Below are 103,119 nucleotides of genomic sequence, written 5' to 3'. Positions count from 1 at the left end.
GTCAAGCGCGATGCGAAGCGCGGGCTGGCGTCGCTGTGCATCGGCGGCGGGATGGGCGTCGCGCTTGCGGTCGAACGCGATTGAGCCAGATCTGACGATATTGCACGCGGGCGGTGCCGGCCAGCACCGCACGCGTGCGCAGCAACCTTCGCGCGGAACAAGCAGCCAACAACAAGCGCGATGTTCCGGTGCGCCGTGCCCGCCTCGAGGGCGCCAGCGCATCGCAGCGGTGGGGCGACAGCAGGTGCCATGCCGTCGCTCCGCATCATTGACTACTTTTTTGTCGGTAATTCATAGGATGACTAAGCGAATTGCAGTTGTGACTGGTGGAATGGGCGGCCTCGGCGAAGCGATCAGCATCCGGTTGAACGATGCGGGCCACCGGGTCGTCGTCACGTATTCGCCGAACAACGCGGGCGCCGATCGCTGGCTGACGGAAATGCATGCCGCCGGCCGCGAATTCCATGCGTATCCGGTGGACGTGGCCGATCACGATTCGTGCCAGGAGTGCATCGACAAGATCGCCCGGGACGTCGGCCCGGTCGACATCCTGGTGAACAACGCGGGCATCACGCGCGACATGACGCTGCGCAAGCTCGACAAGGTCAACTGGGATGCGGTGATCCGCACCAACCTCGATTCCGTGTTCAACATGACGAAGCCGGTCTGCGACGGCATGGTCGAGCGCGGCTGGGGACGCATCGTCAACATCTCGTCGGTCAACGGCTCGAAGGGCTCGGTCGGCCAGACCAACTACGCGGCCGCGAAGGCCGGCATGCACGGCTTCACGAAATCGCTCGCGCTCGAGATCGCGCGCAAGGGCGTGACGGTGAATACGGTATCGCCGGGCTATCTCGCGACGAAGATGGTGACGGCGATCCCGCAGGACATCCTCGATACGAAGATCCTTCCGCAGATTCCGGCGGGACGGCTCGGTCGACCCGAGGAAGTCGCGGCGCTGATCGCGTTTCTGTGCTCGGAGGAGGCCGGCTTCGTGACGGGCTCCAACATCGCGATCAACGGCGGCCAGCACATGCACTGACGCGCGGCGGCCCGGGCGGCGTTCGCGCGCGCGTCCGGGCCGTGCTCCCGCTGTATCCAGCGCCGGGGCGACGCGCCAAGCGCGCGGTGACGGATCACGGACGCAGGTTCGCCGCGCATGCGGCGGGCCGAGTGCGCCTGCGCTCCGGCCACCGCGTCGCGGCACGCGCGCCGCACCGGCCTCGCATTCCGGAGGAGGCATGGGTGACACCTGGATGGGACTCGCGATCGGCGGCTCGGCACTGGCCGTCGCGCTGACGATGGCGATCGCGCTTCACTGGCTCGAGCGGCGCCGCGCGCGGCTGCTGCGCAACTTCGATCATCGCGATTGCTGGCTCGTCGCGTACGGCAAGTGCCTCGCGCGCGGGCCGGCGCGTCGCACGCGCAGCGGCGCGCGCTGACGGCGGCGGTGCGGCAACGGCGCGTTCGCGCGTCGTGCCGCATCGCGCGCATTCGTGTGCCGTGCGCGATGCGCGGGACGCCCGCGCTCAATCGCTGCTTTTCGCCGAGCCTTCGCCCGAATCGTTCTTGTGGAAGATCCGCTTCGTCGTGCGCTTGGTGGCATCCCAGCCCTCGCGCGACGCATGCGCGATGCCGTGGCCGACCGTCTTCGCGGCGCTCGCGGTCGCGTGGCCGAAGCTGCGCGCGGCCTCGCCGGTCTTGTGCGCGGCTTCCTTCGAATCGCGCTTGATGTCCTGCTTCACTTCCGACATGTCCGCGTGCGCGATCGGGCTGATCAGCGCGAGAACGAACGCGGTGCAAATGAACTGACGTGCTTTCACGACCTGGTTTCCTTGGGGATAGTCATCGAGGGTCCGCGCGGCCGGCAGGCGGCGGAACGAGTACGCCGGCCGCCGATGCATCGAGCATCACCGCGGCGCGGCCGCCGAGCAGCACGCGCTCGCCGCAGCGCAGCGTGAAGCCGTACAGCACGGAGCGGTCGTCGCCGCCGATGCGCTCGGCGTCGACGGTCAGCGGCAGCTCGAACGTGTCGAGCCGATCGACGAACGCGTCGACGTTGCGCACGCTCGCCAGATAGCCGGCGCGCGGCCGTGCGGGTTCCGTCTGCGCGTGTTGCATACCGACCAGCGCGCCATGCACGGCCATCGCCTGTGCCGCGTATTCGATTCCGCAGACCGATGCGAGCCGGCCGCGCGAGCGCAGCGGGTTGTGCGGATCGCGATGGCTCGTCGCGCTGCAGCGGATCCGCGCGGCATCCCATGCTTCGACGCGATCGAGCAAGCACATCGCGCCGTCGTGCGGAATGTGCGCGGCGATCCATGCGTGATCGAGCGTGGCCGTCGTCAGCGCAGGCATCGGCGTCGAGGCGGGCGTCGTCATGGCGCGTGCTCCGCCGTGGGATTCGCCGGCGCGATATCGACCTGCACGCGCGCATCTTCCAGATAATCGAGCACGACACTTGCCGTGCGCCGCGCGGCGAGCGCGTCGAGCAGCGGCAGTGCGCGCGCGGCCGGATTGCCGGTGCGCAGCGCGTCGAGTTCGGGGGGCGCGAGCGTCGTCGCCGGCGCGTCGGTGAGCTGCACGTCGATGCGCGCGAGCGTGCGTTCGCTCGCGTCGGGTGCGAGCACGAGCGCGACGCCGAATGCGTCGACGATCGGCCGTACCGCGCGCAGCGGCTCCGGATAGTCGGTGTCGTAGGCGATCAGCAGGCTCGGCACGCGATCGACCGCGACCTGGCACAGGCTCTCGAGCAGGCCCGCGGCAAAGCTGCCGTCGTGCGCGCACAGCACGTTCGACGTCGCCATCGCGCGGGTCGCGATGCTCCAGTAGCCGGCCGGCGCGTTGTGCACGGAGTTGTGAAAGCGCGTGGGCGACAGGTGACGATCGTCGCCGGCGAGGGTCTCGCAGATCGCGTGGCAGTTCTGGCCGTCGCCGCCGGACGCGCTGAACACGGTCGCGAGCGTGGCGGCATCGCGCCCGCTCGCGGCCGCCGCCTCGAGGCCGACCGCCAGCGCGACGCGCACGACGGGGCCGGTGCGGCGGCGTTCCGCCGGCGGCAGGCTGGCGGGCGGCGGCAGCACGGTGCGCGTGCTCGCATAGGCCGCGCGGCCCGCGAGCACGTCGGCCGCGTGCGGCCAGTCGTTCAGTCCCGGCCCGACGAGCCCGACGCTTTCGATGAAGGCGGTGAGGGTCATGTCGGCTCCCCGCGGCGGGCATGCTCGGCGCGGCCGAGGATCAGGCTGCAGTTCGTGCCGCCGAATCCGAACGAATTCGACAGGACCGCGCGCACGCGGGCCTCGCGGCTCGCGAGCACGTAGTCGGCGGCCAGCGCCGGGTCGGGTTGCGTCGTGTTGACGCCGGCCGGCACGAACTGCTCGCGCAGCGCGAGCGCGGCGACGACCGCTTCGAGCGCGCCGGCCGCACCGAGCGTATGACCGGTCGCCCCCTTCGTCGAGCTGCACGGCGTGCGCGTGAGCAGCGCGCCCACGGCGCGGCTTTCGGCGGCATCGTTGCTGGGCGTCGCGGTGCCGTGCAGGTTCACGTAGTCGATGTCGCCTGCAGCGAGGCCGGCGGAGGCGAGCGCCTGTTCGATCGCGAGCCGGGCACCGAGCCCTTCCGGATGCGGCGACGACATGTGATGCGCATCGCTCGATTCGCCGACGCCGAGCAGCAGGATCGCGTCGTCGTCGAGCGCGGCGCGTGTATCCGGCACGCGTTCGAGCAGCGCGAACGCAGCCGCTTCGCCGATCGAGATGCCGTCGCGCGCGACGTCGAACGGCCGGCACGGCCGGCGCGACAGCAGTTCGAGCGAATTGAAGCCGTACAGCGTCGTCAGGCACAGCGAATCGACGCCGCCGACGACGGCCGCGTCGATCAGCCCCGCTTCGATCATCCGTCGCGCGGAGCCGAATACCTTCGCGCCGGACGAACACGCGGACGAGATCGCCATCGCCGGCCCGCGCAGCGCGAAATACGCGCGCACGAACGCGGCCGGCGAATACGGGTTGTGCGTGTGCGCATAGCGGAAGCCGGCGGGCAGCGCGCCGCTCGCCGGATCGCGTTGCGCGTATGCGCGCTCGGTTTCGAGGATGCCGGACGTGCTCGTGCCGATGAACACGCCGACGCGCGCGGCGCCATGGCGCGCCACGGCCGCCGCGACGCGCGCGTCGAAGCCGTCCTGGACGAGGCCGAGTTGTGCGAGGCGATTGTTGCGGCAGTCGAAGTCGGCGAGATCCGTGCGCACGGGATGCGTATCGACACCGTCCACGGCGCCGATCCAGGTGTCGAGATCGGCGCGTTCGAAATCGCACGGCGTGAGCCCGCCGCGTGCGTTGCGCAGCGCGTCGAGGGTCGCGTCGAGGCCGCTGCCGATGCAACTGGTGGCGGTGAAGTGCGAGAGCAGGAGAGGTTTCACGAGGGTCGTATCCGGTGGCCGGAACGGGCGCCGCAGCGGGGCTGGCGGGCGCGCCGGGCATGGTCAGATTTTATCAAACGGGGGTGCCGGCAGGCCGGGCGGTTCGGGCGCGAGCGCGGCGCGAAGCGTGGTCCAGTGCAGCTGCGCATCGGCGGCCGCGCGCAGCAGCGCCGGCAGCACGTCGAGCACGACCGGTTCGCCGCGCGCGTCGCGTGCCGCGTGGCCGTCGTGCACGAGCAGGATGTCGCGCGGGGCCAGTCCGTCGAGCAGGCGGCGCGTGACGATGTCCGCGTCGCGCGCGCGCGTGTCGAAGCCGCGGCGCGTCCAGCTGGCGAGCTGCAGGCCGAGCTCGCACAGCACCGGCTCGAGAAACGGATTGCGCAGGCCGGCCGGCGCGCGGAAGAAGCGGGGGCGCGTGCCGGCGATCTCGGTCAGCGTCTGCTGCGCGGCCGCGATTTCGCGCCGCAGCGCGGCGGGCCCCGACAACGAGAACGTATGCCGGTGCCGCTGGCTGTGATTCTCGACCGCATGGCCGCGCGCGACGATCGCTTCGATCCACTTCGGATGGCGGCGCGCGAGATCGCCGATGCAGAAGAACGTCGCGCGCGCATCGTGACGATCGAGCAGGTCGAGCACGCGCGGCGTGACGTCGGGGTCCGGGCCGTCGTCGATCGTCAGCGCGATCCGGCGGCCGGCGCCGGCCGGCAGGCGCGTCCAGTTCGGTCCGAGCAGCGCGCTGCGCGGCCACAGGCCGGCGGCGGTCAGCGCGAGATGCGACGCGACCACGCCGCCGGCGGCCCACGGCCACGCAGCCGGTTGCGCGACGACCGCCGCGAGCGCACCCGCGTGCAACGCCGCGGTGCCCGCGATCAGCGGCGTCGGTTTCCAGCGGCGCGCATCGCCGGGCAGCCGAGGTGGAATGGACGACGGCGCGTTCATGCGCGGGCTCCTGTCAGGTCGGGACGAGCGCTGCTCGTCGCCGCGGCGCGCGGCGCGAGAATCGCGGCGAACGCGAGCGCCAGCATCGCGCCGGGGCCGACGGTCAGCCCGAAGGTTTCGAGCAGCGGCACGCGCGACAGCGCGAGCAGGCCGAAGCCGGCGACCGTCGCGAGGTTCGCGATCAGCAGCGATACGAGTGTGTACGGCGTGACCGGTTGCGCGTCGTCGCGCTTGCAGAAGAACAGCGCATAGTTCGAGCCGACCGCGACGATCAGCAGCATCCCGACGAGATGCAGGATGGTCAGCGGCACGCCGGCGAGCGCGAAGCCGGCCGTCACCACCAGCACGGCCGCGACCAGCGGCGCGAGCGCGCGCACGACGCGGCGCGGCGAGCGCAGTGCGATCAGCAGCAGCACGGCGATCGCCGCGAAGCCCGCGAGCGACAGCCGGATGTCCTCGTGCACATAGTTCACGTACAGGCGGTCGGCCTCGGCCTTCATGTCGACGAACAGCGCATCCGGCACGCCGGCGCGCGCGACGGCCGCGCGGATCGGCGCGGCATCGAGCGCCGGCGCCGACGCCGCCGAAGCTGAGCGTGCGGCATCCGGCGCGCGCAGCGGCAACATCGCGCTCCAGCGGCCCGCGCGTTCGGTCAGCAGCGCGTCGACGGCGAGCGCCATCGACGTGCCGCGCAGGTCCGCGCGCGTGATCGGCGGCGCGTGGCGTGCGGCTTCGACATCGGCGATGAACGGTGCGAACAGCTCGGGCCGCACCGAGATCGGCTGGTTCGCGACGGCCGCACGCATGCGCGCGGCGAGCACGTCCGCGTCCGGCAGGCTCGCCTGGCGCGCGCGCTGCGCGGCGTCGCTCGGCAGGTAGCGCGCGGGACTTTCGAAGCCCGCGAGCGTGCCGCGATCGACGAGCGGCTGCAATTGCGCGGCGACCTGTTCCGCGCGTTCGAGCGCGGCCTGTTCGGTCGGCGCGGAAATCACGACGAGGTAGCGCACGTCCGGCGCGCCGACATCGGCGCGCAGGCGTGCGTCGAGGGCCTGCGCGCGGGCGGGAACGGGGCTCAGCGCCGCAAGCTCGCGGCTCCACAGGCCGTCGCGATGCAGCACGAGCGTCGCGCACGCGGCGAGCACGAGCACGGCGAGCGGCCAGCGCAGCCGCGGCGCCGCGGCGGCCGCACGCGCGAGCACCGCGCCGACGCGCGACACGTCGCGAATCGCGACGTGCTCGCCGCGCAGGTGAGGCAGCACGAAGCGCGTGACGAGCGCGGCGGCCGTCAGCCCGGCGATCGAGTACAGCCCGAGCTGCACGAGGCCTGGAAAACCGGAGAACAGCATCGACGCGAAGCCGCACACGGACGTCAGCACGCCGAGCCGGATCGTCGGCCAGTACGCGGCGAGCCATGCGCGCGTCGCGTCGGCGGGCTGCGCGGTGCCGCGCGCGCCGACCTGCGCCGATTGCACGAACAGGTAGATCGAATAGTCGACGGCTTCGCCGATCAGCGTCGTGCCGAAGCCGAGCGTCAGCCCGTGGACCGTGCCGAACGCGACGCTGACCGCCGCGATGCCGGCCGCGATGCCCGTCAGCACCGGCAGCAGCCCCAGCGCGAGCGTGCGCGGCGAGCGGTACAGCGTCAGCAGCAGCGCGACGATCAGCACGACGCTCGCCGTCGACAGCCGCTCGACGTCGCGCCGGATCGTGTCGCGCGTGTCGACCGAGAACACGCCGGGGCCGGTCATCGCGAGCGTGTACGCGGCGCGGTTCGGCAGCGCCTGCGTCGCGGCGGAGAACGCGCGACGCACCGCGTCGATCGCGCGCGCCTGCGCGTCGGTGTCGGAACCGGCGGCGGCCGTCTGCACGACCAGCACCGCGCGCGTGCCGTCGCGCGACGCCCACACGCCGTCGCGCATCGCGGGCTGCGCGCTGCTGTCGAGCTGGTCGACGAGCGCGGTCACTTCGCCGGTCGGGTCGCGCGGCAACATCGCCTTCGCGACGAGACCCGCCGACGAACTCAGCAGGTCGAGGCTGTCGCCGAGCGCCTGGTGCAGGCCGTCCGCGCTGAAGCGTTGCGGCGAGACGGCCGGGCTCAACAGGTAACGATGGTCGAACACGAATTGCCGGTCGCGCGCGTCGTTGACGGCTTCGCCGTTGTTGATCGCCGAGAATTGCCGGTCGGCGCGCAGCGTGCCGGCGACGCGCCGCGACAGCGCGGCGCGCGTGGCCGCATCGCCGCCGTCGATCGCGACGAGGATCAGCCGCGACACGATGCCGTCACGCAGTTGATCGACGAGCACGCGCTGCCCGGCGCTCGGCGCGCGCGGCAGGAACGCGGACAGGTCGGCGGTGAAATTCGCGCGGGCGATCGCGATCCCGCACGCGGCGAGCGCGAGCAGCCACACGAGCACGGCCCGCTGCCGCCACGCGGACGGGCGGTGCGCGACGGGGGCGGTCGGTCGCGTGCGCTCGTCCATCACTTCGCCGGGACGGGTTGCAGGCGCATCGTCGAATGGTCGCCGTCGGCCTGCTGGATCGCGACGCTGCGCAACACGTCGCGCGAGCCTTCGAGCGTGATCGTGCTGACGACCTTCAGCATCCGCGAATCGAGCGGCGTGAGCATCAGCGTCCAGTCGTCGCCGCGACCGGCGAGCGCGACCTTGTAGACCTGCTCGAGCGCGTAGCGATTGCCGGCGAGCGTCGCGCGGATGCTGTCGATGAACGCGCCGAGCTCCGGATAGCGCGCGAGCGCGAGCGTGTATTTGCGGTTGTTGCGCTCGACGGTGAGCATGTCGCCGTCGACGACGAGATGTTCGGGCTTCGGACTGAGCGTGTGCTTCTCGAGGTGGTCGGGCGCGACGAACACGAGTTCGCCCGACGATTCGAGCGGTTGCGCGGCGATCGACAGCGACTTCGTCTCGGTGAACGTCGCGCGTCCGGACTTGTGCTGCGCGAGCGTCGACATCAGCCGGTCGAGGGTCCACGCCGAACCGGTGTCGGCCGCGTGCGCGGGCAGCGCGAGCGCGACGGCGGCCGCGATGGCGAACGTGCGCGCCGAGCGGCGCAGCGTGGGCGCGGACGGCAGCGGGAGCAGCGACAGGAAGCGGAGAACGGCGGTCATGCGTCGGAATCCCTCGTGGCGGACAGGCCGGCGCACGCGCGCGCATCGTCGCGGCGCGCGGCGGCCGTGCCGGTCTGCCAGAAATCGAAATAGTTGAACCAGTTGTACGGGGCCGCGCGGCAATACTTGTCGAGCAGCGCGACGTAGCGCGCGAGCGCCGCGTCGACGGCCGCCGCACGCGCGTCGCGGCGCACGTCGGAGAAATCGGCGAGTGTCTCGAAGTGCACGTCGTAGCGGTTGCCGTCGCGATAGAGGCCCGTCATGAACAGCACCGGGCGCCGCAGCATCGCGGCCATGTACAGCGGTCCGAGCGGAAACGCGGCCGGTGCGCCGAGCAGCGGCAGCCGCCGCAGCGAGGTTGCCGCATCGTCGAGCAGCGTGCGGTCGGCGAGCATGCCGACCATGCAGTTCGCGTCGAGACGCTCGCGCACCTTCAGCATCGAGTCGACCTGCCCGAGCGGAATCACTTCCGGTTTCGCGGCCGGGTTCACGGCGGCGAGCGTCGCGTTGATCTTGCGCGCGTTCTCTTCGAACATCGTGACGACGACGCGCAGGTCCGGACGCGTGCGGCCGATCGCGCGAACGACCTCGAAGCTGCCGAGGTGCGCGCCCATCAGGAATGCGCCGCGCCCGCCCGCGAGCGCGTCGTCAACCTGCGTTTCGCCATGCAGCCGGATGTCGAACAGGTCGAAGCGGCCGTTCATCAGGTAGATGCGGTCGTGGATCGTCGCGGCGAACGTGAACACGTGCCGATACACGTCGCGCCAGCGCGCGGGACGGCCGAGCGCGCGGCGCAGATAGTCGCGCGACGCCGAGCAGGCCGCCGGCGAGAACAGCACGAAATAGGTCGCGATGGCGTGCAGCACGACACGCGACGGCTGCCGGCCGAACCACAGCGAGATCCAGGTCATCGCGCGCAGCAACGCCGCGTTGCTGCGTTCCTGGCGCTCGGCCCACGCGGTGCGCTTCATGGCCGTGTACCGTCCTGCGCGGCGGCCGGCGCGGACAGCACGCCGGTGGCGACGTCGCGCGCGCCGGCGCGCAGCGTGAAGCGGATCGCGCCGCCGGCCGCCGCATCGAACGCGAGATCGAGCGGCTCGCCGGGCGCGACCGGGCTGAGGAATTTCGCGGAAGCCAGCCGCCACGTCTGCAGCGGGCGGTTCAGCGACGCGCCGAGCGCGGCGATCGCGTGATCGAGCAGCACGACGCCCGGTACGATCGGATGACCGGGGAAATGACCGGGCAGCGCCGGGTGATCGGCGGGAATCGTGAACGCGAGCGGCGCATCCGTCTCGGCGCGCGCGCTCGCGTCGGCCGCCGCGGCGCGCGTGTGCCGTGCGACGAGCGCGGCGAGCACGTCGCGCGGCAGCTTGCCCGTTTCGTTGCGCGGCAAGGCGTCGACGAACACGAGCGGACGCGGCATGAAGGCGGGATCGATCCGTTCGCGCAGCGCGCGCTGCAGGTCGGTCGCGGCGAGTGTCGGCGCGACCACGAGCGCGACGAGCCGCGTGACCGGTTCGCGGGTTGCATCGGCGTCGGCTGGTGCGGCGTCGTCCGGCATGAAGAACACGCCGTCGACGACGTCGGCGATCGCGTTCAGTTGGTGATTCAGATAGGCGAGCGACGTGCGCTTGCCCGCGATGTTGACGAGGTCCGCCTTGCGGCCGTGCAGCAGGAACCGGCCGTCGCCGAGCAGTTCGAGCGCGTCGCCCATCGGCACGGGGGTTTCGACGTGTCCGCCCGACGCCCACACGGTCGGGCCGCTGTCGTCGCCCGCGGCGTCGCGGCCCGGCCCGTCATGTGCCGCGCGCGCGTCGAGGCGGATGCCGGGGAACAGCTGCCACGTCGCGCCTTGCGACGTGCGGCGCGTCGCGATCTGGCCGGTCTCGGTGCTGCCGTAGATCTCGACGAGCGGCGCATCGAGCGCGGCCTCGGCTTCGCACGCGAGCTTTTCCGACAGCGGTGCGGTGGCCGACAGCACGAGCGCGGCCGGCGGCAGCGCATGGCCGGCCGACAGCAGCGCGCGCAGGTGAATCGGCGACGTGACGAGCACGCGCGGCTGCGGGATCGCGGCGAGTTCGTCGCGAATGTCGACGGGGTAGAACGGCTGGCGGTTGCTGAACGCGAGGCCGCCGATCAGCGCGAGCAGCACCGTCGACTCGAAGCCGTACATGTGTTGCGCGGGCACTGTGCCGATCAGCGTGGCCGCGCGGCCGTCGAGCAGGCCGAGGCGGTCGGCCGCCGCGCGCACGCAGCCGACCAGGAAGCCCCAGGTCTTGCGGTGCGGCACCGGCGCGCCGGTCGAGCCGGACGTGAACACGTACGCCATGATGCGCGACGCGTCGATCCGCGGCACCGCGAACGGCGCGTCGTCGAGGCGGTCGCCGGGTGCGGCGTCCGGATAGGCGAAGCGCGGCAGGTCGATCGCGCAGTCCGGCGCGTCGTGCAGACAGAACGCGTCCGGTGCGAACGACGCGAGCTGGCGCACCATCTCCGGCGTGTGCGTCGACGGCAGCAGGCTGATCCTGCCGGCGACGAGCGCCGCGCACAGGCTGACCGCGAACCGGTAGCGATCGCGGCACACGTTGAACACGTGACCGCCGGCGGGCAGTGCGGCGGCCACGCGCGCGACGTCGGCGACGAACGCGCGCACGCTGACGGGCGTGCCGTCGCGCCAGGCGATCGTCTGGTCCGGCGAGGAATGGAACACCAGCGGGTAAGTCGGCATAAATCGGCTGAAGCGGGAGACGGTGGCCGGCGCGGCCGCGATGCGGCGCCGCGCCGGCCATGAATTCATCGTGACGGCTGCGTCGACGCGCGGTATGCGCGCACCGCGTCGACCATCCGCGGCCGCGCGTCGTGCGGCAGTGCGAAGCGTCGGCACGCATGCTCGGCGGCGAACATCACGGCGACGAGCGGCAGCGACAGGTAGTTCGCGAACGTCGACCACGCGACGATCGGCGCGGTCGCGAACAGCAGCGTCGACACGGTGGCGATCGCGACGAAGAACAGCGTCCATGCGAGCGTGATGCGCCGCGTGTAGCGCGCGACGGCCGGCGTGATCGTGCCGTGGATCATCGTCGCGAAGCGCGTGCACAGCGGCACCTGGCCGGCCGCGAGCGTGCGGCCGAACAGCAGCGCCATCGCGAGGTTGAAGCTCGCGTGCTCCAGATACAGGCCCCATTCGAAATGACGCGCGAGCGGGGCGCGCGCGGCCCACAGCGCGGCGGCGGCGAGCAGCCACGCCGGCACGAGCCATGCCCGCTTCGGCGAGCGCAGCGCTGCGCCGAGCGCGAGCAGCAGCGGCGGCACGAGCGCCATCGCGAGGCCGAAGCCGTGCGCGCCGGGTGTCGCGGCCGCATAGTGCGCGCCGATCTGGTACGCCGCCACCGCGGCGACCGCGCCGACGCCGCGTGCGATGCCGAGCGGCGAGCTCATCGCGGCGCTCCGGGCGCGCGGCGCGTGCGCGCATTGCCGTCGTCCGTCGCGGCACGGCGGCGGACGGGCGGGCAAACCGGGGCGAGGCGAATGGACGGGCGCGGCATGGCTGCTGGAAACATCGGGCGGATCGGGGGGCCGGACGCGTTCGTCGGGCCGTCAAACATCATATGAATGGTGGCCGGGACGCGTGTCCGGGGCCGGCTGTCATGCACGCACATTTTAGGGCCGCGGCGCGGCGGTTCGAGGTCGGCGCAGCCGGGTTTTGTAACCGAATGTATGGCAGCGAACTGAACCTTTCGCGGCGGCGATTCATTTCCGCCCGAAGCGGCTCAAGCGTCTGCTGCGATCGGGTCCCGAAACCGGCCGCGGCGGGGGCCTTCAGTCTGTAACCATTCCCCGTATACGTGCCGATACCCATCGTCTAGAATCCGCGTAACTTTTACAAACGACCCCCAATAACGCAGGCGGGGAAGCCGGCAGACGCCGGAGGGACGGAGATTGGCGCGCGCTTCGCACGCGCCGGGCGTGCACGACGATTGCCGTTTCCGGGCGCCTCCCGCCGCCATGGGCCGCCTGCCCGCAAGCATGATGAACGCACTGGAACAAGAGCTCGCCACGCTGATCATCGGCGAACTGAATCTCGAAGACGTCCCGCTCGAAACGGTGACGGCCGGGACCCCGCTGTATGGCGAGGGCTTCGGGCTCGACTCCATCGACATCCTGGAAATCGCGCTGCTGATCTCGAAGAAATACGGCTTCGAGCTGCGCTCGGACAATCCGGACAACCAGAAGATCTTCGCGACGCTCGGCGCGCTTGCCGAGTACGTCGCCGCGCATCGCACCAAGTGACGGCGGCGCGCGCGAACGCGACGCGGCACGCAGACGATGACGGCACGCGGCGGCGGCCGCTGGACGAACCGCGGCCGCGTCGATCGAGAGGAAACGCGATGAACGGAGCAAGGCGATGCGGGCGCTCGTAACGGGCGGCAGCGGCGCACTCGGGCAGGCGATCTGCACGGCGCTCGCGCAGGCCGGCCACGAAGTCTGGGTGCACGCGAACCGGAATCTCGCGCAGGCGGAGGCGGTCGCGCAGCAGATCGTCGCGGCCGGCGGCACCGCGCATGCGCTTGCATTCGACGTGACCGACGCCGATGCGACGCTCGCCGCGCTCGCGCCGTTCATCGACGACGCACCGGTGCAGATCCTCGTCAACAACGCGGGCATTCACGACGACGCACCAATGGCCGGCATGTCGCGCCGGCAGTGGCACAGCGTGATCGACGTGACGCTCAACGGTTTTTTCAACGTGACGCAGCCGTTGCTGCTGCCGATGATCCGCACGCGGCGCGGCCGGATCGTCAACATCGCGTCGGTCGCCGGCGTGACCGGCAACCGCGGGCAGGTCAACTACGCGGCCGCGAAGGCAGGGCTGATCGGCGCGACGAAGTCGCTGTCGCTGGAGCTCGCGTCGCGCGGCATCACGGTGAATGCGGTCGCGCCCGGCATCATCGAATCGCCGATGGCCGCCCCTGCGTTTCCCGCCGAACGGATCAAGCAGCTCGTGCCGGCGCAACGCGCGGGCCGGCCCGACGAAGTCGCGGCGATGGTCGCGTATCTGGTATCCGATGCGGCTGCTTATGTGACGGGACAGGTGCTGTCCGTCAACGGCGGACTTGCATGACGACGCGCGCGGCGTCGGCTTGACGCGAAGCAACGGCGCGCAACGCGGCGCGTGGCCACGATGCCGCGAGCCCGCATCGCATAGTGAGGAAATCGAAGTGTCAGTGCATCCAGTCGACGCCCAACGGCGAGCGTATTCCCTGTCGTCCGCCACGACCGCGGTCGCGCGCGAACACATGACGGGCGGAGCCGCCGCATCACGCGCGGGCATCTCGCCCGCGGCGACCGGCGGCAACCGTGCGCTGCGGCTCGTCCGGATCGATCATGCGCGGCTGGCTGTGCTGCTGCACGATGCGCGGCAGCGGGGCGACGCATTCGACCGCGTGTTTCCCGGTGCGCTGGGCGCGGTCTGCATCGGCGCGGCCGGCGCGCCGACCGATGCGATGGCCCGCATGCTCGCCGCCGCCGCGCCCGACCTGCCGCTCGCACCGGTGCAGATGGCGCTGCTCGACGCCGGCGGCCACGCACGCGCCGGCGCGGTCTGCGAAATCTGGCAATGCGACGCGCCGGACCTGCGCAGCGAGCGACGCGGCGCGCTGCAGTATCGCTTCAGCGAAACGGCGGGGCTCGTATTCGGCAGCATCGTCGTGCAGGAAGAGCAGGAAGCGGCCGATGCCGATCGCGACGGCGGCACGCCGCTCGAGCGCGCGACACACGATGCATACCGCGCGCTGTTCGACGCGCTCGATGCACTCGGCATCGCGCATCCGCTGCGAATCTGGAATACCGTGCCCGCGATCAACGCGCTGCAGTTCGGGATCGAGCGCTATCGTCAGTTCAATATCGGCAGGCAGCGCGCGTTCGACGCGTGCCGTCGCGCGCTCACGGGCAGCGTGCCGGCGGCCTGCGCGCTCGGCTCGGTCGTGCCCGTCGCGGGCGACACGCCGCCCGCCGCGCCGCTCGCGATCCATTTCATCGCGACGCGCACGCCGGCCGATCCGGTCGAGAATCCGCGCCAGGTCAGCGCGTATCACTACCCGGCGGAGTACGGCCCGCGTGCGCCGACGTTCGCGCGCGCGGCCGCGTGGCCCGGCGACGATGCCGCGCCGTTGCTGTTCGTGTCGGGCACCGCCAGCATCGTCGGGCATCGCACCGTGCATCGCGGCGACGTCGTCGCGCAAACGCGCGAGACCATCGCGAACCTGGCCGCCGTGCTCGAGCAGGCCGCGCGGCAAGGGCACGGCCCGTTCGCGCTCGCCGACCTGAACTACCGCGTCTACGTGCGCGACGCCGGCGATGCCGCGGCGCTCGCCGCGATCGAACGCGCGCTGCGCGATGCAGCGGGCCCCGGCGTGCGGCCGTTGTTCGTCCACGCGGACGTGTGCCGCGACGATCTGCTGGTCGAGATCGAAGCGAGCGCCGGCCATCCGCTGGAGCACCTGTCGTGAAGCGCGCGGCCCTTTCACTGCGCGAACGCGGCGTCGACGAAGCCTGTCGGCAGTCGCCTGCAGGTCATAAACTTTTGTCAGGATTCCCGTCTTCGCAATCGGCCGTTCCCATGTCCAAGCTGCACGCTTCGTCCACCCATCTCGTACTGATTCCGAGCTACAACCCGGGCGTCAAGGTCGACACGACCGTGCGCAACGCCCGCGCGCAGTGGAACCCGGTGTGGGTCGTCGTCGACGGCAGCACCGACGGCAGCGCCGAGCGGCTGCAGGCGATGGCCGAGCGCGACCCCGGGCTGCGCGTGATCGTGCTGCCGGAGAACCGCGGCAAGGGCGCCGCGGTGCTGGCCGGGCTCGACGCGGCGGCCGCAAGCGGCTTCACGCACGTGCTGACGATGGACTCCGACGGCCAGCATCCGGCCGACCTGATTCCCGAATTCATGGCCGCGTCGCAGGCGGCGCCGGACGCGATGGTGCTGGGCCTGCCGAAGTTCGACGCGAGCGCGCCGCAACTGCGCGTGCAGGGCCGGCGGCTGTCGAACGGATGGGCCGACCTCGAGACGCTATGGGCCGGGATCGGCGATTCGCTGTACGGCTTTCGCGTGTACCCGGTCGCGCCGCTCGCCGCGATCATGCATCGCCAGCCGTGGATGCGCGGCTTCGACTTCGATCCGGAAGCGGCCGTGAGGCTGTGCTGGGCCGGGGTGCGGCCGATTCGCATCGAAGCGCCGGTGCGCTACTTCGGCGCGCACGAGGGCGGCGTGTCGCATTTCCACTATGGCCGCGACAACGTGCTGCTCGCGTGGATGCACCTGCGGCTCTTCGCCGGTTTCGTGGTGCGGCTGCCGATGCTGGTCGCGCGGCGGCTCACGCGCCGGTCGCGTTCGACGTTCAGCCGGTCATCCGGTCGCGGCGATTGATGAGCTGATTGCCGTCAATTCGCTGAGCAATCGCGTCGTTAGTTTCGAGCCGCGGCGCAATCAAGTTGTCATTTGATGTAAACGTCTGGTAATTTTCTGCCGGATTATGCAAAATCGCCGCTCCTAAATACAACTACCGAGGGATCCGGGATGCATATCAAGAAAGCGGCGGCAGCGTGTGGCATGGCGTTCCTGTTGAGCGCATGCGGCGGCGTGCAGAATCTCGACGCGAACAGCCTGACGTCGGCGGGGACCAGCCTGTTCAAGGCGGCGACGCTGTCGGACAGCGACATCGCGGCGCTGTCGAACGACTCGTGCAAGGCGAGCGACGCCGAATCGAAGATCGCCGCGCCGAACAGCGCGTACTCGAAGCGTCTGACGAAGGTGATGAAGGGCTTCGGCGACATGACGCTGAACGGCCAGAAGATCAACTACAAGGTCTACGTGACCAAGGACGTCAACGCGTGGGCGATGGGCAACGGCTGCGTGCGCGTGTACAGCGGCCTGATGGACATGATGAACGACGACGAACTGCGCGGCGTGATCGGTCATGAAATGGGCCACGTCGCGCTGGGTCACTCGAAGAAGGCGATGCAGACCGCCTACGCGGTCAGCGCGGCACGCACCGCGGCCGGCGCGGCATCGCCGGGCGTCGCGGCCCTGACGAGCTCGCAGCTCGGCGACATCACCGAGAAGTTCATCAACGCGCAGTTCTCGCAGACGCAGGAAAGCGCGGCCGACGACTACTCGTTCGACCTGATGAAGCAGAAGAACATGAACCAGAAGGGCCTCGTCACCGCGTTCCAGAAGCTCGCGCAGCTCGATGGCGGCAAGAGCTCGATGATGAGCTCGCACCCGTCGTCGGCGAGCCGTGCCCAGCACATCCAGGATCGCATCGCGAAGGGCAGCTGATCGCCGTCTGGTGCGCCGGCCGCGTCCGGCGCCCGGGATGAACGAAACCCCACGCTCTTGCGGGCGTGGGGTTTTTGTTTTTCGGCGAACCGGAAAGCGGCCGCGCCGCTTGCTTACGGCACCATCCCCGGCAGCACGTAGGCCTGCACGAGCGTGATCAGGCCGACGATCACCGCGAACAGCAGGCTGTGGCGCACCGTGAAGCGGAACAGCTCCGATTCCTTGCCGACGAGGCCGGTCGCCGCGCATGCGACCGCGATCGACTGCGGCGAGATCATCTTCGCGGTCACGCCGCCCGTGGTGTTCGCGGCGACGGCGAGCGTCTCGGGCACGCCGAGCTGGTGCGCGGTCGCTTGCTGCAGCGAGCAGAACAGCGCGTTCGACGACGTATCCGAGCCGGTCAGGAATACGCCGAGCCAGCCGAGGAACGGCGAGAAGAACGGGAACGCGGCGCCGGTCGCGGCGAGCATCAGCGCGAGCGTCGACGACATCCCCGAGTAGTTCGCGACGAACGCGAACGCGAGCACGAGGCCGATCGACAGGATCGGGCGCGTGAGTTCCTTCAGCGTCTCGCCGAACGTGACGAGCCCGTCGCGCGGCTTCATCCGCAACAGCGCCATCGAGATCAGCGCGGTCACGAGGATCGCGCTGCCCACCGCCGACACGAGATCGATCTTCAGCACGGCGTCGAGCGCCTTCGGCGTCGCGGCGATCGGCGCGGTCTTCACGACGAGCTGGTCGAGCCCGGCCACATGGAACTTCAGGACGGTCGACGCGAGCGCGCCGTGCGCGGCGAACAGCGCCTTGAACGGCGCGATGCTCCACACGGTGACGACGGCCGTCAGGATCAGGAACGGCGACCACGCGCGCACGGTCTGCGCGAGCGTGTACGGCGACGCCTGTCGGCTTGCGCCCGAACCGATGCCGCCCGCGCCGAATCCCGCGAGCGCCGCGCCGCCGCCGGACGCGACGAGGCCGCCGGCCGTCTGCTTCGCGCTGCTCGGCTGCCAGACCTTCAGGAACGCGGCAAGCGACACGAGGCTGACGAGCGACGACGTGATGTCCGGCAGCTCGGGCCCGATGTGGTTCGACGTGAAGTACTGCGTGATCGCGAAGCTGCCGCCGGCGACGAGCGCGGCCGGCCAGGTCTGCCGCACGCCGCGCAGCCCGTCCATCATGAACACGAGCCAGAACGGCACCGCGAGCGACAGCAGCGGCAACTGGCGGCCGGCCATCGCGCCGATGTGGAACGCGTCGATGCCGGTCACCTGTCCGGCGACGATGATCGGGATGCCCATCGCGCCGAATGCGACCGGCGCGGTGTTTGCAATCAGACACAGTCCGGCCGCGTGCAGCGGCTTGAAGCCGAGGCCGACGAGCAGCGCGGCCGTGATCGCGACGGGCGCGCCGAAGCCGGCCGCGCCTTCGAGGAACGCGCCGAACGAAAAGCCGATCAGCAGCATCTGCAGCCGCTGGTCGTCGGTGATCGCCAGCACCGACGCACGGATGATGTCGAACTGCCCCGTCTTCACGACGATCTTGTACAGGAACACGGCCGCGACGATGATCCACGCGATCGGCCACAGGCCGTACGCGAAGCCGAAGCCGGCCGCCGCGAGCGCCTGCGGCACGGGCATGCCGTAAGCGAGGATGGCGACGCCGAGCGCCAGCAGCAGCGTGATCGCGGCGGCGACGTGCCCCTTCATCCGCAACGCGGCGAGCGCGACGAAAAAGAAGATGATCGGGATCGCGGCGACGAGCGCCGACAGCCCGAGGCTGCCGAGCGGGGTGTAGATCTGATGCCAAACCTGCATGGGTGTCTCCTCCATGGATTGCTATCGGTACGGGTTTGAAAGCGAGGGGGGCTATTCGGGCTGGCCGCGTGCGCGCAGCAGGTCGGACAGGCTGCGCGGCGCCGGCTCGAGCGGCGTGCGGTGCTGCGTCCAGCCCATTTGCCAGGCCGGCGTCAGCGCGCGCAGCCGCGTCGCGGTCCAGCGGAATGCGCGATACGCGCGAGGATGCGCGAACGCGCCGGACCAGAAGCGCCACACGAGGTCTTCCGCGCGGTTGTAGTTCGCGCCCTGGCCGCGCAGCGGATGCGCGACGGGTTCGTCGGGCTTGCGGTTCGCCTCGGTGCGCAGCCGCACGAGCAGCTGCGGGATCGGAATCCGGACCGGGCACACCTCGCCGCACGCGCCGCACAGCGTCGACGCGGTCGGCAGGTCGGCCGTCGCGTCGAGGCCGAGCAGGTGCGGCGAGATGATCTTGCCGATCGGGCCCGGGTAGGTCGTCCCGTATGCGTGGCCGCCGATGCGCGTATAGACGGGGCAGTGATTCATGCACGCGCCGCAGCGGATGCATTGCAGCGTCGCGCGCAGCTGTTCGTCGGCGTAGGCCTGCGTGCGGCCGTTGTCGAGCAGCACGAGATGCAGCTCGCGCGGGCCGTCGCGTTCGCCGTCGCGGCGCGGGCCCGAGATCAGGTTGAAGTAGGTCGTGATCGCCTGGCCGGTGGCCGAGCGCGTCAGGAGGCTCGACAGCGGCACGATGTGCTCGAGTTTCTCGACGACCTTCTCGATGCCCATGATCGCGACGTGCGTGTCGGGCACGGTGGTCGACAGCCGGCCGTTGCCCTCGTTCTCGACGAGCCACAGCGTGCCCGTGTCGGCCGCCGCGAAGTTCACGCCGGACAGGCCGATGTCGGCTTCCGCGAATGCGCGGCGCAGCGCGCGCCGGCCGGTCTGGATCAGCTCGTCGACGTCCTCCGTGTAGCGCGTGCCGGGGATGTGCTCCTCGAACAGCTCGGCGATGTCGCCGCGCGTCTTGTGGATCGCCGGCATCACGATGTGCGACGGCTTCTCGCCCGCGAGCTGCACGATGAACTCGCCCATGTCGGACTCGATGCAGTCGACGCCATGATCCGCGAGGTAATGGTTCAGCTCGATTTCCTCGCTTGCCATCGACTTGCCCTTGATCACGCGGCGCGCCTTCTTCGCCTGCGCGATGCCGAGCACGATCGCGTTCGCGTCGGCGGCCGTCTCGGCCCAGTGCACGTGCACGCCGGCCGCCGTGAGCTTCGCCTCCAGCCGCTCGAGCAGCGCGGGCAGTTGCGCGAGCGCGTGCTGCCGCACGGCTTCGCCGAGATCGCGCAGTTGCTGCAGCTCGGTATCGTCGGGGAACTGGGTCGCGCGCTTGCCCTGCAGGAAGTCCATCGCGCCGCGAAAGCTCCGGCGCAGCGCGGGATCGTCGAGCGCGGCGCGCGCGCGGGCCTTGAAGTCGCCGGGGGCGACGAATTGCAGCGGTTGGTCGCTCATCGCGGCAGGTCCTGGCAGGCGGTTGCGGTCGGTTCGGTGACGATCACGACCCAGAGGTTGCGCGGCCCGTGTGCGCCATACGCGAGGGTCTGCTGGATGTCGGAGGTCTTCGACGGGCCCGACACCAGCACGACGTTGGTCGGCATGCCGGCGTGCCAGCGCTCCGCGTGCACGGCCGCGTGGAGGTCCGCGTGCAGCGTGTTCGCATGGACGAGCGCGATGTGCAGCGGCGGCACCAGCGATACCGTGCGCGGCGTGCCGGCATCGGGCGCGAGCACGACTGTGCCGGTCGCCGCGATGCCCGAGCGCGCGACGGTGAAGCCCGCGTCGATCGTGTCGAACAGCTCGGCTTTCCACGCGTCGATCGGCCGGTCGAACGGCACCGGCGCGACCGCGTCGGGCAGCGCTCGCGCGAGGGCCGCGGATTCGGCGCGGGCCGGGTCGAGCAGCAGGCGGCGCACGCCGGCATCGGCGAGCCGTGCGGCAAGTTGCGCGGGCCACGCATCGGCGGTGGCGCACCAGACGTCGGCGTGCGACGCGGCGAGCGCGGCCTGCATCGTCTGCGCGAGCGTATGGGAATCGGGGGTGACCGGTGCGCGGCGCGCCGCGTAATGCGTGTCGATGCGCGCATCGAGGGCGGGCGCGGCGTTCGCGGCGACGCCGGGCGCGGCGGCGCGCAGGCGCGCGAGGATGGCGTCGCGCGCGCTCATTGCGCGTCTCCGCGCAGCGAGCCGGCGCCTGCCGTGCGGCGCCACAGGAAGCTTGCGAGATGCTCGACGGGCAGCGTCGCGCCGGCCTTGGTCGCAGCGTGGCCGATGTTCAGCAGGCAGCCGCAGTCCGCCGACACGAGCCGGTCGCAGCCCGTCGCGCAGGCCGATGCGACCTTGTCGTGCACCATCGCGCCGGAGATGTCGGGGTGTTTCAGCGAGAACGTGCCGCCAAAGCCGCAGCATTCCGATTCGCGTTCGTGTTCGATGCGCGTGACGCCCGGCAGCGCGTCGACGAGCGCGACGCCGTGCACGCGCGTGCCCATCTCGCGGCGGGCCGCGCACGACGTGTGCAGCACCACGCGCTCGTCCGGGGCGGCGTTCGCGTCGATGCGGTCGAGCCGCACGTCGAGCACATGGACGAGGAATTCGGCGAGTTCGTAGGTGCGCTCCGCGATCGCGCGCGCCTTCGGGCCGTGCACGGGGTCGTCGGCGAACAGGGCCGGCCAATGGTGCCGGATCATGCCCGCGCACGAGCCGGACGGCACGATCACGGGCCACGGCTCGGCGAACAGATCGAGCTGCGCGGCCGCGACGCGGCGAGCCTCGTCGGGATTGCCGCTGCTGTAGGCCGGCTGCCCGCAGCAGCTCTGGCCGCGCGGATAGTGGACGGTCAGGCCTTCGCGTTCCAGCAGGCGGACCGCGTCGAGCCCGGCTTCGGGGACGAACAGGTCGACCAGGCAGGTCGCGAACAGGTAGACGTGCGCGGGGGCGGCGGCGGGGTAGTGCCTTTCGTTCATGTCTCGCTCCAGGGTGCCGGCCCGGCAAGCGAATGCGGGACGACGATTTCGCTGCATAATTCCCGCGACGGCGCCGCAGCTCAAATTGGTTGGGCCAATCGGCGCGGCGGGTATTCCGATGGGGGAGACGGCGATGGCGGCGATGACGGCACGGGGCCGGACCGAAGTGGTGATGCGCAAGATCGAGACGGCGCTGCTCGACGGCACCTGGCCGGCCGGGGCGCGGCTGCCGGCCGAGCGCTTGCTCGCGCAACAATACGGCGTGGCGCGCAATACGGTGCGCGAGGCGACGCAGCGGCTCGTCGCGCGCGGGCTGCTGCAGAGCCGGCGCGGCGCGGGCGTGTACGTGACGGACCAGTTGCGCGCGGGCATCGCGTCGCCGTGGGGCCAACTGGTCGCCGATCACCCGGCGCTGCGCGACGACATACTCGAATTCCGTCGCGTGCTCGAAGGCGCGACCGCGTATTTCGCCGCGCTGCGCGCGGATGCGAACGACCGGCGCCGGATCCGGACGCTGCTGCGCGAACTCGAGAGCGCATACGCGAACGACGACGCGGCCCTCGAGGCATCGACCGACGCGAAGCTGCACGAGGCGATCGCGCTGGCGTCCCACAACACGATGTTCCTGCACCTGCACACGAGCGTGATCGGGATGCTGCGCGAGCACATCTCGATCAACGTCGCGGGGATGACGACGCACGACGAGCAGGCGTCCGAGCTGCTGTTGCGGCAGCACCGGGTGGTCTGCGACGCGATCTGCGCGCACCGGCCCGAGGAGGCGCGCACCGCGATGCAGACCCATATCGACTACGTGCGCAGCCACTTCGAGCGAAGCGGCCACACGCCGTGAGATTGGTTGGACCATGGATGCCGCGTGCCCGTCTGGCGGCCGAGCCGCGGGCTGCCGTTCCCGGATGCCCGCGCCGGCCGCGCGCGAGCGGTTCACGGCGCCGCATGCGCGAGCCGCGCGATTGACCGGTTCATCGGGCGCCCACTAGAATCGATTGGAACCACCCGTCAGCCGCACGCCGCGGCGATTGCGGACCTGTTGATCCGCCTGTCGAGGAAGTTTCCGTGCTCATGTCTTTGATCCGGCGCGCGCCGGCCGCGCTCTCATGGCGCGCCGCCTGCCGCCCGGCCCGCGCGCTTGTCGTCTGCGCGCTGCTGTCGCTGGTCGCCGCCTGCGCGACGCATCCGCCCGCCACCACGCTCGATCGCCCCGTCTCGCACGCATTGCCGACCGATACCGCGACGCCGCTGCGCACCGCGCTGGCCGCGCCGGAAGCCGCGCATCCGGGGCAGTCGGGCTTCCGGCTGCTGCCCGACGGCGCGACCGCGCTGCAGATGCGCATCGCGCTCGCGCGCGCGGCGACGAAGACGCTCGACATGCAGTACTACATCGCGACCGAGGACACGACCGGCAAGCTGCTGCTCGGCGCGGCGCTGTATGCGGCCGATCGCGGCGTGCGTGTGCGGATGCTGGTCGACGACCTGAATTTCCGCGACATCGACCGCGTCATGGCCGGGCTGAATACGCATCCGAAGGTCGAGATTCGCGTGTTCAACCCGTTCGGTGCGTCGCGGTACGGAATGGTCGAGCGCACGGCCAATTCGCTGACGCGGCTCGACAGCTTTACGCGGCGGATGCACAACAAGGCGATGATCGCGGACAACCAGATCGCGATCGTCGGCGGCCGCAACCTCGGCGACGAATACTTCAGCGCGAGCCCGACGCTGCAGTTCCGCGACCTCGACGTGCTCGCGGCCGGCCCCGTGACGAACGACATCTCGACGAGCTTCGACGACTACTGGGCAAGCGCGAGCAGCTATCCGCTGCGGGTGCTGAATCATCAGAAGTTTGATCCGAAGGATCTCGACGCGATGCGCGACGAGTTGCGCGACCACTGGCGCAAGAACGCCGACCCGTACAACGCGAAGCCGCTGAACGCGACGCCGCTCGCGCAGCAGATCGCGCGCGACGAGCTCGAGCTGGTGTGGGCGCCGGCCGAGTTCAAGGTCGACGCACCGGACAAGGTCATGCGGCCGACCGGCGCGTACGTGAGCCCGCCGATGCAGCGCCTCGTCGAACTGACGCGCGACGCGCAGCAGGAATTCCTCGCGTTTTCGCCGTACTTCGTGCCGCACGACGCGGGCGTGAAGATCCTCGGCGACACGGCCGCGCGCGGCGTGCGCGTCGCGATCCTGACCAATTCGCTCGCCGCGACCGACGCGGTCGCCGTGCAGGCCGGCTACGCGCCGTACCGCGTGCCGTTGCTGCAGCACGGCGTCGAACTGTACGAATTCAAGGCGCGGCCGAACCCGCCGCGCGCGGGCCTGTTCGGCTCGCGCTCGCGTGCGAGCCTGCACGCGAAGGCGTACGTGATCGACCGCAAGGTCCTCGTGATCGGGTCGCTGAACCTCGATCCGCGTTCGGCGTACCTGAATACGGAACTCGCGCTCGTGATCCACAGCCCGAAGATCGCGCAGCAGGCCGCGGCAATCTTCGCGCGCGTGACGCAGCCCGACGAAAGCTATCGCGTGAGCCTCGCGACGCCGGCGGGCGGCGGCACGCCCGAACTCGAGTGGACCGGCACCGACAACGGCGAGCCGGCCACCTATCACGTCGATCCGCATGCGGGGCTGATGCGCAACCTGATGACCGGCCTCTTCATGCTGCTGCCGGTCGAAGACCAGTTGTAAGGGCCGGAACGGCTCGGGCCAAACCCGTGATACCGGTGCGCGGGGAAAGGTGATATGGTTGTGCGCGCAACGATATGCGTATCGTGACGGGTGCCGCCGGACGGCTCGCGCAATGTGGGCCGCAGCGGTGCCGAACGACGCGCCGCGCGCGCCTGTGCTGGACGCACCTGCGCGCCGCCAGGAGACGAGGGACGATGCGCGAGCCGCCCGCGCGGCCGCCCCGCCCGCAACCGGAGTGCCCCATGCAACGTGTACCGAACCAGCCGTTCACGCGTCCCGCCCGCTTCTCCGAAGCCGAATGGCAGGCGCGCGTGCAGCTCGCGGCCGCCTACCGGATCTTCGACCATCTCGGCTGGACCGAGCTGATCTACAACCATATCTCGCTGCGCGTGCCGGGCGAGGACGGCCATTTCCTGATCAATCCGTTCGGGCTCCATTACCGCGAGGTATGCGCGTCGAACCTCGTGAAGATCGACATCGACGGCAATGTGATCGGCCATTCCGACTGGCCGATCAATCCGGCCGGCTTCACGTTCCACAGCGCGATCCATGCGGCGCTGCCCGACGCGCACTGCGTGATGCACGTGCACACGACGCCGACGATGGCCGTGTGCTGCTCGCGCGACGGGCTGTCGTTCTCGAACTTCTATTCGGCGCAGTTGTACGGGAAGATCGCGTATCACGATTTCGAGGGCATCACGGTGCACCTGGAGGAAGGGCGGCGCATCGTCGAGAGCGCCGGCGGGCGGCCGGTGCTGCTGCTGCGCAACCACGGGCCCGTGACGATCGGCGCGACGCTCGCGCAGACCTTCTCGTTGATGTGGCTGCTCAATCGCGCGTGCGAGGTGCAGGTCGCGACCCACGCGATCGGCGACGCGCTGCCGATTGCGCCGCTGGTGCTCGAGGGCTGCGTGCGCGACTCGCTGAACTTCGATCCGAAGCACGGCGCGGGGCAGGACGCGTTCGACGCGTTGCAGCGCATCGTCGATCGGATCGATCCGGGCTATCGCGCGTGAGGGCGCGGGGTCGGCGCGATGCCGGACCCGATCGCCGCGGCGACAATCGATTCGTGTGCTTGACGGCCCGCGAAGCGGAATTTTCCCGACGCAGGCGTGCATGCCGCCCGGGCACGGGCAAAAAAAAACGCGGCCGGATGGCCGCGTGAATACTCGCAGACTCCTTCGGACGAAGGAAACAAGCAACTGTGAGACGAAGTGTAGCGAAAGGCCGCGCATGGATTCAGGGCTCCCGCTGCAAAGGTCTCTTCCAGGTTCCGTCAGGCTGGCGGGCGACGCAGCGGTGCCGGATCGGCGACGATCGACTACCATCATGGAACGTCCCCCGTCCGGGTGGCGTACCCCGACGTACAAGGAGGATTCATGCCGAAGCTGCGTTTGCTCCAGGTGGCGTTGCTCGCGGGCGTCCTGGCCGCCGGCAGCGCCGCCGCCGAAACGGTGCGCCTGTCCGCCAATCTGCAGCCGTCGAGCGAAGTGCCACCCACCGCGACCAAGGGCGCCGGCGCCGTCGCTGCGACCTACGACACGGCCACGCACATGCTGCAGTGGACGGCGACGTACGAACATCTCACGGGGCCGGCCACCGCCGCGCATTTCCACGGGCCCGCGCCGGTCGGCCAGAACGCCGGCGTGCAGGTGCCGATCCCGAAGGACGCGCTCGCGAGCCCGATCAAGGGTTCGAAGGAGCTGACCGACTCGCAGGTGACCGACCTGATGGCCGGCAAGTGGTATTTCAACGTGCACACGAAGGAGCATCCGTCCGGCGAGATCCGCGGCCAGATGATGCCGGCGAGCTGAGGCCGGCGAACCGCGCGCCGGCGTTTGATATAGAGGCTCCCGTCGAGCGGCGCGGTGACGATCGCACGTACCATCGTCACACTGCGACGATGGAGTGTGTTGGATGAGTTGGCAAAGCAAGTTCGCGTGCTGGCTGCTGCGCCGGCAGTTTCGTCCCGAGACCACGCGCCCGGTGCTCGACCCTGCCCGCGCGCGGCGCTTTACCGACCTGAGGATGATCGTGCCGCGTCGCGCACCGTCGGGCTACCGGCTGCGCGAATGCTACGGTCCCGGCGATGCGCCGCTGCGCGGCGAATGGCTCGAACGCACCGATGCGGCCGCCGCTCGCGGGCCCGGCCGCACACTGTTGTACTTCCACGGCGGCGGCTACTACTTCTGTTCGACGAAAACCCATCGACCGCTCGTGTTCGGCCTCACGAAGCGCGCGGGCGTGCGCTCGTTCTCGCTCGACTACCGGCTCGCGCCCGAGAACCGCTTCCCGGCCGCGCTCGACGACGCGCTGGCCGCGTACCGGCAATTGCTCGCGCTCGGCACGCCGCCCGAGTCGATCGTGTTCGGCGGCGATTCGGCGGGCGGCGGCCTCGCGCTCGCGACGCTCGTCGCGCTGCGCGATCGCGGCGAACCGTTGCCGGCCGGCGCGATCCTGTTCTCGCCGTGGACCGACCTGGCCGGCACCGGCGACACGATGCGCAGCAACGACGGCCGCGACCCGATGTTCGCGGCCGCGGCGCTGCCGAAGGCGGCGAAGCTGTATCTGGGAGACGAATCGGCGACGCATCCGTACGCGTCGCCGCTCTACGCGGACTTCACCGGGCTGCCGCCGCTCTTCATCCAGGCCGGCAGCACCGAGGTGCTCCTCGACGATTCGCGCCGCGTCGCCGACAACGCGAAGGCGGCCGGCGTGCCGGTGGAGATCGAGGTGTGGCCCGACATGCCGCACGTGTGGCAGCTCTACACGCCGATGGTGCCGGAGTCGCGCGACGCGCTCGACCGTGCGGCCGCATTCCTGCGCCGCGTCGCGGTCGAGCGGGCGGTTCAGCGCGTGGGCGAGCCGTCGATCGCCTGATACGCGGCCTTGACGGCGACCGGGCCGTACTTGCGCTCGAGCCGGCGCACGGTGAAGTGGCCGTGCGCCATCTGCTGGAAGTGGTCGATGAACAGCGTGTTGACGGTCGCTCCGAGCACCGCGCCGATCGCCGGGATCGACTTCGCGGCCATCTGCTCGGTGACCTGCACCGAGAAACGTGATGCCACCGTCTGCACCAGCTTGAACACCGCCGCCGAGCTGTGCGCCGTGATTCCTTTCGTCGTGATGTCCGACGACGCCTTCGAAATCGCCTGCGCGAGCGCGCCGCGCAGCACGAAATAGCCGAGATCGGCGTCTTCTTCCCGCTTGTCCGCGTTGCCGCCCATGCCGAGCACGGCCAGGCACTGCAACTGCGTATCCACCGAGCCCAGGTCCTCGCCCTCGCTGCGCGCGATGTCGCACACCGAGCGGAAGATCAGCGTGGTCGTCACCGGCAGCTCGACCGGCAGCGCGAGGAAGCCGAACGCGCCGCCCGCCGCGCCGGTCGTCGCGACCGCGAGCTTGTGCAGCAGGTTGCTCGGCTTGTCCGGCTCGGCATCGGGCGTCTGCGGCTTGCCGAGCGTGCGCAGCGCGATGTTCAGGCACTTGCGCAGCGCCAGCTGCGTCGCGTCGTTGATCTTGCCGGTCGCGAAGTCGGGCAGCCGCGCGATCATCTTCTCGACCGGCGCGCCCAGCACGCCCGTCAGCTTCATCGTCAGCGACGGGCTTTCCAGCACCTGCTTCGCGCGCCGCAATGCGTCCTGGTCTTCCGGCGACAGCGTCGCGGCAGGCGTGATTGAAATCGGTTCCATCTTTCTCCCTGGCGGCCATCGGCCCCAAATCCGTCGCCAGCCTAGATTACTCCGGCGTGCTAGAATTTTGAGATTGTTTGACTCGTCAAAAGTTGCATCAACAAAAAATGGCCGTCCATACTGCCGCCCACCATTCGAGCGGGCAAGTCCTGCCGTTCCGCGAATCGCTGCTGGCGATGATCGGGATCTCGTTCGTCACCATGCTCGTCGCGCTTGACCAGACGGTCGTCGGCACCGCGTTGCCGACCATCGTCGCCGAGCTCAAGGGGTTCGACCTGTATGCGTGGGTCGCGACCTCGTACCTGCTCAGTTCCGTGATCACCGTGCCGATCTTCGGCCGGCTCGGCGACTATTACGGGCGCAAGCCGTTCGTGATCGTGTCGATCGTCGTGTTTACCGGCGCGTCGGTGCTGTGCGGGATGGCCAACGACATGCTGTTCCTGGTGCTCGCGCGCGGCCTGCAGGGGATCGGCGGCGGAATGCTGGTCGGCACCGCGTTCGCGTGCATTCCCGATCTGTTCCCCGATTCCGTCGTGCGGCTGCGCTGGCAGGTATTGATGAGCTCCGCGTTCGGCATCGCGAACGCGGTCGGGCCGTCGCTCGGCGGGATCCTGACCCAGTCGTTCGGCTGGCGCTCGGTGTTCTACGTGAACCTGCCGGTCGGCCTGCTGTCGCTGTTCTTCGTGTGGCGCTACCTGCCGCATCTGCGCCATGTCGAGCACGACCGCAAGATGCGGCTCGACTGGCCCGGCGCGCTGCTGATCGCGCTGTCGCTCGGCGCGCTGCAGCTGTTCGTCGAATGGCTGCCGAAGTACGGCGTCTTGAGCTGGGCGTCGCTGCTGCTGATCGTCGCGGTCGGCGCCGGCGTCGGCTTGTGGCATTGGGAAAAGCGCTGCGCGCAGCCGATTCTGCCGTTCGACATGTTCGGCAACCGCGCGCTGTCGGCGCTGTTCGTGCTCGCGATCCTCGCCGGCTTCTCAATGTTCTCGCTGCTGTTCTACGCGCCGCTGCTGTTCCAGGGCGGCTTCGGCATGTCGCCGAAGGAGGCGGGGCTCGTGATCACGCCGCTCGTCGTGTTCATCACGATCGGCAGCATCATGAACGGCCGCGTCGTCACGCGCATCCGCAATCCGAATACGATGCTGCACGTCGGTTTCGTGCTGTTCGCGATCGCATGCGCGGGCATCGTCGTGTCGACGCACACGACGCCGACCTGGGTGCTGATGGCGCTGATGGTCGCCGGCGGCATCGGCCTCGGCTTCGTGCTGCCGAACCTCACCGTGTTCGCGCAGCAGACGGCCGGCCGCGAGCACCTCGGCATCGCGACGGCGCTGCTGCAGTCGCTGCGGATGGTCGGCGGGATGATCGGCACCGCGCTGACGGGCACGCTGGTCAACCAGATGTATTCGAGCGGCGTGCGCGATGCGTTGTCGGGCGACCACGCGCTGCAGTGGCACGCGCAACTCGCCGATCCGCAGATCCTGATCGACCGCGCCGCGCAGGGCGGTCTCGTCGCGGAGCTGACCCGCGCCGGGCATAATGGCGCGCTGCTGCTGGAAGCGGCCCGCGAATCGCTGGTCGGCGCGATTCACCTGGGGGTCGCGATGGCGGCCGTCGTCGCCGTGGTGTCGGTGTGGCAGTGTCGCCGCGTGCCGCCGATCGCGCTACGGCACAAGATCGAACCGCATGTCGCGGCCGATTGAACGATTCACCGATTGAACGAGTAGGCATCAGCGCATGGAAGAACAGGACCGCGTCGCGATCTTGCAGCAATTCGGACGCACGTATCGCGCGTTCATGAGCGCGTTCGAAACGCACGTCGGGCAGCCGATGCCGCGCTGGCGCATCATGGTCGCGCTGCACACGATGGGCGGGCATTCGTCGCAGAAGAAGCTCGTCGAGGTGCTGCGCATCGATCCGGGCGCGCTCACGCGCCAGCTGAAATCGCTCGACGCGCTCGGCTGGATCGAGCGCGCGTCCGATGCCCGCGACAACCGCGTGACCAACGTCACGCTGACCGAAGACGGCCGCGCCGCGTTCAACGCGTGCCTGCCGCGCCGCAAGGCGTTTCTCGACCAGACGATGGCGCAACTGCCGGACGACGTGCTGACCGCGCTGTCGGGTGCGCTGGCGATGCTGGAGTCGCGGATCGCGGAAGTCGGCTCGACGCCGGCGCGGCACTGAAGGGCAGGGCAGATGCGGCACGACGGGGCGCGCCCCGTCGACCGATCCTGATCGGCGCGGCATGCGGGTCGCGCGAACCCGCCGCCGGCCGGCGTTTCACTTCATTTCATTCAGCTTCGTTCACAGCTCGATGCGCGTGCCCAGCAGCGCGAGGAACTGCGCGAGCCATGCCGGATGCGCGGGCCACGCGGGCGCGGTGACGAACGGCGCGTCGGTCACGGCCGCATCGACCGGGATGTCCGCGTATTCGCCGCCCGCGAGCTTCACTTCCGGCGCGCAGGCCGGGTAGGCCGAGATGCGCTTGCCGCGGATCACGTCGGCGGCCGCGAGCAGCTGCGCCGCATGGCAGATCGCGGCGATCGGCTTGCCGGCTTCGGCGAACGCGCGCACCAGCGCGATCACCTTCGCATCCAGACGCAGGTATTCGGGCGCGCGGCCGCCCGCGATCGCGAGTGCGTCGTAGGCCGACGCATCGACGTCGTCGAACGTCGCGTTCAGCGTGAAGTTGTGGCCGGGCTTCTCGGTGTAGGTCTGGTCACCCTCGAAATCGTGGATCGCGGTCTTGACCTTGTCGCCCGCGCGCTTGCCCGGGCAGACTGCATCGACGTGATGGCCGACGGCCTGCAGCGCCTGGAACGGCACCATCGTTTCGTAGTCTTCGGCGAAATCGCCGGTCAGGAACAGGATCTTCTTCGCGGCCATGGCTTTCTCCATTGAACAGCGTTGAGGGTCCGTTCGCGCCGCATGCGGCAGACGGCGCTGCGGCGGCGAAGCGGCCCCGAGGACGAAAGCGCAGTGTACTCCGGCCGCTTGAAGCGCGCGTGACGGCCGCCCCGCGCGGCGGCGGGGCGGGGCGCGCGGGGCGTCAGAAGAAGGTTTCGACGACTTCCGTCACACGGAACTGCGGATCGAGGACGAGCAGCTGGCGCCACTTGTCGAACGTCAGGCACGGGTGCGAGATGTCGAACGCGACCATGTCGCCGACCTTCACGTCCGCGCCCGGCGGGATCTGCAGATACGCGTGCTGGTCCATCATCCCGGTGACGGCCCAGCCTTCGCTCGCGGCGACATCGCGCGGCGCGCTGTCGCGGCCCGGGCGGAAGTGGCGCGCCGGCTCGGGCAGGCCCGCGTCGAACGCCGCGTCGCGCTTGCCGAGCGCGACGATCGCGCGATCCTGCTCCGGCACCGACTGCACGTATGCCCACAGCTGCAGCGCCGGCAGCAGCCCTTCGCCCATCCTGCGGGCGATCGGGTTGCGCGCGAACACGTCGGTCTGCGCCTTCTTGTAGATGCCGACGTCGTGCGTCAGGTAGCAGCCCGGACGCAGCACGACTTCCGCGAAACCGGCATCGGACGCCTTCGCGAATTCCTCCGCGACCACGTCGTACCACGCCGAGCCGGCGCCCGACAGGATCGCCGGCGTGCGCGAGAAACGGCCGGCTTCGGCCAGCTCACGCGTGAGCGCGACCGTGTCCTGCAGGAACGTGCGGATTTCGCCTTCCTCCTTCAGCACGCCTTCGTAGAGTTCGATGCCGGCCAGCTTCAGCGTGTCCGGATAGCGCGCGATCGCGTCGAGCACGGCCTGGCGTTGCGCGGCGTCGCGCACACCCGCGCGGCCGCCCGGCACGCCGAGCTCGAGCAGGACGTTCAGCGTCTTCTTCGCGTCGCCGAAGAAGCGGCCGAGCTGGTCGACGCCGTCGGCCGAATCGACGAGGCAGAAGAATTCGAACTCGGGATCGGACAGCAGCTGCGCGATGATCGCCATGTTCTGGCGGCCGACCAGCTGGTTCGCGAGCAGCACGCGCCGCACGCCGCCGTGATACGCGGCCTGCGTCTGGTGCGCGGTCGCGAGCGTGATGCCCCATGCGCCGGCGTCGAGCTGGCGGCGGAACAGTTGCGGCGCCATCGTCGTCTTGCCGTGCGGCGCGAACTTCACGCCGTACTGCTGGACGAATGCCTGCATCCAGTTCAGATTGTGTTCGATGCGATCCGCGTACAGCACGGCGGCCGGCAGGCTGACGTCTTCCGCGAGCAGGTTCCACTCGAGGCGGCCCGCGTCGTCGAGCGGCACGCTCGCGCTCGGCAGGTTGCCGAGGCCCTTGCCCAACGGATTGATTGTCGGTTCCTGATAGTTTGTAACTTTCATGTCATCCCGCTCCATCATCACTATGCATTGCACTGAAGTTGACATGCAGATGGTACAGAAAGTAGCATCGGCGCGGTGATGTTATTTAGTAACATGAGGCGCCAGATCCTTTTCAGCAGATGAATTCGTCCGCCACTCCGTCCGCTCCGTTCGCAGCCGAATCGGCTTCGGTCGCCCAGCCGGTCCTCGACATCGTCGCGCGGATCGCCGAATGCGCGCCCGAGTTGCGCGAGGCCGAACGCAAGGTCGCCGCATTCATCCTCGCCGATCTCGCGCGCGCCGCGCATGCGAGCATCGGCGCGCTCGCGCGCGACGCGGGGGTCAGCGTCGCGACGGTCACGCGTTTCGCGAAGGCCGTCGGTTGCCGCGACGTGCGCGAACTGAAGGTGCTCGTCGCGCAGGCGGCGGCCGTCGGCCAGCGCTTTTTCGTGCCGGCCGACGAGCATCCCGAAGAAGACGCGAGCCCCGCATCGGTCGTCTACGACGAAATCCGCGTGGCGCTCGCGCACAATCACCAGCTGCTGCGCAACACGTCGTTCGACGCGGCGGCCGACCTGCTCGCCGGCGCGAAGATGATCTACGTGTACGGGCAGGGCGGCGGCTCCACCGCGCTCGCCGACGAATTGCGCTTCCGGCTCGTGCGCTTCGGCCGGCCGGTCGCGAGCTACCAGGACAGCCTGCTGCAGCGGATGGTGGCGGCGACGCTGTCGCGCGACGCCGTGGTCGTCGCGCTGTCGGTGAGCGGGCGCGTGCCCGAGCTGCTCGAGAGCTGCCGTCTCGCGAAGCGCTACGGCGCGAAGCTGATCGCGATCACCGCGCCGGCTTCGCCGCTCGCGAAGCTTGCCGACCACCTGATCCCGGTCGTCGCGTTCGAAACCGATTTCATTTACAAGCCTTCGACGTCGCGCTACGCGATGATGATGGCGATCGACGTGCTCGTCACCGGAGTCGCACTGCGGCTCGGCGATGCGGGCCGAGAATCGCTGCGCCGCATCAAGCATGCGCTCGATGCGCATCGCGGCGGCGGAGACCGTCAACCGGTAGGAGACTGACCATGCATTCGCATCCCGAAGCCGCCGATACGCTGATCGTCGGCGCGCAGTTGTACGACGGCACCGGTGCGCCGCCCGTCACGCGCGACGTCGCGATCCGCAACGGCGTGATCGCGGCGATCGGCAATCTGTCGAACTGGCTCGCCGAGACCGTCGTCGATGCGAACGGCCGCGCGCTCGCGCCGGGCTTCGTCGACGTGCACACGCACGACGACACGCACGTGATCCGCGCACCCGAAATGCTGCCGAAGATCTCGCAGGGCGTGACGACGGTGATCGTCGGCAACTGCGGGATCAGCGCGTCGCCGGTGACGCTCGCGGGCGATCCGCCCGACCCGATGAACCTGCTCGGCGATCGCGACGCGTTCCGCTATCCGACCTTCGCCGCCTATGTCGCGGCCGTCAACGACGCGCGTCCGGCCGTCAACGTCGCGGCGCTCGTCGGGCACACCGCGCTGCGCAACAACCAGATGGACCGCCTCGACCGCGCGGCGACCGACGGCGAAATCGCCGGAATGCGCTCGCAGCTCGAGGAGGCGCTCGCGAACGGCGCGCTCGGGCTGTCGTCAGGCCTCGCATACGGCTCCGCGTTCGCGGCGCCGGCCGAGGAGGTGATGGCGCTCGCCGAACCGCTCGCGAATGCGGGCGCGCTGTACACGACGCACATGCGCACCGAGTTCGACGCGATCCTCGACGCGATGGACGAGGCTTATCGCGTCGGCCGTCACGCGCAGGTGCCGGTCGTGATCTCGCACCTGAAATGCGCGGGCCCGTCGAACTGGGGGCGCAGCACCGAGGTGCTCGCGTCGCTCGAAGGCGCGCGCCGCTACCAGCCGGTCGGCTGCGACTGCTATCCGTACAGCCGCAGCTCGTCGACGCTCGACCTGAAGCAGGTGACGGGCGACATCGACATCACGATCACGTGGTCGGAGCCGCATCCGGAAGTCGCGGGCAAGCTGCTGAAGGCGATCGCGGCCGACTGGGGCGTGACCGAGCAGGAGGCCGCGCAGCGGATCCGCCCGGCCGGCGCCGTGTACCACAACATGTCCGAGGACGACGTGCGGCGGATCCTGTCGCATCCGGCGACGATGGTCGGCTCGGACGGCCTGCCGAACGATCCGCTGCCGCACCCGCGACTGTGGGGCGCATTCCCGCGCGTGCTCGGCCATTACGTGCGCGACACGAACCTGCTGCCGCTCGAGGAAGCGATCCGCAAGATGACGTCGCTGTCCGCGCGCCGCTACGGGATCGCGCGGCGCGGCGAAGTGCACGTCGGCTACCACTCGGATCTCGTGCTGTTCGATCCGGCGCGCGTGATCGATGCCGCGACGTTCGAGAAGCCGCAGCAGCCCGCGCACGGGATCGACGCGGTGTGGGTGAACGGCGTGCTGACCTACGAGAACGGCCAGCCGACCGGCGCGCGCGCCGGCGGTTTCGTCGCGCGCGGCGAGCGCGTGCCGGCGAGTGCCGACGCCGCGTTCTGAACGCGGTCCCGATCCGATTTGCCGCGTGCGCCATGTCGGCGCGCGCATCCGCAACCGTGCGTTGCATGGGACCGGCGCTGGCGCTTGTGCGCCGATGCCGGTCGACAATCAAGGAGTTAAACGATGAAGCGATATGGCGTGGGCGAAGCGAAGGGTACCGGCGGCCAGGTGATGCCGTTTGCACGCGCGGTCGAGGCCGACGGCTGGCTGTACGTGTCGGGCCAGACGCCGATGGTGAACGGCGAGGTCGTCGAAGGCGGGATCGTCACGCAGTCGAAGCAGACGATCGAGAACGTGATCGCGATCCTGAAGGAAGCCGGCTACGGCCTCGAACACGTCGTGCGCTGCGGCGTGTGGCTCGACGACGCACGCGATTTCGCGTCGTTCAACAAGGTGTTCGTGTCGTACTTCGGCGAGCATCCGCCGGCACGCGCGTGCGTGCAGTCGAGCATGGTCATCGACTGCAAGGTCGAGGTCGATTGCATCGCTTACAAGGCGCCGGCGAAGTAACGCGTTCGCGCAATCCGCTGCGCACAGTGAAACAGCCCCGTCGGCGCGAGCCGGCGGGGCTGTTTCGTTTCGGGCAGGCCGGTGTTACTGCCGCGCGGTCCGCGCATTGTCCGGCATCGGCTGGTTGTAGTTCGTGCGGAACGGATTGATGTCGAGCCCGCCGCGGCGCGTATAGCGCGCATACACCGCGAGCTTCACCGGTTTGCACGCATGCAGGATGTCGAGGAAGATCCGCTCGACGCACTGCTCGTGAAAGCCCGTGTGGTTGCGGAACGAGATGATGTAGCGCAGCAGCCCCGCGTGATCGATCTGTGGCCCGACATAGTGAATCTGTACGCTGCCCCAGTCGGGCTGGCCGGTGACCGGGCAGTTCGAGCGCAGCAGGTCGGACACGAGCGTTTCCTCGACCGGCGCTTCGTCCTCGGCGGCCGACAGCAGCGACGGATCGGGTTCGTACACGTCGGTGTCGAGGTCGAGCCGGTCGAGCGACAGCCCGTCGAGCTCCTCCATCTCGAGCTTGCCGAAATCGTGCGGCGACACGAGCTGCACCGACACGCTCGCACCGCATGCGGCCGACACGTCGCGTTTCAGCACGTCGCGCACGGCGTCGACCGAATCGAACTTCGATTGCGCGAACGAACCGAGATACAGCTTGAACGACTTCGATTCGACGATGTTCGGCGATTCGGCCGGCACGAAGAACGTCGCGACCGCGAGCTGCGGCTTGCCGCGCGCGTTGAGCCACGACAGCTCGTACGCGTTCCAGATGTCGGTGCCGAAGAACGGCGGCGCCGACGTGATGCCGAGCTGCTCGCGCGCGCCGGCGCGCGGGATCGGGAACAGCAGCGACGCGTCGTACTGCGCTGCGTAGACGGTCGCCTTGCCGAGCGGGGAATGTTCGGGATTCATTGCACGAAGCCTTTACGACAGGAAGAGGCGGTAAGCCGGATTGGCGCTCTCCTCGACGTACGGATAGCCGAGCGCCGCAAGGAAGCGTTCGAATTCGGCGCGATCGGCCTGCGGCACCTGCAGCCCGACGAGGATCGAGCTGTAGTCCGCGCCCTGGTTGCGGTAGTGGAACAGGCTGATGTTCCAGTCCGGCGCCATCGACGACAGGAACTTCATCAGCGCGCCCGGCCGCTCCGGGAATTCGAAGCGGAACAGGCGTTCGTCGAGCGCGAGCGGCGAGCGGCCGCCCACCATGTAGCGGATGTGTTCCTTCGACAACTCGTCGTGCGTCAGGTCGACGGTCTTGAAGCCGTGCGACTCGAAGTTCGCGGCGATTTCGGCCGATTCGCCGCGACGCTTGATCTGCACGCCGACGAAGATGTGCGCGGATTGCGCATCGGCGATCCGGTAGTTGAACTCGGTCACGTTGCGATCGCCGACGAGCGAGCAGAAGCGCTTGAAGCTGCCGCGCTCCTCGGGGATCGTGACGGCGAACACGGCTTCGCGCGCCTCGCCGACTTCCGCGCGTTCGGCAACGAAGCGCATCCGGTCGAAGTTCATGTTCGCGCCGGACGTGACCGCGACGAGCGTCTGGTTCTCGATGCCTTCGCGTTCCGCGTAGCGTTTCGCGCCCGCGACCGCGAGCGCGCCGGACGGTTCGAGCACGCTGCGCGTATCCTGGAACACGTCCTTGATCGCCGCGCACAGCGCGTCGGTGTCGACCGTCAGCACGCCGTCGAGGAATTCGCTGCAGAGCCGGAAGGTTTCCTCGCCGACGAGCTTCACCGCGGTGCCGTCCGCGAACAGGCCGACCTCGCTCAGCTCGACGCGCTCGCCTTTCTGCAGCGATTGCGCCATCGCGCACGAATCCTCGGCCTGCACGCCGAATACCTTGATTTCCGGCCGCACCGCCTTGACGTAGGCCGCCACGCCGGCCGCGAGCCCGCCGCCGCCGATCGGCACGAAGATCGCGTGAATCGGCCCCTGGTGCTGACGCAGGATTTCCATCGCGATCGTGCCCTGGCCGGCGATCACGTACGGATCGTCGAACGGGTGGACGAACGTGAGGTCGCGCTCCGCCTGCACCTTGACCGCGTGCGCGTACGCATCGCTGTACGACTCGCCCGCCTGAATCACCTCGACACTCGGGCCGCCGTGCGCGCGTACCGCGTCGACCTTCACCTGCGGCGTCGTGACGGGCACGACGATCACGGCCTTGATGCCCATCCGTGCCGCCGAGAACGCGACGCCCTGCGCATGATTGCCGGCCGATGCCGTGATCACGCCGCGCGCGAGCGCGTCGGCCGGAATGTGCGCCATCTTGTTGTACGCGCCGCGCAGCTTGAACGAGAAGACGGGCTGGTTGTCCTCGCGCTTCAGGTAAACGGGGTTGCGCAGTCGGGCCGACAGGTTGCGGGCGGGTTCGAGTTCCGTCTCGAGCGCGACGTCGTAGACGCGCGCGGTGAGGATTTTCTTCAGGTAATCGTGGGATGCCATGGGCGCTCGCGTGCAGTGCGGAAGCAGACGGTAAAGGATCAATGATAGCGCCAAGGGTCCGTCCGCACGCAAGCGGCATGCCGGGCGCGCGGTCGCGCAAGCGCGTCGGCGGGCGTGTTTGCCGCGCGGAGCGTCCCCTTTTTACCGGGTTAACCGCGTGGTTACCGACCGGACGGACGGCGAATGCGGGCGCGAAATCGCGCCGAAGCAGGCCCGGCGCGGGTTGCGGCGAAAGCCCCACGACCTGTCCGGCGTCTCACGGGCGGGCCGATCATGGGTTAGAATTCCGTTTTGAATCAAGGATCGGAAGATGCAGAGGCACCCTCGGATCGCCCCGTTGAAGCCGACGCCGCGCGCAGCCAGCCCCGCGGCGGAACGGCATGCGCGCCGCGCGCGATCGTGCTGATGGCTCCGAGTGCCGCCAGGCCCCGCCGGCCCGGAACGGTGAGTCCAGACCCGCTCCGGCCCCATGCGAGATAGTCGCGCGCCTGGCACCAGAACAGATTTCCCCAAGATTGCGCCTACGCGCTTGCCGACGCCCGTGCACGGTGTATCGGCCCTCCGAGTCGTCCGAACATGAACGCACCACAAGTTTTCGATCCGCATGGCGCGGCCGCCACCGTCGCCGCCGACCCCGCGCCCCGTCTGCGCGAGATTCCCTACAACTACACGTCCTTCTCCGACCGCGAGATCGTGATCCGCCTGCTCGGCGCGGAGGCGTGGTCGGTGCTCGACGAGCTGCGCGCCGAACGGCGCACGGGCCGCTCGGCACGGATGCTGTACGAAGTGCTCGGCGATATCTGGGTCGTGCGCCGCAACCCGTACCTGCAGGATGACCTGCTCGACAACCCGAAGCGCCGCGCGCTGCTGATCGAGGCGCTGAACCACCGCCTGACCGAGATCGGCAAGCGCCGCCGCGCCGACCTGACCGAGCACCGCGACGACGCGGGCCGCGAACGCGCCGGACGCGTCGAGATGCTGGAAGCCGCCGCGCAGCGCGCGGTCGACGAGTTCGCCGACGAATTCGACAAGATGGCCGACCTGCGCCGCCGTGCGACCAAGGCGCTCGGCCGCTGCACGCAGAAGGACAACATCCGCTTCGACGGGCTGTCGCGCGTGTCGCACGTGACCGACGCGACCGACTGGCGCGTCGAATACCCGTTCGTCGTGCTGACTCCCGATACCGAAGCCGAGATCGCGGGCCTGATCAAGGCGTGCTTCGAACTCGGCCTGACCGTGATCCCGCGCGGCGGCGGCACCGGCTACACGGGCGGCGCGGTGCCGCTCACGCCGTTCTCCGCGGTGATCAACACCGAGAAGCTCGAACAGCTCGGCGCGGTCGAGCTCACCGAACTGCCGGGCGTCGCGCACAAGGTGCCGACGATCTTCTCCGGCGCGGGCGTCGTCACGCGCCGCGTGACGGAAGCGGCCGAAGCGGCCGGCTACGTGTTCGCGGTCGATCCGACCTCGCTGGACGCATCGTGCATCGGCGGCAACGTCGCGATGAACGCGGGCGGCAAGAAGGCCGTGCTGTGGGGCACCGCGCTCGACAACCTGGCCTGGTGGCGGATGGTCGACCCGGACGGCAACTGGCTCGAAGTCACGCGCCATGAGCACAACCAGGGCAAGATTCACGACATCGCGGTCGCGCGTTTCGAGCTGAAGTGGTTCGACGGCGCGTACGCGCCGGGCGAGAAGCTGCTGAAGAGCGAGATGCTCGAGATCGAAGGCCGCCGGTTCCGCAAGGAAGGCCTCGGCAAGGACGTCACCGACAAGTTCCTCGCCGGGCTGCCCGGCGTGCAGAAGGAAGGCTGCGACGGGCTGATCACGTCCGCGCGCTGGGTGCTGCACAAGATGCCCGCGCACACGCGCACCGTCTGTCTCGAATTCTTCGGCCAGGCGCGCGAGGCGATCCCGAGCATCGTCGAGATCAAGGATTACCTGTTCGAGACGTCGAAGCAGGGCGGCGCGATTCTCGCGGGCCTCGAGCACCTCGACGAGCGCTACCTGCGCGCGGTCGGCTACGCGACCAAGAGCAAGCGCAACGCATTCCCCAAGATGGTGCTGATCGGCGACATCGTCGGCGACGACGCCGATGCGGTCGCGCAGGCGACGTCCGAAGTAATCCGGATGGCGAACGGCAAGAGCGGCGAAGGCTTCGTCGCGATCAGCGCGGAGGCGCGCAAGCGCTTCTGGCTCGACCGCAGCCGCACGGCCGCGATCGCGAAGCACACCAACGCGTTCAAGATCAACGAGGACGTCGTCATCCCGCTGAACCGGATGGGCGAGTACACCGACGGCATCGAGCGGATCAACATCGAGCTGTCGCTGAAGAACAAGCTGCAGCTGGTCGACGCGCTCGAAGCGTTCTTCCGCGCCGGCAACCTGCCGCTCGGCAAGACCGACGACGCGAACGAAATCCCGAGCGCCGAACTGCTCGAGGATCGCGTGCAGCAGGCGCTGGAGCTGCTCAAGCGCGTGCGTGCGCGCTGGGAGTTCGTGCGCGACCGGCTCGACCAGCCGCTGCGCGAGGCACAGCACTATCTCGTGCAGCTGGGCTACGAGGCGCTCGCCGAGAAGTTCGCCGATCGCGCGGACGATCAGCCGGGCGCGACCGTGTTCCACGTCACGCAGGACCGCACGGTCCGCATCTCGTGGAAGCAGGAGATCCGCGCGGAGCTGCGCGCGATCTTCAACGGCGGCGCGTTCAAGCAGATCCTCGACGAGGCGCAGGCGATCCACAAGCAGGTGCTGCGCGGCCGCGTATTCGTCGCGCTGCACATGCACGCGGGCGACGGCAACGTCCACACCAACATCCCGGTCAACTCCGACAATTACGAGATGCTGCAGGATGCGCACGCGGCGGTCGCGCGCATCATGACGCTCGCACGCTCGCTCGACGGCGTGATTTCCGGCGAACACGGGATCGGCATCACGAAGCTCGAGTTCCTGACCGACGACGAGATCGCAGAATTCCGCGCGTACAAGCAGCGCGTCGACCCGAACGGCCGCTTCAACAAGGGCAAGCTGCTCGACGGCGCCGACCTGCGCAATGCATACACGCCGAGCTTCGGGCTGATGGGCTACGAGTCGCTGATCATGCAGCAGTCCGACATCGGCGCGATCGCCGATTCGGTGAAGGATTGCCTGCGCTGCGGCAAGTGCAAGCCGGTGTGCGCGACGCACGTGCCGCGCGCGAACCTCCTGTACAGCCCGCGCAACAAGATTCTCGCGACCTCGCTGCTGGTCGAGGCGTTCCTCTACGAGGAACAGACGCGCCGCGGCGTGTCGATCAAGCACTGGGACGAGTTCAACGACGTGGCCGACCACTGCACGGTGTGCCACAAGTGCGCGACGCCGTGCCCGGTGAAGATCGACTTCGGCGACGTCACGATGAACATGCGCAACCTGTTGCGCAAGATGGGCAAGAAGAAATTCAACGCCGGCAATGCGGCCGGCATGTTCTTCCTGAACGCGACCAATCCGCAGACGATCAACGCCGCGCGCAGCGTGATGATGGGCGTCGGCTACAAGGTGCAGCGCTTCGCGAACGACATGCTGAAGAAGGTCGTGACGAAGCAGACCCAGCATCCGCCGGCGACGGTCGGCAAGCCGCCCGTGGTCGAGCAGGTGATCCACTTCGTCAACAAGAAGATGCCGGGCAACCTGCCGAAGAAGACGGCGCGCGCGCTGCTCGACATCGAGGACAACAAGATCGTGCCGATCATCCGCAACCCGAAGTCGACGACCGTCGATTCGGAAGCGGTGTTCTACTTCCCGGGCTGCGGCTCCGAGCGCCTGTTCTCGCAGGTCGGCCTCGCGACGCAGGCGATGCTGTGGGAGGCGGGCGTGCAGACCGTGCTGCCGCCGGGCTACCTGTGCTGCGGCTATCCGCAGCGCGGCTCGGGCCAGTACGACAAGGCCGAGAAGATCGTCACCGACAACCGCGTGCTGTTCCACCGGGTCGCGAACACGCTGAACTACCTCGACATCAAGACGGTGGTCGTGTCGTGCGGCACCTGCTACGACCAGCTCGCGGGCTACGAATTCGACAAGATCTTCCCGGGCTGCCGGATCATCGACATCCACGAGTTCCTGCTCGAGAAGGGGATGAAGCTCGACGGCGTGACGGGCACCCGCTACATGTATCACGACCCGTGCCATACGCCGATCAAGACGATGGATCCGGTGAAGCTCGTCAACGAGCTGATGGGCACGGAGAAGGACGGCTACAAGATCGAGAAGAACGAGCGCTGCTGCGGCGAATCGGGCACGCTCGCGGTGACGCGTCCGGACGTGTCCACGCAGGTCCGCTTCCGCAAGGAAGAGGAAATCCGCAAGGGTGCCGCGAAGCTGCGCAGCATCCCGGTCGTGGCCGGCGACACGCCGGCGCCCGCCGCGAACGGCCCGGACGTGAAGATCCTGACGAGCTGCCCGTCGTGCTTGCAGGGCCTGTCGCGCTACAACGAGGACGCGAACCTCGAGGCCGACTACATCGTGGTCGAGATCGCGCGCCAGGTGCTCGGCGAGAACTGGATGGCCGATTATGTCGCACACGCGAACAATGGCGGGATCGAGCGCGTGCTGGTCTAATGCGGGCATGACGACCGCCCGGCCGGGCGAGGGATGAGAGCGGGCGCCTGCGCTGAAGCGCAGGCGCCCGTCCACATGGGAGCGACGATGGAATGCGTGTTTTGCCGTGAAGACGGCGGCGAGGTGCTCTGGCAGGACGATGCGCTGCGCGTCGTGCTTGCGACGGGCGAGCACGACTACCCGGGCTTCTGCCGGGTGATCTGGGGCACGCACGTGGCCGAGTTTTCCGATCTCGGCGAGCCCGAGCGGGCACATCTGATGCGCGTGGTGTACGCGGTGGAGCGGGCCGTGCGCCGCGTGATGCAGCCGAACAAGGTGAATCTCGCGAGCCTCGGCAACATGGTGCCGCACGTGCACTGGCACGTGATCCCGCGCTTCTCCAACGACGCCCATTTCCCGCAACCCGTCTGGGCGCCGCGCCAGCGCAGCGTGTCCGAGGCACTGCTGCGCACGCGCGCGGCGCAGGCCTCGCTGCTGCACAATGCGGTGCGCGAGGAAATTCAACGCATGACCGATTCGAGGCAGCCATGAGCGGTTTGACTTCCACGACGCCGATTCCGTCCGGCGTCGTCGTGCACGCGGTGTCGCGCGTGCTCGAATTGCAGTACCCGAACGGCGAGAGCTACCGGATTCCGTTCGAGCTGATGCGCGTTTACTCGCCGTCGGCCGAGGTGCGCGGCCACGGGCCGGGCCAGGAGACGCTGCAGACCGGCAAGCGCGAGGTGACGATCACCGCGCTCGAGGGCGTGGGCAACTACGCGCTGCAGCCGACGTTCTCGGACGGCCATTCGACCGGCATCTACTCGTGGGATCTGCTGTACGAACTGGCGACGCAGCAGGACGCGCTGTGGCGCGACTATTTCGACAAACTGAAGGCGGCGGGCGTCGAGCGCGACGCGCCGATGCAGGCGGCTCCCGCGCCGCACGGCCACTGCCACTGAAATCGACGGCGCCCGCTCGGCGCCGTCTTGCCATTTACTGAGGATCAACGCGATGAGCAAAACCCACTTCGGCTTCGAAAGCGTCGAGGAAACCGAAAAAGCGAAGAAAGTGGCGGGCGTGTTCCATTCGGTCGCGAGCAACTACGATCTGATGAACGACCTGATGTCGGCCGGCATGCACCGCGCGTGGAAGGCGTTCACGATCGCGCAGGCGAACGTGCGCCCCGGCTTCAAGGTGCTCGACATCGCGGCCGGCACGGGCGACCTGACCAAGGCGTTCGCGAAGGCGGCGGGCCCGACGGGCGAGGTCTGGCATACCGACATCAACGAATCGATGCTGCGCGTCGGCCGCGACCGATTGCTCGACAAGGGCATCGTGACGCCGTCGCTGTTGTGCGACGCCGAGAAAATTCCCTTTCCCGACAACTACTTCGATGTCGTCACGGTCGCATTCGGGCTGCGCAACATGACGCACAAGGACGCCGCGCTCGCCGAGATGCGCCGCGTGGCGAAGCCCGGCGGCCGCGTGATGGTGCTGGAATTCTCGAAAGTCTGGGATCCGCTGAAAAAAGCGTACGATCTGTATTCTTTCAAAGTATTACCGTGGCTTGGCGACAAGTTCGCGAAAGATGCTGAAAGTTACAAGTATCTTGCTGAATCTATCCGGATGCACCCCGATCAGGACACGCTGAAGACGATGATGGAACAAGCGGGCCTCGATGCCGTCAAATATTACAATTTGTCAGGTGGCGTGGTAGCGTTACACCTAGGAACCAAGTACTAAGGGGTTCTTTCCATACATTCGCCTTACATCTGGAGAAGCTGATGTCCGAATCGCGTTCGTTGTTCAACCGTAGCAAGCCGTCGAAGCCGTGGGCTCGACGGGTCGGCACGCTGCTGATGGTCGGCCTGCTCACGGCCGGCACGTTCGCATCGCTCGACGCTGAAGCCAAGCGCATGGGCGGCGGGCGCAGCATCGGCCGTCAAAGCTCCACCGTCACGCAGCGCCAGGCCACGCCGCCCGCGCAGCAGCCGATGCAGCAGGCCGCGCCGGCGCAGGCGCAGCGCGCGAACCCGGCCGCACCGGCTCCGGCCGCGCAGCCGAACCGCTCGCGCTGGCTCGGGCCGATCGCCGGTCTCGCGGCCGGCCTCGGCATCGCGGCGCTGCTGTCGCACTTCGGCCTGGGCGGCGCGTTCGCGAGCATGATGGCGAACGTCATCGTGATCGCCCTGCTCGCGATGGTCGGCATCTGGCTGGTTCGCAAGTTCATGAACCGTCGCCGTTCGCACGAACCGGCGTACTCGGTGGGCGGTTCGGCATCGTCGTCGGGCGGCTACTCGCAGAGCCCGTCGTTCCAGCAAGGCAGCACCGGCAACAACTATGCCGGCAGCGGCAGCAGCTATGCGAACGAAGCGCAAGGCGTGTTCGGCGGCGGCGCAGCCGCCGCGGGCGCGGCGGGCGCGATGGCGGCCGCGCCGCTGCAGGTGCCGGCCGGCTTCGACACCGAAGCGTTCCTGCGCAGCGCGAAGGTCTACTTCGTGCGCCTGCAGGCAGCCTGGGACCAGGGCAACCTGGCAGACATCCGCGAGTTCACGACGCCGGAAATGTTCGCCGAGATCAAGATCGACCTCGACTCGCGCGGCAACGAGGCGAACCAGACCGATGTCGTGCAGCTCGACGCGGAACTGGTCGCGATCGAGGATCGCGGCATCGAGCAGTCGGCGAGCGTGCGCTTCCACGGGCTGATCCGCGAATCGGCGAATGCGTCGGCGGCGCCGTTCGACGAGGTGTGGAACCTGTCGAAGTCGGGCAGTCAGGGCTGGCTGCTCGCGGGTATCCAGCAGCTCAACACGCACTGAGCATGACCGGTGGCCGGCTTGCCGGCTGCCCGGGCGACGGCCGCCGCACTGCGACCGCTTGCCGCCCGGGTGTGCGGTTGGCCGCGGTCTGCCGACGATCCGACGTTACAATAGAAACCCGCGTGGGCGCCCGGCCCGCGCGGGTTTTTTCTTTCCCAGCCCGATGACCTTTGCCGCCAAGCCTTTTGCTGCTGCTGTCAATCACCTGCTCGCGCGCGAATCGTGGGCGCGCGACCGCCTGATCCCCTACGCGGGCAAGACCGCCCGGCTCGACGTGCCGCCCGTCACGCTCACGCTGCTCGTGCAGCCCGACGGCTATCTGTCCGCCGTGGAAGCGCACGATGCGCAACACGTCGACGTATCGATCGCGCTCGCGGGCGACACCGTCGCCGCATTCCTGCAGGGCGGCCAGGCGGCCGTGATGAAGCACGTGAAGATCGAGGGCGACGCGGAGTTCGCGACGCAGATCGCGAAGCTGGCCGAGCACCTGCGCTGGGAACCTGAGGAAGATCTCGCGAAGCTGGTCGGCGACGCGGCGGCGCACCGGATCGCGACGGTCGTGCGCGACGCCGGCGCGCGCGCGCGCCGCACCGGCCGCAACGTGCTCGATTCCGTCGCCGAATACTGGCTCGACGAAAACCCGCAAGTCGTCCGGCGCACGGTGCTCGGCGGCTTCGACGCCGAACTGGCGCGTGCGCGCGATGCGCTCGCGCGGGTCGAGAAACGGGTCGAGCGACTCGAACAAAAAATCGGCGCGCGCACGGGCTCCGGCCCGCGCGGCGCGCACTGAGGGCCGCAGGGCATGCGCATTTTCCGTTTCATCAAGATTGTCTACACCGTCATCCGCTTTGGCCTCGACGAAGTGATGCTGTCCCGGATCGACGACCGGCGCGTGAAACTGCTGTTGCGGATCACGACGATCGGCCGCCGCTATTCCGATCCGCCCGCCGTGCGGCTGCGTCACGCGCTCGAAAGCCTCGGCCCGATCTTCGTGAAGTTCGGCCAGGTGCTGTCGACCCGCCGCGACCTGCTGTCGGTCGATTTCGCGAACGAACTCGCGAAGCTGCAGGACCAGGTGCCGCCGTTCGATTCGGCGGTCGCGATCGCGATCATCGAGAAGTCGCTCGGCGCGCCGGTCGACGAGCTGTTCGACGAATTCGAGCGCGAGCCGATCGCGAGCGCGTCGATCGCGCAGGTGCATTTCGCGAAGCTGAAGCAGGGCCCGCACGCGGGCAAGGCCGTCGCGGTCAAGGTGCTGCGCCCGAACATGCTGCCGGTGATCGATTCGGACCTCGCGCTGATGCGCGACATCGCGACGTGGACGGAGCGCATGTGGGCCGACGGCCGGCGCCTGAAGCCGCGTGAAGTCGTCGCCGAATTCGACAAGTACCTGCACGACGAGCTGGACCTGATGCGCGAGGCCGCGAACGGCAGCCAGCTGCGCCGCAACTTCGCGGGCCTCGATCTGCTGCTCGTGCCCGAGATGTTCTGGGATTTCTCGACGTCGCAGGTGCTCGTGATGGAGCGCATGACCGGCGTGCCGATCAGCCAGGTCGAGACGCTGCGCTCGGCCGGCGTCGACATCAAGAAGCTCGCGCGCGAAGGCGTCGAGATCTTCTTCACGCAGGTGTTCCGTGACGGTTTCTTTCACGCGGACATGCACCCGGGCAACATCCAGGTGAGCCTCGATCCGAACACGTTCGGCCGCTATATCGCGCTCGATTTCGGGATCGTCGGCGCGTTGTCGGATTTCGACAAGAACTACCTCGCGCAGAACTTCCTCGCGTTCTTCAAGCGCGATTACCACCGCGTCGCGACGCTGCACCTCGAGTCGGGCTGGGTGCCGCCCGAGACGCGTGTCGAGGAGCTGGAAAGCGCGATTCGCGCGGTGTGCGAGCCGTATTTCGACCGCGCGCTGAAGGACATCTCGCTTGGGCAGGTGCTGATGCGCCTGTTCTCGACGTCGCGCCGCTTCAACGTCGAGATCCAGCCGCAGCTCGTGCTGCTGCAGAAGACGATGCTGAACGTCGAGGGGCTCGGCCGTTCGCTCGATCCTGAACTCGACCTGTGGAAGACGGCGAAGCCGTATCTCGAACGCTGGATGACCGAGCAGATCGGCCTGCGCGGTTGGTACGAGCGCTTCAAGGTCGAGGCGCCGCAGTGGAGCAAGACGCTGCCGCAACTGCCGCGCCTGATCCACCATGCGATGGCGGCGCGCCACGACGCACCGCGCGCGGCGAGCGAGGACCTGATGCGTCAGATCCTCGTCGAGCAGAAACGCACCAACCGGCTGCTGCAGGCATTGCTGATCTTCGGGCTTGCCGTCGGCGTCGGGGCGCTCGTCGCGCGCGTGCTGCTCGCGCTCGCGTACGGTGCATGAACGAAGGGAGCCGCGCGATGCCTGAACCGACACGACCGTCCGCACCGAGCGCCGCCGATTTCGCGACGCGCGACCCCGGCAACGCCGCGTTCTGGGACGAGCGTTTCGCGCGCGGCGTGACGCCGTGGGAATTCGGCGGCGTGCCCGACGGGTTTCGCGCGTTTGCGCAGCGCCTCGAGCCGTGTGCGGTGCTGATTCCCGGCTGCGGCAGCGCGCAGGAGGCCGGCTGGCTCGCGCAGGCCGGCTGGCCCGTGCGCGCGATCGATTTCTCGGCGCAGGCGGTGGCGACCGCGAAGGCGCAGCTCGGCGCGCATGCGGACGTCGTCGAGCAGGCCGATTTCTTCGCGTACCGACCGCCGTTCGACGTGCAGTGGGTGTACGAGCGCGCGTTCCTGTGCGCGCTGCCGCCGAGCCTGCGCGCCGGCTATGCGGCGCGGATGGCCGAATTGTTGCCGGCCGGAGCGTTGCTGGCCGGCTATTTCTTCGTGACGACGAAACCGAAGGGGCCGCCGTTCGGCATCGAGCGCGCCGAACTCGATGCGCTGCTCGCGCCGCACTTCGAACTGATCGAGGATCTGCCGGTGACCGATTCGCTGGCCGTGTTCGAAGGGCACGAGCGCTGGCTCACGTGGCGCCGTCGCTGAAGCCGGGGCGTCGCGGCCGTTGCCGGAGCGCGCCGGGGTTTCGGCTATAATTCAAGGTTTTGCAAGCCGTTTCCAGTTTCTGCGGGAAAAATATCATGCCGATCTACGCCTATCGATGCGAAGCGTGCGGTTTCGCGAAGGACGTGCTCCAGAAGATGAGCGACGCGCCGTTGTCGCAGTGCCCCGAATGCGGGAAGGATGCTTTTCGCAAGCAGGTCACCGCCGCCGGCTTCCAGCTGAAGGGCTCCGGCTGGTATGTCACCGATTTCCGCGGTGGCTCGGGCGGCACCAGCGCGCCGGCGACGGCGTCCGGCGACACGGCGGCGGCACCGGCCGCAGCGCCGGCGGCAGCCGCGCCCGCTGCCGCGAGCTCCGAAAGTGCGACGACGAGCGCCGCGCCGGCCCCGGCTGCGGCGCCCGCCGCCGGCAGTTGACCGTCGCGGCCCGGCCGGGCCGCGACCAACCCGCGCTTCCGGCGCGGTTCATTGACGGCAGATGATGAAAAAGACGACCCTGAAAACGGTGTTCCTGACCGGCCTGCTGGTTCTCGTCCCGCTCGCGATCACGCTGTGGGTGCTCGGCCTCATCATCGGCACGATGGACCAGACGCTGCTGCTGCTGCCCGAATCGTGGCAGCCGGAGCGGATGCTCGGCTTCCACCTGCCGGGGATCGGCGCGGTGCTGACGCTCGCGTTCATCTTCGTCGTCGGGCTGGCCACGCAGAACTTCATCGGCCAGAAGCTCGTCACGTGGTGGAACGCGGTCGTGCGTCACATCCCGGTCGTCGGGCCGATCTACACGAGCGTCAAGCAGGTGTCGGACACGCTGCTGTCGAGCAGCGGCAACGCGTTCCGCAAGGCGCTGCTGATCGAATACCCGCGGCGCGGCTCGTATACGATCGCGTTTCTGACGGGCACGCCCGGTGGCGACGTGGTCAACCATCTGACGGAAGAGTACGTGAGCGTGTACGTGCCCACGACGCCGAACCCGACGTCGGGCTTCTTCCTGATGCTGCCGAAGAGCGAAGTCATCGAACTCGACATGTCGGTCGATGCCGCGCTCAAGTACATCGTCTCGATGGGCGTCGTGGCGCCTTCGGCGCCGGCTCCGGCGCCCGCCCGCCGTCCCGTCGAGCCGCCGCTGTAAGTAAAGAATCATCGCCCGGGCCGCGCGTTGCGGCACCCGTTGATCAAACCGAACGAAAGCAAACATCATGTCGATGCGTACTGAATACTGCGGTCTCGTGACCGAACACCTGCTGGGCCAAACCGTGTCGCTGTGCGGCTGGGTGCAGCGCCGCCGCGATCACGGCGGTGTGATCTTCATCGACCTGCGCGATCGTGAAGGCCTCGTGCAGGTGGTGTGCGACCCGGATCGCGCGGAAATGTTCGCGACCGCCGAAGGCGTGCGCAACGAGTTCTGCGTGCAGATCAAGGGTCTCGTGCGCAACCGTCCGGAAGGCACGGTCAACGCCGGCCTGAAGAGCGGCAAGATCGAAGTGCTGTGCCATGAGCTGATCGTGCTGAACGCGTCGATCACGCCGCCGTTCCAGCTCGACGACGACAACCTGTCGGAAACGACGCGCCTCACGCATCGCGTGCTCGACCTGCGCCGTCCGCAGATGCAGCACAACCTGCGCCTGCGCTACCGCGTCGCGATCGAAGCACGCAAGTACCTCGACGAGCAGGGCTTCATCGACATCGAAACGCCGATGCTGACGAAGAGCACGCCGGAAGGCGCGCGCGATTACCTCGTGCCGTCGCGCGTGAACGCGGGCCAGTTCTTCGCGCTGCCGCAGTCGCCGCAGTTGTTCAAGCAGCTGCTGATGGTCGCGAACTTCGACCGTTACTACCAGATCACCAAGTGCTTCCGCGACGAGGACCTCCGTGCCGATCGTCAGCCGGAATTCACGCAGATCGACTGCGAGACGTCGTTCCTCGGCGAGCAGGAAATCCGCGACCTGTTCGAAGACATGATCCGTCACATCTTCAAGACGACGATCGACGTCGAACTCGACGCGAAATTCCCGGTGATGCCGTACTCGGAAGCGATGGCGCGTTTCGGTTCGGACAAGCCGGACCTGCGCGTGCAGCTCGAATTCACCGAGCTGACCGACGCGATGAAGGACGTCGACTTCAAGGTGTTCAGCACCCCCGCCAACGCGAAGGACGGCCGTGTCGCGGCGCTGCGCGTGCCGAAGGGCGGCGAGCTGTCGCGCGGCGACATCGACGGTTACACGGAATTCGTGCGCATCTACGGCGCGAAGGGCCTCGCATGGATCAAGGTCAACGAGAAGGCGAAGGGCCGCGACGGCCTGCAAAGCCCGATCGTCAAGAACCTGCACGACGCGTCGATCGCGGCGATCCTCGAGCGCACCGGCGCTGAAGACGGCGACATCATCTTCTTCGCGGCCGACCGCGCGAAGGTCGTCAACGACAGCCTCGGCGCACTGCGCCTGAAGATCGGCCATTCGGAATTCGGCAAGGCGAACGGCCTCGTCCAGGCCGGCTGGAAGCCGCTGTGGGTCGTCGACTTCCCGATGTTCGAATACGACGACGAAGACGCGCGCTACGTCGCCGCGCACCATCCGTTCACCAGCCCGAAGGATGAGCACCTCGAGTACCTCGAGACCGATCCGGGCCGTTGCCTCGCGAAGGCGTACGACATGGTGCTGAACGGCTGGGAAATCGGCGGCGGCTCGGTGCGTATCCATCGTGAGGAAGTGCAGAGCAAGGTGTTCCGCGCGCTGAAGATCGGCGCGGAAGAAGCGCAACTGAAGTTCGGCTTCCTGCTGGACGCGCTGCAGTATGGCGCGCCGCCGCATGGCGGTATCGCATTCGGCCTCGACCGCATCGTCACGATGATGGCCGGCGCCGACTCGATCCGCGACGTGATCGCGTTCCCGAAGACGCAGCGTGCGCAGGATCTGCTCACGCAGGCGCCGAGCCCGGTCGACGAGCGTCAGCTGCGCGAACTGCACATCCGTCTGCGTCAGCCGGAACAGCCGAAGGCGTAACGCGTGCCACAGGTCGTGTGCGCGGCGACGCGTGCACGACATCCAGCGAAAAAGGCGCCGTGGTGCGCCTTTTTCGTTTTTTGCGGTACAGTCGCAGCACTTGCCGCACGTTCCGGCACAGGCCCGGCGCCCGGCCCTGTGCCGCATGAAACAAAGATGACGAAGCCGCCGAAAATCCCCGAATCCGTTCTCGTCGTGATCTATACGCCCGAGCTCGACGTGCTGGTGATCAAGCGTGCCGACCAGCCCGATTTCTGGCAATCGGTGACCGGATCGAAGGACGCGCTCGACGAGCCGCTCGCGCTCACGGCCGCGCGCGAAGTCGCCGAGGAAACCGGCATCTCGGTCGGGTCGCACGACGTGCCGGCCACCGCGCTGATCGACTGGCACCACCGGATCGAATACAGCATCTATCCGCAATACCTGCATCGCTATGCGCCGGGCGTCACGCGCAACGTCGAGCACTGGTTCGGCCTGTGCGTGCCGCGCCGCGTCGACGTGACGTTGTCGCCGCGCGAGCACGTCGACCACGCGTGGCTGCCGTACCGTGAAGCGGCCGCGCGCTGCTTCTCGCCGTCGAACGCCGAGGCGATCCTGCAATTGCCCGTGCGCGTATCGCTCGCGCGGGCGCCGCACGGCTCGTCCGCATGAATGCGGAAACCCGCAAGCGCTTCGCGCAATTGCGGCAGATGTTCCTGCAGGAGCGCGGCTCCGCGTCGCGGCTCGCGTTCACGGCCGGCAACACGGTGCGGCTCTGCGAGACCGGCAGCGAATTCTTCCACGCGCTGATCGAACGGATCGATGCGGCGCGCGAGCAGGTAATGCTCGAAACCTACATCTTCTGCGACGACGCGGCCGGCCGCCCGGTGTCGGATGCGCTGATTCGCGCGGCGCAGCGCGGCGTGCGCGTGCGCGTGATCACCGACGGCGTCGGCACCGCGCGCCTGCCGCTGTTCGATACGTGGGCCGGGGCCGGTGTCGAGCACTGCATCTACAACCGCTACCTGTTCGGCCGCTTCGGCTTCTCGCGCACGCACCGCAAGCTCGCGGTGATCGATCATGCGGTCGCGTTCTGCGGCGGCATCAACATCGTCGACGACTACGCGCAGGGCAGCGCGACGCTGCCGTTCCCGCGCTGGGATTTCGCGGTCGAGATGGCCGGGCCGGCGGTGTCGGACGTGCGCGCCGCGTTCGAGCTGCAGTGGCACCGCATCCAGTTCGGCCACAAGCCGTACGCGCAGTACGCGGCCGGGCTGCACGGCGGCGAGGCGTTCCCGGACATGTTCCGGCGCTGGATGCGCAGCCACCGGTGGATCAAGGCCGGTGCGCTGCGGGTCGTGACGGAGCCGAGCGTCGCGTTCGTCGCGCGCGACAACGTCGTGAACCGCCGCGCGATCGAGAAGGCGTATCTCGCCGCGATCGGCCAGGCGCGCCAGCGGATCCTGCTCGCGAATCCGTATTTCATGCCGGGCCGCAAGCTGCGCCGCGCGCTGACGGGCGCCGCGCGCCGCGGCGTCGACGTGCGGATCCTGATCGGCCGCAACGAGTTCACGGCGCTCGATACGGCCGTGCCGTTCCTGTATCACGCGCTGCTGCGCGCGGGCGTGCGCGTGGCGGAATACGACAAGACGATCCTGCACGGCAAGGTCGCGGTGATCGACGACAACTGGGCGACCGTCGGCTCGTCGAACCTCGACGCGCTGAGCCTGATGCTGAACAATGAGGCGAATGTCGTGCTGGTGCGCTACGATGCGGTCACCAACGAGCTCCGCGACGCAATCGCGGCCGCCTTCACCGAAGGCCGCGAAATCGACGCCGCCCGGTATGCCGCGCGGCCGCGCATCGAGCGCATGCTGAACTGGCTCGCGTACAACACGTACCGCATCGTGATGAAGGCGCTGACGGTCGGTGGTTACGACTGACACGGACTAAGCATCCGCTTCAAAAATCTGTCCGCACGTTCGTGCGGAAAAGCCGCTCCGGTCCCGCCGGAATCGCGCAAAATAGCGGCTCGGTTAGACACCGGTTTCTAATAATTTCCTTGTTTCGCGAGCGGCCGCACTCAATAATAGTACGGCCGTTCGATTTTATTCGAACCCCCGAACGGTTACAGAAATAGCTATGCGAAAAGGCGAACAGACGCGTGCCGCGATACTCGAAGCTGCTTTGGACCTCGCCAGCCGTGACGGGCTGGAGGGGCTGACGATCGGCCTGCTGGCCGAGCGCATGCAGATGAGCAAGAGTGGTGTGTTCGCGCACTTCGGATCGCGCGAAGACCTGCAGGTCGAGGTCGTTCGCGAGTATCACCATCGTTTCGAAAACGAGGTGTTCTTTCCGAGCCTGCGCGAGCCGCGAGGCTTGCCGCGCCTTCGGGCGATGCTGGCCCGCTGGACGGAGAAGCGCATCCAGGAGGTGACGACCGGATGCATCTACATCAGCGGCGCCGTCGAGTACGACGACCGGCCTGACAGCCCCGTGCGCGAGCAGTTGATCGCGAGCGTGACGGCCTGGCGTGCTGCGATGCTGCGTGCCATTTCGCAGGCGAAGGAAGAAGGCCATCTGCGTGCGGATACGGATCCGGACCTGATGCTCTTCGAGTTGTACAGCTTCACGCTCGGCCTGCATCACGACGCACGATTCCTGCATTCGCCGGATGCCGTGCGCCTCACGTGGGCCGCGCTGGAAAAGACGATCGTTTCGTATCAGAGCGAGAGCCGTTAGCGGCGCGTGATCCGCCCGCCGGGAGCTCGAGCCGTTTTGCCCACCTTTGGAGAGAGTCATGGGACAGTACGCCGCGCCGCTGCGCGACATGCAATTCGTGTTGCACGAGCTTCTGAACGTCGAAGCCGAGGTCAAGCAAATGCCGCGGCACGCGGACCTCGACGCCGACACGATCAACCAGGTCCTCGAGGAGGCGGGCAAGTTCTGCTCCGAGGTACTGTTCCCACTGAACCAGGTCGGCGACCGCGAAGGCTGCACGTATGAAGGCGACGGCGTCGTGAAGACCCCGACCGGCTTCAAGGAAGCGTATCGGCAGTACGTCGAGGCAGGCTGGCCGGCGCTCGGCTGCGATCCGGACTACGGCGGTCAGGGCCTGCCCGCGTTCGTGAACAACGCGCTCTACGAAATGCTGAACTCCGCGAACCAGGCATGGACGATGTATCCGGGCCTGTCGCACGGCGCCTACGAATGCCTGCACGCGCACGGCGCGCCGGAACTCCAGAAGCAGTATCTGCCGAAGCTCGTGTCGGGCGAATGGACGGGCACGATGTGCCTGACCGAGCCGCACTGCGGCACCGACCTCGGCATCCTGCGCACCAAGGCCGAACCGAACGGCGACGGCTCGTACTCGATCAGCGGCACGAAGATCTTCATCTCGAGCGGCGAGCACGACATGTCGAAGAACATCGTCCACCTCGTGCTCGCGCGCCTGCCGGACGCGCCGCAAGGCACGAAGGGGATCTCGCTGTTCATCGTGCCGAAGTTCGTTCCGGACGCCGCGGGCGAGCCGGGCCAGCGCAACGGCATCAAGTGCGGCTCGATCGAACACAAGATGGGCATCCACGGCAACTCGACGTGCGTGATGAACCTCGACAACGCGAAGGGCTGGATGGTCGGCGAGCCGAACAAGGGCCTCAACGCGATGTTCGTGATGATGAACGCCGCGCGCCTGGGCGTCGGCATGCAGGGCCTGGGCCTCACGGAAGTCGCGTACCAGAACTCGCTGACGTACGCGAAGGAGCGCCTGCAGATGCGCTCGCTGACGGGCCCGAAGGCACCGGACAAGCCGGCCGACCCGATCATCGTGCACCCGGACGTGCGCCGCATGCTGCTCACGCAGAAGGCCTACGCGGAAGGCGCGCGCGCATTCACGTACTGGTCCGCGCTGCAGATCGACAAGGAGCTGTCGCACGGTGACGAAGCGGTGCGCAAGGAAGCGGCCGACCTCGTCGCGCTGCTCACGCCGATCATCAAGGCGTTCCTGACCGACAACGCGTTCGAGTCGACCAACCACGCAATGCAGATCTACGGCGGCCACGGCTTCATCTCCGAGTGGGGCATGGAGCAGTACGTGCGCGACGCGCGGATCAACATGATCTACGAAGGCACGAACTCGATCCAGTCGCTCGACCTGCTGGGCCGCAAGGTGCTCGGCGACATGGGCGCGAAGCTGAAGAAGTTCGGCAAGCTCGTCACCGAATTCGCGGAAGCCGAAGGCGTGAAGCCGGAGATGGCCGAGTTCATCAACCCGCTCGCCGACATCGGCGACAAGGTGCAGAAGCTGACGATGGAAATCGGCATGAAGGCGATGCAGAACCCGGACGAAGTCGGCGCCGCCGCCGTGCCGTACCTGCGCACCGTCGGCCACCTGGTGTTCTCGTACTTCTGGGCGCGCATGGCGCGTCTCGCCCTCGACAAGGAAGCGTCGGGCGACCCGTTCTACAAGTCGAAGCTCGCGACCGCACGCTTCTATTTCGCGCGCCTGCTGCCCGAGACGGCGGCGACGATCCGCGCCGCGCGCGCCGGCTCGAAGACGCTGATGGAAGTCGACGAATCGCTGTTCTGACGCGAGTCCGGGCGGTGCGCGCCGCGCGCCGCCCGAACGCAACGGTTCCTGGTACTCACTTCGCCATGCAGCCCTCACAACCCGCGCTGCATGACATTATCCGGAGACATCCCGTGAGCAATTTCCTGATTCGCAAGGTCGCCGTGCTGGGCGCCGGCGTGATGGGCGCGCAGATCGCCGCGCACCTCGTCAACGCGCGCGTGCCGGTGCTGCTATTCGACCTGCCGGCCAAGGAAGGCCCGAAAAACGCGATCGCGCTGAAGGCGATCGAGAACCTGAAGAAGCTGTCGCCCGCGCCGTTCGGCGTGAAGGACGACGCGAAATACCTCGAAGCCGCGAACTACGAAGACGACATCGCGAAGCTCGCCGAGTGCGACGTCGTGATCGAGGCGATCGCCGAGCGGATGGACTGGAAGCACGACCTGTACAAGAAGGTCGCGCCGCACATCGCGCCGAACGCGATTTTCGCGACCAACACGTCGGGCCTGTCGATCACGAAGCTGTCCGAAGGTTTCTCGGACGAGCTGAAGTCGCGCTTCTGCGGCGTGCACTTCTTCAACCCGCCACGCTACATGCACCTCGTCGAGCTGATCCCGACCGCGCACACGCGTCCGGAGATCCTCGACCAGCTCGAGACCTTCCTGACGAGCATCGTCGGCAAGGGCGTCGTGCGCGCGAAGGACACGCCGAACTTCATCGCGAACCGCGTCGGCATCTTCTCGATCCTCGCGGTGATCACCGAGGCCGCGAAGTTCGGCCTGCGCTTCGACGAAGTCGACGACCTGACGGGCAGCCGCCTCGGCCGCGCGAAGTCGGCGACGTTCCGCACCGCGGACGTGGTCGGCCTCGACACGATGGCGCACGTGATCAAGACGATGCAGGACAACCTCGCCGACGATCCGTTCTTCCCGGTCTACCAGACGCCTGCCGTGCTCGCCGAACTGGTGAAGCAGGGCGCGCTCGGCCAGAAGACGGGCGGCGGCTTCTACAAGAAGGAAGGCAAGGCGATCAAGGTGCTCGACGCGAAGACGGGCACTTACGTCGATTCGGGCGCGAAGGCGGATGAAACCGTCGGCCGCATCCTGAAGCGCCCGCCGGCGGAACGCCTGAAGCTGCTGCGCGAGACGGACCATCCGCACGCGCAGTTCCTGTGGTCGATCTTCCGTGACGTGTTCCACTACATCGGCGTGCATCTCGAGTCGATCGCCGACAACGCGCGTGACGTCGACCTCGCGATCCGCTGGGGCTTCGGCTGGAACGAAGGCCCGTTCGAAGGCTGGCAGGCTGCCGGCTGGAAGCAGGTCGCCGAGTGGGTGCAGGAAGACATCGCGGCCGGCAAGGCGCTCGCGAACGTGCCGCTGCCGTCGTGGGTGCTCGAAGGCGCGGTTGCGGAGAAGGGCGGCGTGCACACGGCCGAAGGCTCGTGGGCGCCGGCGTCGAAGCGCTTCGTGCCGCGCTCCGGCTTGGCCGTCTACGGCAAGCAGGTGTTCCGCGCGCCGCTCGTCGGCGAAGCCGGCGCCGACCCGAAGACGTACGGCAAGACGCTGTTCGAAACCGACGCCGTGCGTGCATGGGTCGACGATCGCGCAGGCGAGGACGACGTCGTGATCGTGTCGTTCAAGTCGAAGATGAACACGATCGGACCGAGCGTGATCGACGGCCTCGTGCAGGCGATCGAACTCGCGGAGAAGGACTACAAGGGCGTGGTGATCTGGCAGCCGACGTCGCTGAAGCTCGGCACGCCGGGCGGCCCGTTCTCGGCCGGTGCGAACCTCGAAGAGGCGATGCCCGCGTTCATGATGGGCGGCGCGAAGGGCATCGAGCCGTTCGTGAAGAAATTCCAGGAAGGCATGCTGCGCGTGAAGTACGCGAACGTGCCGGTCGTCGCGGCCGTATCGGGCATCGCGCTCGGCGGCGGGTGCGAGCTGATGCTGCACAGCGCGAAGCGCGTCGTGCACGTCGAGAGCTACATCGGTCTCGTCGAAGTCGGCGTCGGCCTCGTGCCGGCGGGCGGCGGCCTGAAGGAAGCGGCGCTGCGCGCGGCGGATGCGGCAACGGCCGCGAACGCGACCACCGACATCCTGAAGTTCGTCACGAAGTCGTTCGAGAACGCGGCGATGGCGAAGGTGTCGTCGTCGGCGCACGATGCACGCGCGATGGGCTACCTGAAGCCGTCCGACACGATCATCTTCAACGTGTTCGAGCTGCTCGACACCGCGAAGAAGGAAGCACGCGCGCTGGCGGCCGTCGGCTACCGTGCGCCGCTGCGCGCGAAGGACGTGCCGGTCGCGGGCCGCTCGGCGATCGCGACGATCAAGGCGTCGCTCGTCAACATGCGTGACGGCCGCTTCATCAGCGACCACGACTACCTGATCGCGAGCCGCATCGCCGAAGCCGTGTGCGGCGGCGACGTCGAAGCCGGCAGCCTCGTCGACGAGCAGTGGCTGCTCGCGCTCGAGCGCCGCGCGTTCGTCGAGCTGCTCGGCACGCAGAAGACGCAGGAACGGATCATGGGCATGTTGCAGACCGGCAAGCCGGTGCGTAACTGAGCGAGCAGACAAGGAGTCTGAAATGAGCAAACAACTGCAAGACGCATACATCGTCGCCGCCAGCCGCACCCCGATCGGCAAGGCCCCGCGCGGTGTCTTCAAGAACACGCGCCCCGACGAGCTGCTGGTTCACGCGATCAAGTCGGCGGTCGCGCAGGTGCCCGGCCTCGACACGAAGGTGATCGAGGACGCGATCATCGGCTGCGCGATTCCGGAAGCCGAGCAGGGCCTGAATGTCGCCCGCATGGGCGCGCTGCTCGCGGGCCTGCCGCAGACGGTCGGCGGCGTGACGGTCAACCGCTTCTGCGCGTCGGGCATCACGGCGCTGGCGATGGCGGCGGACCGCATCCGCGTCGGCGAATCGGACGCGCTGCTCGCGGGCGGCTGCGAATCGATGAGCATGGTGCCGATGATGGGCAACAAGCCGTCGATGTCGCCGCACATCTTTGATCGCAGCGAGGATTTCGGCATTGCATACGGGATGGGCCTGACGGCCGAGCGCGTCGCCGAGCAGTGGAAGGTGAGCCGCGAAGACCAGGACGCGTTCTCGGTCGAGTCGCATCGCAAGGCGCTCGCCGCGCAGCAGGCCGGCGAGTTCGGCGACGAAATCTCCGCGTACACGATCACCGAGCGTTTCCCGAACCTCGCGACGGGCGAAGTCGACGTGAAGACGCGCGAGATCGCGCTCGACGAAGGTCCGCGCGCGGACACGTCGCTCGAAGGCCTCGCGAAGCTGCGCACGGTGTTCGCGAACAAGGGCTCGGTCACGGCCGGCAACAGCTCGCAGACGTCGGACGGCGCGGGCGCGTTGCTGGTCGTGTCGGAGAAGGTGCTCAAGGAATTCAACCTGACGCCGCTCGCGCGCTTCGTGAGCTTCGCGGTGCGCGGCGTGCCGCCGGAAATCATGGGCATCGGCCCGAAGGAAGCGATCCCGGCCGCGCTGAAGGCCGCGGGCCTGAAGCAGGACGATCTCGACTGGATCGAGCTGAACGAGGCATTCGCCGCGCAGTCGCTGGCGGTGATCCGCGATCTCGGCCTCGACCCGTCGAAGGTCAACCCGGTCGGCGGCGCGATCGCGCTCGGCCACCCGCTCGGCGCGACCGGCGCGATCCGCGCGGCGACCGTCGTGCACGGCCTGCGCCGCCGCAACCTGAAGTACGGGATGGTCACGATGTGCGTCGGCACCGGCATGGGTGCGGCGGGCATCATCGAACGCCTGTAAGCGGAGCGGGACAGTAGCGATCACGGTGCGCGAGCCACGAGCTTGCGCACCGTTTTTCATTCCGGAAGAGGAAAGTCAAAGGAGACGGTTGTGGCCGAAATTCAAGTGGAACGCGCCGACGGCGTGATGACGATCACGATCGCGCGCCCGGCGAAGAAGAACGCGCTGACGGCGGCGATGTACCAGACGATGGCCGATGCGCTCGCCGACGCGCAGGAAGACAAGGCGATCCGCGTGATCCTGCTGCGCGGCAGCGACGGCAACTTCAGCGCGGGGAACGATCTCGAGGATTTCCTGAAGGCGCCGCCGAAGGACGAGAACGCGTCGGTATTCCAGTTTCTCGGGCGGATCAGCGGCGCGACCAAGCCGATCGTCGCCGCGGTGCCGGGCATCGCGGTCGGTGTCGGCGTGACGATGCTGCTGCACTGCGATCTCGTCTACGCGGCCGACACCGCGGCATTCTCGCTGCCGTTCGCGCAGCTCGGGCTGTGCCCGGAAGCCGCATCGAGCGTGCTGCTGCCGCGCCTGGCCGGCCATCAGGTCGCCGCTGAAAAGCTGCTGCTCGGCGAAGCGTTCGACGCGCTGGAAGCGCACCGCATCGGCATCGTCAACCGCGTGCTGCCGGCCGCCGAGCTCGACGCATTCGCGGCGAAGCAGGCCGCGAAGCTCGCGGCGCTGCCGGCGTCGTCGCTGCGCGTGACGAAGGCGTTGCTGAAGGAGACGGGCGGGGTGTCCGTTGCCGCGCGGATGAACGAGGAAGCCGGCCACTTCTCCGCGATGCTGCGCGCGCCGGAAGCCCGCGAGGCGATGACCGCGTTCTTCGAGAAGCGCAAGCCGGATTTCCGTCAGTTCGACTGACGCAGCGGCCGGGCGGCCGGCATCAGGCCGTGCCGTAATCGACGTGGCCGGTTTCGCGGCAGAAGCAGACCAGCCGCAGGCCGGCCGCCTTCGCGATCTCGATCGCGAGCGACGACGGCGCGGAGATCGTCGCGACCATCGGGATTCCGACCCGCGCCGACTTGCGCACGAGCTCGTAGCTCGCGCGGCTCGACAGGAACACGAAGCCGTCGGTCGCGTCGGCGCGCGACAGCACGAGCGAGCCGATCAGCTTGTCGAGCGCGTTGTGGCGGCCGACATCCTCGAACGCCATCCGGATCGCGCCTGTTGCGTCGCACCACGCGGCCGCGTGCAGGCCGCCGGTGAGTTGCGTGAGCGCCTGGTGCACCGGCAGCGCGTGGGCCGCGCGCGCGAGCGCGTCCGGCGCGAGGCGCGCGAGAAAGCCGGTGTCGGGCACCCGTTCGGGCGCGAGGTCGAGCAGGTCGATGCTCTCGATCCCGCACACGCCGCAGCCGGTACGCCCCGCGAGCGCGCGGCGGCGGTCCTTCAGCGCGGCGAAAGCCTGCTGGACGACCTCCAGATGCACCTCCGCGTGCGGCAGCGATGCATCGGCGTGGAGGATCACCTCGATGTCCTTGATGTCGCTGCCGCGCTCGACGATCCCTTCCGAGATCGCGAAGCCGACCGCGAACGCCTCGAGGTCGCGCGGCGTGCACATCATCACCGCGTGCGAGATGCCGTTGAAGACCAGCGCGACCGGCCATTCCTGGCCGACGTAATCGTGCGCGGTTTCGACGGCGCCGCCGCGCGTGCGGCGCACGGACAGCTCGATCGCGCCGCGCGGTTCTTCTGTTTCAGTCGGATTCACGAGCACTCCCGTTGATTCGAGGCAGGGCGGCGACGATCGTGTCCGCCGCTCGCGCGTAGAGGTTCTAAAATACCTCAGGCAGGCCGGCCGCGCCGGCATCCGCCACTCAGGTAACGACCATGGGACTCAGCGACGCTCCGCTGCTATTCAATTTCGAACACGATTCGTCGGAAAACCTGACGTACATCCCGATGATCGTGCGTTTCAATCTCGACCGTTTCGGTCTGCGGATTTCACTGGAGCAGTGGCAGCTGCTGCCGCTCGAGGACCGCAAGCTGCTCGCACGCTTCCCGGCCGACGACGACACCGCGATCGAGCCCAATTTCGATCACGCGCTGTTCGAAATGCTGCGCACGCACGCCGACCTCGAACCGTCGTGGTTCCAGCCCGACGAGCAGCCGAGCTGGCGAGCGACCGATTCGGTGCCGGACGCGCTCGTGCAGCAGAGCGCGCTGGCCGGGCTGCCGGCGCCCGCGCTTGCGCAGTGGCAGCGGCTCGCGCCGTTCCAGCGCTACGTGCTGATGAAGCTGTCGCGCAAGCCGAAGCTCAATCACGACTTCCTGCCCGCGATGCGGGAGTTCGGGCTGACGGCCACGCACTGACGGGCCGCGTGCGGCGCCGCAGCGCGGCGCGCGCCGGTCAGAGCGGCGGCAGTGGCCGCGGCTTGCGGTCGGGGCCGGTCGCGACGTAGGTGAGCGTTGCTTCGGTGACCTTCACGATTTCGCCCATCAGGCGCATGCGCTGCGCGTACACCTCGACGTCGACCGTCACCGACGTGTTGCCGGTGCGCATGATGGTGGCGTAGAAGCTCAGCAAATCGCCGACGAACACCGGCTGCTTGAACACGAACGAATTGACTGCGACCGTCGCGACGCGGCCATTCGCGCGCTGGCTCGCGGGGATCGAGCCGGCGATGTCGACCTGCGACATAATCCAGCCGCCGAACACGTCGCCGTGGACGTTCGCGTCGTGCGGTTGCGGGACGACGCGCAGCGCGGGCTGCTTTTGCGGAAGTTCGAGGGTCGAATCGGTCATGGCGGGGGCTTTCATCCTGTAATAAATGCGCCGCCGCGCGCAGGCCAGCCGGCGAGGCCGCCGGCAGCGGCGCGTAGCGGCTTCTGCGACAATACAACGTTCGCAAATTGTACGAGAAAGCGGGCGAGCCGGCCGCCACCGCAACGCGTGCCGCACCGCCGCCGATCCTTCCCCCCATGCGCCGATATTCCGCTTCCGGCGAGCCCGCGCCGGCTCAGACCGGGCCTCGCAACGACTGGCAGACCATCCGGTCGCTGCTGCCGTACCTGGCCACCTACAAATGGCGCGTCGCGCTCGCGCTCGGCTGCCTGATCGGCGCGAAGGTCGCGAACCTCGGCGTGCCGGTCGTGATGAAACGCATCGTCGATCATCTGTCGGCGGTGCAGCAACTCACCGCGCTCGGTCGCGCGGAGCAGTCGGCCGGCATCGTGCTGGCGGGCGGCGTCGGCCTGCTGGTCATCGCCTATGCGCTCGTGCGGCTGTCGACGTCGCTTTTCACCGAGCTGCGCGAGATCCTGTTCTCGAAGGTCACCGAGAGCGCGGTGCGCCAGCTCGCGCTGCAGGTGTTCCGGCATCTGCACGGGCTGTCGCTGCGCTTCCATCTCGAGCGCCAGACGGGCGGCATGTCGCGCGACATCGAGCGCGGCACGCGCGGCATCCAGCAACTGATTTCCTATTCGCTGTACAGCATCCTGCCGACGCTCGTCGAGGTCGGGCTCGTGCTCGGCTTCTTCGTGGTCAAGTACGAGGCGTACTACGCATACGTGACGTTCGCGGCGCTGGTCACGTACATCGTGTTCACCGTGAAGGTCACCAACTGGCGCACGCACTTTCGCCGCACGATGAACGAACTCGATTCGCGCGCGAACTCGCGGGCGATCGATTCGCTGATCAACTACGAGACGGTGAAGTACTTCGGCAACGAGGAGTGGGAGGCGCAGCGCTACGACGAAAACCTGAAGCGCTACCGCAAGGCCGCGATCCGCTCGCAAAATTCGCTGTCGGTGCTGAACTTCGGCCAGCAGGCGATCATCGGCACCGGGCTCGTGTTCATCCTGTGGCGCGCGACGCAGGGCGTGCTGGCCGGCAAGCTGACGCTCGGCGATCTCGTGCTGATCAACACGTTCATGCTGCAGCTGTACATCCCGCTGAATTTTCTCGGCGTCGTGTATCGCGAACTGAAGCAGAGCCTCACCGACATGGACCGCATGTTCGGACTGCTGTCGGCCGCGAAGGAAGTCGCGGACGCGCCCGACGCGCGACCGCTCGCGGTGGCCGGCGCGCAGGTCCGCTTCGAGCACGTGAACTTCGCGTACGAAGCGTCGCGGCAAATCCTGCACGACGTGACCTTTACGATCGACGCGGGCACGACGACCGCGGTGGTCGGGCACAGCGGGTCAGGCAAGTCGACGCTGTCGCGGCTGCTGTTCCGCTTCTACGATCTCGACCGGCAGGCGGGCGGTGCGATCCGGATCGACGGCCAGGACATTCGCGACGTCACGCAGGACTCGCTGCGTGCATCGATCGGGATCGTGCCGCAGGACACCGTGCTGTTCAACGACTCGATCTACTACAACATCGCGTACGGCCGGCCGACCGCGAGCCGCGACGAAGTGATCGCGGCCGCGCGCGCCGCGCACATCCACGACTTCATCGAGAGCTTGCCGAAGGGCTATGACACGCCGGTCGGCGAGCGCGGGCTGAAGCTGTCGGGCGGCGAGAAGCAGCGCGTCGCGATTGCGCGCACGCTGTTGAAGGATCCGCCGGTGCTGCTGTTCGACGAGGCGACGTCGGCGCTCGATTCGCGCTCGGAGCGCGCGATCCAGCACGAACTCGACCAGATCGCGCGGCACCGCACGACGCTCGTGATCGCGCACCGGCTGTCGACGGTCGTGCATGCGCAGCAGATTCTCGTGATGGACCATGGGCGGATCGTCGAGCGCGGCACGCACGACGAACTCGTGCGCGCGGACGGGCTGTATGCGCAGATGTGGGCGCTGCAGCAGCAGCGCGCGGCGGCGGGCGGGGAAGCGGCCGAGGCCGCGTGAGCGTGGATGCCGCGCCGGCCGTTCGGCATCGGGCGGCGTTGCGCCGTCACGGCCGGGCGCTCCGGCGCGGCGTGCTCGGCATTTGATTCACGAGCGGCCTGGCGGCGATCGGCCGGGCCGTCATCGGCCTTGCGGGCCCTTGGCCACCGCGCCCTGTGGCTCGACGGCCAGGCCGAGAAACGATCAGCCTGCGGCGGCACGCAGCCGCGCATCCAGTTCGCCCAGCTGCGCGGGCGTGCCGACGTTCTCCCAGATACCTTCATACAATTCGCCGCTCGCGCGGCCGGCCTCGATGGTCGCCTTGAAATACGGCGTCAGCGGCCGGTGCGTGCCGGGCACGATGTCGCGGAACATCCGCGTGTCGTACACGCCGATGCTGCCGAACGTGACGCGCGGGGCGCCGGCGAGCGCCAGCCGGCCGTCGTCGTGGAGCACGAAATCGCCGTCCGGGTGGAACGGCGGGTTCGGCACCATCACGAGATGCATCGCGGGCGCGTCGAGCGCGGCCATCCGCGCGGCGCGGGCGGCAAGCGTCCGGTAGTCGAATGCGCAGTACACGTCGCCCGCGACCGCCGCGAACACCGTCGGCCGGCCGTCGCGCTCGAGCAGCGGCAGCGCCTGCGCGATGCCACCGGCGGTTTCCAGCGCGTCGCCTTCGGCCGAATACTCGAGTCGCACACCCCAGCGCGAGCCGTCGTCGAGCGTTGCCTCGAGCTGTTCGCCGAGCCACGCGTGGTTGATCACGATCGTTTCGATGCCCGCGCGCGCGAGCGCCTCGATCTGCCAGACGATCAGCGGCTTGCCGCCGACTTCGAGCAGCGGCTTCGGGCGGATGTCGGTCAGCGGGCGCATCCGCTCGCCGCGCCCGGCGGCGAAAATCATCGCCGTGGTCAGGGTAGTGCTCATGTTCGGCTGAATGTGAGGGCGGTCAGAACGTATAGCCGACGTCGGCCGCGCCCTTGCCCTCGAGCTCGTCGAGCAGCTTCGCGAACGGCACGAGCGGGCGGTAGCGCAGCGCGACCTTGCGCGCGTACACGAGGAAGCGCGGCAGATCGTTCAGGTAATGCGGCTTGCCGTCGCGGTAGTTGATCCGCGCGAACAGGCCGAGGATCTTGATGTGGCGCTGCAGCCCCATCCATTCGAGCTGGCGGTAGAACTCGCCGAAGTCCGGATCGACCGGCAGGCCGGCCTTCTTCGCCTTTTCCCAGTAATACGCGAAGCAGTCGAGCTCGAACTCCTCGTCCCAGCTGATGAACGCGTCGCGCAACAGCGACACGACGTCGTACGTCAGCGGCCCGTACACGGCGTCCTGGAAGTCGAGCACACCGGGGTTCGGTTCGCAGACCATCAGGTTGCGCGGCATGAAATCGCGCAGCATGAAGCCCTGCGGCTGCGCATGGGCGCTCGCGACCAGCAGTGCGAAGGTGCGGTCGAGCGTGCCGCGCATCGCGTCGGTGACGGGCTTGCCGAGGTGCCGGCCGACGAACCATTCGGGCAGCAGCTCCATCTCGCGGCGCAGGAATGCCTCGTCGAACGGCGGCAGCACGTCGGGCTTCGAGCTCAGCTGGAAGCGGATCAGCGCGTCGAGCGCGTCGCGCATCAACGGGCGCGCCGCGACCGGGTCGGCCGGATCGAGCACCGAGATGTACGACGTGCGGCCGAGGTCGGTCACGAGCATGAAGCCCGCGTCGAAATCGTGGGCCAGCACCTCCGGCACGTGGTCGCCGGCCGCGGCGAGCAACTGCGCGACTTGAACGAATTCGCGACATTTCTCGGGCGGCGGCGCGTCGACCGCGACCAGCGAGCCGCCGGGGCGCGTGGCCGACGCGACCCGGAAATAGCGGCGGAAACTGGCGTCCGACGACGCGGGTGCGAGGGTCGACAGGTCGAGGGCGAAGCGCTCGGCGAGCGGACGCAGCCACGCGGTCAGTGCGTCGAGGCGGGCGTCGGGCTGGGATGCGGCGGATGGGGGTGTCATGAAACTCGGCGGAGGGGGGAACGTCTTGCCATATAATACCCCACGACTTTTTTGACGCGCCCCGCGTCAGCTTCCGCCGTGCAGGCTCGCCGCCTGTCGCGCCGTCCGCCCGATCGCCTCCCCGGTTTGCGCTCAGCCGCAGTCGCGGTGCGACGGTGCGGCCCGCCGCGCGCGAATGTGCCGTGCAGGCGCGGTTGACAAGGGGCGATTCGCCAAACGATAGATGCCGCCCAAACCGCTATTCCCGAATGTCTTCCCCGGTGACGGGGCGCCGCGCAAACGGCGGCTCGCGCTCGCGCTGCTGGCCGTGCCCGGCCTCGTGCCGGCCGTGTCGTACGCGCAGCTGTCGGGCGCGGCCGCGCAGCCGCAGCCGCTCGACTCGCCGTGGGACCTGCGTCTCGCCCCGCAGCTCGAGGATCATCCGCTGAAGGACGGCGCGAAGCCGGCCACCTTCGTGATTGCCGACCATACGAGCGGCACGGCCGATCAGGACCTCGCCGCGAAGGGCTCGGCCGAGCTGCGCCGCGGCGACGCGGTCGTGAAGGCCGACGCGATCCACTACGATCAGGATACCGACATGGCCGATGCGTACGGCCAGGTCAAGGTAATCAACGGCGGCACGTCGTTCGCGGGCCCCGAGGCGCATCTGAAGGTCGAGGCGAACCAGGGCTTCATGACGGCGCCGAAGTACCACTTCAACGTGACGGGCGGGTCCGGCAGCGCGGAGCGCGTCGACCTGCTCGACAGCGAGCGTTCGGTGTTCGTCAACGGCACCTACACCGCGTGCCAGTGCTCGACCAACCCCGCGTGGTACATCAAGGGCAGCCGTTTCGACTTCGACACGGGCGCCGACGAAGGCACCGCGCGCAACGGCGTGCTGTTCTTCCAGGGCGTGCCGATCTTCGCGAGCCCGTGGATGACGTTCCCGCTGTCGGGCGAGCGGCGCAGCGGCCTCTTGCCGCCGACGTTCTCGATGAACTCGAACAACGGGTTCGAGCTGACGCTGCCGTACTACTTCAACATCGCGCCGAACCGCGACCTGACGATCACGCCGCGCATCATCTCGCGGCGCGGCGTGCAGACCGAAGCGACGTTCCGCTATCTGTCGCCGTCGTATTCGGGCACGTTTACGGCCAATTACCTGCCCGACGACCGGCTCGCGCACCGCAACCGCTACGCGATCTACTGGCAGCACCAGCAGAACTTCGGCGGCGGTTTCGGCGGCTACGTCTACTACAACAAGGTCTCGGACGATACGTATCCCGAAGACCTTGGGTCGATGAACCAGTTCGTCAACGGGACGCAGACGCTGTACCAGCAGGAAGCCGGCCTCACGTACAACAACGGCCCGTGGTCGGTGCTCGCGCGCTACCAGCACTGGCAGACGCTGCCGCCGTCGATCGCGCCGTACAGCCGCGAACCGCAGTTGAATGTGAAGTACACGAAGTACAACGTCGGCGGCTTCGACTTCGGCGCGGAAGCCGACTATTCGCGTTTCCGCATCACGACCGCCGATGCGACCGAAGGCGACCGCATCGTCTTCAACCCGTACATCGCATACGGCGTGTACGGCCCCGGCTACTTCGTCGTGCCGAAGGTCCAGTATCACTTCGCGTCGTACGACCTGAACTATCTGTCGTCGCGCACGCCGAACAGCCCGAAGCACTTCACCGAGTCGATTCCGACCGTGAGCTTCGACTCGGGCCTGATCTTCGACCGCTCGGTGCGCCTGTTCGGCCAGGACTTCATCCAGACGCTCGAGCCGCGCCTGTACTACGTGTACACGCCGTATCGCGACCAGTCGAACGCGCCGCTGTTCGACACCGCGGAATCGGACTTCGGCCTCGCGGAGATCTACCAGCCGAACACGTTCGTCGGCAACGACCGGATCGCGGACGCGAACCGGATCACGGCCGGCCTGACGTCGCGCTTCATCGATCCGCGCACGGGCGACGAACGCGCGCGCTTCGTGGTCGCGCAGCAGTACTATTTCGCCGACCAGCGCGTCACGCTGAATTCCGGGCAGAGCGCCGTGCTGGCGCGCCACTCGGACCTGATCGTCGGCGCCGCGCTGAAACTCGGCTCCGGCTTCATGTCGGAGACGGCGTTCCAGTACAACCAGAACAACAACCAGCTCGTGAAGTCGAGCGTCGGTTTCGGTTTCAGCCCGGGCGAGCGCCGCGTGATCAACGTCGGCTACCGCTATACGCGTGCGAACACGACGCTCGACAACCAGCCGATCAACCAGTTCCTGGTGTCCGCGCAATGGCCGCTCACGCGCCGCCTGTATGCGATCGGCCGCTTCAACTACGACCTGGCGGCCGACCGGGTCGTCGACGGTCTGCTCGGCTTACAATACGACGCGGATTGCTGGGCGCTCGGAGTCGGTGTCCAGCGGTATGCGAACGGCGTGAACACGTCGGGGCAGCAGAATTCGTCGACGCGAGTCATGATGCAGCTGACGTTGAAGGGGCTGTCGAGCGTCGACAACGGTCTCGTGGCCGCATTCCGCGCCGGGGTGCCGGGCTACACGCCGCTGCCGTCCGCGCCGCCGCCGATGTCCCGCTTCAGCAATTACGAGTAACGCCGGCTTGTCTGCACCGGTCAGCACGATTTCAATGGAGTATCAGTGGCAATGAAGAAAACCCTTCGTTTCGCGGCAGTCGTGTCCAGCCTCGCCGCGTCCGCCGCGCTGCTCGCCGCCGCGCCGGCCGCGGCGCAGGCGCTTGGTTCGCAAGGCGCGCAGCTCGCCGACGAAGTCGTCGCGGTCGTCAACAACGACGTGATCACGGGCCGCGAACTCGACCAGCGCGTCGGCCTGATCTCGCGCCGGCTGCAGCAGCAGAACGCACCCGTGCCGCCGGCCGACCAGCTGCGCGCGCAGGTGCTGAACCAGATGGTGCTCGAACGCATCCAGGTGCAGAAGGCCAAGGACGACGGGATCCGCATCGACGACGCGACCGTGCAGTCCACGCTGCAGCGCCTCGCGCAGGCGAACGGGATGACGCTCGAGCAGTACCGCGCGCGGATCGTGGCGCAAGGCGTGCCCTGGAGCGTGTTCACGAGCGACGCCCGCACCGAGTTGATGCTGTCGAAGCTGCGCGAGCGCGAGGTCGACGGCAAGATCACCGTGTCGGATGCCGAGGTCGCGAACTACATCGCGAGCCAGCGCGGGCCGAACGCATCGCAGCAGCAGGACCTGCGCTTCCAGCACATCTTCATCAAGGCACCGACCAACGCGCCGCAAGCCGACATCGAAGCCGCGCAGAAGAAGGCTGAAGCGCTGCTGCAGCAGGCCACGTCGGGCGCCGATTTCGAGAAGCTCGCGAAGAACAATTCGGAAGCGAACGACGCGAAGAAGGGCGGCGACCTCGGCTTCAAGGCGCCGGGCGCGCTGCCGGCCGACGTCGTCGACGCCGCATCGAAGCTGCGCCCGGGCCAGGTCAACCCGACGCTGATCCGCGTGCCGGACGGCTTCGAGATCGTGCGTCTCGTCGACCGCCGCCAGAGCCAGGGCGCGACCGCCGCGGCACCGAAGATCGTCCAGACGCACGTGCGCCACATCCTGTTGCGCGTCGGCGAAGGCAAGTCGGAAGGCCAGGCTCGCCAGCAGCTGCAGGACATCCGCCGCCAGGTCGAGGCGGGTGGCGATTTCGCGAAGTTCGCGCGCACCTACTCGCAGGACGGTTCGGCGTCGCAGGGCGGCGATCTCGGCTGGATCAGCCCGGGCGAGACCGTGCCGGAATTCGAGCGCGCGATGAACAATCTGCAGGACGGCCAGATCAGCCAGCCGATTCGTACCGAGTACGGCTACCACCTGATCCAGGTGATGGAGCGCCGCGAAGCGGAAGGCTCGGTGCAGCAGCAGATGGATATCGCGCGCCAGGCGATCGGTCAGCGCAAGGCCGAGCAGGCGTACGCAGACTGGCTGCGCGAGCTGCGCGACTCGTCGTACGTGCAGTACAAGATCGGCGGCGTCGGCCCGGCGAACTGAGCGAGCTTCGCATGACGGCATCCGCGCTGCAGATCGCGATCACGACCGGCGAACCCGCGGGTGTCGGCCCGGAGCTGACCGTGCAGGCGTTGCAGGATGCCGTGCGGCGCTGGCCGGGCGCGCATTTCACCGTGCTCGGCGACGCCGCGCTGCTCGACGCGCGCGCGGCGGCCGTCGGTGCCGATCGTGCCGTGCTCGCCGGCGGCGGGCCGGTGTCGGTCGAGCACCATCCGCTCGCCGTGCCCGCACGGGCCGGCAAGCTCGATGCGGCCAATGGCCGCTACGTGCTCGCGCTGCTCGATGCCGCGATCGACGGCGCGATGGCGGGCCGGTTCGACGCGATCGTCACCGCACCGCTGCAGAAGAGCACGATCAACGATGCCGGCGTACCGTTTACCGGCCATACCGAATACCTTGCGGAACGCACGCACACGCCGCGCGTCGTGATGATGCTGGCGGGCACCGGCGAGCGGCCGCTGCGCGTCGCGCTCGCGACCACGCACCTGCCGCTGAAGGACGTGTCGGCCGCGCTGACGATCGACGGGCTCGTCGAGACGCTGGCGATCGTCGATCGCGACCTGCGGCGGGACTTCGGTCTCGCCGCGCCGCGCATCCTCGTGACGGGGCTGAACCCGCATGCGGGCGAGAACGGCTATCTCGGGCGCGAGGAGATCGAGGTGATCTCGCCGGCGCTCGCGCGCGCGCAAGCGCAGGGCATCGACGCGCGCGGCCCGTATCCGGCCGATACGTTGTTCCAGCCGCGCTATCTCGAGGGTGCCGATTGCGTGCTCGCGATGTTCCACGATCAGGGCTTGCCCGTGCTGAAGTATGCGACCTTCGGCGAGGGCATCAACGTCACGCTCGGGCTGCCGATCATCCGCACGTCGGTCGATCACGGCACCGCGCTGGATCTGGCCGGCACGGGCCGTGCGGATCCGGGCAGCATGGTCGCCGCGCTCGACACGGCCGTCACGATGGCGCGCCATCGCCGCGCGGCCTGACGCCCACGGCCCCAGGCCTGACTTCATTCGTCGTATTTTTCGTTTTTCTCAGTCGATGTCGAACAGCAGACAGCACCAAGGCCACTTCGCGCGCAAGCGCTTCGGGCAGAACTTCCTCGTCGATCACGGCGTGATCGACTCGATCGTCGCGACGATCGGCCCCGCGCGCGGCCAGCGAATGGTCGAGATCGGCCCCGGCCTCGGCGCGCTGACCGAGCCGCTGATCGCGCGTCTCGCGACGCCCGAGTCGCCGCTGCATGCGGTCGAGCTCGACCGCGACCTGATCGGGCGCCTGAAGCAGCGCTTCGGCGCATTGCTGGAACTGCACGCGGGCGATGCGCTCGCGTTCGACTTCGGCTCGCTCGCGGCGCCTGGCGACAAGCCGTCGCTGCGGATCGTCGGCAACCTGCCGTACAACATTTCCAGTCCGCTGCTGTTTCACTTGATGACGTTCGCCGGCGTGGTCATCGACCAGCATTTCATGCTGCAGAACGAGGTCGTCGAACGGATGGTCGCGGAGCCGGGCACGAAGGCGTTCTCGCGGCTGTCGGTGATGCTGCAGTACCGCTACGTGATGGACAAGATGCTCGACGTGCCGCCGGAGTCGTTCCAGCCGCCGCCGAAGGTCGATTCGGCGATCGTCCGGATGATTCCGTACGAGCCGCACGAACTGCCGGACGTCGATCCCGTGCTGCTCGGCGAAGTGGTCACGGCAGCGTTCTCGCAGCGTCGGAAGATGCTGCGCAACACGCTCGGCGACTACCGCGAGACGATCGATTTCGACGGGCTCGGCTTCGACCTCGCGCGACGCGCGGAGGATGTGAGCGTGGCCGAATATGTCGGCGTCGCGCAGGCGTTGGCGAAGGTGCGCAAGACCGCGGAGTAGCAGGACCACGCGGGCAACGCGCGTGGTGCCCGCCGGCTCGAGATTCATGAGGCTGCCCTGACCGGCAGCCTTTTTGTTTTTCCGCGCCGTTCTCGTCGAGGCCGGACCGCGGCCGGGCGGCGTTACGCGCGCCCGCGCGGCGGTGCGTTGACGAGCGCGATCCCGGTCAGCACCAGCGCGGCCGCGGACATGAAGCGCCAGCCGACCGATTCGCCGAGCAGCAGCACGCCGAACGCGACGCCGAACAATGGCGACAGGAACGTGAACACCGACAGCCGCGACGCGCTGTAGCGCGTCAGCAGCCAGAACCACGACAGATAGCTGACGAACGCGACGATCACCGACTGGTACGCGAGGCTCGCGAGCGCGATCGGCGTGACCTGTGCGAACGACGTCTGGCCGAGTAGCGCGGCGAGCGCGATCAGCACGACGGCCGACACCGCGAGCTGGTAGAAGAGCGTCTTGCTCGCGCTGGCCCGCGCGAGCGACGTCGAGCGCACGACGACCGTCGTCGCGGCCCACATCGCGCCGCCGAGGATGCCGAGCGCGTCGCCGGCGAGCCCGGCCAATACCGATGCGCCGGGCGCGCGCGGCTTGAGGAAGCCGTCCGCGAACGCGAGCGCGATGCCGGCGAACGCGAGGCCGACGCCGGCCCACTGGACACGCTGCAGTCGCTCGCCCGGCGCGAACAGGTGCAGGCCGAGCGCCGTGAAGCACGGGGCCGTGTACAGGAAGATCGCCATGTGCGACGCGCTCGTCAGCGTCAGCCCGAAGAACACGCAGACGAACTCGCCGGCGAACAGCGCACCCGCCGCGATGCCCGCGCCGAGCGTGCCGTCCGCGCGGAACAGCGGCGTGCCGCGCGAGCGGGCCCAGCCCCACAGCAGGAGCGCGGCGATCACCGAGCGCAGCCCGGCCTGGAACATCGGCGGGATCGCCGCGTTCGTGCTCTTGATCGCGACCTGCTGGAAGCCCCAGATCGCGCACAGCAGCAGCATCACACCGATGGCGCGCGTGTCGAGCGCGCGGCGCGCGGGCGCGCCGGCGAGCGCGGTCATCGGCGGGCCTCGCCGATGCGGCGGGAAGGGGGCACGGACAAGGGCAGCGGCGGACGGAGGTCGTGTCCGGCGCGCTCGATTCGGCGGTTTCGCACGGCAGGCTGTGTGGCTGATTGAGGTGGTGGTCGCGTTCAAGCGGCGGACTGCATGCCCGCTTTTGGTGCGAGGTGGGAGGATGTTACCCGATCGGTGGACTTGCAGGGTGCCGTCGGGTGCGGTGATGACTGCCGCCGCACGGGCATCGGGCTCGCCGTCCGGAAGCCGGTATCGGCCGCCGGCGGACGGGGCGCCGACGGCGGGATTCACCCGACTCCGGTAGAATTTCCGCTTCTGGAAAGTCCCCACAGGAGTACAACACATGCGTTTGCTGCATACGATGCTGCGAGTCGGCGATCTCGACCGCTCGATCAAGTTCTACACCGAATTGCTCGGCATGAAGCTGCTGCGTCGCGAGGATTATCCGGAAGGCAAGTTCACGCTCGCGTTCGTCGGCTATGAAGCGGAAAGCACGGGCACCGTGATCGAGCTGACCCATAACTGGGATACGCCGTCCTACGATCTCGGCAACGGCTTCGGCCATCTGGCGGTGGAAGTCGACGACGCGTACGCGGCCTGCGACAAGATCAAGGCGCAGGGTGGCAAGGTGACCCGCGAAGCGGGTCCGATGAAGCACGGCACGACCGTGATCGCTTTCGTCGAGGATCCGGACGGCTACAAAATCGAGTTCATCCAGAAGAAGGCGCACTGAGCGCGGGATGAGCGGCGCGCGACGCACGATGGGCGTGGCGCGCAACGAAAACGGGCGATGCGGAGGAATCCGCATCGCCCGTTCGCATTTTCGGTGCGACCGATCGCGTTACAGTGACGGCAGCAACTCGGGCGGGTGATGCTTGAGCGTGTGCCGCGCTTCGCGGAATTCCGGGAAGATCGATTCGACGGTCTGCCAGAAGGCCGGGCTGTGGTTCATTTCGCGCAGGTGCGACAGCTCGTGCGCGACGACGTAGTCGATGATCGACATCGGGAAGTGGATCAGCCGCCAGTTCAGCCGGATCTTGCCGTCGCTCGAGCAGCTGCCCCAGCGCGTCGCGGCCGACGACAGCGCGTACATCGAATACGTGACGCCGAGCATTTCCGCATAGACGACGAGGCGTTCGCCGAAAATCCGCTTCGCTTCGCCCTGCAGCCAGCCCTGCACGCGATCCTTGATCTGCTGCATGTCGGCTTGCGCGGGCAGCGGCAGCGACAGCCGCTGCGCATCGGCGTCGAAGGCGAGCGCACCGGCGCCGAGCGCGATCGTGATCGTCTTGCCGAGATACGGGAGTTGCGCGCCGTCGCGCCAGTCGATCTGCGGCAGCGCGCGCTGCTCGGTGCGGGTTTTCCACTCCGCGAGCTTCGCGAAGATCCAGCGCTGCTTCTCGGCGATGGCCCCTTCGATGTCGGCGAGCGTGACCCAGCGCGGCGCGGTGATCGACAGCCCGCTGCCGTCGATCGTGAAGCCGATCGTGCGGCGCGCGGAGCGCTTCAGCCGATATTCGAGCACACGGCTGTCGAGTGCGAACGTGCGGACGCGGGAGCGATCGGGCGCGGGGCCCGGATCGAGCGGCGCCGTGGGCACCGCGGGGGCCGTGGCCGCTTCAGGCGGCGAGGGCGGTGCGGCGGGCGCCGACGGTGCCGGCGATGCCGTCGGCCCGTCGAAGAGCGGCAGATCCATCTGGCGATGATCGAGGGCCACGACGGCAGGCCGTGGCCGCGGACGCTTTTTCATCAGTTCGCTTCGTTTCGTCGTTCGCAACGGCTGCAATCCGGGTGATTCAGACGCGCGCGGCATCGCGCGCGCCGGCATTGCCCGGCTGGCGATAGGCATCGGGATCGATGCGGCGCATTTCCGCTTCGATCCATGCTTCGACCTGCGAGTTCAATACGTCGGGCGTCTTGCCGTCGACGGGAATCGGCTTGCCGATCGACACGGTGACGACGCCCGGGAATTTCGTGAACGAATTGCGCGGCCACACGCGACCTGCATTGTGCGCGATCGGCACGACCGGCGTGCCGGTTTCGATCGCGAAGCGCGCGCCGCCCGTCTTGTACTTGCCCTGCTTGCCGACCGGCGTGCGCGTGCCTTCCGGGAACATGATCATCCAGGCGCCTTCCGACAGGCGCTTCTTGCCCTGACGGATCACCGACGCGAACGCGTTCTTGCCTTCCTTGCGGTTGATGTTGACCATGTGCAGCAGCCCGAGCGCCCAGCCGAAGAACGGCACGTACAGCAGTTCGCGCTTGAACACGTAGCAGAGCGGCTTCGGCATCAGCGCCGGAAACGCGAGCGTCTCCCACGCGGACTGGTGCTTCGACAGCAGCACGGCCGGGCCGTCGGGCAGGTTTTCCATCCCTTCGATCCGGTAGCGGATGCCGTTCAGCCAGCGCACGACCCACAGCGTCGACTTGCACCAGCCGGCCGCCATCCAGTAGCGCGCGTCGGGACGCATGAACGGGAACGCGATGAAGCACGCGGTGGCGTAAGGCACCGTGTACACGATGAAGTAGATCAGCAGCAGCAGGGAGCGGACGAAGCGCATCGGCGTGGGTCTGACAGTAGGGAGGATGCGCGCGGCGGCCGCATCACTCGTGTTCGTGTGAAAGGAAGTCGAGCGCGAATGCGCGCAGGTCGTCGTGAACCTTCGTGCCGTCCGGCAGATTGCCCGCGGCGAGCGTCTTCTTGCCCTTGCCGGTCAGCACGAGGTGCGGCTTGAAGCCGACCGCGACGCCGGCCTGAAGGTCGCGCAGCGAATCGCCGACGGCCGGCGTGTGACCGGGGTCGACCTCGAAGCGCTCCGCGATCATCTGCATCATGCCGGGCTTCGGCTTGCGGCAGTCGCAGTGGTCTTCCGACACGTGCGGGCAGAAGAACACCGCGTCGATACGCGCGCCGACGGCGGCCGCCGCGCGATGCATCTTCAGGTGCATCGCGTTGAGCGCGGCCATGTCGAACAGCCCGCGGCCGATGCCGGACTGGTTGGTCGCGACGACCACGCGATAGCCCGCGTGGTTGAGTCGTGCGATCGCCTCGAGGCTGCCGGGCAGCGCGATCCACTCGTCGGGCGTCTTGATGAACGCATCCGAATCGACGTTGATCACGCCGTCCCGGTCGAGGACGACGAGCTTGCGGTTGGGGCTGGTCGGCATCGTTCGGCCCTTATGCGGCGAGCTTCGAGATGTCGGCGACGCAGTTCATCTGCTGATGCAGCGCGGACAGCAGCGCGAGACGGTTCGCGCGCAGCGCGGGGTCCTCGGCGTTGACCATCACGTCGTTGAAGAACGTGTCGACCGGCGCACGCAGCGCGGCGAGCGCCGACAGCGCGCCCGTATACGCACGCGCCTCGAGCTGCGACTGCACGTGCGGCGTCACGGCCGCGAGCTGTTCGTGCAGCGCCTTTTCGGCGGCCTCGACGAACAGCGTCGGCTGCACCGCACCGTTCGCGCCGCCTTCCGACTTCTTCAGGATGTTCGAGATCCGCTTGTTCGCGGCCGCGAGCGCTTCGGCTTCCGCGAGGCGCGTGAATTCGCGCACCGCGTCGAGGCGTGCGACGAGATCGTCGACGCGCGTCGGGTTCAGGCTCAGCACCGCGTCGACTTCGCCGGCCGTGTAGCCGCGCTCGCGCAGCAGGCCGCGCAGGCGGTCCATGAAGAACGCGAGGATCGCGTCGGTCGATTCCGCGACGCCCGGCACGCCTTCGAAGCGTGCGTGGGCCGTGCGCAGCAGCGACACGAGATCGAGCGGCAACTGCTTCTCGACCAGCAGGCGCAGCACGCCGAGCGCGTGACGGCGCAGCGCGAACGGATCCTTCTCGCCGGTCGGCGCGAGGCCGATGCCCCAGATGCCGACGATCGTCTCGAGCTTGTCGGCCAGCGCGACGGCGGTGGACACCGGCGTGGTCGGCAGCGCGTCGCCGGAGAAGCGCGGCTGGTAGTGCTCGGCGCAGGCGAGCGCGACGTCGTCGGGCTCACCGTCGTGGCGCGCGTAGTACGTGCCCATCGTGCCCTGCAGTTCCGGGAACTCGCCGACCATGTCGGTCAGCAGGTCGGCCTTCGCGAGGCGCGCGGCGCGCTTCGCGTGCGCGGCGTCGGCGCCGATCGCGGGCGCGATCTCGCCGGCCAGCGCTTCGAGGCGCTCGACGCGCGCGAGCGCCGAACCGAGCTTGTTGTGATAGACGACGTTCGCGAGCAGCGGCACGCGGTCGGCGAGCGGCTTCTTCTTGTCCTGCTCGAAGAAGAACTTCGCGTCGGCGAGGCGCGGGCGCACGACGCGCTCGTTGCCCTCGACGATCTCGCCCGGCGTCTTCGTCTCGATGTTCGACACGATCAGGAAGCGCGAGCGCAGCTTGCCGGCGATGTCGGTCAGCGCGAAATACTTCTGGTTCGTCTGCATCGTGAGGATCAGGCATTCCTGCGGAACCTGCAGGAATTCGTCCTCGAAGCGGCACGGATAGACGACCGGCCATTCGACCAGCGACGTCACTTCGTCGAGCAGCGATTCGGGCATCACGACGGTGTCGCCGTTCGCGTGCTCGTTCAGCTGCGTGCGGATCGTTTCGCGGCGATCGGCGAAGTGCGCGATCACGCGGCCCTTGTCGCGCAGCGTGTCGGCATACGCGCGCGCGTGCTGGATCGCGACGAGGCCGTCGGACAGGAAGCGGTGGCCGAGCGTGGTGTCGCCGGCATCGACGCCGAACGCCGTGACGGGCACGATCCGATCGTCGTGCAGCACGGTCAGGCGGTGCACCGGGCGGACGAACTTCACGTCGGAGCCGTCCGGGCGCTGGTAGGTCATGACCTTCGGGATCGGCAGCTTCTCGAGCGTTTCGTCGAGCGCGGCCTGCAGCCCGTCGGCGAGCGTCACGCCGGCGGCCGAGTAGTTGACGAAGAACGCTTCGGCCTTGCCGTCCTGCGCGCGCTCGAGATCGGCGATCGACAGGTTCGGATGGCCGAGCGCCGCGAGCTTCTTCGCGAGCGGGGCGGTCGGCTTGCCTTCGGCGTCGAGCGCGACCGACACGGGCAGGACCTTTTCGCGGACCTGCTTTTCCGGTGCGACGGCGCGCACGTTCTGCACGACGACCGCGAGGCGGCGCGGCGTGGCGTAGCGTTCGAATACGAGGTCGCCTTCGACGAGGTCGCGCGCCGCGAGGCGTTGCGCGAGACCTTCGGCGAATGCGTCGCCGAGGCGCGCGAGGGCCTTCGGCGGCAGCTCTTCGGTCAGCAGTTCGACGAGCAGGGGGGCGGGATGATTGTGCGTCATGTCTGGAATAAATCTCGTCTCGTCAGTCCTGATCGATCTTGCGTTCGACCTTGAGCGGCGGCGCCCATGCCGGCTGGGCGGCGTCCTGGGCGTCGGTGGTGAGGCCCGGCACGCCCGGCGGGTTGCCGAGCATCGGGAAGCCGAGCTTCTCGCGCGAGTCGTAGTAAGCCTGCGCGACGAGACGCGACAGCGCGCGGATGCGGCCGATGTACGCCGCACGTTCCGTCACCGAGATCGCGCCGCGCGCGTCGAGCAGGTTGAACGTGTGGCCGGCCTTCAGCACGAGTTCGTACGCGGGCAGCGCGAGCTGCGCGTCGATCATCTTCTTCGCTTCCGCTTCGTAGCTGTTGAAGAACGTGAACAGCAGGTCGACGTTCGCGTGCTCGAAGTTGTAGGTCGACTGCTCGACCTCGTTCTGGTGGTAGACGTCGCCGTACGACAGGCGGCGCAGCTCGGGGCCGTTCGGGCCCTGCTCTTCCCACTCGGTCCACACGAGGTCGTACACGTTCTCGACCTTCTGCAGGTACATCGCGAGGCGCTCGAGGCCGTAGGTGATCTCGCCGAGCACCGGCTTGCAGTCGAGGCCGCCGACCTGCTGGAAATACGTGAACTGCGTGACTTCCATCCCGTTCAGCCACACTTCCCAGCCGAGGCCCCACGCGCCGAGCGTCGGGTTCTCCCAGTCGTCCTCGACGAAGCGCACGTCGTTCTGCTTCAGGTCGAAGCCGAGCGCCTCCAGCGAGCCGAGGTACAGGTCGAGGATGTTTTCCGGCGCCGGCTTGAGCACGACCTGGTACTGGTAGTAATGCTGCAGGCGGTTCGGGTTCTCGCCGTAGCGGCCGTCCTTCGGGCGGCGCGACGGCTGCACGTAGGCGGCGCGCCATGGCTCGGGGCCGACCGCGCGCAGGAACGTGTGAACGTGCGACGTGCCCGCGCCGACTTCCATGTCGATGGGCTGGAGCAGGGCGCAACCCTGCTTGTCCCAGTAGGACTGCAGCGTCAGGATGATTTGCTGAAACGTAAGCATGAAGAGCCTTCGTGGCGCTGGCGCTCCGTTGCGGGCGGCGCTCCGGGCGGGGCCCGGAGGGTCGGCTCGCGCGGCGGCGCGGCTTGTTAGTGTGCTGAAACGTGCAATTTTACCGGATCGGCGGGCGGATGCGGCCGGAACGCGGACGAAGGGGCTGCCGGCGGTGTTTCGGCGAGCCGTGCGCAGCCGGTGCGCGGGTTGCCGGTATGCGCGGTGCGCTCGTGGCAGCGGCGTCTCGATGCGCTTGTGGCACCGCCTGCCGCGCCGCCTTGCGCGGGCGTTAAGATGCGCGTATCGAAGTGCGCGCGACGCCTGCCGCGCGACCGATTTTCCACTCCGGACCGCATGGACGATTCGAACGACCTCCTCATTCCGCTGATGCCGCCGCTGCTCGCGCTGCTCGGGCAGGCCGCCGACGCGCAAGCGCGCGGCGAGCACGGCGCGCACGCACTCTGGCTCGCCGCCGCCGGCCATCTGCACGCGGTCGACACGGCTGCGCTCTCGCAGCTGACCGTGACGCTCGTCGCACGGCAGCGCACGGCCGACGCGCTCGCGCTGGCCGAGTGCGCGGTGCGCATTCATCCGGACGCCGGTGCCCGTTTCAATCACGGCTACGCACTGCAGATGCTCGGCCGTCACGCGGAGGCCGTCGCGCCGTACCGCGCCGCCTACGCGCTCGATCCGCGCTGGCCGTCGCTGCGCAACAACCTGGCGATCGCGCTGCGGCTGTCGGGCGGCGACCGTCGCGAGGAAATCGCGCTGCTCGACGCAGCCGTGGAAGCCGACCCGCACGACGTGCAGGCGTGGATCAACCTGATCGTCGCGCGGCTCGCGACGCTCGACCTCGACGGCGCGCTCGCCGGTGCGGCGCGGCTTGCGGAGATCGCGCCCGACAATGCGCTCGCGCTGAACAACATCGCGATGGCGATGAAGGAGGCGCAGCGCTGGGACGACGCCGAGCGCTACGCGGCGCGCGCGTGCGAGCTGGCGCCCGACGACGCGTCGTTCCGTTTCAACCTCGCGATCATCCAGCTCGTGCGCGGCAACTACGCGGCCGGCTGGCGCGGCCACGAGGCACGCTGGGACGGCGCCGGCGAACTGCGCGGCCGCCGGCCGGCGCTACCTGGCCCGCGCTGGCAGGGCGAGCGGCTCGCGGGCAAGACGTTGCTCGTCTGGGGCGAGCAGGGGCTCGGCGACGTGCTGCAGTTCGCGCGCTTCGTTGCGCCGCTCGCGGAGCGCGTGCACCGCGAGGGTGGCCGGCTCGCGTGGAACACGTTTCCGCAAGTGGGCACGCTGATGCGGCGCAGCCTCGGCGCGCATGCGGACGCATTCAGCGCGGGCGGCGGCGTCGACGAGCTGCCTGCCTTCGACTACGAAGTGCCGCTCATCGGCCTGCCGCTGATGCTCGGGATGGAGACGTCGACGCTCGGCGCGTCGGTGCCGTACCTGCATGCCGATCCGCACGCGCGCGATGCATGGCGGGCGCGGCTCGCGGGCGACGGCCGGCTGAAGGTCGGGCTCGTGTGGACGGGCAGCGCGGGGCACCAGCGCAATCCGTTCCGGCGCGTCGGGCTCGAACGCTATGCCGATGCGTTTCGCGGTATCGACGGCGTCGCGTTCCATTCGCTGCAGCCGGGAGCGGACGCGGATGTCGCCGCGGCGCGCGCGGCCGGTTTCGCGATCGAGGACTTCACCGCCGAACTGAAGAGTTTCGACGATACGGCCGCGTTCATCGGCGCGCTGGATCTGGTGATCACGGTGTGCACGTCGGTCGCGCACTTGTCGGGTGCGCTCGGCGCGCGCACCTGGGTGCTGCTCGACGTGAATCCGCACTGGCCGTGGCTGCTCGAGCGCACCGACAGCCCGTGGTATCCGACCGCGACGCTGTACCGCCAGCCGACGTTCGGCGCATGGGCGCCGGTGATGGAAGCGCTCGGGCGGGATCTGCGCGGCCTGGCCGCGGACGCGAAGCGGAGCGGCTGAGCGGCCGCCGCACCGCTTGCGACGGCCGCCCGATGCGTCAGGCGTTGCGGTCGTCGCCGGCCTTCGCGCCGTTTCGGCGGCGCAGGCCCGGCCCGAACGTGAAGCCGAACGCGAGCAGCACCAGCGACACCGCGAGCACGATGTTGTTGCCGCTCGTCACGTAAGGCGTGAAGCCGCTCGTGCCTTCGATGCGCACGTCGAGCGAGCCGATCGTGAACGGCTTCAACTGACCGAGCACGCGTCCGCGCGCGTCGATCGCGGCCGTCATCCCCGTGTTGGTTGAGCGCAGCATCGGCCGGCCCGTTTCGAGCGCGCGCATCCGCGCGATCTGCAGATGCTGGTCGAGCGCGATCGTGTCGCCGAACCACGCGAGGTTCGTCACGTTGACGAGCACGCCGGGCGGTTGCGGGTTGTCGCGGATCGTCGCGGCGATTTCCTCGCCGAACAAGTCCTCGTAGCAGATGTCGGCCATCACCGGCTGGTTGTGCACGAGGAACGGCTTCTGCACCGGCGCGCCGCGCGCGAAGTCGCCGAGCGGCATCTTCATCAGGTCGACGAACCAGCGGAAGCCCCACGGAATGAATTCGCCGAAGGGCACGAGATGGTGCTTGTCGTAGTGATAGATGTCGCGCGAATGCGGCGTCACGCCGTACAGGCTGTTCGTGTAGTCGACGTAACGACCGTCCGGCGTCACCGACGCGCCGACCGCGCCGAACAGCACGGCCGAGCCCGTCGTGTCGCTGAACTTGCGGATCGCGACGGCGAACGGCTCGGGCAGCTCCTGGATCATCACCGCGATCGCGGTCTCCGGCGTGACGATCAGGTCGGCCGGCTTCTCGACGATCATCTGCGTGTACATCTTGATCGCCGCGTCGATGCCTTCCTGCTCGAACTTGATGTCCTGCTTCACGTTCCCCTGCAGCAGCCGCACCGTAAGCGGCGCGTTCGCGGGCACGGTCCACGTGGCCTGCGACAGCCCGATGCCGGCCGCGACGAGCGCGACGGCGATGCCGGCCGGCGCGACGACGCGCACGCGCGCATTGCCGGCGCCGCCGGATTCGGATGCGGGCGACCGGCGCGCGGCGACGAGCGCCTGCACGACCAGCGCGGCGAACAGCGCGAGCACCCACGCGATCCCGTACGCGCCGACGACCGGTGCGAAGCCCGCGAACGGGCCGTCGACCTGCGGATAGCCGCTCGCGAGCCACGGAAAGCCGGTAAATACGGTGCCGCGCAGCCATTCGCCGAGCGCCCATGCGCTCGCGAAGGCGAACGCGCCGTGCCAGGTCGGCGAGAACGGCCGCGGATCGGGCTCGCGGCGATGCCACGCATGGCCCGCGCAGAACGACCAGAGCCCCGCCGAGAACGCCGGGTACAGCGACAGGTAGAGCGAGAACAGCACTAGCGCGCCGCCCGCGAGCGGCGCGGCCATTTCGCCGTACACGTGCATGCTGATGTACAGCCACCAGATGCCGCTGATGAAGTTGCCGAAGCCGAACGCGCCGCCGGTGAGCGCGGCGCCGCGCCAGCTCGACGTGCGCGTCAGCTGCGCGAAAAACCAGACGAATACGGCGAGCTGCAGCCAGCCGCCGTGCGGGGTCGGTGCGAAGCTGAGCGTATTGGCCGCGCCGGCGAGCAGTGCGGCCGGATAGTGCCAGCGCGGCAGCGTGCGGCCGGGGGCCGGCGCAAAAAGGCCGCCAGCCGGGCGGGACGGGATCGGATCGTCCATGTGAAGCGAAAGAGGGCGAGCGGTTGAAGGAGACGCGGCCGGCGCGAGACGGTCAGTCCTCGTGCGAGGTTTCGGCGCGGCGGCTCGCGAGCGGGTTGCGGCGCACCAGCAGCACGTGGACCTGACGCGCATCGCCGCGCTGGATCTCGAACACGAGGTTGCCGAGCTGCAGTTTCTCGCCGCGGTGCGGCACGCGGCCGAAGTGATGGGTGATCAGGCCGCCGATCGTGTCGACCTCGTCGTCGGGGAAGTCGGTGCCGAACGTTTCGTTGAACTGTTCGATCTCGGTGAGGGCGCGCACGCGGTAGCGGCCGTCCGGCCCCGAGATGATGTTGCCGGCTTCCTCGTCGAAGTCGTATTCGTCCTCGATGTCGCCGACGATCTGTTCGAGCACGTCCTCGATCGTGATCAGGCCCGCGACGCCGCCGTATTCGTCGACGACGATCGCGAGGTGGTTGCGGTTCACGCGGAAGTCGTGCAGCAGCACGTTCAGGCGCTTCGATTCGGGAATGAACACGGCGGGACGCAACATCCCGCGCACGTCGAATTCCTCTTCGGCATAGAAGCGCAGCAGGTCCTTCGCGAGCAGCACGCCGATGACGTTGTCGCGGTTCTCCTCGTACACGGGGTAGCGCGAGTGCGCCTTCTCGAGGACGAACGGGATGAAGTCTTCGGGCTTGTCGGCGATGTTGATCGCGTCCATCTGCGCGCGCGGCACCATGATGTCGCGGGCGCACAGGTCGGACACCTGGAACACGCCTTCGATCATCGACAGCGAATCGGCGTCGATCAGGTTGCGTTCGTGGGCGTCCTGGAGGATTTCCAGCAGCTCGGTCCGGGATTCCGGCTCGGGCGAGATGAAGTCGGTCAGGCGCTCGAGGAGCGAGCGCTTTTCTTGCGGTTTGTCGGTGAGCTTACGACTGGGATACGAATCGTTCATGGTGGTGCGCCCGGGTCATGCCGGGGCGCGCGGTCACGGAGTAGGCAAGGATACACCAAGGGCATGGCGCGGCCGTGTCACACCGGCCGTCCGGCCAGGGCATGCGGTGCGCGCGAGCCCCGCTCGGGAACGGCCGCGCCGGGCGCGGCGCCGTCCTTCGTCTCCATCCTATCTCAGAAAGGGGCGGCGGGGCAGCGGCGGCAAAAAAGCGGGGGCGACCGGCCGGGTTGTCGGCGTCAGCGGCATTTCGTCGCGTGCGGGACACGCCGGGCCGACGTTCGGACCCTCAGAAGCGCATGCCGGCAGAGCAGCCGCCGGCAGCCGCGCCGTTGGTCGCGGCGCCGCCGCAGCCGAGGATGCCGCAGCCGGACAGCGCGACGCTCGCGGCGACGAGCAGCGCGGCCAGCGTGATGCGCGATTTGCGTGACGGTTTCATGGGCGCGGGGCCTCCTTCGCGTGCACGAGCGGCGCGGGCCGGCTGGTCGAGCCTCACCGGCATCGCGCGAGCAGCCCTTCCAGCGCGCGATCGGGGATGCCGCTCGCGCGCAGCGCGTCCACCGTGCGGCTCACGTAGTCGAGCGTCGTGCCGTAGCGGCCGGCCGCGCAGCTGAACACTTCCTTGACGACGGGGTCGCTCAGCTTGCCGGTGTAAGTGGGTACGTCGCGGCGCATCACGAACGCGAGTGCGTTCACGCGTTCGCCGGTCTCGAGCGAGCACGGCAGCCATGCGGGCCGGTACGACCCCATCGGCATTTCGCGTTTCCACAACGTCTCGAGATGCGGCTGCGCGGTCGGGCCCGCGAGCCGGAATGCGATGCCCGAGCACGAGCCGCCGCGGTCGAGCGCGAGCACGAGGCCCGGCCGTTCGGGCGTGCCGCGGTTCACGCGCGACCACAGGTAGAGCCCGCGATGATAGCCGTGCACCTTGCCGCGCACGGCGGCGATGGTGGGCAGCCCGGGGTTCCAGATCAGCGAGCCATAGCCGAACAGCCAGAGATCCTGCCGGCCGTCCCAGTCGCGCATCGTGTGCGCGAGCGACGCGGCGAGCTCGTCTTCCGTCAGCAGCCGTCCCTCGCCGATCGACGGCGGGTAGGCGGGCGGCAGCATCGCGGCGTGGTGCATGGTGCGGACGACTTTACTGGTACGGGTTCGGAAAGCCCAGTTTCGCGAGGATGTCGACTTCGAGCGCTTCCATTTCGGCGGCGTCCTCGTCGCTCGTCTCGTGATCGTAGCCCTGCGCGTGCAGCGCGCCGTGCACCAGCAGGTGCGCGTAGTGGGCCGCGAGCGGCTTGCCCTGATCGTGCGCTTCCTTCTCGACGACCGGGCAGCACAGCACGAGGTCGCCGATCACGGTGCCGTCGGGCGCCGGGTCGTACGCGAAGGTCAGCACGTTGGTCGGGTAGTCCTTGTGGCGGTAGCCGGCGTTCAGCGTGCGGCCTTCTTCCTCGCCGACGAAGCGCACGGTGAGTTGCGCGCTCGCGAACAGCGCCGGTTCGATCCATTCGGCGATCAGCTTGCGCTTGGGAAGCGTCTTGCGGATGTCGCCGGTGATTTCGTCGCCGTACTGCACGGACAGGTCGAGCTCCAGCTCGCGCACCTCGTTCGCCATTTCCGCGAGTTCCTCGTCGAGCGGCGCGGGTTCGGCACCCACGTGCAGCGTCACGCTGTCGTAGTGCTCGGGCTGCAGCGCGAGCTTCGCGCGCATCGCCGGATCGTTGTGCTGCGCGACGATCGCGACGGCGGCCTCGCCCGAACTGCCCGACAGGTCGAACATCAGGCTGCGGCCGTCGGGGAAGTCGATTCGAAGCCCTTGCGCGCTGACGGTCCGGGCCTTGCCCTTCGCATCGAACAGCGAGAGACGGGGGAAATCGGGCGCGGCGGACTGGTCGCGCCCGGACTTGCGAGAACGGGAAGATTTCATGACGGGTGCGGCGATTGGAACGCGTTGAGGATACACCAAACGGCCGATCGCTCCCGAATTCGAACCGGCCGCGCGCAAGCGAAAAAAGGCCCGGCGCGCCGTCGGGCGGGCCGGGCCGTCGGCCGGAGCGGCGCGCGGGCGCCGCCGGTTCGTTACGCGTCCCGGTGCTGCGCGTGGAAGTCGTCGTACGCTTCGACGATGCGGGCGACGAGCGGATGCCGCACGACGTCCGCGCTCGTGAAGCGCGTGAGCGCGATGCCGCGCACGCCGCCGAGCACCTGCTGCGCCTCGACGAGGCCGCTCTTGTGCCCGCGCGGCAGGTCGACCTGGCTCGTGTCGCCGGTGACGACGGCCTTCGAGCCGAAGCCGATCCGCGTGAGGAACATCTTCATCTGCTCGGGCGTCGTGTTCTGCGCCTCGTCGAGGATGATGAACGCGTGGTTCAGCGTGCGGCCGCGCATATATGCGAGCGGCGCGATCTCGATCATCTGGCGCTCGAACATCTTCGCGGTCTTGTCGAAGCCGAGCAGGTCGTACAGCGCGTCGTACAGCGGACGCAGGTACGGGTCGACCTTCTGCGCGAGATCGCCCGGCAGGAAGCCGAGCCGCTCGCCGGCCTCGACGGCCGGGCGTGTCAGCACGATCCGCTTGACCTGGTCGCGCTCCAGTGCGTCGACCGCGCACGCGACCGCGAGGTAGGTCTTGCCGGTGCCGGCCGGCCCGATGCCGAACGTCACGTCGTGCGACAGGATCTGCTTCAGGTATTCGCGCTGCGCGGGCGTGCGGCCGCGCAGGTCGGCGCGCCGCGTATAGAGCTTCGGCGCGGGTTCTTCGTCCGGCAGGTCCGCGTCGAGCTGCACGACGGGCTCGTCGAACGGATGGTCGGGGTCGCCGCGAAAGCGCACGTCGATCGTGTCCTGGCGGCCGTTGCCCGACGTGTGGCGCACTTCGACCAGCGCGAGCTGGATATCGTCGACCGACAGCGGATCGCGCGCGCGGTTGTAGAAGTTCTCGAGCGCCGCGAGCGCGAGCTTCGCGCCGCGCCCGCGGATCGTGATCCGGTGGCCGCGCCGCGCGAGCGTGACGTCGAGCGCCTGTTCGATCTGCCGCAGGTTCTCGTCGAGCGGGCCGCAGAGGTTGGCGAGGCGCGCGTTGTCGTCGCGCGGCGCGGTGAATTCCAGTGCTTGGACGGTCTTCAAAGTAGCGTCGGGCTCCTGTTGAACGTCAGTCGGTCAGTGGGTGGCCGCGCTCGCGTCGTCGCTCACGAGCAGCAGCTCGCCGCGCAGCGAGTGCGGGTACGCATGGTTGATCTTCACGTCGATCATCTGGCCGATCAGGCGCGGGTGCGATGCGAGCGGCGCCGGGAAATTCACGACCCGGTTGTTCTCGGTGCGGCCCGACAGTTCGTTCGGGTCCTTGCGCGACGGGCCCTCGACGAGGATCCGCTCGACCTTCCCGACCATCGACTGGCTGATGCGCGCGACGTTTTCCTCGATGGTCGCCTGCAGATGTTGCAGGCGTTTGAGCTTGACTTCGCGCGGCGTGTCGTCGTGCAGATTCGCGGCCGGCGTGCCGGGGCGCGGGCTGTAGATGAACGAGAAGCTGGTGTCGTAGCTCATCTCGTGCACGAGCGCCATCATCTTGTCGAAATCCTCCTCGGTCTCGCCGGGGAAGCCGACGATCATGTCGGTCGACAGCGACAGATCCGGGCGGATCGCGCGCAGCTTGCGGATCACCGACTTGTATTCGAGCACGGTGTAGCCGCGCTTCATCGCCATCAGGATGCGGTCGGAGCCGTGCTGGACGGGCAGGTGCAGGTGGCTCACGAGCTTCGGCACCTTGGCGTAGGTGTCGATCAGGCGCTGCGTGAATTCCTTCGGATGCGACGTCGTGTAGCGGATCCGCTCGATGCCGGGGATGTCGGCGACGTATTCGATCAGCGTCGCGAAATCGGCGATTTCGGTCGAACCGGCCGTCAGCGCGCCGCGATACGCGTTCACGTTCTGGCCGAGCAGCGTGACTTCGCGCACGCCCTGGTCGGCGAGGCCGGCCACTTCGGTCAGCACGTCGTCGAGCGGACGCGACACTTCGTCGCCGCGCGTGTACGGCACGACGCAGTAGCTGCAGTACTTCGAGCAGCCTTCCATGATCGACACGAACGCGCTCGGCCCCTCGACGCGCGCGGGCGGCAGGTGGTCGAACTTCTCGATCTCGGGGAACGTGATGTCGACCTGCGCGCGGCCGCTTTCACGGCGCGCGTCGATCATCTGCGGCAGGCGGTGCAAGGTCTGCGGGCCGAACACGAGGTCGACGTACGGCGCGCGCGACACGATCGACGCGCCTTCCTGGCTGGCGACGCAGCCGCCGACGCCGATCAGCAGGCCCGGCTTCGCTTCCTTCAGCTCGCGCACGCGGCCGAGGTCGGAGAACACCTTTTCCTGCGCCTTCTCACGCACCGAGCACGTGTTGAACAGGATGATGTCCGCGTCTTCCGGGGTATCGGTCTTTTCGAGGCCTTCGGCCGCATTGAGCACGTCCACCATCTTGTCCGAGTCGTACTCGTTCATCTGGCAGCCGAAGGTCTTTACGTAAACTTTCTTGGTCATGGGGATTCGCCGTTCGCAGTGGTTGACCTGGGGGCGTCGTCAAGGGTGAATCGGGACGGCTGCTGCCGGTGCCGCGTGGCGGACCGGGACGCGCGGCGCGCGTCGAGCGAGCATGTCGCGAAACCTCGCGAATGCGTGAAAAGCCGTCGGGAAAGCTTTCCATTATAGCTTTACGCGCCGTCGCGGGCGGGCCGCGGGTTGCGGCCGCGCGACGCCGCCGTGGCGCTCCAACCCCGATATGGCGGTGCAGCAGGCCTCAGCGGCACGCGTTCAGCAGATCGTCGAGCGCTGCTTCCTCGCGCGCGAAGCGCTCGGCGAGGAAGTCGAGCAGCACGCGCACGCGCGGCGCCATGTAGCGCTTGCCGTGATAGAGCGCGTGCAGCGGCGCGTCCTGGTGCCGCCAGTCGGGCAGCAGCACGCGCAGTCGGCCGGCGCGCACGTCGTCGGCGATGTCCCACAGCGACTTCAGCGCGATGCCGTGGCCGCGCAGCGTCCATTCGCGGGTGAGGCCGCCGTCGTTGGTCTCGAACGCGGTCGAGACCTGCACGGTATGGGTCTGCACCTCGTCGCCGCGCGTGAAGCGCCACGTGTTCATCGGGCCCGACGCGATCGTGATCACGTTGCAGGGAAAACGAGCCAGATCGTGCGGATCGGCCGGCACGCCGTGGCGCTCGACGAACGACGGCGCCGCGCACAGCACGCGCCGGTTCGCGGCGAGCCGGCGTGCGATCAGCGCGCCGTCGGGCGGGGCGGCGAAGCGGATCGCGAGGTCGATCTCGTCCTGCCACAGGTTCGACGACGAATCGGACGCCGTCAGCGAGAAGGTGACGCCCGGATGCAGCGTGGTGAATTCGTCGAGCCAGTCGAGCAGCTGGTTGCGGCCGAAATCGGACGTCGACGACAGCCGCACCTTGCCGGCCACCACGTTGCGGCCCTCCTGCAGCAGCGCGTGCGCGTCGTCGAGTGCCTGCAGCGCCTGCCGGCAGCAGTTCAGGTAGAGCCGGCCTTCGTCGGTGAGGCGCAGCTGCCGCGTCGAGCGCTCGAACAGCCGCGTCGCGACCTTTGCCTCGAGCTTCGCGAGGCGCGCGCTCGCGGCGGCCGGCGTGAGGTTCAGCTTGCGCCCGGCCGCGGACAGGCTGCCCAGTTCCGCCGCCTCGACGAACAGCCGGATGTCGCCCAGTCGATCCATCGGATTTTCCAGAATTTTTTGAAAATGGTTCAAATGCCGCGCCAATTATCAAAGATAGGCGTATTCGGGACAATGCGCGCACACCCCGCTTCTTGTGCGGTGCGGTACGGACCGGATGCCGCGTCCGCCGCCTTTTCGGAGAACGACATGCCCATTCCATTACTGGCGCTCGCGATCAGCGCCTTCGCCATCGGCACCACCGAATTCATCATCATGGGACTCCTGCCCGAAGTCGCGCACGACCTCGCCGTGTCGCTGCCGTCGGCCGGCCTGCTGGTCACGGGCTACGCGCTCGGCGTCGCGGTCGGCGCGCCGCTGCTCGCGGTGCTGACGAGCCGCATGCCGCGCAAGGCCGCGCTGCAGCTGCTGATGGCGATCTTCATCGTCGGCAACGTGCTGTGCGCGACCGCGTCCGGTTACGCGATGCTGATGGTCGCACGTGTCGTCACGTCGTTCGCGCACGGCTCGTTCTTCGGGATCGGCGCGGTGGTGGCCGCGTCGCTCGTGCCGGCCGACAAGCGCGCGAGCGCGATCGCGTTGATGTTCACGGGCCTCACGCTGTCGAACGTGCTCGGCGTGCCGTTCGGCACGTTCGTCGGCCAGCTGCTCGGCTGGCGCGCGTCGTTCTGGATCGTCGCCGCGCTCGGCGTGCTGTCGCTCGGCGGCGTCGCGCTGCTGGTGCCGAACCGCCACGACAGCGGGCCCGTCGGCCTCGGCCGCGAAGTGCGGGTGCTCAAGGAGCCGCAGGTCTGGCTCGCGCTCCTGATGACCGTGCTCGGCTTCGGCGGCGTGTTCGTCGTGTTCACGTACATCGCGCCGATCCTCGAAACCGTCACCGGTTTTTCGCCGCGTGCGGTCGCGCTGATCCTCGTGCTGTTCGGCGCGGGGCTGACGGTCGGCAACACGCTCGGCGGCAGGCTCGCCGACCGCGCGCTGATGCCGTCGCTGATCGCGATCCTGGTCGCGCTGATGGCCGTGATGGCCGTGTTCGCGAAGACGAGCCATCTGCCGGTGGCGGCCGCGGTGACCGTATTCGTCTGGGGGATCGCCGCGTTCGCGACGGTGCCGCCGCTGCAGGCGCGCGTGGTCGAAAAGGCCGCGAGCGCGCCACATCTCGCGTCGACGCTGAACATCGGCGCGTTCAACGTCGGCAACGCGGGCGGCGCGTGGCTCGGCGGCCTCGCGCTGGGGCACGGCTTCGCGCTCGATGCGTTGCCGTGGGTCGCCGTCGCGGTGACGTTCGCCGCGCTCGTCGTCACGTGGTTCGCGATGCGGCTCGATGCGCGCGCCCCGGCGCGCGGCGCGGCACCGGCCGCGCATTGAGCGGTGCACCGGGCGGCGGTGTGCCGGCGCTATGGCGACAGGAAAAGGTTCGCGAGAAACGCATTCCTCCGCGATGCTGATAACGGTGTGAAGATAACTTCGTTTGCCGGGGCGGGGCCGGGTGATAGCGTCTCGATACGCGCCGTTCGTGGCGCAACCCGATTCCGGCTTACCCCATTCGCAGGGCCGCGCGGCGGCCCGGAGGCCATGCTATGTCTTCACCCCTGGCGCTGGTGCGCGACGTGTCTTCCTTCGAGTCCGGCAATGCCGCCGACGCGCGGACGTCCGCGTCGCTCGACGTCCTCGAGCAGGTCGTCGGCGTGAATCTCGCGCGCTTGCGCGCCGAGCGGCAGTTGTCGCTCGATGCGCTCGCGCGGCTGTCCGGCGTGTCGCGCGCGATGCTCGCGCAGATCGAATCCGCGCGCAGCGTGCCGTCGATCAAGGTGCTCTGCAAGATCGCCGCGGCGCTGAAGGTATCGGTGGCCGCATTCCTGCGTCGCCACGCGGTGAACGGCTTCGAGCACCTGGCGGCCGAGCGCGCGGCGCGCGTCGTCAGTTCGAACGGCCGCTTCTCGGCGCGCGCGCTGTATCCGGAGGGCGAGCCGGCCGCGGCCGAATTCCACGAGTTGCGGATCGCGCCGCTGCACACGGAACCCGGCACGCGCCGCGCGCCCGGCACGACGGTCAACCTGGTCGTCAGCGAAGGCACGCTCGAAGTCAGCGTGCACGATCGGCGCCAGCTGCTCGCGACCGGCGATGCAATCGTGTTCGACGCCGACCAGCCGTACAGCCTGCGCAATCCCGGCGACAGCGAGGCGCGCGCGTTCCGCGTGACGGTGAGCCCGGAGGTGCCGCCGCGCTGGCTCGTGCCCGACGCCGCGCACGCGGCCGGCTGAGCGCGGGTCGCCGGGCCGGCGCCGGTTCCGTTCGGGACGGCGCGCAGGCCGGGTGCCGGCCGTTCGGACGATGCCGTTAGACGGAGTCGTCGGTAAGGTTTCAGGTGTGGTTCGCTGCGCGGTGCGCGCGGCTGATGTATGCTTGGCCCGCCGGTTCCGGGGTAGACCCCGGCCGGTAATCAGTGCGTCTTCAGGGCGGGGCGAAATTCCCCACCGGCGGTAGGCTGGCGAAAGCCGGCGAGCCCGCGAGCGCCCGCGCATCCGCGCGGGGTCAGCAGATCTGGTCGAATGCCAGAGCCGACGGTCATAGTCCGGATGAGAGAAGATGTGCAGATAGTCATGTCCGTCAGGGCCGCTTTGCCATGCGTGCGAAGCGGGTTGTCGTTCTGTCTGTTTGCAATGCCCTGAAACGTTTTTCGCCCAAATCGTAATTGCGAGGAGCGTTTCACATGTCCTTCATGTCCGTTTCGTCGGCACCCGCCGACGCCTTTGCCGATCTCCCGTTGCTCGATTCCGAACCGGTGCCGCCGCGCATCGCCGCCGCGCTCGACGCATTGCGCGCGGGCCGCGCGGTCGTGTTGCAGGACGATCACGACCGTGAAAACGAGGCCGACCTGATCGTCGCCGCCGAGCGCATCACGCCCGAGACGATGGCGCTCCTGATCCGCGAGTGCAGCGGCATCGTGTGCCTGTGCCTGACCGACGACAAGGTCCGCGCGCTCGAGCTGCCGCCGATGGTGCAGACCAACGAGAGCCGCAACGGCACCGCGTTCACCGTGTCGATCGAGGCGCGCGAAGGCGTGCATACCGGCGTGTCCGCGGCCGACCGCGTGACGACGATCCGCGCGGCGATCGCCGACGATGCGAAGCCGTACGACATCGTGCGCCCCGGCCACGTGTTTCCGTTGCGTGCGCAACCCGGCGGCGTGCTGGCGCGCCGCGGTCACACCGAAGGGACGGTCGATCTGTCGATCCTCGCTGGCCTGAAGCCGGCGGGCGTGCTGTGCGAGCTGATGAATCCGGACGGCACGATGACGCGCGGCGACGACGTCGAGCGTTTCGCGCGGCAGCACGGGTTGCCGATGCTGACGATCGCGGAGCTCGTCGAATTCCGCGAGGCGCTGGCGGCCGCGCGCGAGCGCTGCTGCGAGCCGGCCTGACGGCAGGTGTGGCGGGCGCGCCGATGCGCCCGCGGGACGGCGTGCGCATCGAGCGCGCGCCGGTCATGGCGATCCGGCGCGGCCGTCCGTCAGGACTGCACGTCGCCGAATTCGCCGCGCAGGCCGGCCGCGACGAGCGCCGGCAGTTCATCCATCCTGCGCATGATCCGCGTGATGCCCATCGCGCGCAGCGCGTCCGCGTAGTTGTCGGGGATGTGGCTCGCGCCGACGAACGCGATCGTCTTCATGCCCGCCGCGCGCGCGGCGTTCAGGCCCGACACGCTGTCCTCGACGACGACGCAGCGCGCCGGCGCGACGCCGAGCGTCCGCGCGGCGTGCAAGTACACGTCGGGGTAGGGCTTCGGTCGCGCGACCTGCTCGGAGCTGAACACGCGATCGCCGAAGATTTCGGTGAGCGAGGCGCGCTTCAGCGAGCTGCGCACGCGCACGAGCCGGCTGTTCGATACCACCGCGGCCGGCAGGCCGACCTTCAGCAGCGCGTCGCGCACGCCGGTGATCGGCGCGAGCGATTGTGCGAGGCCGGTCTCGATGTTGCGCTCGACGGTCTCGATGAAGTTGTCGGGCATCCGGATGCCGAAATGCGCTTCGAGCCCGGCGAGAAAGCGCGACGTCTGCTGGCCGAAGGCGGACTTCGCGGCCTCTTCGAAATCGAGGTGAGGGAAGGTGGCGGACAGCGTGTCGAACAGCACGCGGTCGGCAATGACTTCGCTGTCGACGAGGACGCCGTCGCAGTCGCAGATAAGGTGATCGAGCATGGTGGTGAAGAAGCGGGGTGTCGGCGACGCCGAGCATCCCGCCATGATACGTGCTTTCGACGGTGCGCCGCGAACCGCTCGGCGCCTGCGTCCGGTCCCGGCTACGCCCTCCGTAGGCCGGCGCGCCGAAGCCCCGTCGCGGCCTCGGCCGGCGCGAGCGAGGCGGGCGCGTCGGCGCTCGTGCGACGAAAGGGGAGGGCGGAAGCGCGCGGCAACCGCTGCCGCGCGCCCAGGCTCGAGCTCGATCGAAACCGCGATCAGGCCATCGCGTGCAGACGCAGATACAGGCCGGCCGCCGCGGCGCCGCCGAGCAGCGGGCCGATCACCGGCACCCACGCATAGCGCCAGTCGCTGTCGCGCTTGCCGGGAATCGGCAGCAGCGCGTGCATGATGCGCGGCGACAGGTCGCGCGCCGGGCTCATCGCATAGCCGGTCGGGCCGCCGAGCGAGATGCCGATGCCGAGCACGAGCAGGCCGACGGGCAGCGCGTCGAGCGCGCCGAGGCCGACTTGCGGCGACGCGAGGTACAGCACGCCGAGGATCAGCACGAACGTGCAGATCGCTTCGGTCAGCACGTTGTGCGTGGTGCTGCGGATGGCGGGCGCCGTGCAGAACACCGCGAGCTTCAGGTCCGCATCGGCTTCCTTCGCGAAGTGCTGGCGATACGCGAGCCACACGAGCAGCGCGCCGGCCATCCCGCCGAGCATTTGCGCGAGGATGTAGCCGCCGACCTTCGACCACGCGAACTTGCCCGCGAGCGCGAGGCTGATCGTGACGATCGGGTTCAGGTGCGCGCCGCTGAACGACGCGGTCACGTAGACGGCGACGAACACCGCCATCGCCCAGCCCATGACGATCACGATGAGGTCCGCGCCTTTGCCCTTGGTCTTCGCAAGCAGCACGTTGGCGACCGCGCCGTTGCCGAGCAGCACGAGGATCGCCGTGCCGATGAATTCCGCAATGTAAGGTGACATGTTGTCTCTCGTAGATGACGGCGGACTCGCGCGCCGCGCGGTCCGCCGGTGTTGTTTTATTTCGTTCGGATTGCTTCCGGTTCTGGCTGCCGCGGGTTACAGCGTGTCGTCGGCCCACGCCTTGGCGGCGCGCACCGCGCGTTGCCAGCCCGCCATGCAGCGCTCGACCTGCTCCTTCGGCATCGACGGCGAGAAGCGGCGATCGAGCTGCCACTGGCTGCGCACTTCGTCGAGGTTCTTCCAGTAGCCGATCGCGAGGCCCGCGAGGTAGGCCGCGCCGAGCGCGGTCGTCTCGGTGATCTGCGGACGCACCGCGTCGACGCCGAGCAGGTCGGCCTGGAACTGCATCAGCAGATTGTTCGCGCTCGCACCACCGTCGACGCGCAGCTCGCCGATGCTGATGCCGGAGTCGGCTTCCATCGCGGCCAGCACGTCGAGCGACTGGTAAGCGATCGCGTCGAGCGCCGCGCGCGCGAGGTGCGCGGACGTCGTGCCGCGCGTGACGCCGAACACCGAACCGCGCGCCCGCGCATTCCAGTGCGGCGCGCCGAGGCCCGCGAACGCCGGCACGAGATAGACGCCGTCGGTATGCGGCACGCTCGCGGCGAGCGCTTCGATCTCGGCGGCCGTCTTGATGATGCCGACGCCGTCGCGCAGCCACTGCACGACCGCGCCCGCGATGAAGATGCTGCCTTCGAGCGCGTACTGCACGTCGTCGCCGATCTGCCAGGCGATCGTCGTGACGAGGTTGTTCTTCGACTCGATCGGCTTGTCGCCGGTGTTCATCATCAGGAAGCAGCCGGTGCCGTAGGTGTTCTTCACCATGCCCGACGTCGTGCACATCTGGCCGAACAGCGCGGCGTGCTGGTCGCCGGCGATGCCCGCGAGCGGGATCTTCGACGCGAACACCGTGGTCTTCGTATGGCCGTAGATTTCCGACGACGCCTTCACTTCCGGCAGCATGCTGCGCGGGATGTCGAGCAGCTCGAGCAGCTCGCTGTCCCACTCGCGCGTGTGGATGTTGAACAGCATCGTGCGTGACGCGTTGGTCACGTCGGTCACGTGCAGTTCGTGCTTCGTGAAGTTCCACACGAGCCAGCTGTCGACGGTGCCGAAGGCGAGCTTGCCCTGGCGCGCCTTGTCGCGCGCGCCCGGCACGTTGTCGAGGATCCAGCGGATCTTGGTCGCGGAGAAGTACGAGTCGATCGGCAGGCCGGTCTTCGCGCGCACCTTCGCTTCGAGGCCCTGCTTCTTCAGCGAATCGCAGAAGTCGGCGGTGCGGCGGTCCTGCCACACGATCGCGTTGTAGACGGGCTGGCCCGTCTCGCGATCCCAGACGATCGTCGTCTCGCGCTGGTTGGTGATGCCGATCGCGGCGATCGAAGTGCCGTTCAGGCCCGTGCGCGTGACCGCTTCGGCGGCGACGCCGGCTTGCGTCGACCAGATTTCCTGCGGGTCGTGCTCGACCCAGCCGGGTTGCGGGTAGATCTGTTCGAATTCCTTCTGGGCGATCGATACGATGTTGCCCTGGCGATCGAACAGCATCGCGCGGGAGCTCGTCGTGCCCTGGTCAAGCGCGAGGATGTACTGATCCTGCATGTCTCTCATCTCCATCCGTGGATTGGCGTAGTTGTGATGCGCGCCGCATGTTACGCGGCGCGTCGGTGAATCAACGTCGGTCAGACAATTGCAACTGCAAACGCATCACGCGTGCGGCGCGTGCACGGCGGCGAACCACGCGTCGACCGCGGCCGTCACCGCGTCGAGCGTGCCTGGCGCGACGTGCAGGCCGAGCTTCGAGCGGCGCCACAGCACGTCCTGCGCGCAGGTCGCCCATTCGACGTCGCGCAGGTAGCGCAGTTCGGCGTCGTGGATGCCCGGCGCGATTTCGGCGCCGAGGTCGGCGAGCGACGTCGCGCCGTCGACCACGCGTTCCGCGCGCGTGCCGTACGCGCGCGCGTAGCGGCGCGCGAGCGCGGCGGGCAGCCACGGATGGCGCTTCGCGAACGCGTCGGCGAACACGTCGAACTTCGCGTTCGCGATGTCGCCGCCGGGCAGCGGCGCGCCGGCCGTCCAGGTTTTCGCCTCGCGGCCGAGCGCGCTGCACAGCAGGTCGCCGGCTTCTTCCGCGAGCTTGCGGAAGGTCGTGATCTTGCCGCCGAACACCGACAGCAGCGGCGCGCCGGCGCCGTCGTCCATCTCGAGGCGGTAGTCGCGCGTGACGGCCGAGGCGTTCGCGGCGTTTTCGTCCTCGAGCAGCGGGCGCACGCCCGAATAGGTCCAGTGCACGTCGGCGGGCGAGATCTTGCGCTTGAAGTAGCGGTTGATCGAATCGCACAGATACTGCGTCTCGTCGCGATCGATCGCGACCTTCGCGGGATCGTTCGTGTATTCGACGTCGGTCGTGCCGATCAGCGTGAAGTCGTGCTCGTACGGAATCGCGAAGATGATCCGCTTGTCCGGGTTCTGGAAGATGTACGCGTGATCGTGATCGAACAGGCGGCGCGTGACGATGTGGCTGCCTTTCACCAGTCGCACGCTGTGTTGCGCGCCGCGGCCGAGCGCGCCGTGCAGCACCTCCCCGACCCACGGGCCGGCCGCGTTCGCGACCGCGCGCGCATGCACGACGCGGATCGAGCCGTCCGCGTGCCGCAGCCGAGCTTCCCATTCGTCGCCGCGACGTTCCGCCGACACGAGTTTCGTGCGCGTGAGGATCTCGGCGCCGCGCTCCTTCGCATCGAGCGCGTTCAGCACGACGAGGCGCGCGTCGTCGACCCAGCCGTCCGAATAGACGAAGCCGCGCTTGATCGAGTCGATCAGCGGTGCGCCGGCCGCATGGCGGCGCATGTCGATGCCGCGCGAGCCGGGCAGCAGTTCGCGTTTCGCGAGGTGATCGTAGAGGAACAGGCCGATGCGGATCAGCCAGGCCGGCCGCAGGTTCGGCATGTGCGGCATCACGAAGCGCAGCGGCCACATGATGTGCGGCGCCGCGCGCAGCAGCGTTTCACGCTCCTGCAGCGCTTTGCGGACGAGGCCGAATTCGTTGTATTCGAGGTAGCGCAGGCCGCCGTGAATCAGCTTCGTGCTGGACGACGACGTGTGCGACGCGAGGTCGTCCTGCTCGCAGAGCAGCACCGACAGGCCGCGGCCGGCCGCATCGCGCGCGATGCCCGCGCCGTTGATGCCGCCGCCGACGACGAGCAGATCGTAGCGATTCGGTTGGGTCACCTGCTGTCCTTATCGTCTGATGGAAATGGGCGAACACGAAATGTTCGAATTCGAAATTTAACGAACGAAATCGAAAAAGTAAAGTTCGAAAAAGCGGGGCCAGTAGCGCGCGGCGCGATCCCGGACGATACTGGCGGAATCGACCGTTTCGCGAGGTGAATCATGCGTATTGGGATGTGGGCCGGTGCGTGCGCCGTCGTTCTGGCAGGGTGCGGCGCCGGTATGCCGCCGCTGGCCGGCAATTGGCGTGCGCCGTCGTTCGTCGACCTGCAGACGTCGTGCGGCGGCACCGCGCGCGACTGGGGCGCGGACGCGCAGCCGGTCTACGCGACGCTGTACGACGCGTATGTGGCGAAACGGTATCGCGGGCTGACGCAGGCGAACTATTGCGCGTTCGTAAACGAACTTTCGACGCACTATGCGGCACCCGACGCGGCGGGGCGCGCCGGTTGGGTCGCGTATTTCAACGGCGCACGCGCGCAGGCCGTCAGCTGGCGGGCCGCGGTCGATCCGACGCTGCGCGGCGGCTGACGCGGCAAAGCTGCGGAAGGCGGGAAAACCGGAAAAGCGGCGCGGCCGGAAATCCGGCCGGCGCGCTCAGGTCAGGAACAGCGGAGCTTCAGGAATAACGGTATTTGATGGATCGCAGCGCGGCGTCGCCGGTCTCGGTCACGCAGTATTTGCGTCCCGATCCCAGCCCTTCCAGCCGCACGAGCTGCTGTTCGAGCAGCGCGTCGAGTTCATCCCGATCCATGTCGCCCTGGTCAGGGGCGTCCTTCACAAGCAGTAGCGTGGCGAATTCATGCGGACTCAGCATCGTTCTCTCCATGGCAATCGGTCTGCCCGCGCGGCCGGCGCGAACGCCGGTGCGCGATACCCCACGGGGTATGGCTTGGGGGGAAAGCTGTATTCGCCGGCCTTGGGATTCGCACACGCCTTGGCACGGGCGTATCGGGCGAACGGGCCGGGGAACTGGAGTCTAGTCGAGCGCGCGGGCAACGACAAATCGTGCCCCGTTAATTTTCAGTTTGACAGGGACGTATGCCGCAAGCGGTTCAGCCGGCGCGCCAACTTCTTGATTTCACTTGAAGTTTCAGGTGCGGTGCAGCATCGCAAGCGTCATTCCGCGACGTACACCTGGGTGCCCGCGTTCGCCACCGCATCGGCCATCTCCGGCGGCAGCGGCTTGTCGGTGAAAAGCGCATGCACCTGGCTCAGGTGTCCCTGGCGCACCAGCGCCGGGCGGCCGACCTTCGAGTGGTCGGCGACGAGGTAGACCGTGCGCGCGTGCTGCATGATCGCCTCGGCCACGCGCACCTCGCGCGTGTCGAAGTCGCGCAGCGTGCCGTCGGCCTCGATCGCCGACGTGCCGATGATCGCGTAGTCGACCTTGAACTGGCGGATGAAGTCGATCGCGAGTTCGCCGACGATGCCCTTGTCCCACGGCCGCACGATGCCGCCCGTGATCAGCACCTCGCAGTCCGGGTAGCCGCTCATCATCGACGCGACGTTCAGGTTGTTCGTGATCACGTGGAGCCCGTGATGGCGGTTCAGTGCGCGCGCAACCTCCTCGGTCGTGGTGCCGAGGTTGATGAACAGCGATGCCTGGTCGGGGATGTGCGACGCGGCGAGCGCCGCGATGCGTCGCTTCTCGTCGTGGAACATCCGCTGGCGCGCGGTGTACGACACGTTTTCCGAGCTGGTCGGCAGGCTCGCGCCGCCGTGATAGCGGCGCAGCAGGTTCAGGTCGGCGAGCCAGTTCACGTCGCGGCGGATCGTCTGCGGCGTGACCGCGAAGTGCGCGGCGAGATCGTCGACGGTCACGAAGCCGTCGCGCTGCACCCATTCGAGCAGTTCCTGCTGGCGCGCGTTGAGGGTGAGGCGGGGATCTCGGGTCATGGCTCGGCGGTCAGGTCGTGAGGCGGAGCGGGTATTGTAAGGGCGGGAAGGGCCTTCGACCGGCCCGCGGTGTATCGCTGCGCGGAATTCATGCGGAGAGTACATGGATTCATGTGACAAATGAATTTGTGCGATCACGCGGATCGCGCTGCAATGGCGGACTGTCCGCGCGCGCCGGTCATGCGTCCGGCGCGTTCATTCAGCTTTCGACGAGGTGGAACCGATGACTGGCTTCAACTGGCACAACCCGTATCCGACGACCCGCATTCCGGTGTTCGCGCGCAACGTCGTGTCAACGTCGCATCCGCTCGCGGCGCAGGCCGGGCTGCGGATGCTGTGGAAGGGCGGCAATGCCGTGGATGCGGCGCTGGCCGCGGCAGCCGCGATCACGGTGGTCGAGCCCGTGTCGTGCGGGCTCGGCGGCGATGCGTTCGCGCTCGTGTGGGACGGCCAGCGGCTGTCCGGGCTGAATGCGTCGGGTGTCGCGCCGGCCGCCTGGAACCCCGGCTACTTCCGCCAGCGCCACGGCGAGGACGCACGCGGCATCGCGAACAAGCCGACGCGCGGCTGGGACACCGTCACGGTGCCGGGTGTGATCGCGGGCTGGGAAGCGCTGCACGCGAAGTTCGGTTCGCTGCCGTTCGCGGACCTGCTCGAGCCGGCGATCGAGATCGCCGAGCGCGGCTATTCGGTGTCGCCGATCGTCGCGCACAAGTGGGCCGCCGCGGTGCCCGAACTGCAGGGGCTGCCGGGCTTCGTCGATACCTTCATGCCGCGCGGGCGCGCGCCGCTCGTCGGCGAGCGCATGTGCCTGCCGGGCCACGCGCGGACGCTGCGCACCCTCGCGAAGGACGGTCCGCGCGCATTCTACGAGGGCGCGCTCGCCGGGCAGATCGCGGCATTCGCGCGCGAAGGCGGCGGCGCGCTGACCGAAGCCGACCTGCGCGCGTACCGGCCGGAATGGGTCGAGCCGATCGGCAAGCGCTTCGGGCGGCACACGATTCACGAGATCCCGCCGAACGGGCAGGGCATCGCCGCGCTGATCGCGCTCGGGATCGCGGAGCAGGCGGGCGTGGCCGAATGTCCGGTCGATTCGGCCGACTCGCAGCACCTGCAGATCGAGGCGATGAAGCTCGCGTTCGCGGACGTCTATCGCTACGTCGCCGATCCGCGCGCGATGGACGTGACGCCCGCGCAGATGCTCGACGACGCGTATCTCGCGGAACGCGCGAAGCTGATCGATCGCGCACGCGCGACGCACTTCGCTGCCGGCCGGCCGCATTCGGGCGGTACGATCTATCTGTCGGCGGCGGACGAGCGCGGGATGATGGTGAGCTTCATTCAGTCGAACTACATGGGTTTCGGTTCGGGGCTCGTCGTGCCGGGTACGGGCATTGCGTTGCAGAACCGCGGGCACGGCTTCTCGATGGACCCGGCGTCGCCGAACGTCGTCGCGGGCGGTAAGCGGCCGTTTCATACGATCATCCCGGCGTTCGTTACCGAGGAAGTCGACGGCCGCACCGAGGCCGTGATGAGCTTCGGCGTGATGGGCGGCGACATGCAGCCGCAGGGCCATCTGCAGACCGCCGTGCGCATGCTCGGCTACGGGCAGCAACCGCAGGCCGCCTGCGACGCGCCGCGCTGGAAGGTCAATCGCGACTTCACGCTCGACGTCGAGTCGACGATGAATCGCGACACGGTCGATGCGCTCGCCGCGCGCGGCCATACGATCAAGTCGATCGACGATCCTTACATGGATTTCGGCTCGGGGCAGTTCGTGTGGCGGCTCGATCGCGACGATCCCGAGCGCGGCTACGTGGCCGCGAGCGACAGCCGTCGCGACGGTCTCGCGGCCGGTTTCTGACGGAACGCTTCCAGTCCAGTCTTGCGCTCGACGGGCGGCCGGATGGCCGCTCGTTTCGCTTGACGCGGCGCATCTCGTCGAACGTGCGCGAACCGGTTCGAACAACTCGTCTAACGAACTGCAACATGCGCGGCGGAACTGCGCCCGTCGGGTATGGTCAGTGCTTTGAAGCACGAACATAAAAGTCCGGCTAAGATGCCAGGATGGTTCGGCCGGACCAACTCACTAAAAATGCAAGCAAAACGTCGCCTGCGGGCGCGCCGGGCCCGTGCCGAAGATCGGGGCCGGCCGCCGGCCGCGCGACGACTGGGAGCGCACCACCATGCCTACTGAAACGACGCATGTCATGCCGTGGCGTATCGAGGACATCGACCTCAACCGGATCGATCGTCAGCGCGCCGCCGCGAACGAGGATCTGCTGCTGTTGCTGTGCGCGTCGTCGTTCATCGAAAGCGGCTCGGATCTCTACACGAGCAACCTGAGCGAGTTCTTCAACGACGATCCGGAAGTGTCCGCGTGGCTCAACACGGCGTGGGAGCACGAGGAACTGCAGCACGGGCGCGCGCTGAAGGCGTACATCGCGCACGTGTGGCCCGAGTTCGACTGGGATACCGCGTTCGCGAATTTCTTCGCCGAGTACTCGAAGACCTGCTCGGTCGACGCATTCGAGAAGACCCGCGCGCTCGAGATGGTCGCGCGCTGCGTCGTCGAGACGGGCACGGCCACGCTCTATCGCGCGATCAACGAATGCTCGGACGAGCCGGTGCTGAAGGAAATCACCGACAACATCCGATCGGACGAGGTGCGCCACTACAAGCACTTCTTCAAGTTCTTCAAGAAGTACAACAAGCTCGAAGGCAACGGCCGGCTCGCGGTGCTCGGCGCGCTGACGCGCCGCGTGCTGGAAATCAAGAACGAGGATTCGGAGATCGCGCTGCGCCACGTGTTCGCGATCCGCTACCCGGACCGCGTCGGCGACAGCCAG

93 protein-coding genes and 1 riboswitch (1 of these 94 cut by a window edge) are annotated in these 103,119 nt (G+C 68.5%); of the genes, 49 read left to right on the top strand and 44 right to left on the bottom strand.

The features are described from left to right. Window positions 1-298: 298 nt before the first annotated feature. Window positions 299-1,042 carry an acetoacetyl-CoA reductase gene (gene phbB / locus WS49_RS12145; RefSeq protein WP_059528281.1) on the top strand — a complete coding sequence of 248 codons (744 nt, stop codon included), beginning with the start codon at window positions 299-301 and terminating at the stop codon, window positions 1,040-1,042. A gap of 199 nt (window positions 1,043-1,241) precedes the next feature. Further along, the gene (locus WS49_RS12140; protein ID WP_059528278.1) at window positions 1,242-1,442 is read left to right on the top strand and encodes a hypothetical protein; all 201 of its coding nucleotides are present in this window, start codon (window positions 1,242-1,244) and stop codon (window positions 1,440-1,442) included. An 87-nt stretch (window positions 1,443-1,529) separates the two neighbouring features. On the opposite strand, the gene WS49_RS12135 is transcribed toward WS49_RS12140, so the two are convergent. From WS49_RS12135 to WS49_RS12090, 10 genes are all read right to left on the bottom strand, one after another. Next, window positions 1,530-1,823 carry a hypothetical protein gene (locus WS49_RS12135; protein WP_059447900.1) on the bottom strand — a complete coding sequence of 98 codons (294 nt, stop codon included), beginning with the start codon at window positions 1,821-1,823 and terminating at the stop codon, window positions 1,530-1,532. A gap of 22 nt (window positions 1,824-1,845) precedes the next feature. Beyond that, the gene (locus WS49_RS12130) at window positions 1,846-2,382 is read right to left on the bottom strand and encodes a hotdog family protein (RefSeq protein WP_059528275.1); all 537 of its coding nucleotides are present in this window, start codon (window positions 2,380-2,382) and stop codon (window positions 1,846-1,848) included. Then, window positions 2,379-3,197, bottom strand: a complete 819-nt coding sequence (locus tag WS49_RS12125) for a beta-ketoacyl synthase chain length factor (RefSeq protein WP_059528273.1) — start codon at window positions 3,195-3,197, stop codon at window positions 2,379-2,381. The genes WS49_RS12130 and WS49_RS12125 overlap by 4 nt, the downstream gene beginning before the upstream one ends. Then, the gene (locus WS49_RS12120; RefSeq protein ID WP_059528271.1) at window positions 3,194-4,417 is read right to left on the bottom strand and encodes a beta-ketoacyl-[acyl-carrier-protein] synthase family protein; all 1,224 of its coding nucleotides are present in this window, start codon (window positions 4,415-4,417) and stop codon (window positions 3,194-3,196) included. Before WS49_RS12120 ends, WS49_RS12125 begins: the two co-directional genes overlap by 4 nt. A gap of 63 nt (window positions 4,418-4,480) precedes the next feature. Then, the gene (locus WS49_RS12115) at window positions 4,481-5,356 is read right to left on the bottom strand and encodes a polysaccharide deacetylase family protein (protein WP_059528269.1); all 876 of its coding nucleotides are present in this window, start codon (window positions 5,354-5,356) and stop codon (window positions 4,481-4,483) included. Beyond that, window positions 5,353-7,836, bottom strand: a complete 2,484-nt coding sequence (locus WS49_RS12110) for an MMPL family transporter (RefSeq protein ID WP_059528267.1) — start codon at window positions 7,834-7,836, stop codon at window positions 5,353-5,355. The genes WS49_RS12115 and WS49_RS12110 overlap by 4 nt, the downstream gene beginning before the upstream one ends. After that, window positions 7,836-8,480 carry an outer membrane lipoprotein carrier protein LolA gene (locus WS49_RS12105; RefSeq protein ID WP_059528265.1) on the bottom strand — a complete coding sequence of 215 codons (645 nt, stop codon included), beginning with the start codon at window positions 8,478-8,480 and terminating at the stop codon, window positions 7,836-7,838. Before WS49_RS12105 ends, WS49_RS12110 begins: the two co-directional genes overlap by 1 nt. After that, window positions 8,477-9,451 carry an LpxL/LpxP family acyltransferase gene (locus WS49_RS12100; protein WP_059528263.1) on the bottom strand — a complete coding sequence of 325 codons (975 nt, stop codon included), beginning with the start codon at window positions 9,449-9,451 and terminating at the stop codon, window positions 8,477-8,479. Before WS49_RS12100 ends, WS49_RS12105 begins: the two co-directional genes overlap by 4 nt. Continuing rightward, complete coding sequence (locus tag WS49_RS12095) at window positions 9,448-11,208, bottom strand: AMP-binding protein (RefSeq protein WP_059528348.1); 1,761 nt, start codon at window positions 11,206-11,208, stop codon at window positions 9,448-9,450. The genes WS49_RS12100 and WS49_RS12095 overlap by 4 nt, the downstream gene beginning before the upstream one ends. 65 nt (window positions 11,209-11,273) lie before the next feature. After that, complete coding sequence (locus tag WS49_RS12090) at window positions 11,274-11,918, bottom strand: hypothetical protein (RefSeq protein WP_059528346.1); 645 nt, start codon at window positions 11,916-11,918, stop codon at window positions 11,274-11,276. A 567-nt stretch (window positions 11,919-12,485) separates the two neighbouring features. On the opposite strand from WS49_RS12090, the gene WS49_RS12085 reads away from it, so the two are divergent. From WS49_RS12085 to WS49_RS12065, 5 genes are all read left to right on the top strand, one after another. Continuing rightward, window positions 12,486-12,770, top strand: a complete 285-nt coding sequence (locus WS49_RS12085) for a phosphopantetheine-binding protein (protein WP_082722004.1) — start codon at window positions 12,486-12,488, stop codon at window positions 12,768-12,770. 115 nt (window positions 12,771-12,885) lie between these two features. Continuing rightward, window positions 12,886-13,602, top strand: a complete 717-nt coding sequence (fabG, locus tag WS49_RS12080; protein WP_059528261.1) for a 3-oxoacyl-ACP reductase FabG — start codon at window positions 12,886-12,888, stop codon at window positions 13,600-13,602. Between the two features lie 97 nt (window positions 13,603-13,699). Next, window positions 13,700-14,989: a chorismate transformation enzyme, FkbO/Hyg5 family gene (locus tag WS49_RS12075; protein ID WP_059528342.1), complete on the top strand. Its 1,290-nt coding sequence runs from the start codon at window positions 13,700-13,702 to the stop codon at window positions 14,987-14,989. A 110-nt stretch (window positions 14,990-15,099) separates the two neighbouring features. Next, a complete protein-coding gene (locus WS49_RS12070) occupies window positions 15,100-15,906 on the top strand; it encodes a glycosyltransferase family 2 protein (RefSeq protein WP_059528258.1) in 807 nt (268 codons plus the stop codon). Between the two features lie 150 nt (window positions 15,907-16,056). Next, window positions 16,057-16,818 carry a M48 family metalloprotease gene (locus tag WS49_RS12065; RefSeq protein ID WP_059528256.1) on the top strand — a complete coding sequence of 254 codons (762 nt, stop codon included), beginning with the start codon at window positions 16,057-16,059 and terminating at the stop codon, window positions 16,816-16,818. A gap of 113 nt (window positions 16,819-16,931) precedes the next feature. On the opposite strand, the gene WS49_RS12060 is transcribed toward WS49_RS12065, so the two are convergent. From WS49_RS12060 to WS49_RS12045, 4 genes are read right to left on the bottom strand one after another with little or no spacing between them, the layout of a single operon-like run. Beyond that, entirely contained in the window at window positions 16,932-18,632 is a 1,701-nt protein-coding gene (locus WS49_RS12060; RefSeq protein ID WP_059528254.1) for a lactate permease LctP family transporter, read from the bottom strand. A 51-nt stretch (window positions 18,633-18,683) separates the two neighbouring features. After that, on the bottom strand, window positions 18,684-20,129 hold the full coding sequence (locus WS49_RS12055; RefSeq protein ID WP_059528252.1) for a LutB/LldF family L-lactate oxidation iron-sulfur protein: 1,446 nt from the start codon (window positions 20,127-20,129) through the stop codon (window positions 18,684-18,686). Beyond that, the gene (locus WS49_RS12050; protein WP_059528250.1) at window positions 20,126-20,839 is read right to left on the bottom strand and encodes a LutC/YkgG family protein; all 714 of its coding nucleotides are present in this window, start codon (window positions 20,837-20,839) and stop codon (window positions 20,126-20,128) included. Before WS49_RS12050 ends, WS49_RS12055 begins: the two co-directional genes overlap by 4 nt. Continuing rightward, window positions 20,836-21,636 carry a (Fe-S)-binding protein gene (locus WS49_RS12045; protein ID WP_059528248.1) on the bottom strand — a complete coding sequence of 267 codons (801 nt, stop codon included), beginning with the start codon at window positions 21,634-21,636 and terminating at the stop codon, window positions 20,836-20,838. Before WS49_RS12045 ends, WS49_RS12050 begins: the two co-directional genes overlap by 4 nt. A 133-nt stretch (window positions 21,637-21,769) precedes the next feature. On the opposite strand from WS49_RS12045, the gene WS49_RS12040 reads away from it, so the two are divergent. The 5 genes from WS49_RS12040 to WS49_RS12020 all read left to right on the top strand — a co-directional run bounded on the left by WS49_RS12040 (window position 21,770) and on the right by WS49_RS12020 (window position 27,216). Continuing rightward, the gene (locus tag WS49_RS12040; RefSeq protein ID WP_059528246.1) at window positions 21,770-22,486 is read left to right on the top strand and encodes a FadR/GntR family transcriptional regulator; all 717 of its coding nucleotides are present in this window, start codon (window positions 21,770-21,772) and stop codon (window positions 22,484-22,486) included. Between the two features lie 224 nt (window positions 22,487-22,710). Further along, complete coding sequence (locus WS49_RS12035; RefSeq protein ID WP_059528244.1) at window positions 22,711-24,336, top strand: phospholipase D family protein; 1,626 nt, start codon at window positions 22,711-22,713, stop codon at window positions 24,334-24,336. 242 nt (window positions 24,337-24,578) lie between these two features. Further along, window positions 24,579-25,352, top strand: coding sequence for a class II aldolase/adducin family protein (locus WS49_RS12030; protein WP_059528242.1), 774 nt, complete (start codon window positions 24,579-24,581; stop codon window positions 25,350-25,352). Window positions 25,353-25,715: 363 nt separating this feature from the next. Beyond that, window positions 25,716-26,150 carry a CHRD domain-containing protein gene (locus WS49_RS12025; RefSeq protein ID WP_059528240.1) on the top strand — a complete coding sequence of 145 codons (435 nt, stop codon included), beginning with the start codon at window positions 25,716-25,718 and terminating at the stop codon, window positions 26,148-26,150. Window positions 26,151-26,253: 103 nt separating this feature from the next. Beyond that, window positions 26,254-27,216 (top strand): alpha/beta hydrolase, encoded by a 963-nt coding sequence (locus tag WS49_RS12020; RefSeq protein ID WP_059528238.1) that lies wholly within the window; start codon window positions 26,254-26,256, stop codon window positions 27,214-27,216. Here WS49_RS12020 and WS49_RS12015 read toward each other — a convergent pair. Beyond that, window positions 27,186-28,028, bottom strand: coding sequence for an EcsC family protein (locus WS49_RS12015; RefSeq protein WP_059528235.1), 843 nt, complete (start codon window positions 28,026-28,028; stop codon window positions 27,186-27,188). The two genes, WS49_RS12020 and WS49_RS12015, sit on opposite strands and share 31 nt — an antisense overlap. A gap of 107 nt (window positions 28,029-28,135) precedes the next feature. On the opposite strand from WS49_RS12015, the gene WS49_RS12010 reads away from it, so the two are divergent. Continuing rightward, window positions 28,136-29,731, top strand: coding sequence for an MDR family MFS transporter (locus tag WS49_RS12010; protein ID WP_059528232.1), 1,596 nt, complete (start codon window positions 28,136-28,138; stop codon window positions 29,729-29,731). Between the two features lie 34 nt (window positions 29,732-29,765). Then, the gene (locus WS49_RS12005) at window positions 29,766-30,212 is read left to right on the top strand and encodes a MarR family winged helix-turn-helix transcriptional regulator (RefSeq protein ID WP_059528229.1); all 447 of its coding nucleotides are present in this window, start codon (window positions 29,766-29,768) and stop codon (window positions 30,210-30,212) included. Window positions 30,213-30,332: 120 nt separating this feature from the next. Here WS49_RS12005 and WS49_RS12000 read toward each other — a convergent pair whose 3' ends face one another. Further along, complete coding sequence (locus WS49_RS12000) at window positions 30,333-30,914, bottom strand: DJ-1/PfpI family protein (RefSeq protein ID WP_014896064.1); 582 nt, start codon at window positions 30,912-30,914, stop codon at window positions 30,333-30,335. A gap of 163 nt (window positions 30,915-31,077) precedes the next feature. Beyond that, window positions 31,078-32,358: an amino acid deaminase gene (locus WS49_RS11995; protein ID WP_059528226.1), complete on the bottom strand. Its 1,281-nt coding sequence runs from the start codon at window positions 32,356-32,358 to the stop codon at window positions 31,078-31,080. Between the two features lie 119 nt (window positions 32,359-32,477). Between WS49_RS11995 and WS49_RS11990 the strand changes: the two genes are divergently transcribed. The 3 genes from WS49_RS11990 to WS49_RS11980 all read left to right on the top strand — a co-directional run bounded on the left by WS49_RS11990 (window position 32,478) and on the right by WS49_RS11980 (window position 35,404). Then, window positions 32,478-33,410, top strand: a complete 933-nt coding sequence (locus WS49_RS11990) for a MurR/RpiR family transcriptional regulator (protein ID WP_059528223.1) — start codon at window positions 32,478-32,480, stop codon at window positions 33,408-33,410. A gap of 2 nt (window positions 33,411-33,412) precedes the next feature. Continuing rightward, on the top strand, window positions 33,413-34,894 hold the full coding sequence (locus WS49_RS11985; protein ID WP_059528220.1) for an N-acyl-D-amino-acid deacylase family protein: 1,482 nt from the start codon (window positions 33,413-33,415) through the stop codon (window positions 34,892-34,894). Window positions 34,895-35,017: 123 nt separating this feature from the next. Then, window positions 35,018-35,404, top strand: coding sequence for a RidA family protein (locus tag WS49_RS11980; RefSeq protein ID WP_006751946.1), 387 nt, complete (start codon window positions 35,018-35,020; stop codon window positions 35,402-35,404). Window positions 35,405-35,488: 84 nt separating this feature from the next. On the opposite strand, the gene queF is transcribed toward WS49_RS11980, so the two are convergent. Together queF and ilvA are read right to left on the bottom strand one after the other, a co-directional pair. After that, complete coding sequence (gene queF / locus WS49_RS11975; protein ID WP_059528217.1) at window positions 35,489-36,313, bottom strand: NADPH-dependent 7-cyano-7-deazaguanine reductase QueF; 825 nt, start codon at window positions 36,311-36,313, stop codon at window positions 35,489-35,491. Between the two features lie 12 nt (window positions 36,314-36,325). Beyond that, window positions 36,326-37,849 carry a threonine ammonia-lyase, biosynthetic gene (gene ilvA / locus WS49_RS11970; RefSeq protein WP_059528215.1) on the bottom strand — a complete coding sequence of 508 codons (1,524 nt, stop codon included), beginning with the start codon at window positions 37,847-37,849 and terminating at the stop codon, window positions 36,326-36,328. 576 nt (window positions 37,850-38,425) lie between these two features. Between ilvA and WS49_RS11965 the strand changes: the two genes are divergently transcribed. The 18 genes from WS49_RS11965 (at window position 38,426) to WS49_RS11880 (ending at window position 60,479) form a co-directional block, all read left to right on the top strand. Beyond that, entirely contained in the window at window positions 38,426-42,442 is a 4,017-nt protein-coding gene (locus WS49_RS11965) for a DUF3683 domain-containing protein (RefSeq protein WP_059528212.1), read from the top strand. Between the two features lie 87 nt (window positions 42,443-42,529). Beyond that, window positions 42,530-42,973, top strand: a complete 444-nt coding sequence (locus WS49_RS11960) for an HIT family protein (RefSeq protein WP_044846840.1) — start codon at window positions 42,530-42,532, stop codon at window positions 42,971-42,973. Further along, entirely contained in the window at window positions 42,970-43,383 is a 414-nt protein-coding gene (locus WS49_RS11955) for a gamma-butyrobetaine hydroxylase-like domain-containing protein (protein WP_011886002.1), read from the top strand. Before WS49_RS11960 ends, WS49_RS11955 begins: the two co-directional genes overlap by 4 nt. Before the next feature lie 52 nt (window positions 43,384-43,435). Then, window positions 43,436-44,167: a bifunctional demethylmenaquinone methyltransferase/2-methoxy-6-polyprenyl-1,4-benzoquinol methylase UbiE gene (ubiE, locus tag WS49_RS11950; RefSeq protein ID WP_059528209.1), complete on the top strand. Its 732-nt coding sequence runs from the start codon at window positions 43,436-43,438 to the stop codon at window positions 44,165-44,167. Between the two features lie 41 nt (window positions 44,168-44,208). Continuing rightward, on the top strand, window positions 44,209-45,243 hold the full coding sequence (locus tag WS49_RS11945) for a Tim44 domain-containing protein (RefSeq protein WP_059528206.1): 1,035 nt from the start codon (window positions 44,209-44,211) through the stop codon (window positions 45,241-45,243). A 163-nt stretch (window positions 45,244-45,406) separates the two neighbouring features. Next, the gene (locus WS49_RS11940; protein ID WP_059528203.1) at window positions 45,407-46,033 is read left to right on the top strand and encodes a ubiquinone biosynthesis accessory factor UbiJ; all 627 of its coding nucleotides are present in this window, start codon (window positions 45,407-45,409) and stop codon (window positions 46,031-46,033) included. Window positions 46,034-46,045: 12 nt separating this feature from the next. Then, window positions 46,046-47,623 (top strand): ubiquinone biosynthesis regulatory protein kinase UbiB, encoded by a 1,578-nt coding sequence (gene ubiB / locus WS49_RS11935; protein WP_059528200.1) that lies wholly within the window; start codon window positions 46,046-46,048, stop codon window positions 47,621-47,623. 17 nt (window positions 47,624-47,640) lie between these two features. Continuing rightward, window positions 47,641-48,267 carry an SAM-dependent methyltransferase gene (locus tag WS49_RS11930; protein ID WP_059528340.1) on the top strand — a complete coding sequence of 209 codons (627 nt, stop codon included), beginning with the start codon at window positions 47,641-47,643 and terminating at the stop codon, window positions 48,265-48,267. Window positions 48,268-48,362: 95 nt separating this feature from the next. Continuing rightward, window positions 48,363-48,701 (top strand): FmdB family zinc ribbon protein, encoded by a 339-nt coding sequence (locus WS49_RS11925; RefSeq protein ID WP_059528197.1) that lies wholly within the window; start codon window positions 48,363-48,365, stop codon window positions 48,699-48,701. A 61-nt stretch (window positions 48,702-48,762) separates the two neighbouring features. Beyond that, entirely contained in the window at window positions 48,763-49,413 is a 651-nt protein-coding gene (locus tag WS49_RS11920) for a DUF502 domain-containing protein (RefSeq protein ID WP_006477842.1), read from the top strand. Between the two features lie 67 nt (window positions 49,414-49,480). Next, window positions 49,481-51,283 (top strand): aspartate--tRNA ligase, encoded by a 1,803-nt coding sequence (aspS, locus tag WS49_RS11915; protein WP_059528194.1) that lies wholly within the window; start codon window positions 49,481-49,483, stop codon window positions 51,281-51,283. Window positions 51,284-51,439: 156 nt separating this feature from the next. After that, window positions 51,440-51,934 carry a dihydroneopterin triphosphate diphosphatase gene (nudB, locus tag WS49_RS11910; RefSeq protein WP_059528191.1) on the top strand — a complete coding sequence of 165 codons (495 nt, stop codon included), beginning with the start codon at window positions 51,440-51,442 and terminating at the stop codon, window positions 51,932-51,934. Then, the gene (gene clsB / locus WS49_RS11905; RefSeq protein WP_059528188.1) at window positions 51,931-53,205 is read left to right on the top strand and encodes a cardiolipin synthase ClsB; all 1,275 of its coding nucleotides are present in this window, start codon (window positions 51,931-51,933) and stop codon (window positions 53,203-53,205) included. Before nudB ends, clsB begins: the two co-directional genes overlap by 4 nt. Window positions 53,206-53,404: 199 nt before the next feature. Next, window positions 53,405-54,004: a TetR/AcrR family transcriptional regulator gene (locus tag WS49_RS11900; protein WP_006751498.1), complete on the top strand. Its 600-nt coding sequence runs from the start codon at window positions 53,405-53,407 to the stop codon at window positions 54,002-54,004. Between the two features lie 58 nt (window positions 54,005-54,062). Then, window positions 54,063-55,850 carry an acyl-CoA dehydrogenase C-terminal domain-containing protein gene (locus tag WS49_RS11895; RefSeq protein ID WP_059528185.1) on the top strand — a complete coding sequence of 596 codons (1,788 nt, stop codon included), beginning with the start codon at window positions 54,063-54,065 and terminating at the stop codon, window positions 55,848-55,850. A 113-nt stretch (window positions 55,851-55,963) separates the two neighbouring features. Next, window positions 55,964-58,399, top strand: coding sequence for a 3-hydroxyacyl-CoA dehydrogenase/enoyl-CoA hydratase family protein (locus WS49_RS11890; RefSeq protein WP_059528182.1), 2,436 nt, complete (start codon window positions 55,964-55,966; stop codon window positions 58,397-58,399). 22 nt (window positions 58,400-58,421) lie between these two features. Continuing rightward, window positions 58,422-59,621: an acetyl-CoA C-acyltransferase gene (locus WS49_RS11885; RefSeq protein ID WP_059528179.1), complete on the top strand. Its 1,200-nt coding sequence runs from the start codon at window positions 58,422-58,424 to the stop codon at window positions 59,619-59,621. A 90-nt stretch (window positions 59,622-59,711) separates the two neighbouring features. After that, window positions 59,712-60,479, top strand: coding sequence for an enoyl-CoA hydratase (locus WS49_RS11880; RefSeq protein WP_059528176.1), 768 nt, complete (start codon window positions 59,712-59,714; stop codon window positions 60,477-60,479). 22 nt (window positions 60,480-60,501) lie between these two features. Here WS49_RS11880 and fdhD read toward each other — a convergent pair whose 3' ends face one another. After that, the gene (gene fdhD, locus WS49_RS11875; RefSeq protein WP_156437250.1) at window positions 60,502-61,332 is read right to left on the bottom strand and encodes a formate dehydrogenase accessory sulfurtransferase FdhD; all 831 of its coding nucleotides are present in this window, start codon (window positions 61,330-61,332) and stop codon (window positions 60,502-60,504) included. Window positions 61,333-61,445: 113 nt separating this feature from the next. Between fdhD and WS49_RS11870 the strand changes: the two genes are divergently transcribed. Then, the gene (locus WS49_RS11870) at window positions 61,446-61,928 is read left to right on the top strand and encodes a nitrate reductase associated protein (RefSeq protein WP_059528173.1); all 483 of its coding nucleotides are present in this window, start codon (window positions 61,446-61,448) and stop codon (window positions 61,926-61,928) included. 37 nt (window positions 61,929-61,965) lie between these two features. Here WS49_RS11870 and WS49_RS11865 read toward each other — a convergent pair whose 3' ends face one another. Then, window positions 61,966-62,361, bottom strand: a complete 396-nt coding sequence (locus WS49_RS11865; protein WP_059528170.1) for an acyl-CoA thioesterase — start codon at window positions 62,359-62,361, stop codon at window positions 61,966-61,968. Between the two features lie 176 nt (window positions 62,362-62,537). Between WS49_RS11865 and WS49_RS11860 the strand changes: the two genes are divergently transcribed. Beyond that, on the top strand, window positions 62,538-64,409 hold the full coding sequence (locus tag WS49_RS11860; RefSeq protein WP_059528167.1) for an ABCB family ABC transporter ATP-binding protein/permease: 1,872 nt from the start codon (window positions 62,538-62,540) through the stop codon (window positions 64,407-64,409). A gap of 183 nt (window positions 64,410-64,592) precedes the next feature. Here the strand turns inward: WS49_RS11860 and murU are convergent, their stop codons facing one another. Continuing rightward, on the bottom strand, window positions 64,593-65,315 hold the full coding sequence (murU, locus tag WS49_RS11855; RefSeq protein WP_059528164.1) for an N-acetylmuramate alpha-1-phosphate uridylyltransferase MurU: 723 nt from the start codon (window positions 65,313-65,315) through the stop codon (window positions 64,593-64,595). A 22-nt stretch (window positions 65,316-65,337) separates the two neighbouring features. Beyond that, the gene (locus WS49_RS11850) at window positions 65,338-66,387 is read right to left on the bottom strand and encodes an aminoglycoside phosphotransferase family protein (RefSeq protein WP_059528161.1); all 1,050 of its coding nucleotides are present in this window, start codon (window positions 66,385-66,387) and stop codon (window positions 65,338-65,340) included. Between the two features lie 223 nt (window positions 66,388-66,610). On the opposite strand from WS49_RS11850, the gene WS49_RS11845 reads away from it, so the two are divergent. The 4 genes from WS49_RS11845 to rsmA are packed head-to-tail and all read left to right on the top strand — an operon-like array spanning window position 66,611 to window position 72,268. Then, window positions 66,611-68,971: an LPS-assembly protein LptD gene (locus WS49_RS11845; RefSeq protein WP_059528158.1), complete on the top strand. Its 2,361-nt coding sequence runs from the start codon at window positions 66,611-66,613 to the stop codon at window positions 68,969-68,971. A 51-nt stretch (window positions 68,972-69,022) separates the two neighbouring features. Further along, entirely contained in the window at window positions 69,023-70,381 is a 1,359-nt protein-coding gene (locus WS49_RS11840; RefSeq protein WP_059528154.1) for a peptidylprolyl isomerase, read from the top strand. Window positions 70,382-70,392: 11 nt separating this feature from the next. After that, window positions 70,393-71,382, top strand: coding sequence for a 4-hydroxythreonine-4-phosphate dehydrogenase PdxA (gene pdxA / locus WS49_RS11835; protein WP_059528151.1), 990 nt, complete (start codon window positions 70,393-70,395; stop codon window positions 71,380-71,382). Window positions 71,383-71,437: 55 nt separating this feature from the next. Next, on the top strand, window positions 71,438-72,268 hold the full coding sequence (gene rsmA, locus WS49_RS11830) for a 16S rRNA (adenine(1518)-N(6)/adenine(1519)-N(6))-dimethyltransferase RsmA (protein WP_059528148.1): 831 nt from the start codon (window positions 71,438-71,440) through the stop codon (window positions 72,266-72,268). A gap of 122 nt (window positions 72,269-72,390) precedes the next feature. Here the strand turns inward: rsmA and WS49_RS11825 are convergent, their stop codons facing one another. Next, window positions 72,391-73,326 (bottom strand): DMT family transporter, encoded by a 936-nt coding sequence (locus WS49_RS11825; protein WP_059528145.1) that lies wholly within the window; start codon window positions 73,324-73,326, stop codon window positions 72,391-72,393. A 358-nt stretch (window positions 73,327-73,684) separates the two neighbouring features. Here WS49_RS11825 and gloA point away from each other — a divergent pair, with 358 nt between their 5' ends. Beyond that, window positions 73,685-74,074: a lactoylglutathione lyase gene (gene gloA, locus WS49_RS11820; RefSeq protein WP_011657880.1), complete on the top strand. Its 390-nt coding sequence runs from the start codon at window positions 73,685-73,687 to the stop codon at window positions 74,072-74,074. 108 nt (window positions 74,075-74,182) lie between these two features. Here gloA and WS49_RS11815 read toward each other — a convergent pair whose 3' ends face one another. The 5 genes from WS49_RS11815 to glyQ are packed head-to-tail and all read right to left on the bottom strand — an operon-like array spanning window position 74,183 to window position 79,646. Further along, window positions 74,183-75,091, bottom strand: coding sequence for a M48 family metallopeptidase (locus tag WS49_RS11815; RefSeq protein WP_059528336.1), 909 nt, complete (start codon window positions 75,089-75,091; stop codon window positions 74,183-74,185). A 46-nt stretch (window positions 75,092-75,137) separates the two neighbouring features. Further along, window positions 75,138-75,902, bottom strand: coding sequence for a lysophospholipid acyltransferase family protein (locus tag WS49_RS11810; RefSeq protein ID WP_059528144.1), 765 nt, complete (start codon window positions 75,900-75,902; stop codon window positions 75,138-75,140). 43 nt (window positions 75,903-75,945) lie between these two features. Then, window positions 75,946-76,509, bottom strand: a complete 564-nt coding sequence (gene gmhB / locus WS49_RS11805) for a D-glycero-beta-D-manno-heptose 1,7-bisphosphate 7-phosphatase (RefSeq protein WP_059528142.1) — start codon at window positions 76,507-76,509, stop codon at window positions 75,946-75,948. A gap of 10 nt (window positions 76,510-76,519) precedes the next feature. Continuing rightward, the gene (glyS, locus tag WS49_RS11800) at window positions 76,520-78,619 is read right to left on the bottom strand and encodes a glycine--tRNA ligase subunit beta (RefSeq protein ID WP_059528139.1); all 2,100 of its coding nucleotides are present in this window, start codon (window positions 78,617-78,619) and stop codon (window positions 76,520-76,522) included. A gap of 22 nt (window positions 78,620-78,641) precedes the next feature. Next, window positions 78,642-79,646: a glycine--tRNA ligase subunit alpha gene (gene glyQ / locus WS49_RS11795; protein ID WP_080294533.1), complete on the bottom strand. Its 1,005-nt coding sequence runs from the start codon at window positions 79,644-79,646 to the stop codon at window positions 78,642-78,644. Window positions 79,647-79,991: 345 nt separating this feature from the next. Here glyQ and WS49_RS11790 point away from each other — a divergent pair, with 345 nt between their 5' ends. Continuing rightward, window positions 79,992-81,629: a tetratricopeptide repeat protein gene (locus WS49_RS11790; RefSeq protein WP_059528136.1), complete on the top strand. Its 1,638-nt coding sequence runs from the start codon at window positions 79,992-79,994 to the stop codon at window positions 81,627-81,629. A 37-nt stretch (window positions 81,630-81,666) separates the two neighbouring features. Here WS49_RS11790 and lnt read toward each other — a convergent pair whose 3' ends face one another. From lnt to WS49_RS35600, 9 genes are all read right to left on the bottom strand, one after another. Then, entirely contained in the window at window positions 81,667-83,358 is a 1,692-nt protein-coding gene (gene lnt, locus WS49_RS11785; protein WP_059528133.1) for an apolipoprotein N-acyltransferase, read from the bottom strand. Window positions 83,359-83,410: 52 nt separating this feature from the next. After that, window positions 83,411-84,298, bottom strand: a complete 888-nt coding sequence (locus WS49_RS11780; protein ID WP_059447841.1) for an HlyC/CorC family transporter — start codon at window positions 84,296-84,298, stop codon at window positions 83,411-83,413. Window positions 84,299-84,584: 286 nt separating this feature from the next. Beyond that, window positions 84,585-84,734 carry a hypothetical protein gene (locus WS49_RS35605; RefSeq protein ID WP_179949148.1) on the bottom strand — a complete coding sequence of 50 codons (150 nt, stop codon included), beginning with the start codon at window positions 84,732-84,734 and terminating at the stop codon, window positions 84,585-84,587. 53 nt (window positions 84,735-84,787) lie between these two features. Then, entirely contained in the window at window positions 84,788-85,420 is a 633-nt protein-coding gene (locus WS49_RS11770; protein ID WP_059528127.1) for a gamma-glutamylcyclotransferase, read from the bottom strand. Between the two features lie 13 nt (window positions 85,421-85,433). After that, a complete protein-coding gene (gene ybeY / locus WS49_RS11765; RefSeq protein ID WP_059528125.1) occupies window positions 85,434-86,219 on the bottom strand; it encodes an rRNA maturation RNase YbeY in 786 nt (261 codons plus the stop codon). A 152-nt stretch (window positions 86,220-86,371) separates the two neighbouring features. Continuing rightward, a complete protein-coding gene (locus WS49_RS11760; protein WP_059528122.1) occupies window positions 86,372-87,418 on the bottom strand; it encodes a PhoH family protein in 1,047 nt (348 codons plus the stop codon). Window positions 87,419-87,451: 33 nt separating this feature from the next. Beyond that, window positions 87,452-88,825 (bottom strand): tRNA (N6-isopentenyl adenosine(37)-C2)-methylthiotransferase MiaB, encoded by a 1,374-nt coding sequence (gene miaB / locus WS49_RS11755; protein WP_059528119.1) that lies wholly within the window; start codon window positions 88,823-88,825, stop codon window positions 87,452-87,454. Between the two features lie 256 nt (window positions 88,826-89,081). Beyond that, a complete protein-coding gene (locus WS49_RS11750; RefSeq protein WP_059528117.1) occupies window positions 89,082-90,014 on the bottom strand; it encodes a LysR family transcriptional regulator in 933 nt (310 codons plus the stop codon). A 29-nt stretch (window positions 90,015-90,043) separates the two neighbouring features. Next, window positions 90,044-90,229, bottom strand: coding sequence for a hypothetical protein (locus WS49_RS35600; RefSeq protein WP_179949270.1), 186 nt, complete (start codon window positions 90,227-90,229; stop codon window positions 90,044-90,046). On the opposite strand from WS49_RS35600, the gene WS49_RS11745 reads away from it, so the two are divergent. The 3 genes from WS49_RS11745 (at window position 90,162) to ribB (ending at window position 93,393) form a co-directional block, all read left to right on the top strand. After that, window positions 90,162-91,337, top strand: coding sequence for an MFS transporter (locus tag WS49_RS11745; protein ID WP_059528334.1), 1,176 nt, complete (start codon window positions 90,162-90,164; stop codon window positions 91,335-91,337). The genes WS49_RS35600 and WS49_RS11745 overlap by 68 nt on opposite strands. 212 nt (window positions 91,338-91,549) lie before the next feature. Continuing rightward, the gene (locus WS49_RS11740; protein WP_059465738.1) at window positions 91,550-92,233 is read left to right on the top strand and encodes a helix-turn-helix domain-containing protein; all 684 of its coding nucleotides are present in this window, start codon (window positions 91,550-91,552) and stop codon (window positions 92,231-92,233) included. Between the two features lie 182 nt (window positions 92,234-92,415). Further along, a riboswitch (FMN riboswitch) is annotated at window positions 92,416-92,564 on the top strand. Window positions 92,565-92,682: 118 nt separating this feature from the next. Next, on the top strand, window positions 92,683-93,393 hold the full coding sequence (gene ribB / locus WS49_RS11735) for a 3,4-dihydroxy-2-butanone-4-phosphate synthase (RefSeq protein ID WP_059528114.1): 711 nt from the start codon (window positions 92,683-92,685) through the stop codon (window positions 93,391-93,393). 89 nt (window positions 93,394-93,482) lie between these two features. On the opposite strand, the gene WS49_RS11730 is transcribed toward ribB, so the two are convergent. From WS49_RS11730 to glpD, 4 genes are all read right to left on the bottom strand, one after another. Then, entirely contained in the window at window positions 93,483-94,169 is a 687-nt protein-coding gene (locus WS49_RS11730) for an HAD family hydrolase (protein ID WP_059528111.1), read from the bottom strand. Between the two features lie 257 nt (window positions 94,170-94,426). Next, window positions 94,427-95,143 (bottom strand): MIP/aquaporin family protein, encoded by a 717-nt coding sequence (locus WS49_RS11725; protein ID WP_059528107.1) that lies wholly within the window; start codon window positions 95,141-95,143, stop codon window positions 94,427-94,429. A gap of 96 nt (window positions 95,144-95,239) precedes the next feature. Further along, entirely contained in the window at window positions 95,240-96,742 is a 1,503-nt protein-coding gene (glpK, locus tag WS49_RS11720) for a glycerol kinase GlpK (RefSeq protein ID WP_059528104.1), read from the bottom strand. 105 nt (window positions 96,743-96,847) lie between these two features. Beyond that, on the bottom strand, window positions 96,848-98,371 hold the full coding sequence (gene glpD / locus WS49_RS11715) for a glycerol-3-phosphate dehydrogenase (RefSeq protein ID WP_059528102.1): 1,524 nt from the start codon (window positions 98,369-98,371) through the stop codon (window positions 96,848-96,850). A 162-nt stretch (window positions 98,372-98,533) separates the two neighbouring features. Here glpD and WS49_RS11710 point away from each other — a divergent pair, with 162 nt between their 5' ends. Further along, complete coding sequence (locus WS49_RS11710) at window positions 98,534-98,902, top strand: hypothetical protein (RefSeq protein WP_059528100.1); 369 nt, start codon at window positions 98,534-98,536, stop codon at window positions 98,900-98,902. Between the two features lie 88 nt (window positions 98,903-98,990). Here WS49_RS11710 and WS49_RS11705 read toward each other — a convergent pair whose 3' ends face one another. Next, window positions 98,991-99,188 (bottom strand): hypothetical protein, encoded by a 198-nt coding sequence (locus WS49_RS11705; RefSeq protein WP_040144790.1) that lies wholly within the window; start codon window positions 99,186-99,188, stop codon window positions 98,991-98,993. Window positions 99,189-99,490: 302 nt separating this feature from the next. Beyond that, on the bottom strand, window positions 99,491-100,270 hold the full coding sequence (locus WS49_RS11700) for a DeoR/GlpR family DNA-binding transcription regulator (protein ID WP_044846783.1): 780 nt from the start codon (window positions 100,268-100,270) through the stop codon (window positions 99,491-99,493). Between the two features lie 223 nt (window positions 100,271-100,493). On the opposite strand from WS49_RS11700, the gene WS49_RS11695 reads away from it, so the two are divergent. Both WS49_RS11695 and WS49_RS11690 read left to right on the top strand, forming a co-directional pair. Next, window positions 100,494-102,134 (top strand): gamma-glutamyltransferase family protein, encoded by a 1,641-nt coding sequence (locus WS49_RS11695; protein ID WP_059528098.1) that lies wholly within the window; start codon window positions 100,494-100,496, stop codon window positions 102,132-102,134. A gap of 322 nt (window positions 102,135-102,456) precedes the next feature. Further along, on the top strand, window positions 102,457-103,119 hold the 5' portion of the coding sequence (locus WS49_RS11690) for a ferritin-like domain-containing protein (RefSeq protein ID WP_059528332.1). It continues 165 nt past the right edge of the window; only the first 663 of its 828 coding nucleotides appear in the window; the start codon lies at window positions 102,457-102,459; its stop codon lies off the right edge, out of view.

The sequence above is a fragment of the Burkholderia sp. RF7-non_BP4 genome, from assembly GCF_001521935.1.
GTDB lineage: Bacteria > Pseudomonadota > Gammaproteobacteria > Burkholderiales > Burkholderiaceae > Burkholderia > Burkholderia diffusa.
The sequence above is the reverse complement of the archived record's forward strand: the minus strand, read 5'-3'. Positions and strand labels throughout refer to the sequence as shown.

Bases quoted from the DNA above. Each gene is read 5' to 3' on its own strand.
- phbB (WP_059528281.1), top strand. From the start codon at position 299: ATGACTAAGCGAATTGCAGTTGTGACTGGTGGAATGGGCGGCCTCGGC.
- WS49_RS12140 (WP_059528278.1), top strand. From the start codon at position 1,242: ATGGGTGACACCTGGATGGGACTCGCGATCGGCGGCTCGGCACTGGCC.
- WS49_RS12130 (WP_059528275.1), bottom strand. From the start codon at position 2,382: ATGACGACGCCCGCCTCGACGCCGATGCCTGCGCTGACGACGGCCACG.
- WS49_RS12125 (WP_059528273.1), bottom strand. From the start codon at position 3,197: ATGACCCTCACCGCCTTCATCGAAAGCGTCGGGCTCGTCGGGCCGGGA.
- WS49_RS12115 (WP_059528269.1), bottom strand. From the start codon at position 5,356: ATGAACGCGCCGTCGTCCATTCCACCTCGGCTGCCCGGCGATGCGCGC.
- WS49_RS12110 (WP_059528267.1), bottom strand. From the start codon at position 7,836: ATGGACGAGCGCACGCGACCGACCGCCCCCGTCGCGCACCGCCCGTCC.
- WS49_RS12105 (WP_059528265.1), bottom strand. From the start codon at position 8,480: ATGACCGCCGTTCTCCGCTTCCTGTCGCTGCTCCCGCTGCCGTCCGCG.
- WS49_RS12100 (WP_059528263.1), bottom strand. From the start codon at position 9,451: ATGAAGCGCACCGCGTGGGCCGAGCGCCAGGAACGCAGCAACGCGGCG.
- WS49_RS12095 (WP_059528348.1), bottom strand. From the start codon at position 11,208: ATGCCGACTTACCCGCTGGTGTTCCATTCCTCGCCGGACCAGACGATC.
- WS49_RS12090 (WP_059528346.1), bottom strand. From the start codon at position 11,918: ATGAGCTCGCCGCTCGGCATCGCACGCGGCGTCGGCGCGGTCGCCGCG.
- WS49_RS12085 (WP_082722004.1), top strand. From the start codon at position 12,486: ATGGGCCGCCTGCCCGCAAGCATGATGAACGCACTGGAACAAGAGCTC.
- fabG (WP_059528261.1), top strand. From the start codon at position 12,886: ATGCGGGCGCTCGTAACGGGCGGCAGCGGCGCACTCGGGCAGGCGATC.
- WS49_RS12070 (WP_059528258.1), top strand. From the start codon at position 15,100: ATGTCCAAGCTGCACGCTTCGTCCACCCATCTCGTACTGATTCCGAGC.
- WS49_RS12065 (WP_059528256.1), top strand. From the start codon at position 16,057: ATGCATATCAAGAAAGCGGCGGCAGCGTGTGGCATGGCGTTCCTGTTG.
- WS49_RS12060 (WP_059528254.1), bottom strand. From the start codon at position 18,632: ATGCAGGTTTGGCATCAGATCTACACCCCGCTCGGCAGCCTCGGGCTG.
- WS49_RS12055 (WP_059528252.1), bottom strand. From the start codon at position 20,129: ATGAGCGACCAACCGCTGCAATTCGTCGCCCCCGGCGACTTCAAGGCC.
- WS49_RS12050 (WP_059528250.1), bottom strand. From the start codon at position 20,839: ATGAGCGCGCGCGACGCCATCCTCGCGCGCCTGCGCGCCGCCGCGCCC.
- WS49_RS12045 (WP_059528248.1), bottom strand. From the start codon at position 21,636: ATGAACGAAAGGCACTACCCCGCCGCCGCCCCCGCGCACGTCTACCTG.
- WS49_RS12040 (WP_059528246.1), top strand. From the start codon at position 21,770: ATGGCGGCGATGACGGCACGGGGCCGGACCGAAGTGGTGATGCGCAAG.
- WS49_RS12030 (WP_059528242.1), top strand. From the start codon at position 24,579: ATGCAACGTGTACCGAACCAGCCGTTCACGCGTCCCGCCCGCTTCTCC.
- WS49_RS12025 (WP_059528240.1), top strand. From the start codon at position 25,716: ATGCCGAAGCTGCGTTTGCTCCAGGTGGCGTTGCTCGCGGGCGTCCTG.
- WS49_RS12020 (WP_059528238.1), top strand. From the start codon at position 26,254: ATGAGTTGGCAAAGCAAGTTCGCGTGCTGGCTGCTGCGCCGGCAGTTT.
- WS49_RS12015 (WP_059528235.1), bottom strand. From the start codon at position 28,028: ATGGAACCGATTTCAATCACGCCTGCCGCGACGCTGTCGCCGGAAGAC.
- WS49_RS12010 (WP_059528232.1), top strand. From the start codon at position 28,136: ATGGCCGTCCATACTGCCGCCCACCATTCGAGCGGGCAAGTCCTGCCG.
- WS49_RS12005 (WP_059528229.1), top strand. From the start codon at position 29,766: ATGGAAGAACAGGACCGCGTCGCGATCTTGCAGCAATTCGGACGCACG.
- WS49_RS12000 (WP_014896064.1), bottom strand. From the start codon at position 30,914: ATGGCCGCGAAGAAGATCCTGTTCCTGACCGGCGATTTCGCCGAAGAC.
- WS49_RS11995 (WP_059528226.1), bottom strand. From the start codon at position 32,358: ATGAAAGTTACAAACTATCAGGAACCGACAATCAATCCGTTGGGCAAG.
- WS49_RS11990 (WP_059528223.1), top strand. From the start codon at position 32,478: ATGAATTCGTCCGCCACTCCGTCCGCTCCGTTCGCAGCCGAATCGGCT.
- WS49_RS11985 (WP_059528220.1), top strand. From the start codon at position 33,413: ATGCATTCGCATCCCGAAGCCGCCGATACGCTGATCGTCGGCGCGCAG.
- WS49_RS11980 (WP_006751946.1), top strand. From the start codon at position 35,018: ATGAAGCGATATGGCGTGGGCGAAGCGAAGGGTACCGGCGGCCAGGTG.
- queF (WP_059528217.1), bottom strand. From the start codon at position 36,313: ATGAATCCCGAACATTCCCCGCTCGGCAAGGCGACCGTCTACGCAGCG.
- ilvA (WP_059528215.1), bottom strand. From the start codon at position 37,849: ATGGCATCCCACGATTACCTGAAGAAAATCCTCACCGCGCGCGTCTAC.
- WS49_RS11965 (WP_059528212.1), top strand. From the start codon at position 38,426: ATGAACGCACCACAAGTTTTCGATCCGCATGGCGCGGCCGCCACCGTC.
- WS49_RS11960 (WP_044846840.1), top strand. From the start codon at position 42,530: ATGGAATGCGTGTTTTGCCGTGAAGACGGCGGCGAGGTGCTCTGGCAG.
- WS49_RS11955 (WP_011886002.1), top strand. From the start codon at position 42,970: ATGAGCGGTTTGACTTCCACGACGCCGATTCCGTCCGGCGTCGTCGTG.
- ubiE (WP_059528209.1), top strand. From the start codon at position 43,436: ATGAGCAAAACCCACTTCGGCTTCGAAAGCGTCGAGGAAACCGAAAAA.
- WS49_RS11945 (WP_059528206.1), top strand. From the start codon at position 44,209: ATGTCCGAATCGCGTTCGTTGTTCAACCGTAGCAAGCCGTCGAAGCCG.
- WS49_RS11940 (WP_059528203.1), top strand. From the start codon at position 45,407: ATGACCTTTGCCGCCAAGCCTTTTGCTGCTGCTGTCAATCACCTGCTC.
- ubiB (WP_059528200.1), top strand. From the start codon at position 46,046: ATGCGCATTTTCCGTTTCATCAAGATTGTCTACACCGTCATCCGCTTT.
- WS49_RS11930 (WP_059528340.1), top strand. From the start codon at position 47,641: ATGCCTGAACCGACACGACCGTCCGCACCGAGCGCCGCCGATTTCGCG.
- WS49_RS11925 (WP_059528197.1), top strand. From the start codon at position 48,363: ATGCCGATCTACGCCTATCGATGCGAAGCGTGCGGTTTCGCGAAGGAC.
- WS49_RS11920 (WP_006477842.1), top strand. From the start codon at position 48,763: ATGATGAAAAAGACGACCCTGAAAACGGTGTTCCTGACCGGCCTGCTG.
- aspS (WP_059528194.1), top strand. From the start codon at position 49,481: ATGTCGATGCGTACTGAATACTGCGGTCTCGTGACCGAACACCTGCTG.
- nudB (WP_059528191.1), top strand. From the start codon at position 51,440: ATGACGAAGCCGCCGAAAATCCCCGAATCCGTTCTCGTCGTGATCTAT.
- clsB (WP_059528188.1), top strand. From the start codon at position 51,931: ATGAATGCGGAAACCCGCAAGCGCTTCGCGCAATTGCGGCAGATGTTC.
- WS49_RS11900 (WP_006751498.1), top strand. From the start codon at position 53,405: ATGCGAAAAGGCGAACAGACGCGTGCCGCGATACTCGAAGCTGCTTTG.
- WS49_RS11895 (WP_059528185.1), top strand. From the start codon at position 54,063: ATGGGACAGTACGCCGCGCCGCTGCGCGACATGCAATTCGTGTTGCAC.
- WS49_RS11885 (WP_059528179.1), top strand. From the start codon at position 58,422: ATGAGCAAACAACTGCAAGACGCATACATCGTCGCCGCCAGCCGCACC.
- WS49_RS11870 (WP_059528173.1), top strand. From the start codon at position 61,446: ATGGGACTCAGCGACGCTCCGCTGCTATTCAATTTCGAACACGATTCG.
- WS49_RS11865 (WP_059528170.1), bottom strand. From the start codon at position 62,361: ATGACCGATTCGACCCTCGAACTTCCGCAAAAGCAGCCCGCGCTGCGC.
- WS49_RS11860 (WP_059528167.1), top strand. From the start codon at position 62,538: ATGCGCCGATATTCCGCTTCCGGCGAGCCCGCGCCGGCTCAGACCGGG.
- murU (WP_059528164.1), bottom strand. From the start codon at position 65,315: ATGAGCACTACCCTGACCACGGCGATGATTTTCGCCGCCGGGCGCGGC.
- WS49_RS11850 (WP_059528161.1), bottom strand. From the start codon at position 66,387: ATGACACCCCCATCCGCCGCATCCCAGCCCGACGCCCGCCTCGACGCA.
- WS49_RS11845 (WP_059528158.1), top strand. From the start codon at position 66,611: ATGCCGCCCAAACCGCTATTCCCGAATGTCTTCCCCGGTGACGGGGCG.
- WS49_RS11840 (WP_059528154.1), top strand. From the start codon at position 69,023: ATGAAGAAAACCCTTCGTTTCGCGGCAGTCGTGTCCAGCCTCGCCGCG.
- pdxA (WP_059528151.1), top strand. From the start codon at position 70,393: ATGACGGCATCCGCGCTGCAGATCGCGATCACGACCGGCGAACCCGCG.
- rsmA (WP_059528148.1), top strand. From the start codon at position 71,438: ATGTCGAACAGCAGACAGCACCAAGGCCACTTCGCGCGCAAGCGCTTC.
- WS49_RS11825 (WP_059528145.1), bottom strand. From the start codon at position 73,326: ATGACCGCGCTCGCCGGCGCGCCCGCGCGCCGCGCGCTCGACACGCGC.
- gloA (WP_011657880.1), top strand. From the start codon at position 73,685: ATGCGTTTGCTGCATACGATGCTGCGAGTCGGCGATCTCGACCGCTCG.
- WS49_RS11815 (WP_059528336.1), bottom strand. From the start codon at position 75,091: ATGAAAAAGCGTCCGCGGCCACGGCCTGCCGTCGTGGCCCTCGATCAT.
- WS49_RS11810 (WP_059528144.1), bottom strand. From the start codon at position 75,902: ATGCGCTTCGTCCGCTCCCTGCTGCTGCTGATCTACTTCATCGTGTAC.
- gmhB (WP_059528142.1), bottom strand. From the start codon at position 76,509: ATGCCGACCAGCCCCAACCGCAAGCTCGTCGTCCTCGACCGGGACGGC.
- glyS (WP_059528139.1), bottom strand. From the start codon at position 78,619: ATGACGCACAATCATCCCGCCCCCCTGCTCGTCGAACTGCTGACCGAA.
- glyQ (WP_080294533.1), bottom strand. From the start codon at position 79,646: ATGCTTACGTTTCAGCAAATCATCCTGACGCTGCAGTCCTACTGGGAC.
- WS49_RS11790 (WP_059528136.1), top strand. From the start codon at position 79,992: ATGGACGATTCGAACGACCTCCTCATTCCGCTGATGCCGCCGCTGCTC.
- lnt (WP_059528133.1), bottom strand. From the start codon at position 83,358: ATGGACGATCCGATCCCGTCCCGCCCGGCTGGCGGCCTTTTTGCGCCG.
- WS49_RS11780 (WP_059447841.1), bottom strand. From the start codon at position 84,298: ATGAACGATTCGTATCCCAGTCGTAAGCTCACCGACAAACCGCAAGAA.
- WS49_RS35605 (WP_179949148.1), bottom strand. From the start codon at position 84,734: ATGAAACCGTCACGCAAATCGCGCATCACGCTGGCCGCGCTGCTCGTC.
- WS49_RS11770 (WP_059528127.1), bottom strand. From the start codon at position 85,420: ATGCACCACGCCGCGATGCTGCCGCCCGCCTACCCGCCGTCGATCGGC.
- ybeY (WP_059528125.1), bottom strand. From the start codon at position 86,219: ATGAAATCTTCCCGTTCTCGCAAGTCCGGGCGCGACCAGTCCGCCGCG.
- miaB (WP_059528119.1), bottom strand. From the start codon at position 88,825: ATGACCAAGAAAGTTTACGTAAAGACCTTCGGCTGCCAGATGAACGAG.
- WS49_RS11750 (WP_059528117.1), bottom strand. From the start codon at position 90,014: ATGGATCGACTGGGCGACATCCGGCTGTTCGTCGAGGCGGCGGAACTG.
- WS49_RS11745 (WP_059528334.1), top strand. From the start codon at position 90,162: ATGCCCATTCCATTACTGGCGCTCGCGATCAGCGCCTTCGCCATCGGC.
- WS49_RS35600 (WP_179949270.1), bottom strand. From the start codon at position 90,229: ATGATGATGAATTCGGTGGTGCCGATGGCGAAGGCGCTGATCGCGAGC.
- WS49_RS11740 (WP_059465738.1), top strand. From the start codon at position 91,550: ATGTCTTCACCCCTGGCGCTGGTGCGCGACGTGTCTTCCTTCGAGTCC.
- ribB (WP_059528114.1), top strand. From the start codon at position 92,683: ATGTCCTTCATGTCCGTTTCGTCGGCACCCGCCGACGCCTTTGCCGAT.
- WS49_RS11730 (WP_059528111.1), bottom strand. From the start codon at position 94,169: ATGCTCGATCACCTTATCTGCGACTGCGACGGCGTCCTCGTCGACAGC.
- WS49_RS11725 (WP_059528107.1), bottom strand. From the start codon at position 95,143: ATGTCACCTTACATTGCGGAATTCATCGGCACGGCGATCCTCGTGCTG.
- glpK (WP_059528104.1), bottom strand. From the start codon at position 96,742: ATGCAGGATCAGTACATCCTCGCGCTTGACCAGGGCACGACGAGCTCC.
- WS49_RS11710 (WP_059528100.1), top strand. From the start codon at position 98,534: ATGCGTATTGGGATGTGGGCCGGTGCGTGCGCCGTCGTTCTGGCAGGG.
- WS49_RS11705 (WP_040144790.1), bottom strand. From the start codon at position 99,188: ATGCTGAGTCCGCATGAATTCGCCACGCTACTGCTTGTGAAGGACGCC.
- WS49_RS11700 (WP_044846783.1), bottom strand. From the start codon at position 100,270: ATGACCCGAGATCCCCGCCTCACCCTCAACGCGCGCCAGCAGGAACTG.
- WS49_RS11695 (WP_059528098.1), top strand. From the start codon at position 100,494: ATGACTGGCTTCAACTGGCACAACCCGTATCCGACGACCCGCATTCCG.